The organism is Klebsiella sp. RHBSTW-00484, from assembly GCF_013705725.1.
In the GTDB taxonomy this organism is placed as follows: domain Bacteria; phylum Pseudomonadota; class Gammaproteobacteria; order Enterobacterales; family Enterobacteriaceae; genus Klebsiella.
Map to the genome: position 1 here is coordinate 3553550 of NZ_CP055481.1, position 115343 is coordinate 3668892.

Genomic DNA, 115343 nt, shown 5'->3' on the forward strand with positions numbered 1-115343 from the left:
GGCGTCCTGTTCGCGCCGGGTAAAGCGGCTAACGCCGGTGGCGTGGCAACCTCTGGTCTGGAAATGGCGCAGAACGCCGCGCGCATGGGCTGGAAAGCGGAGAAAGTTGACGCGCGTCTGCACCACATCATGCTGGACATCCACCACGCCTGCGTGGAATACGGCGGCGAAGCGAAGCAGACCAACTACGTTCGCGGCGCGAATATCGCCGGTTTCGTGAAGGTCGCTGATGCTATGCTGGCTCAGGGTGTGATTTAAGGCACCGGTAACGCCTCACCTGATGGGTGAGGCGTTATTTTTATGGCAATGGGTAATAGCTGCTTTCCAGTTCGCACTGGATTATTAATTGTTTTGCCAGCGCTTGCGCCTCTGCAATTTCCTCAGGTGACATCGCTCTTTTTATTTTCAACTTAGTCCCCACCGGGCCATAAATAAGCGCCCATGCCCAGGCATCGACGTTACTTTTCTCGGTCCCGCATCCACGGTGATATAGCGTAGAAAGCGCATCCTGAGCTTGTTTGTGGCCCCTGAGCGCCGCCCGCACGCACCAGGTAAAACCTTGTTCCTCATCCTTATCCACGCCCTCGCCGCCTTCCAGATAGATCTTATGCAGCATAAATGCCGCATCGGTATCCTGACCTTGCTCAAAGGCCTGCGTAAACCAGTAAACGGCCTGACGATAATCAGAAAAGTGATTTTTATACAGCTGCGCAAGGTTAAACTGGCTGTCCTTATCGCCCCGTTCCGCCGCGAGCGTGTACCAGTTGCATGCCTGATGGAAATCCTGATTCACGCCATTTCCATCTTCAAACATAATGGCCACTCTATTTTGTGCTGTTGCGATCCCTTGCAACGCAGCGGCATGGAAATAATGAAAGGCTATACGACTGTTTTGCTCCACACCAACACCGTCAAGGTAGAGCATCCCAAGGGCAAATTGCGCATGGCTGTAGTTCTGTTCGACCGCGAGACTTAGCCAATAAAACGCCTGTTTCACATCGCTGTTGGTAATTTTCCCGAGCCGATGCATATCACCAAGATAAAATTGCGCACAAGAATCATTTTGTTCCGCGGCTTTACTAAACCATTCATAGGCCAGGGTGTAATTCTGCGGGATGCCCTGCCCGTAATAATATTTATGTCCAAGTTCATTTTGCGCATTCACAAAGCCCTGGATAGCCGATTGATAACACCATTCAAACGATTTTTGGAGATCTTTTTCCACCCCCAGCCCGTCCCGGTAGAGAATACTCAGATTATGTTGCGCGGTATTTTCCCCCTGATCCGCCGCCTTGAGATACCACTTCCTGGCCTGGTGATAATCCTGCGCGACGCCCCAGCCATGAAAGTACATAATCCCCAATTGACTTTGCGCGGCGTCATACCCACTCCCTGCGCTTTTAACGCACCAGGCAAAAGCCTTAGCCAGATCCGCTTCAACGCCCGTTCCGCTACGCAACATCTTTGCCACTTCAAGCTGTGACCAGTTATGTCCCTGCTCAGCGGACTTCAGATACCACTCAAACGCCAACGTCTGATTCTGCTCGATACCGGAACCAGACTCATACATAAACCCCACGGCATATTGCGACTTGTCATCGCCCTGCAGCGCGGCCTGCATAAACCATTTAAACGCTTCTTGCGCATTTGCCTCAACGCCAACGCCATCGCGATACAGGGTCCCAAGGTTGTGCTGGGCAGAAATATGCCCTGACTCCGCCGCACGCATAAACCAGTACGCCGCCTGGATATCATCTTTTTCAACATCAGCGCCAACATAATATTTTCCCGCGAGCTTGTTATATGAGAAAACATGGCCCTGCTCTGCGGCTCTTAGATAGCTGCTAACCACCATTGACGATGCGTAACCATTATTCTGCACGTTCATCGCAGTAATTAACTTTCGATAACTTTGTTTATGCACGGCGGCCAGAGTATGAAAACGGTCGGATAAAGACCACTCACGGACGTCTTTCTCTGGCTTATATGACCATTCAATCAATTCTATGAGCTGACATAAAAACGGTGCCGACAGCGAATACTGGTCAATCTGCATCAGTAGCGCGAAATCGAACCACTTCTTACTTTTATCGTTATCCCGTAAGGAATAATAGCTATCTTTAATTTTATCGCCGCATTCAACTTCATCAATAGCCGACATATCGGCAAAGAAATAAGGTGCAATTTCTGTTTCGATTTTACGATACAGAATACAGCCTTCGTTTATCGTCGTCTGAATACTGGCCTGAGCGCCTCCCGCAACCAGATGCCAGCGGAAGTTTTTTGCCGCAGCTAATATCAGTAATGGACGAGATAGCTGGTGCAGGTTGATCAGTAGCTCTTCCTCAAAACGTATGCGCGATTTCAGGTCCAGAAGCTCAAGTTCGTACAAGGCGCTCTCTAGCTGCTTCTGCGCATTTTCCGGGAGCTTTTCATTCGCCAGAAACAGGCGTTCCAAAACATTTTGCCAGCTCAACGAAGCGCTCACCGCGCCCGGCGATAGTCGCTGGGTTTGTACTCTCGGCTGAGGGATATCGGCAAGATCTTGACGAATATGAACGTTATCTCGCTCTTCTTCAGCCGGGAAAAATCATCTCTCTTTTCCCAGCTTAGCGCCGACTCATAGGCATTACGCAGCCGCTGATACGCCTGCGGGTCATCTTCCGGACGAGTAACCTTCACTAACTGCGCAAAGCGGCGTTTAATTTCGCGCGGTTCAGCGCCCGGAGTCAGACCTAATATTTCCCAGCATGTCATACCTGTAAACCTCCCTTCCATGGCTCAGTACCCATCCCTCGATATCACCGTATTTACCTTAACTGATATCTTCTAATATATTGATGAGCAATATCTTCCGCTTCAGCTAAATCTCTGACGGATAATTTACGGCGAATCTTAGCCTTATCTATTTCAGGATGCGGAGTCGCCGCAATCATTATCCATACCCAAGCCAAAATATAGTTCACATCGGTTCCAAAACCGTTAGCATACATAAATGCAACCATATTTTGCGCACCTGAATGCTTAAGCTTTGCGGCTTTTTCATACCAGAATAAGCTAGAGCTGTAATCCTTTGCTATCATATCCTCCCCGCGCATGTAGATCTTACCCAACATGATGGCAGCATCAACATTATCTTGCCGGGCTGCAGCATTAAACCAGAATATGGATTTTTGCATATCGCGATGAACGTCGGTGCCTTCAAAAAACATGAACCCTAGTTTAAACTGGGCATCACAATATCCTTGTTTTGCCGATTGCGTTAACCAATATATTGATTGCGCGTAGTCTGGTTTCATAACATCTGCATCACTGTATAATTGCCCAAGGTTATATTGCGCAACAGCATCACCCTGTACTGCAGATTTACTGTACCATTCGAGGGCTATTTGATAGCTTTGTTTAACTGTTCGCCCCTGATAATGCATTAATGCAACTTCATTTTGCGCCGGAGCATATCCTTGCTGTGCGGCTTTAAGAAAATAATCATAGGCTAATTGATAGTTAATCGGGCCAGACAGGCCATCACGATAAAATATACCTAGGGAAGGTGCGAACAAGTCCCTGATATGAGATCATGTTTGTCATCTGGAGCCATGGAACAGGGTTCATCATGAGTCATCAACTTACCTTCGCCGACAGTGAATTCAGCAGTAAGCGCCGTCAGACCAGAAAAGAGATTTTCTTGTCCCGCATGGAGCAGATTCTGCCATGGCAAAACATGGTGGAAGTCATCGAGCCGTTTTACCCCAAGGCTGGTAATGGCCGGCGACCTTATCCGCTGGAAACCATGCTACGCATTCACTGCATGCAGCATTGGTACAACCTGAGCGATGGCGCGATGGAAGATGCTCTGTACGAAATCGCCTCCATGCGTCTGTTTGCCCGGTTATCCCTGGATAGCGCCTTGCCGGACCGCACCACCATCATGAATTTCCGCCACCTGCTGGAGCAGCATCAACTGGCCCGCCAATTGTTCAAGACCATCAATCGCTGGCTGGCCGAAGCAGGCGTCATGATGACTCAAGGCACCTTGGTCGATGCCACCATCATTGAGGCACCCAGCTCGACCAAGAACAAAGAGCAGCAACGCGATCCGGAGATGCATCAGACCAAGAAAGGCAATCAGTGGCACTTTGGCATGAAGGCCCACATTGGTGTCGATGCCAAGAGTGGCCTGACCCACAGCCTAGTCACCACCGCGGCCAACGAGCATGACCTCAATCAGCTGGGTAATCTGCTGCATGGAGAGGAGCAATTTGTCTCAGCCGATGCCGGCTACCAAGGGGCGCCACAGCGCGAGGAGCTGGCCGAGGTGGATGTGGACTGGCTGATCGCCGAGCGCCCCGGCAAGGTAAGAACCTTGAAACAGCATCCACGCAAGAACAAAACGGCCATCAACATCGAATACATGAAAGCCAGCATCCGTGCCAGGGTGGAGCACCCATTTCGCATCATCAAGCGACAGTTCGGCTTCGTGAAAGCCAGATACAAGGGGTTGCTGAAAAACGATAACCAACTGGCGATGTTATTCACGCTGGCCAACCTGTTTCGGGCGGACCAAATGATACGTCAGTGGGAGAGATCTCACTAAAAACTGGGGATAACGCCTTAAATGGCGAAGAAACGGTCTAAATAGGCTGATTCAAGGCATTTACGGGAGAAAAAATCGGCTCAAACATGAAGAAATGAAATGACTGAGTCAGCCGAGAAGAATTTCCCCGCTTATTCGCACCTTCCCTAGATTATATTGGGCAACATCACAATGTTGCTCAGCAGCTAAAGTGAACCATCTCAACGCCTGCTGGTAATTTCTGCTGCCTGTTGTTTCGTTATAATACAACCAGCCCAGATGATTTTGGGCATGAGCAAATCCCTGTTGCGCCGCTTTCTGGAACCAATAAAATGCCTTTACATAATCTTGCATACCCGAGGCTTCGTCGATATAAATTCGACCAAGATCATATTGCGCATAGACATTTTCTTGCACTGCGCTCTTCATAAACCAATAGATAGCCTGCTGAAAATCCTGAGTTGTCCCTTTACCTTCGCGGTAGCAAACGCCTAATGAATGCTGTGCATCGGCATGCCCCTGTTTTGCTGCACAGGAGAACCAAAAGAAAGCGCGATTCTCATCCTGTTCGACATCCTCTCCCTGCTCATAGAGCAGTCCCAGGTTATAGCGTGATATCGCATGCTTTTGCTCCGCCGCTTTGGCATAACTCACTAATGTTTTCGATGTATGGTAAACGCCGTCGGCTGCGCTGATAGCAGCGCACAGTTTTTCATACCCCAGTGGATGGATTATCTCTAACGCATAAAAACGTTCAGCAACTGACCAGCAACGAATATTTTTGTCTGTCTTAACTGACCATCCAAGCTTCTCGACCCAAAAACCCAGAAATGCACTGGAGAGATCGTATCTGGCGATTTGCATTAATACTACGGCATCAAACCATGGTCTATTTTCCGCATCATCAACATAGTTCTGATAAATACGTTTAAGCCGATCGCCACTTTCAATTTCATCAATCACCGACATATCAGCAAAAAACAGCGGTGCAATTTCCGCTTCAATCAGTAACCAGAGCGTGCGCTTGTCATTAATGGCGCAACAGGCGGCCTGATGATTGCCCCCGGACGTCAAATGCCATTTAAATTTTTCTGCCGCCGCCAGCGTCAACAAAGGACGAAATACCCGACTCAAATTTAAAGCCAGATGTTCCTCAAACTGTAAACGTGATTTCAGGTCGGAAGAGGAAAGCCTGGCGACAGCATCAGCTAGCTGGGTTTCAGCCTGCTGAGGCCTGCTCTCGTTGACTAAGAATAGATCGTCAAGCACGCTTTGCCAGCTTAGCGTCGTGCTTACCACGATGGGATTTTGATGATGGATGCGAGCTGATATATTTACTGTCGGAAATCTAATACGCGTAGGCGTGACGCGCTTCGACACTGCCTCTTCATCGTCCCATACATCGTTATCACTGATTAGATTCTCTTCACAAGATAGCGCCTGCTCGTAGGCATCGCGTAATCTCTGATAGACAGCCGGATCGTCCTCAGGGCGGTTAACCTTTACCAGTTGCGCAAAGCGGCGTTTAATTTCACGCGATTCAGCGCCCGGCGTCAGGCCTAATATTTCCCAGCATGTCATATTGGAACTCCTTTCCCTGTATTCACGCTTTTTTGAGTTGAAACATACGAATATATCTTGTCGCCATCGCCTGCGCCTCAGCGAGCTCGTCATTTGATAATTCTTGCCGCACGGTTTCTTTATCAAGATACGGATTGTCACCACCAGCAATAATTATCCACGCCCAGGCCTCAAGATAATTTTGCGCTTTACCTTTACCGAGGGCATACATCGCAGCAAATTGGTTCTGCGCTTCGACGGAACCTAATCTGGCGGCTTTTTCATACCAGTAGCAGGCATTGCTTTCGTCTTTTTTTACGCCATCTTTGCCCGTGGCATAAATCTCTGCGAGGGTAAATGCCGCTTGCGCCACACCTCGCTGACCCGATTCTGAAAACCAGTGAACCGCTTGCTCAATATCAGCGGCAATATGTTCACCGCGGTAATAAAAACACCCCAGCTCAAACATCGCCTCACCGGATCCCTGCTCCGCCGCTTTGTTGTACCAGGTCAATGCTTTTTGGCGATCGGGGAGCGCTAATTCTCCTTCACTATAGATTTTACCTAACCAATATTGCGCGTCGCCGTTATTCTGCTCTGCGGCTTTGGTATACCAGACCAGCGCCTGCTGCACATCGCGTTCTACCGCTTGCCCATTGTAATACAGATGCGCTAGCTCAAGCTGCGCTGCGGCATTCCCCTGTAGCGCAGCCTGACGAAAAAGTCCAAATGCCCGCAGGCAATCCGAGTCGATACCGTCGCCGACAAGACAGATAACGCCTAGCGCATATTGCGCATAATCATCATTCTGTTCCGCCGCTCGGGAAAACCATAAAATTCCCTGCTGACGATTTCGGGTGACCCCAAAACCGCCTGTGTATAAACGACCCAGCGCATACTGCGCGCTCGCATGGCCTTGCTCCGCTGCCTTGCTGTACCATTGAAACGCCGCGTTGTTATTACGTTTTCGTTCATAAAGCTGGGCAAGATGATACTGAGCGGGCGCCAGTCCCTGCTCTGCGGCGCGTAAATACCAGTGCATAGCCTGCGACTCATCTTGCAGAACGCCAAAACCACCGTAATACATTTTTCCGATGGAAAAACAGGCTTCGATATCGCCCTGCTCAGCGGCTTTAAGACGCGCAGACAAGACTTTCGAGACATGATAACCATCCGATTCCAGTTGAAGCGCGCGCACGACTTTTTGATACGCGGATTGATGAATAGATGCCAGAGCACGGAATCGCTCATTCAGATTCCAGACCAGTACCGACTTTTCCTCATCTAAACTTTGGGCTCTCTGTATTTTCTCCGTCTGCGTCGTCCACCTGATTTTTTCACTTATCATGCCCAGATAATCAGCAGAGAGCACAAGCCCGGCTATTTTCAGCAGTACGGCGGTATCAAACCATTGCAGGCTTTGCGCATCATGCTCCAGTGCGGCAAAAATAGCGTAGAGCTTTTCGCCGCACTCTACTTCCTCAATGCAGCTCATGCCGTTAAAAAAAAGCGGCGCAATATCCCGCTCAATGCGCCGATAGATCAGGCAATGGTCATTAATGGTGTTTCGCGCACCAGTATCATCCTTATCCGTCACCAGATGCCATTTAAACTTTTCCGCCGCCGTCAGCATCAACAAAGGACGATGGTCCCGCGCCAGCTTTGCCATCAGCGTGGTTTCAAACTGCAGATGCGAATGCAGGTCAAACGCGACGAGAGCCACCATCGCCTGATCTAACTGCAAGTCGGCAGCGTCTGGCAGGCGTGTATTTTCCGCAAACAGGGTTTCGAGCACGTCTGCCCAGCCATTCTCCCGGATAACCGGTGGCGGCGGGCTAACAGGTGTAGCGCGCGCCAAAACAACTGGCGTAACGCTCGCTGCGGCACCAGGATTAACGTTAATCTGCGGGCCATGATCATCCGCAAAGGCCAGCGCCGCTTCATAGGCGTCACGCAGTCGCTGATACGCCTGCGGGTCATCTTCCGGACGAGTAACCTTCACCAACTGCGCAAAGCGGCGTTTAATTTCGCGCGCCTCGGCTCCCGGCTCCAGACCTAATATTTGCCAGCAGTTCATAGCAGGCGGTCCGTATCTATACCATCGAGAATTTGATTAACCTGTTCACGAAAGGCTGCGATCTGATCGCTTTCCTGCCTTTCCAGCAGATAGCTGAACTTCCGCGAGCACTCGCTGACCCATTCACGGGCATCGCCAAGGCTCAACTGATAGAGATGATCGAGACGCGCCATCAGCGCCCGATTCACCTGCTCGTCGCGCGGATGGATTTTCAGCGCGCTAAGCTTAGCTCGTGATATTTCTATCTGCTCTTCCGTCAATACGCCCGGATGTTGTTCAATAAGCAGGCTGCTGCGATTGCCGGTTGACGGTACATGAATATCAACATCAAGCAGACCGTTAATATCGTAGGTAAAACGAACCTCTATTTTGACCTGCCCAGCCGGTTTTGGCGGCACGGCAATAGACATTTCGGCAAGAAAGATATTGTCCTCCACCATTCGGCTCTCGCCCTGGTAGATTTTAAAATCGACGTTGGTTTGATCATCATTGACAGTATAAAAATCCCGCATCCGGCTACAGGGGATGCTACGGTTGCGCTCAATAATCGGCGCAAAATAACCTGACTCTCGGGTGTGGCCCAGCGACCTTGAGGTATCGACACCCAGGGTATAGGGACAAACATCGGTGACCACCACATCCTCAAGTTCACGATTGCGCGCCTTGAGCGCTGCCTGAATCGCTGCTCCTTGGGCAATCACTTCATCCGGGTTCAGATGCATCGCAGGCAAGCGGCCAAAGAGTTGCGCCACCAGCTTGCGAATTAGCGGCATCCGCGTGGTTCCGCCCACCAGAACCACCTGGTCCAGCTGCGAGATATCCAGCCGCGCATCACGAATCGCCATTTCCAGCGGTTCCCGAATGCGGTCGAAGAATGATTCCAGCAGCAGTTCAAAATCCGCCTCGGTGATTTGCCACTGATAACGCTCATTCTCGATTTCCACACTGAAAATGGCCGTTTCACGCAGGCTTAATGCCCGCTTAACCCGCTCAGCTTCTACGCGTAGCTGCCGTTGTAAAGTCGGCTCCCGCCATTCGATCTCTTCCGGGAATTCCTGCTGATGGCGAAAGGCCTCGACCAGAATATCCACGATATCCTCACCACCGAGGAAGTTATCCCCGGCGCTGGCGCGCACTTCCATAATATTGTCGAATAATTCCAGGATAGAGACATCAAACGTGCCGCCGCCAAGGTCAAAAACCAGGAACTGGTGCTCATCTTGCTGATTGTGCAGCCCATAGGCCAGCGCGGCGGCGGTCGGTTCGTTAATCAGGCGCTCAACGGTCAACCCGGCCATACCAGCGGCAATTTTAGTCGCTTTACGCTGCACGTCGCTAAAGTAGGCGGGAACGCTAATCACCGCTTCCGTCACCGGTTCACCCAAAAAATTCTCGGCATCTTCTTTTAGCTGGCGCAGCACCAGTGAGGAAAGCTCTTCCGGACGAAAGGCCTGTTTGCCCAACATAATGGTCTGCGAGGTGCCCATAATCCGCTTGAAGTTCGCCGCGCAGTTTGCCGGGCGCACCAGTTGCAGGTCGCGGGCCGCTTCGCCCACCAGCACCATGCCGTCATCGTCAATACTGACCACGCTTGGGGTGAGGAATTTACCCAATGCATTAGGAATTAATACCGCATTTCCCTCCTGCCATACTGCTACCAGGCTATTTGTCGTACCTAAGTCTATTCCAATAATCATTTATCATCCCTGTTTATATATATACAGATCCCAAAAGGCTTGTCAGCGTAAAACATTAACCCACCATCAGCTTTCCGATAATAAACCAAAGCATTTGGCAAAGACTAATTTTTAATTCTGCCCCTAAAATTCCAGACAATAGAAAATCAATCATTTAATATATAAACGAGAAAAATATATCATTAAGAGTAATAATTTTAAGTTGAGGAATGTGAATGTTTAAAATGGGGTATTTACAGATTGAATGACGTTTATGATCAGCGTTTTCTCCCCCGGCGGTTCACATCCACCAGGGGAGAAAACCTATGCTGTTGCCTCTCCGCCCGCCTCATCTGCTGGCCGTGATTTCTTCGCCGTTCGCTTACGCGGAGCGCTCTTCTTCTTACCATCGCCCGGTGCGACAATGCCGCGGAAGCGGCGAACCGGGGTACTGCGCGCCTGGTCGATAAGCTGGAACAGCGTGCCAACCAGCGGTTGCATAAAGTCCTGGTAACGGCACTGCTTTTCGCTGATTTGCGTCAGGATCGACTCCCAGTGGGCAGTCATATCCGGACGGGTTGCCATTTCGGGCAGCGAATGGAACAGCGCCTTCCCGGCATCGGTTGAGTGAATATAGCGCCCCTTCTTGGTCAAGAAACCGCGCTTAAACAGCAGCTCGATAATCCCGGCGCGGGTTGCCTCCGTACCCAAACCATCCGTCGCACGCAAGATCTTCTTCAGATCCTTATCCTGCACGAAGCGGGCAATCCCGGTCATTGCAGACAAAATCGTCGCGTCGGTGAAATGACGCGGTGGCTGGGTCTGACGCTCCACGACTTCGCCCTTTTCGCACAACAGCTCGTCGCTTTTCGCGACTATCGGCAGAGGCGTCCCGTCGTTTTCCTCATCGCGCTCTTTATTACCCAGCAGCGTTCGCCAACCAGCTTCCGCCAGGAAACGGGCTTTGGCGATAAATTTGCCGTTGGCGATATCGAGATCGATCTGGCATTTGCGAAACACCGCATCCGGGCAAAACTGCATCAGGTACTGACGAGCAACCAGGCCGTAGACCTTTTCCTCGTTGTCGCTGAGCTTAACCTGCGAACTGCGCGCGGTAGGGATAATAGCGTGGTGAGCATCGACCTTTTTATCATCCCAGCAGCGGTTGCGGATCTCCGGGTCCACCACCGGCTGCGGTAGCAAGTCTGCCGCGTGCACGCTAATGGCGTTAAGCACCGCATGACGACCGGCAAAATGCTCCTCCGGCAGATAGCGGCTATCCGAACGCGGATAGGTAATGAGTTTGTGGGTTTCATACAGCTTCTGACAGATATCCAGCACATTCTGTGCGCTAAAACCAAAGCGCTTCGCGGCTTCAATCTGTAGCGCGGAAAGCGAGAACGGTAGTGGCGCAGGCTCGGAATCCCGCTTGTCGTTATAAGCGGTCACCGTCGCCGGTTGGCCTTCGATGCGCTTAACAACGTGTTCGGCAAGCGGACGATGGAGCAAGCGCCCCTCTTCGTCCTGATATGACTCACAGGCTTCGCTTGGCACCCAGTTAGCAACAAAGCGTTCATCCTTCGGCGTGACGATATGCGCCTTCACGTCGAAGAAATCTTTAGCGACGAAGTTTTCAATCTCTTCATCGCGGCGCACCACCAGGCCAAGCACCGGGGTCTGTACGCGCCCGACGGATAACACGCCCTGATAACCCGCGTTACGCCCGAGAATAGTATAGGCACGAGTCATGTTGATCCCGTACAACCAGTCGGCGCGGGCGCGGGCCAGCGCCGAGACGCACAGCGGAATAAATTCACTGTTGGCACGCAGGCGGTTTATCGCCCGCTCCACCGCCTGCGGGTTAAGGTCGTTAATCAGGCAGCGCTGTACCTGCTGGCGCTTTTCCGGCGCCAATTGTAGATAGTCCAGCACCTCATCTACCAGCAGTTGACCTTCCCTGTCCGGGTCACCCGCGTGAATCACTTCCTGGGCGTCGCCGAGCAGGCGCTTAATCACGTTAAGCTGTTTGGTCACAGACGGTTTGGGTTGAAGCTGCCACTTCTCAGGCACGATGGGCAGGTCGAGCAGGTTCCATCGCGCATAGCGTCCGTCATAAACGTCAGGCTGGGCCTGCTCCAGCAGGTGGCCAATACACCAGGTGACCACCTGTCCGTTACCGCACTCAATGTAGCCGTCACCTTTACGATGTGGCTTTGGCAGCACCTCAGCGATGGCGCGACCAAGACTTGGTTTTTCCGCAATAAACAGCCGCATGAAATCAACGGATCTCGATCATTGGGCGACCGCCGCGGGCGGTGACCAGCTCGCCGATGGCGGCAAGCGTAATACCATACTCAGCCGCCGCGGCCTGAACCTCAGCTTCCGCATCCGGCGTTACCGCCAGCAGCAGACCGCCGGAGGTTTGCGGGTCGCACAGCAAATCGCGCCACTCTGGCAGCATTTCGCCCATCAGATGACCGTAGCTGGCAAAGTTACGCCCGGTACCGCCCGGGACCGCGCCCGCGGCAATATACGCTTCCACACCAGGTAGCTTCGGGATATCCGCGTAAGTTAGCTGCGCCTGCACGCCCGCGCCACGGCACACTTCGCTCAGGTGGCCAAGCAATCCAAAGCCGGTGACGTCGGTCATCGCTTTTACGCCTTCAATGTTGGCAAACGCTGAACCAACAAGGTTCATCTGGCACATTGTTTCCGTCGCCAGCCCCTGATGCTCAGGCTTCAATAGCGATTTTTTCTCGGCGGTAGTCAACACGCCGATACCCAGCGGTTTAGTGAGATACAGTTTGCAGCCTGCCTGAGCGGTGCTGTTTTTCTTCACCCGCTCGGTCGGCACCACGCCGGTCACCGCGAGGCCGAAGATAGGTTCCGGGGCATCAATCGAGTGGCCGCCCGCAAGGGCAATGCCCGCCTGCTGGCAGGCAAAGCGCCCGCCATCGACGACCTGACGGGCGATTTCCGGTGCCAGGGTATTAATCGGCCAGCCGAGAATGGCAATCGCCATGATCGGTTTACCGCCCATCGCGAAAATATCACTGATGGCGTTGGTCGCGGCAATGCGCCCGAAGTCGAACGGGCTATCGACGATCGGCATAAAAAAGTCGGTGGTGCTGACAATCGACGTGCCGTTGCCGAGGTCATAGACAGCGGCATCATCGCTGGTCTCATTGCCCACCAGCAGGTTCGGGTCGATAAACTTCGCCCGGTCACTCTGCAGAATCGTTTCCAACACTTTAGGGGAAATTTTACACCCGCAACCGGCTCCGTGGCTGTATTGCGTTAAACGAATAGCTTGCTCGCTCATGGACATCTCCTGTCATTGCAATCCCGCTATGGTAGCGCCCAAATGCCAAGGTGATAAGTACGACAGTCCTAAATCGCGCATAGTTGCTCATTAAGCAGACAAAAAACCGATTTTGCGATACAGAACCCTTTTTTTAACGCCATTTTAACCTTTACTAAAAGATGACAGAAATGTGACAAAAATAATTCTGTTTCATCTGGACATATAACAACGTAAGGAAATTTTAATGAAAAAGCGCGTTCTCGCCCTTTGCCTGGCCAGTTTCTTCTCCATTAACGCTTTCGCCCTGGCTCCAGCCGGTAACGACGTCACCACTAAACCCGATCTCTACTATCTGACCAATGCCCAGGCCATTGATAGCCTGGCGCTGCTGCCACCGCCACCGGAAGTAGGAAGCATCGCATTTTTAAACGATCAGGCGATGTATGAAAAAGGCCGTCTGCTGCGCGGCACCGAGCGCGGTAAATTAGCCGTGGAAGACGCGAACCTGAGCGGCGGCGGCGTGGCCAATGCCTTCTCCGGCGCCTTCGGTTCACCCATCACCGCGAAAGATGCACCGGAGCTGCATAAGTTACTGACCAATATGATTGAAGATGCCGGTGACCTGGCGACGCGCGGCGCGAAAGAGAAGTATATGCGTATTCGGCCATTTGCGTTTTATGGTGTCGCCACCTGCAACACCACCGAGCAGGATGCGCTGTCGAAAAATGGTTCCTATCCTTCCGGGCATACGTCTATCGGTTGGGCAACGGCGCTGGTGCTGGCTGAGGTCAATCCACAGCGGCAAAACGAAATCCTCAAGCGAGGGTTTGAGCTGGGTGAGAGCCGGGTCATTTGCGGTTATCACTGGCAGAGCGACGTAGACGCGGCGCGGATTGTCGGTTCGGCGGTGGTCGCCACGCTGCATACCAATCCGGCCTTCCAGCAACAGTTGCAGAAAGCGAAAGACGAATTCGCTAAACAGCAGAAGTAACTTCGTCGCCGTTGGATCCCCGGAGGCGGCGCTTGACGCGCCTTGTTCGGGCTACCGGCCCACAATTGCTTCCGACCGTAGGCCGGGTAAGGCGCTAGCCGCCACCCGGCAAAACGCGGATGTGGTTAGAAGCGCGTCACGAACGGCGCGGTGTCCGGCAGCGCTATGTTGGTTGAGGCTTTGAGCTGCGGCGTACCCAGGTAGAGAAAGCCGACAATTTTATCCTGCTCACGGCAGGAAAATCCTTCACGCACTACCGGGCTCTCAGTTAACGCACCGCTGCGCCAGATGCCGTTAAAGCCCTGTGCGACGGCCGCCATCTGCATGGCCATCACCGCGCAGCCCGCCGACATCTCCTGCTCCCACTTAGGCACCTTCGGATGATCTTCACAATGCGCCACTACGGTGATAATCAGCGGCGCACGAAACGGCGCGCTGCGGGCTTTTTCAATGGCCTTCTCATCTGCCCCTGCCGCCACCGCACCTTTTTCCAGTAGCTGGCTAAAGCGCTCACGGCCTTCATCGGCAATAATAAAGAAGCGCCACGGCTGTAGCGTCCCATGGTCCGGCGCACGTAGGCCTGCACGGAGAATATTTTCCAGCTGTTCACCCGCCGGTGCCGGGTCGGTCAGACGTGAAGCGCTGCGGCGATTAACCAGTAGTTCGAGAGCATCCATCTGTATAACTCCTGTGATGTGATTTTTCATAAAATTAACATGCGCAAGGATTTTGTTACAGCCCAACGGGTGATTCCTGCTGACAACCGTCGACACTCTCTTTAGGATAGCCAGACGCGGCGGCCCCTGTGGTTCGCCCATTCTTGATAATGGTTAGGGAGAATACATGCGAACTCTTTGGCGACTGCTCGCCGGAATTTTTAAATGGACATGGCGAGTACTCAATTTCATTCGCCAGCTCGCACTGAACGTGGTTTTCCTGGTACTGGTGCTGATTTGCGTCGGCATCTGGGCCCAGTTCAGCAGCAGCACAACAGAGCACAGTACTCGCGGCGCGCTGTTAATGGATATCACCGGCGTAGTGGTCGATAAACCTTCGGCCAGCAGCAAACTAGGGGTTATTGGTCGTCAGCTGTTTGGCGCCAGCTCCGATCGTCTGCAGGAAAACTCACTGTTCGATATTGTGCAAACCATTCGTCAGGCGAAAGATGACCGGAACATCACCGGTATCGTGCTGGATCTGAAGAATTTTGCTGGCGGCGATCAGCCGTCGATGCAGTATATCGGCAAAGTGCTACGCGAATTCCGCGACAGCGGTAAGCCAGTGTATGCCGTTGGCAGCAGCTACAGCCAGGGTCAGTACTATCTTGCCAGCTTCGCCAATAAAATCTGGCTCTCACCGCAGGGCGAAGTGGATCTGCACGGCTTTGCCACCAACGGTCTGTACTACAAATCGCTGCTCGACAAACTCAAAGTATCGACCCACGTGTTCCGCGTTGGCACCTATAAATCAGCGGTAGAACCGTTTATTCGTGACGATATGTCTCCGGCAGCCCGCGAGGCGGACAGCCGCTGGATTGGCGAGCTGTGGCAGAACTACCTCACCACCATCGCTGCCAACCGCCAGATTACCGCTCAGCAGCTGTTCCCAGGTGCTCAGGGCGTGATTGACGGACTGCGTAAAGTCGATGGCGACACGGCAAAATACGCGCTGGATAACAAGCTGGTTGATGAACTCGGCACCTCCACTGATGTGGAAAAAGCGCTGACCAAGCAGTTTGGCTGGAGCAAAGCGGATAACAACTACAGCGCTATCAGCTACTACGATTACACGGTGAAAACGCCTGCCGATCAGGGCTCCGCGATTGCCGTTATCTTTGCTAACGGCGCGATAATGGATGGCGAAGAAACGCCGGGTAACGTTGGTGGCGATACGACCGCCGCGCAGATCCGCGACGCGCGTCTGGATCCGAAAGTTAAAGCTATTGTGCTGCGGGTCAACAGCCCTGGCGGCAGCGTCAGCGCCTCAGAGGTGATTCGCGAAGAGCTGGCTGCGGCAAAAGCGGCAGGTAAACCCGTCGTTGTGTCGATGGGTGGTATGGCGGCTTCCGGCGGTTACTGGATCTCAACCCCGGCGGATTACATTGTGGCGAACCCAAGCACTCTCACCGGCTCCATCGGTATCTTTGGGGTGATTAATACCGTCGAGAATACGCTGGGGTCGATTGGCGTACACACCGACGGCGTGGCAACCTCACCGCTGGCCGATGTCTCCACCACCAAAGCGCTGCCGCCAGAAGTGCAGCAACTGATGCAATTGACCATCGAAAATGGCTATAAGCGCTTCATCACCCTGGTGGCGACCGCGCGTAAGAGCACGCCTGAGAAAATTGACCAAATCGCTCAGGGCCACGTCTGGACGGGTGAAGATGCGAAGGCTAACGGCCTGGTCGATGGCCTCGGCGACTTTGACGACGCAGTGGCGAAAGCTGCAGAGCTGGCGAAGCTGAAACAGTGGCATATCAATTACTATCAGGAAGATCCCACTTTCTTCTCAATGATGGTAGATAGCCTGACCGGCTCGGTCCGCGCGGCGCTGCCGGCAGCGGTACAAGCGTATCTGCCTGCGCCCGTGGCTGCTGCGGCTAACGCGGTGAAAGCGGAAAGCGACAAGATGGCGGCGTTCAACGATCCGCAAAACCGTTACGCGTTCTGTTTAACCTGCGCCAATATTCGTTAATCCTCTGCCGCCCCAATCACGGGGCGGCATTTTTACACTTCATCCATTACACACGAAAGCAGCCAACGCCCCTGCAACTTGCAGCGTGTCGGGTATATACTTCGCCGGTCCATATATAACCTAAGCGATGCTATGCAGAAGAAATCTATTTACGTTGCCTATACCGGCGGCACCATTGGTATGCAGCGTTCTGAACACGGCTACATTCCCGTTTCCGGCCATTTACAGCGTCAGCTGGCTTTAATGCCCGAGTTCCACCGCCCGGAGATGCCGGACTTCACCATTCACGAATACGCCCCGCTGATGGACTCTTCCGATATGACGCCGGAGGACTGGCAGCATATCGCTGACGATATTCGCGACCATTATGACCAGTACGATGGCTTCGTTATCCTACACGGCACGGATACCATGGCGTTTACCGCCTCGGCGCTGTCATTCATGCTGGAGAACCTGGGTAAACCAGTCATTGTGACAGGGTCACAAATCCCTTTAGCCGAGCTACGCTCTGACGGACAGATTAATCTTCTTAACGCGCTGTACGTCGCCGCCAACTACCCGATTAATGAAGTGTCGTTGTTCTTCAATAACCGCCTCTATCGCGGTAACCGCACCACCAAAGCTCATGCCGATGGTTTTAATGCCTTCGCGTCGCCGAACCTCGCGCCGCTGCTGGAAGCGGGGATCCATATCCGCCGCCTCGGTACGCCTCCGGCCCCGCACGGTGTGGGCGAGCTAATCGTTCACCCAATTACCCCCCAGCCGATTGGCGTGGTGACGATTTATCCCGGTATTTCCGCCGATGTGGTACGCAACTTCCTGCTCCAGCCGGTCAAAGCGCTGATCCTGCGCTCGTATGGTGTAGGTAACGCTCCGCAAAACGGCGAGTTCATTAAGGTCCTGACCGAAGCCAGCCAGCGCGGCATCGTGGTGATTAATTTGACCCAGTGTATGTCCGGCAAAGTGAATATGGGCGGTTACGCCACCGGCAACGCCCTCGCGCAGGCAGGCGTGATTAGCGGTTTCGATATGACCGTCGAAGCCACGCTGACCAAGCTACACTATTTGCTTAGCCAGAATCTGGACGTTGAGGCTATCCGTAGCGCGATGCAGGAAAACCTGCGTGGCGAACTGACCCCCGATGAGTAAGGAGATGCACATGACCCAGCGCGCGCTGTTACTGGTCGATTTACAGAACGATTTTTGCGCCGGCGGTGCGCTTGCAGTCCCGCAGGGCGATAGTACGGTGGACATCGCCAATCGGCTTATTGAATGGAGTCTGGCACGGGGTGAAACGGTGGTCGCCAGCCAGGACTGGCACCCGGCAAATCACGGCAGCTTTGCCAGTCAGCATCAGGTTGAACCCTATACCCAGGGCGAGCTTGACGGCCTGGCGCAAACTTTCTGGCCAGATCACTGCATCCAGAATAGCGAAGGCGCGGCGCTGCATCCCCTGCTTAAGCAGCGGGATATTGCCGCCGTGTTTCATAAAGGCGAAAACCCGACCATTGATAGCTACAGCGCCTTTTTTGATAACGGTCATCGGCAGAAAACGCAACTTGACGCGTGGTTACGCGAGCGCGGGATTGACGAGCTAACCGTACTTGGCCTGGCGACCGACTACTGCGTGAAGTTTACCGTGCTTGATGCGCTGAATCTGGGCTATGCCGTCAACGTGATTACCGACGGCTGTCGCGGGGTAAATATTCAGCCACAGGACAGCGCACACGCGTTTATGGAAATGTCGGCGGCGGGCGCGACGCTGTATACGCTGGCCGATTGGGAAGAAACTCAGGCGTAACCCTGTCGGCGTCAGACCTCAATATTGACACCGCGCGATCTTTCTCCCGGGTGCGGCGCAAAGCGCTTTGCCCGGGCTACCGGTCCGCAGGGTTTGGTAGCCCGGACAGATGCGCAGCATCGCCTCCGGGACACCGACAAAGCATCACCCGATGCTCGAAATCTCTTCCAGCGACACTTTGCGCGTTTCGATACCAAAGCAAAACAGAATTAGCGCGCAGAGCACCAGCATCACGCCGAGAACAATGAAAACGGTGATTGAACCATAGCGGGTCAGCAACACGGCCACACCATAGGGCGTAAACACCGCGACAATTCTCCCTACGGCGTTCACAAAGCCCGAACCACGTAGCCGAAGATGCGTCGGCCACAGTTCAGGCACGTAAACCGCCGAAGCAAAACAAACATACATGTAGAGGAAAAAGATCATCACCAGGCCATAGCTCAAAATGGCCCACTCCTCGGTTTGTATTGAATAGAAATAACCGAGCAGCGCAATAATGATCAGCAGCGATGAGCCAAATAATCGCCGCGGAAAACGGTCAATAACCAATGCCGCAATAAAAATCCCCACCGGCGCGCCAATCATAATAATCGCCGTCATTAAAATAGATTTCGTCACATCGATCCCCGAATTAACAAAAATCGTTGGGATCCACACCGTAATGGTATAAAGCGAAATATTCATCGCGATCAGCACGGTAATCGCCACCAGCGTGCGTTGCAGCATGTGTCCTTTAAACAATAGCCAGAAGGAACCGCTTTCCGGGTACTCGTCCGCCTTCAGTTCGCTATTCTGTAAATCTGGCAAGATAATGTTCTTCTCTTTCTCTATTTGCGCTTCCACTTCCAGGAGGTGTTTTTCTGCGGCGCTTCGCTGCCCCTTTCCTGCCAGCCAGCGAGGAGATTCAATAAAATATTTACCGGACAGATACCAGGCCAGCAGCATTGCCACTCCGCCGAGCAAGAACATCATCCGCCAGCTTAAAAAAGCAATAACCACGACGCCAATTGCCGCTGATAGCATTGGCGACCAGTTGCCAACAAATGACAACCGTGCGGACCATTTGCCGCGAACAGTGGGTGGAATAAATTCAGTAAATGACGCGTAACCGACCATGATCAGCGCCCCCATTCCCGTGCCCATCAGGCAGCGGAAAAAGATTAGCCAGTACATGTTAGGGACAAAAGAGGCCGCGCTTGCAGAGATCCCGACAATCAGCAGGTTAATGCGAAATGCTTTGCGCCGCCCAAGATAATCGCCAATAAAACCGCCGGTCAGCGAGCCTATAAAATAGCCGAACATCAGCGCCGAGGTAAATGCGGCATTAAGATAATTATTTGACCAGCCGTTGCTGACTAATTTTGCCAGCACCACGTTCCCGGAATAGCTAAGAAAACCGGTGACTAATAAACTGAAACTAATAATGCCGAAAATACGAAAATGAAATCGAGATAAGGGTAAGCGATCTAATCTTGCGCCGATAGGGTCACAATGTTCCATCTGGATGCCTCAAATTCAGCTAAAATATAAAGTATGGCGATCGCGGCAGAGTAAAATTTGCCGCGCCATCCATCATCATTAATTTTTTGGCATTAAGATGCCTATCCCAGTAGGTGTATATTGTTGCAGCCAGTTTGGACACGGACAGCGCGCAACAACCGGAGCGTACACGTAGTACGTGAGGATTGTGAGCACTGCCCAGGACCAAAATGGCAAATAAAATAGCCTAATGGGATAGGCTCTTACCCGATGCGATTTAAAATAATACAACCCAGCCTGACGTTAATAGACGAGTTGAATATTATTTTCTTTGCAAAATGCAATCCACTCCGCACCTGGAGCCTTATTGGTTATAAGATAATTAATATGACTAAAATCGACTAACTGGACAAAGGCTTTACGATCGAATTTAGAGTGATCGACCAACAGGGCTACTTCTGTCGCCTGACGGATCATCGTTTTCTTGATTTCCGCCTCCGCTTCATTAGAGTCAAGCGCCCCGCTCTGCATGTCCAGGCCTTTGCAACTCATCACCATGATATCAACATGATAGCGGCTGATAATCTCTTTGGTGATCCGCCCCTGTAGCGATAGCGTGTTCTTATTCAGCTCACCGCCGGTAGAAACCACTTTAATTTCCGACTGTGCAAGCTCATGAAACGCTTCTGCCGAGTTGGTTAATAACGTGAGGTCGTTTCTTTCCTTGAGCAGTTTTAATAATTCCATAGCGGTACTGCTGGAGTCAGCAGCCATAGTGGTTTTATTTTTAATAAACGGTAATGCATTGTGAGCAATAATCTGTTTCTCTTCAAAGAAAGACTTTGCGCGCTTATAAAAATGAATATTGTCGGACAGCGCGGTAGTATTTAATACCGCCCCGCCATACGTTCGGGTCAAAAAACCTTCATCTTCGAGCTTTTCCAGATCGCGGCGAATGGTTTCCTCAGTCACCTGAAAAATTGAGCTTAAATTAGAGACCGCCACTTTCTTATCATTAGCCACCATTTGCTTAATGGCCTGAATTCTGTCTTTTGCCGCCACGATGACACCTCTGTTTCCTGCAAAGTAATAATAAGACCTTAGTATCTCACAGGCTATGTTTATTTTCAAAAGAACATGTCTGAATCACAGATTTAAATACTCTTTTACACAGAAACAGAGGTTAGTAACATCACTCTTATTTCGTATCCAACGCCTCTGCCATTCGCCTCATCAATAATGAATCATCATCGGTTAACGAGATCGTCAGGGCTTCGACGTTTTCACGTACCTGCTCAGGTGCCGTCGCCCCGCTTAACAGGGTGATTAAATCACTCTGCTTTAAAATCCACGCCAGCGCCAGCGCCGGGATCGAGCAGCGATATTTATCGCACAGCGGCTGCCAGCGTTCGAGCATCTCGATCACACGCAGCATATTTTCTCGCTGGAACCAGACTTTGTTGGCCCGCGCACCGCCAGGGACATAATCCCGCGTGATAGTTCCGGTCAACAGCCCCTGCTCAAGCGGTGAGTAGACCTGCACGATGATGCCATTCTGCTGGCATAGCGGCAGCAGTTCAGCTTCCAGCGCCCGATCAAGGATGCTGTACTTGGCCTGGATGATATCCAGCTCGCCGTGCTTGAGATACTCCTTGATATGCCCGGCATCCACATTCGCCGCGCCAATAGAGCGGATTTTCCCCTCTTTCTTGAGCGCATTAAGCGTATCCATGGTTTCCGCAATGGGCGTAAAGCAAGGCTCTACCGACTGCCAGTGGGTCATATAAATATCAATGCTGTCGATACCGAGCCGTTGCAGGCTGGCGTCCACCTCTTCGCGAATCGACTCAGACGTAAGGTTTTTATACAGCTGACGGTCGCCCACTTTGTTAAACAAGCTGCCTTCCCGCTCCCAGACAATGCCACATTTGGTTTCAACAACGATCTCGCTACGCGGCAGCTTTTTCAGCGCCTGACCAACAATGACTTCGCTGTTACCGAAGTTGTAGCCCGGCGCGGTATCAATCAGATTAATGCCGCAACGGTGTGCTTCAAGAATGGTGTCGATACAAACCTGCAAATCAAGATCGCCATTCCATGCCGGACCGCCGCCGATGGCCCAGGTGCCTAGCCCCATGCGGGAGAGCGTAATATCCGTACTGCCTAAAGGAATCATTTTCATCTGCCGCTATTACCCTTCATATTCGTCGAGAAGTTGTTCAACCAGCTTTCTATTTTTCACGCCCGTCGTGGCGCCCACGCTGAGTACCGATATCGCCGCCGTCGCGTTGGCAAACAGCGCACAGTCGCGAAGCGGTTTGCCTTCAAGCAGCGCGGAGATAAACCCCGAAGCAAAATTATCTCCCGCGCCGATGGTGTCGATGGCGGTAATTCCCGACACCGCCGGGACCTCCATTTTCATATCCGCACGCTTGATAAAGCAGCCTTTCTTACCGGTTTTAATGACTACCGTTTTCACACCGCACCTCAGGAAACTGTCGGCTATTTCATCCAGCGTCTCTTTCCCGGTGAGCAGTTTTGCCTCGTCAAAATTGGGAAACAGATAATCCACGTAGCTCAGCGCCTCACGGATATCGTCCAGCATTTCATTCAGCCGCGGTTTAATCATATCGGCGCAGATAATGAGCTTATGCGCTTTCGCCTGAGTGAAAATAGCCGTTAACGCTTTGCCGTCCAGCAAGGGACTATTAAAGATGCTTGCCAGCGACAGCAGCTTTGCCTGCGAGAAACGGTCAAAATCGACATCGTTAATATTCAGTTTCCACAGGCTGCCGTTGCGGTTAGTGACAAAGGTGCGTTCACCATCGGCTGTGACTAAACCCACGTTAATGGAGGTATCAATATTCGCATCCTGTTTCAGGCTCTGAATATCAATATTCTCCCGGCGGCAGTGCTCGATAATAAAATGTCCCGCAGCATCGTCACCTACCCGGCTTATTAACGCAGTACGATGACCGAGGCGAGAAATAATCGTCGCTTCATTAATCGCGTCTCCCCCGGTTGTCATGGCAATACGTTCTAACGGATAAGAGTCTACATCAAAGATATTTTTACTCACCGGCTGCAAGGGAATATCAACAATAGCCGCCCCTATACAAATAACCTCGATCTTATCCATATTGTCATTCCGCTTTACCGTCTGAACCAAACAATTTGATTTTCTCCAGCGCGCGCTCTTTTACGGCTTTACGTACTTCACGCTCGACGTGCAGGAACGGCTGGTCCTGGTTCTCCTGCACCGCCACCATCGCGGCCTGGCACAGTTCGGTGTGGATATTGATTTTCGAAATGCCTAATGAAATGGCTTTCTTAATATCCGCATCGCTAATGCCGGAGGCACCATGCAGCACCAGCGGAACGGATACTGCCTGGCGCACGCGTTTAACCACGTCAAAGTTCAGTTTCGGTTCGGAGGTGTAGACGCCGTGCTGGTTACCAATCGCTACCGCCAGCGAGTCACAGCCGGTACGCTCGACAAACTCAGCCGCCTGGCCTGGGTCAGTGTAGTGATAACCGGCCAGTGCCTCTTCGTAGACCGTTTCATTCCCCACATGGCCCAGTTCTGCTTCCACCGGAATACCCAGCGGGTGGAAGAAATCGACCGCCTCTTTAGTCAGGCGAATATTTTCTTCAAAATCAAAAGCAGAAGCATCACGCATCAGCGAATTCATGCCGTGGGTCCAGGCGTTATGGATAATCTCCATACTGCGTCCGTGATCCCAGTGGGTAATTACCGGTACCGAGGCCTTTTTCGCCATAGAAACCATCATATGCGAAAAATCTTCAAACGAGGTATTGCCGACAAACCCGGTGCCGAACGAGATAATTACCGGCGATTTCGACTCTTCCGCCGCATCAATCACCCCCATTAACATTTCCGCATTCCACACGTTAAAGTGGGCAATAGCATAATGTTTATTCTGGGCATCGTTTTCCCAATATTTAATATCTGCTAGCATGGTTATTTCTCCCTTTTCAATTAATTAATGATTAACTTTAATAACGCCTTTAATAATGTCGCGTTTGTTATTAACGGATTCATCAAACGCGCGCTGAACATCTTCATAATCGTAAATATGCGTCACCATCGACTTCACATCGAAACGACCGGAGGAGATGGCCTCAATGGTGACCGGATAGCGGTTGGCATAGCGAAAGACGGTCTGAATCGAGACTTCACGGTTAATTTTGAGGAAATTAATCGCCGAATCACCGGGTACCGTACCGACAATCATGATTTTTCCGCCGCGCATCACCAGATAAGGGGCTTGCTTAACGGTGATGGCTGAACCGGCGGTTTCAAAAACAATGTCGGCCCCCATATCGCCAGAGAATTGCTGGCAGCGGACAACCGTGTCCTCTTTTGCCCCGTTGATGACGGTCGTCGCCCCAAGCTTCTCGGCCATGGCCAGGCGTTTTTCCAGCACATCCACCACCGCAATGTCGGTTGCCCCCATGCACTTACAGGCTTGCAGAGTCATTAAACCGATACAGCCGGCCCCCAAAATGACGATTTTCTTCCCCGGTTTGACATCCGCCAGCATCGCGGCATGCATCCCTACCGCCGCAGGCTCTACCAGCGCTCCTTCCATGGTGTCCATATTATCGGGCAGCTTGTAGGTGAAGCTCTCCGGGTGACACAGATAGTGGGTTAGCGCACCGCGATAATTTGGCTGGGTAGCCATAAAATCGACATCCGGGCAGATGTTGTATTTACCTTCCAGACAATAACGACAGTGGCCGCACGGCACGCCGGGCTCAATGTTGACCCGGTCGCCAGGTTTAAATTTGGATACCCGGCTCCCTACCGCCACCACGGTACCCGCGCATTCATGCCCGAGGCCAATTTCCTGGTTGGGGTCTTTTGGCGGAATAAAAGGACCCGATTCGAAACCATGAACATCTGAGCCGCAAATACCGACGTATTCAATTTTAATCAGCACTTCATGCTCTTTCGGTACCGGCATATCGGCGGTGATAATATTCATCGTGCCGGGCGTTTTTAATATTGCTTTTGAATTTTGCATTTTCTTTCCCATCAATATTATTTGCTGGTGGCTGCATCAATACCGAGACTTTCGACAGAGACGCCTTTGGTTTCAATTCCGATAGTAGCAATGGCAATGGCGACAATAATGGAGACCGCCCCGAGCAGTACAAACACACCCGTCACGCCGTAACTATTAAGCAATACGGCTACAGCGTAAGGCGCAGCGATACCGCTGATGCGCCCCACCGCATTTGCCAGTCCGGAGCCGCGCAGTTTCGCTTCGGTTGGCCATATTTCCGGTACATACACCGCTGAGGCGTAGCAAACGTACATATACACAAAGGTAATCAGGAAGAAGCCTATTAACGTAATCAGCAGCATGCTGGTTTGCAGCGAGTAGATATATCCCAGCACGGCGATTAATACTAATAAGCCCACCCCCATGGTCTTTCTGGGAATTTTATCCATCACCAGCATGGCGATAAATATTCCAAACGGCGCACCGAACATACTCATGGTATTTAAAACAATAGAGTCTTTCAGGTTAATGCCCTGGGTCATAAATATTGTCGGCAGCCAGTTAATTAAGGTGTACTGCACGACGTTCATGGCAATCAGAACAAAGGAACCTAAAATAACGCGCTTGAGTAATACGCCGGTTAATAAAGCCGAATACGGAACAGAGCGCGGTGCCTTGCCGTCATCTTCTATCACCACTGGCGGCAGTGGCTTACCGGTCTGCTGAACCACGCCCTCCTCTATTGCCCGCATCACTTTTTCGGCTTCAGCGTAACGTCCACGAGACTCCAGCCAGCGAGGCGACTCGGGGAACCAGCGCCAGGCAATGGCGGTGGCAATCAGCGACAGCACCGCCGGGATCAGCAGCTGTACGCGCCAGTTCCATTCGGCGCTGATTAACGGCGTCAGCCCCATTGCAATCAGCGAGCACAGCGGATAAGACCAGTTGCCGATAAACGAGACCCGACTGGACCAGGTACCGCGATTTCTACCGGGCATATATTCGGTAAACCCGGCAAACAGGGTCACCAGCAGCGCACCTAATCCCACCCCCATCACAAAACGGCAGGCTATCAGGAAGGTCATATTTGGCGAAAACGCCCCCACGACCATGGCGATAACATGAATCGCTTCATACAGGATAAAGGCATTTTTGCGCCCGGTTTTATCCCCGATAATTCCCCCGGCAAGCGCGCCGAGAAACATTCCTGCCGTAGTAATGGCGGAAAACGTAGCGGTGGTGGAATTATCGGTCCAGCCAAGTTCTTTTAACTGCGCGAGAATTAATCCGCCGACGGCATTACTCCAGCACACCAGTAATCCAAAGGCGACCATGGCAAACATCGATGAGTGCCAGCGACAGTCAGGCAGCCTGTCCAGCCTGGCGCCACAGTGCGGTTTTGCTATCTGTTCCATCCGGGAACCTTCCTTTAATAAATGGGGTTATTCATCAAAGTCGTAAGTCATGATCACTTTAATCGCGGTTTTATCGACCATGGCGTCAAAGCCTTCGCGCCATTGCGACAGGCCGATACGGTGAGTGATCATCGGTTTAACTTTGATCGCGCCGCTGGCCAGCAGGCGGATGGCGTTGCGCCATGACGTGGAGTCGTAGGCCATATGACCAATGATGCTTTTGTTCCACGCGGTGATGTCGTTGATGGAAAAATCGAGAGGTTTAAAGCCCATCCCCACGCGCACGACTTCACCGTTCGGGCGTAGCATTTCGATCGATTGTTTGAGGGCGATATTGGCACCGGAGCATTCGATGACCAGCCCCAGGTTGTCTTTACCGCAGATTTCCTGACAGCGCGCGACCACATCTTCGGTCGAGCCATTCACGACCGCCGTTGCCCCCAGCTCTTTGGCGATCGGGAAACGCACCGCGACGTCCTCTTCCAGCCCGACCATCACGATATTGACAGCCCCCATAATGCGCGCCATCTGGACCGAAAAGAGGCCTAATGGGCCAGTACCGAAAACCACCACATCCTGCCCTGGAAGGAATTTAGATTGCTGGGCGATGGATTTATAGGCGTTGCAGATCGGGTCAAGCACCGCCGCTTCTTCATAATCAACGCCCTGCGGAATTTCCCACAGCGCGTGACGGTGAATTTTGAGGATTTCCCCCGGTACCAGACAGTATTTCGAAAATCCACCGCCCCAGGTATTGTTGTCGAGACCCAAATTCACTTTTTCTGTACAACACAGAAAATCACCTTGTTCGCAGGCCGGACAAACGCCGCAGACGTGCCCGCTATTGTCAGAGACCACCCGCTGACCCACTTTCCAGTCCTTGACCTTTTCCCCTACCCGCACAATGTTGCCCGCAAATTCGTGACCGCGAACGGAGTTGAACTGGTCGGAACCGCTGTCGACGTTGTAGTGTTTCATATCCGCGCCGCAGATGGCCGCCGCTTTGATTTCAATCACTACGTCATCCGGGCCGCATACCGGTTCCGGAACCTCAATCATCTTATAGCCGCCAAAGGCCTTGCCAAATCTTGCCAGTGCTTTCATTGCGTCTTCCTTTGTGTTTAGTTTGCATCAGTGGCACCAATACTTAACCACAACATCTTCAAGGTCAACATTAAATCTTTAAAACACAGACAATGATCTGCATTTCACAACTTAGATCACAAATACCGCGAAATGGGTGTTACATGAAGGTGAAGGATTGGAAGAAAGAAAAATCGACAGGCGTGCCGCTGCGCTTATACGTACAGCCGTGAACCCCTTCGCAGTTTTGTACTGTGGATGATGCTAGCCTGCTAAGGTTGTTTTTTCGCCACGCCATTTCCGTGGCGTGTTTGTTTTTAATGTCTTTTTTAGTCAAAGAGGATCAGATATGAAACTTTTGCCTTTGTTGGCAGCATTACCCCTGCTCTGCGCGAGCGTTGTTTCCGCTAACTCACTGATGTCCGTCGGCTACTTTAACGGCGGCGGTGACGTCACTGCCGGTCCTGGCGGCGATATCGATAAACTCGACGTGCGCCAGATTACCCATCTCAACTACTCGTTTGGTCTGGTCTATAACGACGAAAAAGACGAAACCAACGACGCTCTAAAAGACACCAGCAAGCTGCATCAAATCTGGCTATCACCGAAAGTGCAGGCTGATTTGCAGAAAATTCCCACATTGCGTAAGCAGAATCCGAATCTGAAAGTTCTGCTTTCCGTCGGTGGCTGGGGCGCGCGCGGCTTCTCTGGCGCAGCGGCAACGAAGGAGACCCGTGCAGTATTTATTCAGTCTGCGCAGGAGATTGTTGAAAAATATGGTCTTGATGGTATCGACCTCGACTGGGAATACCCGGTCAACGGCGCATGGGGGCTGGTCGCCAGCCAACCAGCCGATCGGGATAACTTTACTGCCCTGCTGAAAGAGCTACGGGCGGCCTTTGGGCATAACAAGCTGGTCACCATTGCCGTGGGCGCAAACGCGGAGAGTCCGAAAAGCTGGGTGGATGTGAAAGCGATTGCCCCGTCGCTTGATTACATCAACCTGATGACTTACGACATGGCGTACGGCACCCAGTACTTCAACTCCAACCTGTATGACTCGACGCAGTGGCCGACGGTGGCGGCGGCGGATAAATACAGCGCCGATTTTGTAGTCAATAACTATCTTGCCGCTGGTCTAAAACCGAGCCAGATGAACCTGGGAATTGGTTTCTATGGCCGGGTGCCTAAACGCGCCGTCGAGCCGGGCATCGACTGGAGCAAACCTGATGCACAGAAAAATCCGGCGACGCAGCCTTACTTCGAAGCACAGCAAGTTGAGCTGTTCAAGTCGTTAGGCTTTGATCTGACGAAAGATACCTATGTGAAATACAACGACATTGTGGCGAAGCTAATCAACGATCCGCAGAAGCGTTTTACTCAGCACTGGGATGATGAAGCGAAGGTGCCGTGGTTGTCGGTGCAGTCGGCTGACGGTAAAGCGCTGTTTGCCCTCTCCTACGAGAACCCACGCTCGGTGGCTATCAAAGCGGAGTACATCAAGAGCAAGGGCCTGGGAGGCGCGATGTTCTGGGAGTACGGCGCGGACGATCAAAACCAGTTAGCGAAACAGCTGGCAGAGACGTTAGGGATCAAGCACTGATCGACTCTGTGCCATGCCAGGCACAATAGGTTATGATTATCACCATCCGCTGCGCCAGACATTGGCGCAGTTTTTCATTTTCTACAGGAGGCATGGGGTCTTATGGCTTTTATCCCCAAAAACTACGCCCGTCTTGAAGTCGGTTATCGCGAAAAGGCGCTAAAGATTTTTCCCTGGGTCTGCGGACGCTGTTCGCGCGAATTTGTTTATTCGAACCTGCGTGAGTTGACGGTGCATCATATCGACCACGATCACTCCAATAACCCGGAAGATGGTAGCAACTGGGAGATGCTGTGCCTGTATTGCCACGACCATGAACATTCCAAATACACTGAAGCCGATCAGTATGGCTCCACGGTGGTGGCAGGCGAAGATGCTCAGAAAGACATCGGCGAAGCAAAATACAACCCATTTGCCGATCTGAAAGCAATGATGAATAAGAAGTAACGCCAGGCGCTCATTACGCTTCAGCGCCCGGCGTTCAACTGCCGGGCCAGGCTATCAGGATTTAAACGTCGCAATCGGCTCAGGAGTGATGCCAAATTCAACTTTTAGCTGCTGCTTGCTCTTCATCACCATTTGTCCGTTGGTGTCGATAGTCATATGCTGCGCTTCAACGTTGTGTCGGGCCTGCCAGAGCATAACCAGTTGCAGACTGTTCTCCTTCTGCTCCGCCGTTAACACCACGCCATCCGGCCATTTCCCCAACTCCACCGCCGTCGCCAGACGCTGATAAACTTCCGGCGTCATGCTATCGATAATTTGTTCAATTTCCATCTTCCGCCAGCCCCGCTTTGGAATAATTTGCTGAATCGGTTTTTCAACCTTTAATTTGCTCACCATTTTCATCATTGGTGAAGCTTAAAGACGCCGAATTAACACAAAAACGCTCGCCGGTGGGTTGCGGACCGTCCGGGAACACATGTCCAAGATGAGCATCGCATTTTCCGCAGCGAATTTCAGTGCGCTGCATACCGTGGGAGTAGTCCGTTAGATAACGGATCGCTTCCTCACTGACTGGCTCATAAAAACTCGGCCAACCACAGCCCGAATCATACTTGGTTTGCGAGTGAAACAGCGCTGCATCGCACACCAGGCAGTGATAGACGCCATCGCGTTTGTTGTGGAGTAGCCGCCCGGTGAACGGCGGTTCAGTACCGTGATTCTGCGTCACGTAAAACTGCATCTCGCTCAAATCTTTTTTGAGCTCGTCCGAGGAGGGTTTATTCGACATTGGCTTGCTTCTCGCTGTGTAAAGGACAACTTTTCGCGTCAATTCTAACAAAATATTAACAATGAAGCGTGAACTTTTGTTCTAAACTTAGGCGATGCCAAAAGGCAGCTACGCAATTGTGATTAAGATCACGTTTTTATCTTTAATGCCCTTTAAAATTCCGGGCGCAGCCCCCATATGGAATTGGGCTCAAAGGGAAAGTGGGGTAAATCAATCGCGCAAAGGTATGCTGAGGATTGATTTGTCGCAATGATTGACACGATTCCGCTTGACGCTGCGTAAGGTTTTTGTAATTTTACAGGCAACCTTTTATTCACTAACAAATAGCTGGTGGAATATATGACTATCAAAGTAGGTATCAACGGTTTTGGCCGTATCGGTCGCATTGTTTTCCGTGCTGCTCAGGAACGTTCTGACATCGAGATCGTTGCAATCAACGACCTGTTAGACGCTGACTACATGGCATACATGCTGAAGTATGACTCCACTCACGGCCGTTTCAACGGTACCGTTGAAGTGAAAGACGGTCATCTGATCGTTAACGGTAAAAAAATCCGTGTTACCGCTGAGCGTGATCCGGCTAACCTGAAGTGGAACGAAGTAGGCGTTGACGTAGTTGCTGAAGCAACTGGTCTGTTCCTGACTGACGAGACTGCTCGTAAACACATCACTGCTGGCGCGAAAAAAGTCGTTCTGACTGGCCCGTCCAAAGACAACACTCCGATGTTTGTTAAAGGCGCTAACTTTGACAAATACGAAGGCCAGGACATCGTTTCTAACGCATCCTGCACCACCAACTGCCTGGCTCCGCTGGCTAAAGTTATCAACGACAACTTCGGTATCATCGAAGGTCTGATGACTACCGTTCACGCGACCACCGCAACTCAGAAAACCGTTGATGGCCCGTCTCACAAAGACTGGCGCGGCGGTCGTGGCGCAGCTCAGAACATCATCCCGTCCTCTACCGGTGCTGCTAAAGCTGTAGGTAAAGTACTGCCAGAACTGAATGGCAAACTGACCGGTATGGCGTTCCGCGTTCCGACTCCTAACGTATCTGTTGTTGACCTGACCGTTCGTCTGGAAAAAGCTGCTTCTTACGAAGAAATTAAGAAAGCAATCAAAGCTGCTTCCGAAGGCGCAATGAAAGGCGTTCTGGGCTACACCGAAGACGACGTTGTATCTACCGATTTCAACGGCGAAGTTTGCACTTCAGTATTCGATGCTAAAGCAGGTATCGCTCTGAACGACAACTTTGTGAAACTGGTTTCCTGGTACGACAACGAAACGGGTTACTCCAACAAGGTTCTGGATCTGATTGCTCACATCTCCAAATAAGTTGAGATGAGAAAGTAATCTGTAAGAGCGACTTCGGTCGCTCTTTTTTTTATCTGAGCATTAAAGGATTGCGTAATGATTGATAAAATTTTTGCTCTCCCGATTATCGAACAGCTTACCCCTGTCCTCTCCCGCCGTCAGCTTGATGACCTTGAGCTCATCGTCGTTGACCATCCGCAGGTTAAAGCCTCCTTTGCCCTCCAGGGCGCTCACCTGCTCTCCTGGAAACCTGTCGGAGAAGACGAAGTTCTGTGGCTCAGCGGTAACACACCGTTTAAAAATGGCGTTGCCCTGCGCGGCGGCGTACCGATTTGCTGGCCGTGGTTTGGCCCCGCGGCACAGCAAGGCCTGCCTTCACACGGCTTCGCGCGCAATCTGCCGTGGATGCTGAAAGCGCATAAAGAAGACGACAACGGCGCGGTGCTGACCTTTGAACTGCAAAGCAGCGATGCGACTCGCCAGTACTGGCCGCACGAGTTCACGCTATTAGCCCGTTTCAAACTGGGTAAAACCTGTGAGATTGAGCTGGAAGCACACGGCGAATTTGAAACCACTTCCGCCCTGCACACCTACTTCAACGTTGGTGATATCGCCGCGGTGAAAGTGAGCGGCCTTGGCGATCGTTACGTTGATAAAGTCAATAATGCCGAAGAGGGTGTATTAAGCGACGGCGTACAGACTTTCCCTGACCGTACCGACCGCGTTTATCTGAATGCAGATGCCTGCAGCGTGATTCATGACGACGCGTTGAACCGCAACATCGACGTTATCCATCACCATAACAGCAACGTGGTAGGCTGGAACCCAGGACCGGCGCTTTCTGTCAGCATGGGCGATATGCCTGACGATGGTTATAAAACCTTCGTTTGTGTAGAAAGCTGCTGCGCGATCGAACCACAGAAGGCCAGCGAAGAGAAACCTTCGCGCCTGGCGCAAACCATTCGCGTGGTGAAACGCTAAGATCCAGATTGGATAGTCTTGTATTTGTGCCGGGCGGCGGCCAACGCCTTGCCCGGCCTACTGTACTTAAGCCCCGCTGAGTCGGGGTTTTTCTTTAAACCATATCCAACGGCGTTTTTCTTCCCGGTGCCGGATAGGCTTTATCCAGAAGCGCCAGCTCCTCGGCACTGAGCACAATTTCCAGCGCCGCAGCGTTTTGCTCTACGTGCTCGATGCTTGCTGCTTTTGGAATAGCCAGCACACCCTGATGGCTAATCACCCACGCCAGCAGCACTTGTGCGGCGGTGATGCCTCGGGCTTCAGCGATATTTTTCACAACGGTATGATTTAAAAGTCCATTGCGCAGGCGTCCGGCCTGAGCAAGCGGGCAGTAGGCCATCACCGGCAGCCGCTGCTGCTGGCACCACGGCAGCAGGTCATGCTCGATACCGCGGGAAGCCAAGTGGTAGAGCACCTGATTGGTCGCGCATTGCTCACCGCCGTCCACCTGCCAAAGCTGCTGCATATCATCGTAATCGAGATTCGACACGCCCCAGCGACGAATTTTCCCCTGCACCACTAGCCCTTCCATGCCTTCAACCGTTTCCTGCAATGAATAATCACCGCGCCAGTGCAGCAAATACAGATCAAGATAGTCGGTATTCAGGCGACGCAGACTGGCTTCGCAGGCGCTGGCTATTTTGCGCCCACCAGCATTCCAGGGATAGACTTTGGAGACCAGCACTACGCGGTCACGCTGCCCGCGAATCGCTTCGCTCACCACCTCTTCCGCACCGCCATCAGCATACATTTCCGCCGTGTCGATAACCGCCAGCCCCAGCTCGATGCCCGCACGTAGTGCAGCGACCTCCTGAGCATGCAGCGCCTGATTTTCGCCCATATACCAGGTACCCTGACCAATTACCGGGACGGCGTCATGCTCACCAAAACGTATTGTCCTTTCTGCCATAAATTCCTCCAGTCATTTGATTGCACCACCGTAATGCAAAACAGGGCTTTACGCCCTGTTTTGATGCACGAATTGCCTTGTCATAAAGCACAATCAGAAGGAGTAGGTGATCCCGGTAGAAATCAAACCGCTCCAGGATTTATCGATCATCGGGCTATCGGTGATTTCGTCAGACAGGCGGGTATAGCGCGCAACACCGTATACGCTCCAGTCGCCGAGGAAACGATAGTTTGCCGACAGCTCCAGGTACGGGTTCCAACTGCTATCCGGATCGTAGCTACGCATACCGCTGCGATCTGATTCATGCTTCGAAACGCCATAGTAGTACTCGTTCTGATTGTCGCTATTCCACTCCACACCAATACCCGGCGTGAGCGTCAGGTTACCGTTGGTATAGCGATACAGCCAGGCCAGATCCCACACAATGCCGTTACTGTTATCCAACGTATCGCCTGCCAGGGCGGTACGCAGGAAACCGTACTGTGTATGATGTTCGTAGGAAAGCCCGGCCATCACTGTGGATTTACGTTTATCCAGGCGACGCATTTGCTGGCTGTCGCTATCACCCGGCTTAAAGTACATCGGCGACCAGTAGACGGTCGCAGAGAGCTTATCGTTGGTATCATTCCACAGGTAGTAACCACCACCTAAACCACGAAACCAGAAATTATCGCTCTCATAATTAATAACGGGCACCGGGTAAACATCAGCATCGTACTGCTTGTAAGGATGTTCGACGACACCCACACCCGCACCCAAAGTGAACTTCCCTTCAGCGTGTACGATGGATGCTGAAGTCGCAATCAACACACCAAGTGCCAGAAGTTTGATTTTAGTCACGATCCATATTCCTGTTGTCAAATAATCAGCGCAGGCAGTTTAACGTTGTAAACGTCATGCCTCAAATTCTTTACCTGTCATTACACTAAACTAACTAATTTCTCATTCTCAGATGACTGCAGGCTGACAACAAAATGACAGCGTGATGACGCCCGTTGACAAGACGTAAGTAAAGCCGTCGCTTTTCTTGATGAGTTATTGATATGTCATTGAAATTGATTTTCTGTGCCATGCAAGTTTTCCAAATGCATCTACGCTTTAATTTAGAAGAAGTAATTGCGGGGCACGTTATCCAGAGACTTCGCCAACCTGGCATAAGGGTTGCTGGAGAATCAGTGAACGTTGTGCGGCTTACCTCTTCCGGGAGCTCCCACTATTCATATGAACGGCTCTCAACCTGTGCTAAATACGAAAGGACGGCATGCCATGAATATATTCGATCACTATCGCCAGCGTTATGAAGCTGCCAAGGACGAAGAGTTCACACTGCAGGAGTTTCTTACCATCTGTCGGCAAGATCGCAGTGCTTATGCTAACGCAGCAGAAAGATTGCTGATGGCCATCGGTGAGCCGGTCATGGTCGATACGGCCCTGGAACCCAGGCTATCCCGTCTCTTTTCAAACCGGGTTGTCGCGCGCTATCCGGCGTTTGAAGAGTTTTACGGTATGGAAGATGCCATCGAGCAGATTGTTTCTTACTTAAAACACGCCGCCCAAGGGCTGGAAGAGAAGAAACAAATTCTGTATCTGCTGGGACCCGTGGGCGGCGGCAAATCATCGCTTGCCGAACGCCTGAAGTCCTTAATGCAGCGCGTCCCGATTTACGTTCTGAGCGCCAACGGGGAGCGCAGCCCGGTTAACGATCACCCGCTGTGCCTTTTTAATCCGCAGGAAGATGCGCAGATTCTTGAGAAAGAGTACGGCGTGCCTACCCGCTATCTGGGGACTATCATGTCGCCATGGGCGGCCAAACGTCTGCATGATTTCGGCGGCGATATCACTAAATTCCGCGTGGTCAAAGTCTGGCCATCCATACTGGAACAGGTTGCCATCGCCAAAACCGAGCCAGGTGACGAGAACAACCAGGATATCTCCGCGCTGGTGGGTAAAGTGGATATCCGTAAGCTGGAACACTACGCGCAGAATGACCCGGATGCCTACGGCTATTCCGGCGCCCTGTGCCGTGCCAACCAGGGGTTGATGGAGTTTGTGGAGATGTTCAAAGCGCCAATTAAAGTGCTACATCCGCTGCTGACCGCCACCCAGGAAGGGAACTATAACGGGACCGAAGGGATCTCAGCCCTGCCGTTCAACGGGATTATCCTTGCCCACTCCAACGAATCGGAATGGGTTACCTTCCGTAATAACAAAAACAATGAGGCCTTCCTCGACCGTGTGTATATCGTCAAGGTACCTTATTGCTTGCGCATCTCGGAAGAGATCCGTATCTACGAAAAACTGCTTAACAACAGTGAACTGACCCATGCGCCTTGCGCCCCAGGCACCCTGGAAACGCTATCGCGCTTCTCAATTCTGTCGCGCCTGAAAGAGCCGGAAAACTCGAGCATTTACTCGAAAATGCGCGTTTATGATGGCGAAAGCCTGAAAGATACCGACCCGAAAGCGAAATCCTACCAGGAGTATCGCGATTATGCCGGTGTCGATGAGGGGATGAACGGCCTGTCCACCCGCTTCGCCTTTAAGATCCTGTCGCGGGTATTCAACTTCGACCACGCAGAGGTCGCGGCTAACCCGGTACATCTGTTCTACGTCCTGGAACAGCAAATCGAGCGCGAACAGTTCCCGCAGGAGCAATCCGAGCGTTACCTGGAGTTCCTCAAAGGCTATCTGATTCCAAAATACGCCGAGTTTATCGGTAAAGAGATCCAGACTGCCTACCTTGAATCCTATTCTGAGTATGGGCAGAACATTTTTGACCGTTATGTCACCTACGCCGACTTCTGGATTCAGGATCAGGAGTATCGCGACCCGGATACCGGTCAGTTGTTTGACCGCGAGTCGCTAAATGCGGAACTGGAAAAAATCGAGAAGCCGGCCGGGATCAGTAATCCGAAAGACTTCCGTAACGAGATCGTCAACTTTGTGCTGCGCGCCAGAGCACATAACAGCGGGCGTAATCCAAACTGGACCAGCTACGAAAAACTGCGCACGGTTATTGAGAAGAAAATGTTCTCCAATACCGAAGAGCTGTTGCCGGTCATTTCCTTCAACGCGAAAACATCAACCGATGAGCAGAAGAAACACGATGATTTTGTCGACCGCATGATGGAGAAAGGTTATACCCGCAAGCAGGTTCGTCTGCTGTGCGAATGGTATCTGCGGGTCCGTAAATCATCCTGATAGACCAGCCCGGCAGGCGATAACTGCCGGGCTAATAAAACTGCGTATACCCAGTGACATTCTGCTGCGGGGCACACGCTCCCGCCGGAATGACCAAGGGCATCAGTTGGCAAATGCAGTACAGGAGGGCATATGACCTGGTTCATAGACCGACGCCTGAACGGGAAAAACAAAAGCGCAGTCAACAGGCAGCGCTTTCTGCGCCGTTATAAAGCGCAGATAAAACAGTCGATCTCCGAGGCCATCAATAAGCGCTCGGTGACTGATATTCAGAGCGGAGAGTCCGTCTCCATCCCAACGGACGATATTAACGAGCCGATGTTTCATCAGGGTCGCGGCGGGCTGCGCAATCGCGTGCACCCGGGTAACGATCACTTTGTACAAAACGACCGCATCGAACGTCCACAGGGCGGCGGTGGCGGTGGTGGCAGCGGTCAGGGACAAGCCAGCGCCGACGGCGAAGGACAAGATGAATTCGTCTTTCAGATTTCGAAAGATGAATATCTGGATCTGTTATTTGAAGATCTAGCCCTACCAAACCTGAAAAAAAATCAGCAACGGCAGCTGACGGAGTTTAAGAGCCACCGTGCAGGTTATACCGCCAATGGGGTACCGGCTAATATCAGCGTCGTTCGCTCGCTGCAAAACTCGCTGGCGCGGCGTACTGCAATGACAGCGGGTAAGCGTCGGCAACTGCACGCGCTGGAAGAAGATCTGGATATCATCAGCAAAAGCGAACCGGCACAGCTGCTGGAAGAGGAACGCCTGCGTAAAGAGATTGCCGAGCTGCGGGCGAAAATCGACCGCGTACCGTTTATCGACACTTTTGACCTGCGCTACAAAAACTATGAAAAGCGACCAGAGCCTTCAAGCCAGGCGGTGATGTTCTGCCTGATGGACGTCTCCGGATCGATGGATCAGGCAACCAAGGATATGGCCAAGCGTTTTTACATCCTGCTGTATCTGTTTCTCAGCCGGACCTATAAAAACGTGGATGTCGTTTATATACGCCACCATACGCAAGCTAAAGAGGTCGATGAACACGAATTCTTTTATTCGCAGGAAACCGGCGGCACAATTGTCTCCAGCGCCCTGAAATTGATGGATGAAGTGGTCAAAGAGCGTTACGACCCGGGGCAGTGGAATATCTACGCCGCACAAGCATCGGATGGTGATAACTGGGCTGATGACTCGCCGTTATGTCACGAATTGCTGGCGAAGAAAATTCTACCTGTGGTGCGTTACTACAGCTATATCGAGATAACCCGACGCGCGCATCAGACGCTGTGGCGCGAATATGAGCACCTGCAGTCAACGTTCGAGAACTTTGCAATGCAACATATCCGCGACCCGGAGGATATCTATCCGGTGTTCCGCGAACTGTTCCACAAACAGACGTCAAAATCCGACGGTTAGTCTATCCAAAACAGCCAGCGACGCGTTGTTGCTGGCTGTTTCCACCATTTCTTAGCCAACCTGTTCACACTCCGGCGTCAGTGGCAGCAGGTCAGAATCAATCTCAGCCATAATCAGGCTGGCGAGGTTCTGCTTCTGATGCACTTTACCGCACTGGACAATGATCTGCCGCGCGTTGTCATAACCCGGAGCCCAAAGCCGATTGTTCATGCGCACATCCTTATAGATGGCGATCAGCGGTTTTTTCCATGCCGCCGCCATATGCACGACGGAAGTATCCGGCGAGATAACCAAATCAGCTTGTGCGATCAGCGCCATAGTATGGTGCAGCGTTTTAAACGGATTCACCCTCACCTTTTCGGGTAAAGGAATACGGATCTCATTGCGATGATCGAGCAAGACAATGTTTATATCAGGGTAATCTGAGCGTAATTTTTCAATGATTGACGCGAGTTGTTCCTGCGACAAACTGCGGTCCTGATGCCCGGCAAAAATATTAATCACCACCTTACGCCCATCCAAACCAGCCAGATACTCGCGAACTTGCTGATAGATATCCTGCGGAATATGCAGGTCATAGGACTCCAGATGCTTTTTATCCAGCTTCAGGTGATCGGCAATAAGTGCAAATGTCTTGCTGACGTGCCAGTTTTCGCAGTCAAAATCAAAGGACTTGGTGTAGTGGTTAATCGACGCCCACTTATTAAACCCCAGCACTGACTTAGCTTTTATTTGCCGTAGCAGCAGCATTCTGTGTACAGGGATATCAAATAGCGAGGGGTCAATAATAATATCGTACTTATTATTCGCAAGCTCATCAATTACAGGTTGAGGAACATTGTGTTTGAATTTACGCAGGTAATCCGCGGAATCGACATTTTCAGCCTCATAGATGCGACGGATGTGCGGATTGTGCCGCATAACCTGACTGTTTGACTTTGTCAGCAGGAAATCAACGGTCATCCCCGACTCATGGAGGCATTTAACCAGCGCCGAATCCACAACCACATCGCCTATCGCCCCTTCATTACGCATCATCAGGACCGTTTTAGCCGACGACAAGTCGACATCATGGCGTTTGCGATTATCCCAAAATGCTTTGGCGATATGAACCCGCAAGACATTGCGTACTTTCTTGACAAAGTAATTACGGCGCCTGTTCAGCTCTCTTATTTTTTTGAACTTTCTGGGGGATACCTGCACCGCTGTGTTTTCCATCATCATAACCTCGTAACCACTATCAACAGTACTTCTCCTGATCTTGCTAAGGACTAATAAAAATAAGAAAAGTTCGCTTGATAAATAAAATTCTTATGTCTATGGCGCAGGAAGAATAGTAATACTTTTTGTCATTCCAGCATAACTGATTGAAGATAAAATGAGTAAATTGTGGAATTAGCCTGGATATCATCGGGTAACCCAATTTTCGTAGCTGCCTTATACTTAAGCAGCTACTTACCTCCCATCACCGGTCAATATTTGCACACCGGAGGTAAGCCGTTTGAATGACATACCCAGTCTGGGCATGGTAAAATCAGCGCAATTACTTTGGCGGAACTATCATCATGAAATTAAAGAATAAATTACTCCGCCATTTTATTTCTGCGGGCGTGGTTGTTCTGACCTCTTCATTTCTGGTGTATGAATTAGTCGCCAGCCATCGGGATATGTCAGAGTATATGCACTACATCGTCGAAAAAGGTGAATACGCTTTTCTACACGATAAATATCAAAATCAGCTAATTATCTCCCAGTTTGCTCGCAAGTTAGATACCCCTCCCACAGTCGAAGTCGCCCAACAGGCTTGCGCCAGCATGCAAACAAAGGGCGGCGTTAGCATGCAAACAAAGGGCGGCGTTAGCGGGCTGAATATTACAGAAAAGTCGTTTCCCCTGCTTCGTGGTACGCTCAGCGCCAATCAGTCTTCATGCCAGGCATGGGTAAAAGATCTACCCGCCTTACAAGTATTTGATACAACGATCAACCATATCAATACCTCCTCTGGAAAGGAACCTGGCCCATATAAATTCGATAAAAAATTACGCTATTTCATTGATTTTGAAAATAAATATGTTTATTTCCATTCTCCGGTCGAGATAGAAAACAGCGCACTGGATAACTGGAATTTTCTCCACGACGGTAAATTAGGCATCAACCAAGCCAGCCTGAATAGTTTACTACGGGGTCGCACGCTGATTTCCAGCATCTATGTTGACGCGATAACAGGGCAGAATATTTTATCGTTTTTGACCCCTGTCTATCACCAGGATCGGCTTAAAGGGGTCGTGATGGTCGATGTCACCCGCAAAAATATTGAGCAACTTCTGTATACTACTGACCGCCCCTTAGTCTGGCGCTATCTGGATATCACCTTAACGGACTCGGATTCAACAACCGAAATCATTGTTCACCGCAGCCAAACGCATATTTTCGGTTATGCCCACTACAAGCAGCAGGTTGCAGAAAACTTGCAGATCTCACTGTCGCTGGACGTGATGTATTTCCTGCTTAGCTCCTGGAAACTGTTCCTGTTTTACCTGATATCTACCGGCGTACTACTGCATCTTGTACGGATGCACTTCCGTTTGTATACCGATGTTTTCAAAGAAAACATCAGCGATTCATTAACCGGTCTTTTCAACCGTAAAATCCTCTCCCCGATCCTTGAGTCCCGCCTGCAAAAGCTGACGGAACAGGGCGTGAACATCGTGTTTATGGCGCTCGACTGCGACCGACTGAAATACATTAATGATACCTGGGGGCATAACGAAGGCGACCGGGCTATTGTTATGCTCGCGCAGGCCATATCGTCGTCCATACGTAAAAGCGATTACGGTATTCGCCTGGGCGGAGACGAGTTCTTCCTGATTCTGATCGATTACGCCAATGAAGATGCTCAGGATATTCCCGAGCGCATCCGCCAACACCTGACGGCGGTTGATATCAATAAACGCGTTAATTTCTCGTGGGGAGCCTGCAGCATGGCGCCGGGAGATAACCTCGTGGACGTGATGAACATCGCCGATGCCCGTCTGTACGAAAATAAAAAACAGAAAAAACATCCACTTCCGGCACAAGAAGGTTAAGCTGGATACTTTAACCCGCAAGGACAGACTGACATGAATGCGCCTGTAATACAGAGTCCCCACCAGCAGTTGCTCGAGTTGCTTAACCGATCCGATGCTCGTTTCCGGGTTATTGAGCATGAAGCCGTCGGGAAATGTGAAGCGGTATCGGAGATCCGCGGTACGGCCCTGGGTCAGGGTGCAAAAGCGCTGGTATGTAAAGTCAAAGGTCATGGGGTAAATCAACACGTACTGGCGATTCTTGCCGCCGATCAACAGGCCGATTTAGCCCGCCTGGCCGAACATATCGGCGGCAGCAAAGCTTCACTGGCCAGCCCCGCAGAGGTCGATACCCTCACCGCCTGCGTGTTTGGCGCGATTCCGCCTTTCAGTTTCCACCCATCGCTGCGCCTGGTCGCCGACCCGCTGCTATTTGAGCGCTTCCCGGAAATCGCCTTCAACGCCGGGCAGCTCGACAAATCGATTATCCTCAACACCACCGACTATTTACGTATTGCCCGACCCGAGCTGGTAGTCTTTCGCCGCGAAGCCTGAATCTCATATCACCGAGCTGATTCCGTTATTGCGAAAGTCAGTCAGGCAGATGCCCGAAATAACAGAAGTACGCTAAAAAAGCCTGTCTACTCACCCAATTATGCGTAGAGTAAACGGGCTTCTCTTTTTTTGTATTTTGGCAAGGACCTCTGCACATGCTCGACACCACCCTGTTCATTCTGCTGGGCCTGGCGGCGCTCGGCTTTATTAGCCATAACACGACCGTTGCGATTTCAATACTGGTTTTAATTATCGTCCGCGTCACCCCGCTTAATACTTTCTTCCCGTGGATTGAAAAGCAGGGGCTGACTATCGGGATTATCATCCTGACTATCGGCGTGATGGCGCCTATCGCCAGCGGTACTCTTCCGCCCTCAACGCTGCTCCATTCGTTCGTTAACTGGAAATCACTGCTGGCGATTGCCGTCGGCGTCGGTGTCTCATGGCTCGGCGGGCGCGGCGTGGCGTTGATGGGCTCGCAGCCACAGCTGGTGGCCGGACTGCTGGTCGGCACCGTACTCGGCGTTGCTCTCTTCCGCGGGGTACCGGTAGGCCCGCTTATCGCCGCCGGGATAATTTCGCTGTTTATAGGGAAGTCGTAGTCAGGCTGGCGAGATAGCGTCCCGGCGTTTGGCCCAGCCCTTTTTTAAACATGGTGATAAACGCGGTGGTGGAGTCATAACCCAAACTCTGTGCTGTCTGCTGAACGCTTTGCCCGCGGATCAGCATTTGCAGAGCGAGGATCAGCTGCAGCTGATGCCGCCAGCGGCGAAAGCTCAGACCCGTTTCGCGCACCACCAGCCGCGCCAGATTACGCTCGCTCATGGCGAACTCAGCCGCCCACAGCGCCAGCGTTTGCCAACGAGCGGGATCATCGGCCATGACCTCCGCCATTTGGCGAATTTTCGGATGTCCGGATACCGGCAGTTGCAGATGCTCCTGCGGCTGTTGTGGCAGCTCGTCAAACAGCACCTGCACCAGGCGGTGCATCGCCGCTGATTCCAATTCTGCCCTGCCGCGCTGGGACATGGTCAAAATAAGCTCGCGCACCAGCGGTGAAATCTTTAACGTACAGCAGAAATTCGGCATCGGGGCCGCACCGGGTTCAATAAACAAAAAACAGATCTGCGCTCCCGGCGTCGCCCGGTTGCTATGGGGTATCTGCCCAGGGACCCACACCGCATACTGCGGCGGCACCATCAACATTGCATTTTCCACTTCGCAAGTTAGTGCTCCATGCAGCGCCAGGATCAACTGACCTTTGCGGTGCTGATGACGCGGAATATGCTGCTCGTTCGCGACAACCTGAATACGAAATGCCAGCGCCGCTTCATGGCCGCTGTCCGGGTCATAGCCGTCCAGGCCGAGTCCGATCATAAGATTGTCCGATATTAGCGATATTCTGTCATTTTAGCTTGATTTAAACAGACCGCAAACAGGCTATTGTTAACGCCTCGTTTTTCTTGTCTGAGATAGCCATGAATTCTGTTTCATCTTCTACCGGCCGCCGTAATCTTTTATTGATTGCCGGTATCTTGCTGATTGCGACCACCTTACGCGTTGCATTTACCGGCGCCGCACCGCTGCTGGACGCAATTCGCAGCGAATATGGCCTCACCGCCGCGCAAACCGGCCTGTTGACGACCCTGCCGCTGCTGGCCTTCGGCCTGGTCTCACCGCTGGCTGCGGGCATCGCACGTCGATTCGGCATTGAACGCAGCCTGCTGCTGGCGATGATCCTAATTTGCCTGGGTATCGGTCTGCGCTCGCTACCTTCCGTGGCATTACTGTTTATCGGCACCACGATTATCGGCTGCGGTATTGCGCTGGGGAACGTCCTGCTGCCCGGATTAATCAAACGCGATTTCTCGCAGCATGTTGCCAAAATGACCGGTGCCTACTCCCTGACGATGGGCGGTGCCGCTGCGCTGGGGTCGGCGATGGTGGTCCCGTTGGCGCTTGCCGGACTCGGCTGGCGCGGGGCACTGCTGATGCTGATGGTTTTCCCCCTGTTGGCACTGTTTGTCTGGCTACCGCAGTCGCGTCAGCAGGCCCCTGCGCCGCTAACAAATTCGGGCGCGGTCCACAACCGCGGGATCTGGCGCTCGGCACTGGCCTGGCAGGTTACGCTATTTCTCGGCATTAACTCGCTGGTCTATTACGTCATCATCGGCTGGCTGCCCGCTATTTTGCAAAGCATTGGCTACAGCGAAGCTCAGGCCGGGTCTCTGCACGGGCTACTTCAGTTAGCGACCGCAGCTCCCGGGCTGGCGATCCCGTTGATTCTCCATCGGCTGAAAGATCAGCGCGGCATTGCCGTTCTTGTTTCGTTGATGTGCGCCGCTAGCGCGCTCGGATTATGGTTTTTGCCCGCTCAGGCGGTGATATGGACGCTGATATTCGGCTTTGGATCCGGCGCAACCATGATTCTGGGGCTGACCTTCATTGGCCTGCGCGCTAATTCGGCACATCAGGCCGCCGCGTTATCGGGAATGGCGCAGGCCGTTGGCTATCTGCTGGCCGCATGCGGGCCGCCGGTGATGGGGAAAATTCATGATGCCAACGGCGACTGGCATATTCCGCTGATCGCCGTGGCGCTGATTTCAATCGCAATGGCGGTATTTGGTGCGCTGGCCGGTCGCGATCGGGAGATCAACAGCTAGCGACACCAGCGCCCGGCAATTTTCGCTGCCGGGCGTTTACTTATTGGCTTGCCGCGTGCAAAAACGCGTGCACCAGCGGCGATGGGCGCCCTTCCAGCGCATTGCGCTCGTGCTGGAATAGCGTGGCGACAAAGAACGGATGCGTTATCAGCTCCACCGCCCGAATCTCGCCATCATCATCCCAGCCGGTCACCCGCAGATCGCCCTGCTCCAGTTCGCGAGCAAAGTCTTCTGCAATCCCATAGTTGCAGTGGTAACCCTCTTCAATGCTGTCACGCCCATAGGCGCGAGCGATCAGGGTATTGGCACGCAGTTCAATGCCATCAGTCTTTTCCACCAGCGAGCAGCTCAGCGGTGCAATCACCATCCGGCCTTCGGTATCAGTTTCGGCATGCGCAGCATCCTGCCAGCCCATCACGTTACGCGCGTATTCAACGATCGCGTGCTGGAAACCGCCGCAGGTACCGAGGAACGGAATGCTGTTTTCACGCGCGTGGCGAATGGCGATAAACGCGCCTTCGGCGTTTTTATAAGGACTGGCGGGAACGACCCAGATAGCATCGTAGTCGGCCAGATCGTCGGCGGAGCTTATCTCGCTGGTTGCCAGCCAGTCGTAGCGCAACGCAAGCTCCATTACGGCAGCGGCATCATCAATCGCCAGCGGAATCGCTTTATGGGCAATTACATCAGGGTTGTAGTCACCAACCAGGGCAATACGCAAGGGTGAGGAGTTCATAGCAGGATCCTTATGTCAGAGCGATTATCAGGCAACACAAGGAGCCTCAGGTTAGCGATCCCGGCGGCGGAACACAATCCTTATTTTTTACTGGCCTGGTCCCGCGCAATTTTGCCTGACAGGCGGTATGGTATAAAGCAAAGGAATGGCTACGGATACGAGATGAAGAGCAAAATTCTGGTCAGCGCCTGTCTGATGGGCTTTCAGGTTCGCTATAACGGCAGTAACAAAGCGCAGCTGGCCGACGCGCTATCGCGCTGGCAGCAAGAGGGACGGCTGATCATCCACTGCCCGGAGCTGGCAGCCGGTTTGCCAGTCCCCCGACTTCCGGCTGAAATCCTCAATGCTCAGGGCGCTGATGTAATGCAAAACCGCGCGCAAATCGTTGAAAGTGATGGTCAGGATGTTACTGCGCACTATCAACTGGCCGCCTGGCTGGCGCTGAAAGCAGCGCAAGAAGAAGGCTGTGCCGCCGCATTGTTGACCGATGGTAGCCCAACCTGCGGTAGCCAGTTTATCTATGATGGTACCTTTAACGGGCAGCGCAAACCTGGCTCTGGCGTTGCGGCCGCGCTGCTTCGCGAGCATGGCATTACGGTATTTTCCGACGGGCAGATCCCGCAACTGCTCAACTGGATGGAACAAAGGGAGAGTGACGATGATTCAATGTAAGCGCGTTTATGACCCACAAGAAGAGAGCGATGGCTATCGCGTGCTGGTTGATCGTCTGTGGCCGCGTGGCATTAAAAAAGAGGCACTGAACTACGATGAGTGGTGTAAAACGCTGACCCCGTCGGCTGATTTACGCAAGGCTTTCCACAGCGAAACTATCGATTTTACTCACTTCAGTCAGCTCTATCGTCAGGAACTTGACGCCCACCGCGATGAAGGCGCGCGCCTCGCCGCCCTGGCCCGTCAGCAGCAGCTAACGCTACTCTATGGGGCGAAAAACACCCGACAAAATCATGCTCAGGTGCTTGCCGCCTGGCTGGAAGCGCTGGAATAAGCGCTACGACTTAGCCGGATGGTCGCGACGCCAGAGGTCCCATTCGTCAATCGTTTCACCCCCCGGCAGCTTACAGTCCGTGCGCACGCCCTGCGGGCTTTGTACAGGTACCTGAGTGCCTCCCAGCTGTTCGCAGTAAACCGACGCCGGGTTAGCCATGCCCACCGGATGCGTGGGCTGAGTCTGTTGAGGCTGAGCGCATCCGGCGAGCGCCAGAGGCAGCATGATTGTCATCCACTTCATTTTTACTCCTTCGTTGTTCAGGACGACCTTTTCGTCCTGAATCTCCACGGTTTCTCCATTTTAACTACACTTTTACCTCGTAGTGTAGCCCCTGTTCTCGAACTGACCAGAGAACAGATCATTCCATAATCAATGAGTTTTTCCCCGTCGCCCCCGACGGGGCTTTTTTTCCTGGTGCCGATACAGGTATTCTCCCAACAGATGTGTTAAATTTTATGTATCTCTGTTTACTCTGCGCTGATGGTCGTTTTTAGCATAATTTGCTGGTAGTCACGATCAGCGTTCGGGAGCCGTATCATTCATGTCCGACTTTATTCTTGCCCGCGTCTCGCAAACTCTCGCCAATGAACACTCTCTGGAAGCATTGGTGCGGCAGTTACTTGAGATGCTGGAGCTTGTCACTCGAATGGAATCCACCTACCTGACGCGTATCGACTTTGAGGCGCAGCGACAGCTGATTATGTATGCGCACAACAGCAGCGAAATGCAGATACCTGAAGGTTTTTCCGTCCCGTGGAACGACTCGCTGTGCAAGCGTGCGCTGGACGATCGCTGCCTGTTCAGCAACGACGTGGCCGAGCGCTGGCGTTCGTGCATTGCGGCGCAGGATTTGGGCATCGCCACCTTCTTCAGCATTCCGGTGCGCCTGACCGATGGCTCGCTGTTCGGTACGCTGTGTGCGACCAGCCGCGAAAGACAGCCCTATAACCTTGAGGGTGAGCAGGTCATGAACCTGTTTGCCAAGCTCATCTCCCATTACGTTGAGAAAGAGACGCTGGTGCAGCAGTTGCGTACGGCTAACGTCGCGCTTGAAATGCACTCTTATACCGATGAATTGACCGGTTTGCCCAACCGTCGTTCGCTGTTTAAGCACCTTTCCGCTCAATTCCCCCGCGCATGTGAGCAGCAGCGCAATGTGCTGATGATTTTTATCGACCTTGATGATTTTAAAGCGATAAACGATCGATTCGGTCACTCGTGTGGCGACAGTTTTCTCATTCAGATTGGCGAGCGTCTCAATGCCCGTGTACGTAGCGGCGATATTGTCGGTCGCCTTGGTGGGGATGAATTTTTAATTGTCGGCCCGGGCCTTGAATTAGCAGAACAGCTAGAGTATATCGCCGCGTTACGCCATGAGTTAACGGGGACCTATTTTCTTGCCGGGAACCGTATTCACTACCCCGGCGCCAGTTTTGGCGTTATTGACGTCAACCCTCGGGCGATGGACATCGAACAGGCGCTACGTGCCGCCGACGATGCGATGTATCAGGATAAGAAGTCGCGCCGCCAGGGGACTTTCTTTCATATAGACTAATACAACGCGTGAATATCCCGTATGATGTCAGGCATATTTCGCACCTACAGGGACAAAACAATGAGACTGGGCATTCTATTTCCGGTGGCTATATTTATCGTCGCCGTTGTTTTTCTGGGCTGGTTTTTTGTTGGCGGTTATGCGGCGCCGGGCGGGGCATAATGAAAAAAAGCACCATTATTATGCTTATCATTGCCATTGTGGCGGTAGCAGGTACGCAATTCGGCTGGTGGTAAAGCGGGTGGCAGAACGCTGAATAAGGCGAACTTCGGTTCGCCTTATTGCATTACGCTAGTCCTGACGATCGGAACCTAAAAACAGGAAACCCAGCGGAATAGAGAACAGCAGCGTGAACACAATGCTATAAACCGTGACCATCGCCCCTTGCAGGAAGAACATTGACGTCGTCCACTCTGAGTACGGCATATTATACTCGCTCACCACGCCCCCAAAGGTCGCACGGCCAACCACGAAAAGCGCGATGGCAAACACCGCCCCTATCGACAGGAAAAACTTCTTGCTGTTTTTATTGCTGGTGAGTTTCTGCAGAATCATCCGGGTTCCCTTTTTTCTGAGCGATAATCGGCTGTATATGTAACACCAATGCAATAAAAATTGAAGGGATTTTGTTACGAAACAGTGATGGTCGCTATCGGGCCGGTCGCACGTACCGGCCTGATGACTATGACTGCAGGGTTGCCAGACGGGCAGCGAAACCGACAAAGACTAAGCCAATAAGGCTGTTGCCGATTTTCGCCAGTTTCTTTTTCGTTTTGACATAGCGCGTCACAAAAGAGCCGGAGACGATCAGGAAGCTCATGTAGCAGAAGCTAATGATTTCCAGAGTCAGCGCCAGAATAAAGAACGCAAGGCCTGGGGTTTTGGCATTAACGTCGATAAACTGCACGAAAAAAGAGACATAAAACAGAATGGCTTTCGGATTCGTCAGGCTGAGAGTCAGCGAACGCTTAAGAATCGCGCTCCCTGGTTCGGAATCAGACGCAGAATGACCATCGCGCTGGGTTAACACCGCGTAGAGCATCTTGCCGCCCATCCACAGTAGATAAATCGCCCCCAGGTAACGGACAATATTGAACAATACCGGCGTGGTTTTGATGAGCGTCGCGACGCCCGCAAAAGCGAGAAACATCAGTACCGCATCGCCGATAAACACGCCAGCCGCCGCCAGATAGCCCTTTTTAACGCCGTGAGCAACGCCAGTCTTGAGGACAAAAAAGGTATTTGGGCCGGGCACCAGGATAATAAAGATAGCCCCAACCAGATAGGTCAGGTAATTCAAAACACCAAACTCAGCGAACACAACGCACTCCTTCGCTTACAACAAAAAATATGATCCCGCGCACGTTAACGCAACGGAGACCATTTTGAAAGCGCTGTGAGTGCGGATGTCTTAATACAGCGAAGTTTCGCCCTGCGGACGGGTTTTAAAGCGGCGGTGAACCCACAAATATTGCTCCGGCGCACGCAGGATCTCTTTCTCAATGACTTTATTGATATAGCTGGCCGCATCCTGTTTATCTTCGCCAGGATAATCGCTCATCACATCACTGATATAGAGGCGGTAACCTTTGCGGTCTGGCTTGCGTACCATGCTGATAGTCAGCATTTTCGCACCAGACAGGCGAGATAGCACGTAGGTACCGTTGGTCGTTGCTGCATGTTCCACAGAGAAGAACGGAGCAAACACGCTTCCCTTGGGGCCGTAATCCTGATCCGGGGCGAACCAAACGGCCTCGCCAGATTTCAATGCATGGACCAGACCAGACAAATTGCGGCGGTCGATCATCGCTTTGTTGGAACGTAAACGGCCGCGAGTCTGCACCCACTCCATCAGCGGGCTGTTATGTGGACGGTAAGTTGCCATCATCGGGCGACACAGCCCCATAGTGCGACCACCTAATTCAAGGGACATAAAGTGCACGCCGACAGCCATCACCCCTTTTCCCGCACTCATCGCGTTGTTGAGGTTATCCAGGCCTTCAACGTCAAACCATTTTCTCACTCGCTCATCGCTCCAGAACCATGCCATACCGGTCTCGATAAGACCCATCCCTAGCGACATGAAGTTTTGTTCAATAAGCTTGTCTCGCTCCGCTGGCGACATATCCGGAAAACAGAGTTCGAGGTTACGTCGGGCGATACGTTCACGGCGTTTTAGAAAACGTCGTGATGCCCGGCCAGCGCTGGTACCGATAGTATGTAAAACGGGATAGGGTAATTGAACGATGAGCCAGAGTATGGCAAGGCCAAACCAGGTCCCCCAATTACGGGGATGGAGGAGACTTTTATTAAAAGCGCAAGACATGGTTTTTCCTGTAAACATTCAAACATGAGGTAACGCTTAAGGAAAAAACGAGTCCCTTCATCGAGTCATTAGGCGATACGTATAGCATTACTGACAATAATAATACTGGTAAATTCACTCCGGCAAGTAAAAAACCACGCCAGCATAAAAAAACACAATACAAGCACACCTGTAACAAAATGTAAAATAAAAATGAACAAATCATTACGAATATCTATAAAAAGAATGATTTCCAGGCTAATCATTCATCAGAGCACCGTTGAACTTCGATGCCATGCAAGCAGAAAATCATGGCTGCCTCAGAAGCCATGCGGTGTAGAAGGGAACCACTGGAGGTTAAGTTCGGCCCCTTCCCTGGACATTATAAGCAATAAATACCGCGCTAATCATTACTGGTCAAAATACAAAACCCCACGGCCGTCAATCAGAATGACCCGCCAAAAAAGAGATGCAAGGTGAAATATTTTCGATATTCACCCTGAAATAAGAATCACCTTATTTTACATCGCTGACAGTAAATAATGTTTATCGACAGTTATTCATATTCCTTGCGTTATTTTTCACTCTCCATCTGGACTTTTACACCTTTAACTGAACAGCAGGCGATAAAGTTCAGACGATGCTTTTGACTTTGGAAAAAGCGCATCATCGATAAAAATCTCGGACGATTCTCGCGCTTCAGTAAACCATTACAGGCAATCTTCAGCGCCTGTTTGAATCCTTCATCTTTGATAAGCCCTTTGGGCGACATTAGCGACATCCGCCCGTGGTGATAACGAACGTAATCGAAACCTGTCCGCTCAAAAAGCGTCTGCCAGCCTTCGGCGCTCAACGGGCTCACGTTGGATTTCACTACGCCCTGCAACTGCATCCGTGCCCCCTCTTCCAGCGCCTCTTGCGTGTACATAATATCGTGGGTCAGCAAACGGCCGCCGGGTTTGAGCACGCGAAAATATTCCGCCACCAGCCTCTCCTTAGCTTTATCACCATACATCGTCAGCATCGCCTCATTAATCACTACATCAAAGGAACCATCAGGAAAAGGCAGTCGATTAGCATTAGCCTCCATCACTAATACCCGATTATCCACGCCTTCACGCACGATGTTTTGCCGCGCTATCGCCAGCGCGTCCTTATCCATATCAATAGCGTATACGCTACAGCGAAAACGCTGCGCCAGCTCTATCGAAGTGGTGCCCATATTACAGGCAACCTCCAGCACTTTGCTGTCAGGAGTAAATCCCGCTTGCTGAAACAACCACTCCGTCGCCTCCACGCCGCCGGGGCGCAGACGAGTTTTCCCCAAACTTGCCAAAAATGTATGCCCTGCTTTGTCGCTTGCGTTCATCAGAATCTCCTTATCTATAACATGCATTATAAATACATCATTATGATTACCGAGGGAATAATGATAATGAATTTTATTTGCATTAATGGCGGGGGTAATTGGCGGTAAAAAATCTATTCAATATTTAACAGTTACTTATAGCAACTATTCACTTCATGATTCATAAGCGGATTGCGTTTTAATTGAAATGATAACCATTCTCATATTAACATACGGCACACTGATGAATTTTTCTGAACCCGCTCATGTCCCAGCCTTCCGCTACCGCTGCACCGTTGACGCTTGCCTCGCTGTATAGCGACCATCACGGCTGGCTGAAAAACTGGCTTACCCATAAGCTGCAATCTTCCTTTGACGCCGATGACGTCGCACAGGATACCTTCGTGCGAATTATGGGCGGCGAGCCGCTGGCAACGATTCGCGATCCAAAGTCTTTCCTTTGCACTATTGCCAAACGGGTGATGATCGACCTGTTCCGCCGCAATGCGCTGGAGCGCGCATGGCTGGATATGCTCTCGCAGCTACCGGAAGAGCTGGTCCCCTCGCCCGAGCTGCGACAAAGCCAGCTTGAACTGTTACAGCAGATTGACACCATGCTGGATGGGCTCAATGTAAAAACCCGGGAGGCATTTTTACTCTCACAGCTCGAAGGCCTGACCTACGTCGAAATCGCCAGCCGTCTGTCGGTCTCCGTCAGCTCTGTCAAAAAATATATGGCGAGAGCTACCGAGCACTGCCTGCTTTTTCGCCTGGAGAATAGTCTGTGAACCCGGCGTTGAGCGACTCCCGTCGTCAGGCGTTGCGTTCGGCTTCGCACTGGTACGCCGTTCTGAGCGAGGGTCACGTCAGCCCAACGCAGGAAGCCCGCTGGCAACAGTGGTATGAGCAGAACAATGATCACCAGTGGGCCTGGCAACAGGTGGAAAACTTGCGTCAGCAGATGGGGCAATTGCCCGGCGGACTGGCCAGCCGGGCGCTGCACGATAGCCGTCTGGCTCGCCGCCATGTGCTGAAAGGGCTGCTGCTTTTGCTGGCTGCCGGTGGCGGTTGGCGGCTATGGGACTCCGAACTGGCTGAGGGGCTACGCGCCGACTACCGCACGGCAAAGGGCCTGCCGCGCCAGCAGCGGCTTGCCGATGGCACGCTGCTCACACTGAACACCGAAAGCGCTGCTGATGTCCGTTTTAACGCTCATCAGCGCCTCGTCCATCTGCGCTATGGCGAAATCGCCATTAAGACCGCGCACGACAACCAACAGCGACCGTTCCGGGTACGGACTCGTGATGGCTTGCTAACCGCGCTCGGGACCGAATTCACCGTGCGCCAGTTCGCGGGCGGAACACAACTTGCCGTACAGCAGCACGCCGTCGAAGCGGTTTTGCCTTCGGGCAGCAAGCAAAGAGTCTACGCCGGAGAAAGCCGGTGGTTCACCCGCGATCGCTTCGCCGCCCTGGTCGCACTTAACGGCGGTGAAGATAGCTGGACGCAAGGAATATTAACCTTCCGTGATACCCCACTGAGCGAGGTGGTCGCCAGCGTTGCCCGCTATCGCTCCGGCGTACTGCGCTGCGATCCCGCCGTGGCTGATTTACGCCTCAGCGGAACCTTCCCGTTAGGGGACCCTGACGCCATCCTTAAGGTCATCGCGCAAACCCTGCCGATAAAATTGCAGTTTGTCACCCGCTATTGGGTCACCGTGATTCCGGCTTGAGAAAAAAAATCAAAAAAATTCTCATTCTCCATTGTCCCTTTTCCCCTGCTCGTTCGACTTATTAGGTGAATACAACCAAAAACGATCATGGAGAACTCATGACGCCTTTACGCGTTTTACGCAAACCGCTGCCTCTGGTGATGGCAATCCGTATCAGTCTGCTGCCGTTAGTGGGGCTGACTTCCGTGCCGGTATTTGCCGCCACGCAGTTTGATATTGCAGCCGGGGATTTAGACAACGTACTTAACCAATATGCCGCCCGCAGCGGCATCACGCTCTCCGCCGATGCCAGCCTGACGCGCGGTAAGCTCAGCCCCGGCCTGCACGGCAGTTTTGAAACCGAGCAGGGATTACACACGCTGCTGGACGGCAGCGGATTACAGCTAAAAGCGCTGGGTAATAACGTCTGGACGCTGGAACCAGCGCCCGTCAGTAGCGAATCTACCTTAACCGTAGTGGGCGACTGGCTCGGCGACGCCCGGGAAAACGATGTCTTTGTGCACGCAGGTGCCCGTGATGTTATCCGCCGGGAAGATTTCGCCAAAACCGGCGCGACCACCATGCGCGAAGTTCTGAACCGAATTCCCGGCGTGAATGCACCGGAAAATACCGGTACCGGTAGTCACGATCTGGCGATGAACTTTGGTATTCGCGGCCTCAATCCGCGCCTTGCCAGCCGTTCCACGGTATTGATGGACGGCATCCCAGTGCCTTTTGCGCCTTACGGCCAGCCGCAGCTTTCGCTGGCACCGGTCTCGCTCGGCAATATGGATGCGGTGGATGTGGTACGCGGTGCCGGTGCGGTGCGCTATGGGCCGCAGAGCGTCGGCGGCGTGGTGAACTTCGTAACCCGCGCGATCCCGCAGGATTTCGGTATTGCGGGGGGCGTTGAAGGGCAGCTCAGCCCCACCTCTTCGCAAAACAATCCGAAAGAGACGCATAACTTAATGATCGGCGGCACGGCGGATAACGGTTTCGGCTCCGCCCTGCTCTACTCTGGCACCCGCGGCAGCGACTGGCGCGAACACAGCGCGACGCGTATCGACGATGTGATGCTGAAAAGCAAATATGCGCCCAACGAAGTGCATACCTTTAACAGCCTGCTGCAATACTACGACGGCGAAGCCGATATGCCCGGCGGCCTCTCCCGCGCCGACTATAACGCCGATCGCTGGCAATCCACCCGCCCTTACGACCGCTTCTGGGGACGCCGCCAGCTCGCCAGTCTTGGCTACCAATATCAACCTGACGCGCAGCACAAATTTAATATTCAGGGGTTCTATACCCACACCCTGCGCAGCGGTTATCTGGAACAGGGCAAGCGTATTACCCTCTCGCCGCGTGAATATTGGGTTCGCGGCATTGAACCACGCTACAGCCAGAGCTTTATGATAGGCCCATCGGCGCATGAAGTCGGCGTCGGCTACCGCTATGTGAATGAATCGACCCACGAGATGCGTTATTACACCGCGACCACCAGCGGCGAGCTGCCCAGCACCGCCAGCCCGTACGATCGCGATACCCGCTCCGGCACCGAAGCTCACGCCTGGTATATCGACGATCGCATTGATATCGGCAACTGGACGATAACGCCGGGCATGCGCTTTGAGCACATCGAGTCATATCAGGACAACAATATAAAAGGCACCCGCGAGCAGGTCAGCTATAACGCGCCGCTCCCGGCGCTAAACGTTCTTTATCACCTCACCGACAGCTGGAATATCTATGCCAACACAGAAGGCTCATTCGGCACCGTACAGTACAGCCAAATTGGCAAGGCTGTGCAAAGCGGCAATGTGGAACCGGAAAAAGCACGCACCTGGGAAGTCGGCACCCGCTACGACGACGGCGCGCTGAGCGCCGAGATGGGGCTATTCCTGATTAACTTTAATAATCAGTACGACTCCAACCAGACTAACGACACGGTTACCGCGCGCGGTAAAACCCGTCATAGCGGCCTGGAAGCGCAAACCCGTTACGACCTTGGCGAACTTTCCCCCACCCTGGATAACCTCTCTGTCTACGCCAGCTATGCCTATGTCAACGCCGAAATCCGCGAAAAAGGTGATACCTACGGCAACCAGGTTCCCTTTTCACCAAAACACAAAGGCACCTTTGGCGTCGATTACAAGCCCGGCAGCTGGACGTTTAACCTCAATAGCGACTTCCAGTCCAGCCAGTTTGCGGATAACGCCAACACCGTGGAGGAGAGCGCCGACGGCAGCACCGGGCGTATCCCTGGCTATATGCTGTGGGGCGCGCGCGTGGCCTATGATTTTGGCCCGCAAATGGCCAACCTCAACCTCGCGCTGGGGGTGAAGAACATCTTCGATCATGAGTATTACACCCGCTCTTACGACGATAACAACAAAGGCCTTTACGCCGGTCAGTCGCGCACGCTGTATCTGCAAGGATCGATGAAATTCTGATGATGGTTTGTTGCCGGATAGCGGCGAAAGCGCCCTGTCCGGCAAGCTGGAGTTGACTATGTTTAGCATTGTTCGCATGTTTATTTTTGGCCTGCTATTCCTGACAGGCCCCGCATTCGCTGTCACCGTGCAGGATGAGCACGGCACCTTTACTCTTGATAAGACACCGCAGCGGATCGTGGTGCTCGAGCTCTCCTTTGTTGACGCGCTGGCGGCGGTTGACGTCAACCCGGTGGGCGTTGCCGATGATAACGACCCATCGCGAATTCTGCCGGACGTACGTGCGCGCCTGAAACCCTGGCAGTCGGTAGGTACCCGCGCCCAGCCCTCACTGGAAGCCATCAGCGCCCTTCATCCTGACCTGATTATTGCCGATAGCAGCCGCCATAGCGGCATTTACGCCTCCCTGCGGCAGATTGCCCCGGTACTGTTGTTGAAATCACGCAATGAAACCTATGAGGAAAATCTGCAGTCGGCGGCGATTATTGGCAAAGCGGTTGGCAAAGAGGCAGAGATGCAGCAGCGCCTGGCGCAGCATCGGCAAACCATGGCAGCGTTTGCCCGCCAGCTACCAGCCGGTACCAGCCGGTACCAGCGTGCTATTTGGCACCTCACGCGAGCAGCAGTTCAATCTTCATTCTACGCAATCGTATACCGGCAGCGTGCTGGTGGCGCTTGGACTGAAGGTTCCGCAGCCGATCAACGGCGCGCCGATGGCGGCGATCAATCTCGAACAGCTGCTGGCGATTAATCCGCAATGGTTGCTGGTGGCCCATTATCGGGCCGAAAGCATCGTTAAAAAATGGCAGCAGGACGCGCTCTGGCAAATATTACAGGCCCAACAAAAGCAGCAGATTGCCGCCGTCGATAGCAACAGCTGGGCAAGAATGCGCGGGATCTTTGCCGCCGAGCGTATCGCTGGCGATATGGTGAAAATCGTCCACCACCAGGCGGTTGATAGCGCACCATGAGACCATTCCGTCGATCGTTTTTTATCTGGGGATTGCCGCTGCTGACGCTCATCGGTCTGTTCTGGCTGAGCCTGTTTTGCTATTCGGCAATCCCGATCTCGCCGCTAAATGCCCTGCACGCCTTGCTCGCGCCGAAAACGCCTCCTCTTGCGCAGGCGTTAGTGCTTAATCTGCGCCTGCCCCGCAGCCTGGTGGCGATGATGCTCGGGGCCAGCCTCGCTGTTTCAGGCTCGCTGCTGCAAACCCTGACCCATAACCCGCTGGCCTCTCCCTCTTTGCTGGGCATCAATAGCGGCGCGGCGCTGGCAATGGCGCTGACCAGCGCCTTCAGCCCGGCACTGCTGACCGGGCTTTCGTTGGCGTTGATTGCCGCCTGCGGCGGTGGAATTAGCTGGATGCTGGTGATGACCGCTGGCGGCGGCTGGCGTCAGGAGCTGGATCGCAATCGGCTGATCCTCGCCGGGATTGCCCTCTCGGCGCTATGTATGGCGCTGACCCGCATAACTCTGCTGCTGGCGGAAGATCACGCATACGGTATTCTCACCTGGCTGGCGGGCGGCGTTTCCCACGTGCGCTGGGCAGAGTTCTGGCAGCTTCTGCCTTTTACGGTATTGATTATTCCCGGTGTCTTTCTGTTGGCCAATGCGCTTAATTTGCTGAACGTCAGCGATAGCGCCGCCCATTCACTGGGAGTGAACTTGCCCCGTCTGCGCCTGCTGATTAACGCCGCCGTTTTGTTACTCACCGGGGCCTGCGTCAGCGTCGCCGGGCCGGTCGCCTTTATCGGTCTGCTGATCCCGCATCTGGCACGGCTTTGGGCCGCTCACGATCATCGTACGCTTCTGCCCATGAGCGCCATGCTGGGCGCTTTATTTATGCTATTAGCGGATATTCTCGCCAGAACGCTGGCCTGGCCGGGAGAGCTCCCGGCGGGCGCGGTGCTGGCGCTGGTCGGTGCCCCCTGTTTCGTCTGGCTGGTCCGGAGGCGCGGATGAGACTCCGCCGCGTCAGCTTTTTACTGCTCGTTCTGGCGCTGTTAACCGTACTTTCGTTGCGTATGGGCGCGGTCCCGCTGCCGTGGCGGGCGCTGCTTGACGGCTGGCATCCGGGTAGCGAACATCACTACGTCCTGATGCAATATCGCCTGCCGCGCGTGGTGCTGGCGCTGATTATCGGCGCCGCGCTGGCGGTTTCCGGCGTGCTGATTCAGGGCGTTGTGCGTAATCCGTTGGCCTCACCAGATATTCTGGGCATTAACCATGCGGCGAGCCTGACGTCGGTCGCCGCACTGTGGTTTTTACCCTCCCTGTCCCTGCTGTGGCTGCCGCTGCTGGCCTTTATCGGCGGGATAACGGCGATGGCGGTGCTGATAATTCTTGCCGGTTTTTCCCGCCCAATGCGCCTGGCGCTGACTGGGGTGGCGCTGTCGGCCTGCTGGGCCAGCGTGACCGATTATCTTTTACTGTCGCGCCCTCAGGAAATCAATAACGCGCTGCTGTGGCTAACCGGTAGCCTGTGGGCCAGAGATGGCTCGTTTGTGATTGTCGCTCTGCCCTTGCTCACCGTGCTGCTGCCCCTGAGCTTTACTCTCAGCCGCGATCTCGACCTGCTGGCCTTAGGCAGCGACCGCGCCGGAACGCTCGGCGTCAACACGCGCTGGCTTAACGGCTACGGCCTCACTCTGGCAGTCGCCCTCGCCTCGGTCAGCGTCGCGGTCTGCGGCCCTATCGCTTTTATCAGTCTCGTCGTGCCGCATCTTGTTCGCCGCCTGTTCGGTGGACGTCATCGTTATTTACTGCCGGTTTCGGCGCTGATGGGCGGGCTGGTTCTGCTGCTCGCCGATCTGCTGGCGCGAACGCTCAACCCGCCGATGGAGCTTCCGGCAGGCGTGCTGACAGCGATTATTGGCGCGCCCTGGTTTATCTGGCTACTTGTGAGAATGCGTTAAATGGAACTGCGAACGGAAAATCTGACCGCTGGCTATGACGGCAAGCGCATTATTAACAATCTCAACCTGACGTTACCGGGTGGGAAAATCACCGCGCTGCTGGGGCCGAACGGCTGCGGTAAGTCCACTCTGCTGAAGTGCTTTTCTCGCCTTCTGACGCCGGACGCTGGGGAGATTTGGCTTGGTAATCAGACCTTAAATGGTATCTCGACTCGTCAACTGGCACGGCGGCTGGCGCTCCTTCCGCAGCAGCATTACGTACCGGAAGGCGTGACCGTGCGCGAGCTGGTCAGCTATGGTCGCAGCCCGTGGTTGCCAATATGGGGACGGCTTTCGACACAGGATAGAGAGAGCATTGAGCGCGCGCTTGAACGAACAGGCATCGCTGCGCTGGCGGAGCAGCCACTAAGCGCCCTTTCCGGCGGCCAGCGGCAGCGGACTTTTCTGGCGCTACTGCTGGCTCAGGATACGCCGCTGGTGCTGCTTGATGAGCCAACAACCTGGCTGGATATCAATCACCAGGTGGAGTTAATGAAGCTGATGCGCGAGCTACAGCTAATGGGAAAAACTGTGGTCACCGTGCTGCACGATCTTAACCAGGCCAGCCGCTACTGCGATCATTTGGTGGTACTTGCTGGGGGCCAGGTGCAGGCTCAGGGCCCAGCGGAAACGGTGCTGACGCCAGAAATGCTGCGCGAGGTCTTCAGTCTGGAGGCAGAGATTCATCCGGAGCCGGTATCGCTGCGCCCGATGTGCGTGGTGAAATAATCCGGATATGGCGTAATAAAAATGCATGATAAGAATTAACTCATTCAATTCTGTCATACAGGCCTAAAATAAATAATGGCTACAGTATACCCGTCATACTTCAAGTTGCATGCGCGTTGGCTACGTTCGTTCACCCCAGTCACTTACTTAAGTAAGTTCCCAGGGATTCACTTACTTGCCGCGTTACTCGGCCTATGGCCTCGCCCCTTCGGGGCCAGCGCAAGCGCTGTTCAAGGCACAAGTGCCTTGTCCTGTAACTCGAATTATTTAGGGTATATCGGCGAAATGAACCAAAACAATTCGGGTAACGCGATGGAGAAAAACGATGCGTATCGCCTTAAAATCAGCATTGATGCTTGCCACCCGCGTCATACAAATCATTAACCCTGAATTACATCTTCATATGCAAAGAACGGCGCTGATTGCGCTGGAGCTTGCGCTCGCGGCCGGTTTGTCTCGTCAGCAACAGCAGACCATTTTTTGCGCCGCTCTGCTGCACGATATCGGCGTGCTGGGCGACAAAAGGGTTATCGCTTCACTCAACGCGATAGATAATCTCGACGACCCGCATCAGCATCGGGGAGCCGAAATGCTAGATGGGTTAGCCACTCTGGCCCCCATTCTGCCGATTATCCGCGACCACCATTTTAGCCCGAGCCACAGAGGCAGCCTCGAACAGCATATTGTTTATTTTGCCGACGTTTTTGAGCGCCTGTTATCCAGCGATAAAACCGCCACCATCTATCAAACCGACATTGTCATTGATAAATTTCGTGCACTATATCAGGAGATCGACCCGCAGCTGTGTCAGACCTTATGCCAGCTCGCCCAAAAGGAGCATTTTTGGCTGCATCTTAACCCCGGGCATATTCAGCGGATGCTGGAGATTATCGGCCCAATTAACGCTATTTACATCGATATCGATGGCCTGAAAGACATCTGTTTATTGATCGCCAAAATTGTAGACACCTACAGCAGCTTTACCGCCAGCCACAGTCTGATGGTCGGGAAAATATCCCGAATGCTGGCAACCTATATAAATCTGCCGGAATTAGAGTGCCAAAAAATCGAAATCGCCGGCTATTTACATGATATTGGCAAAATCTATATCCCGTTGGCGATTCTGGAAAAACAGGGTGAACTGGATGACGAAGAGCTACTTCAGGTTCGTGAGCATAGCTACATGACCGGTAAACTGCTTAGCGCCTTTAGCGAACTTGGCGAGATCATTAACTGGGCCGCCAATCATCATGAAAAACTGGATGGCAGCGGTTATCCTCTCCATCTTAATGAGGATTATCTGCAGCTCCCGGACCGTATTATCGCCATCGCCGATATTTTTACCGCCCTCACCGAAGACCGCCCCTATCGCCACGGAATGAACCTTCAGCAAGCATTACAGCTGATAGAGGCTGATGTCATCAATGGTGCGTTGGATAAAGACGTGTATCGCGTATTGCACCAGCATGCCAAAGCGCTCCACGCTATTATTACTAACACACTGCACTCTTGAGAGTTGGGCCTGTACGGGTAAACCAAGGGTGCAGTCATAAATAAAAATATACCCTAAATAATTCGAGTTGCTTAAAGGCGGCAAGGGAGGGAGTCCCCAGGAGCATAGATAACTATGTGACTGGGGTGAGCGCACGTAGCCAACACATAAGCAACTTGAGTATGACGGGTATAATTAATTCATCTGCACGTAAGGATATATCCGGTGAGAATCGCCACCATGACCAACTGGGCCTACGGGATCACCGTCGGCCTGACCCTCGCTTCAGGCATCGCAATGCTGATGGCCTCCAGCGCGGACAATGCCGAACGCCAGGCCGTCGAACAGCGCCAGCAGTTCGATCAGCTTAGTGAAGAAGTGGAAAGAGGCGCCTGGGAGCTTTCAGACCTCACGCGGCTGTATATCATCAGAAAAAATCCGGATGTTTTACAAAGGTATCGCCAGCGCGTTCAAGAAATTATCGGCATTGAACATCGACTGGAAAAACTAAAGGATAACGGCGCAACACTTGAAGAACTGGCGCTACTGCGCGACGGTTTACTGATAGCTGATGAACTACAAGATGAGCAGCAAACGGCCCTGGAGCATGCCGATCGGGGTGAAGAGGAAGAGGCGGTAAACTTACTGTACGGCATTCCCTACGAGCAAGAACTTGAGCAGATGCAGACGCAGCTTGACCATTTTCGTCTGATGCTTGAAGGCCGGGTGAATAAAACCATTTCCGAGGCCACGGAGAAATCGCGTATCTGGCGAACCCTTTCCGAGGTGATGGTGGGACTGACAGCGCTAATGTTCCTGTTTGTGCTGGGTTTTCTTCTCAAACGCCGGGTGCTATATCCCGTCGTGCGCTTGAGCGATGTCGTGCAGCGGCTGGCTTCCCAGGACTACGCTGTCGAAACGCCGCAGTTTACCCAGATAGATGAAATTGGCGATATGGCCCAGGCGATTCGTATCTTCCGCGAAAACGGTCTGGCGCGACAGCGACTTGAGCAAGAGCGCGATGCCGACTGGGCTATTCGGGAACTGCTGGCGCGGATGACCCAGCGGCTACAAGGCTGCGAGTCCTTCGAGGATGTCATCAAGGTTGCTGAGCTGTTCGCGCCGAATATCGCCCCTGAGATCCCCGGCCGACTCTATATCCTCGATACCGATCCCTGGCAGATGCGCTGCGTCGCGCAGTGGCTGTCGCCGCCGGATGAACCTGGTGTTTTCCATCCCGACAACTGCTGGGCCGTTCGGCGCGGGCTGAGCCACCCTCCGGTAAATGGCGAGCCAGACATTGCCTGCTACCACCTGCCGCACGCGCAGGCTAACCAATCGCTGTGCGTGCCGCTCATTGCCCAGGGCGAAGCCATTGGCCTGCTTTCATTCCGCAACGTAACCCCTTCCACAGCCCCTTCTCGCGCCTATCTCGAACTGATGGCCGAAGCGCTGGGGCTGGCGTTGGCTAACCAGCGTTTACGTAACGCGCTACTGGAAAAAGCGCTGTTCGATTCGCTCACTGGATTGCGTAACCGCCATCATCTGGACGATGCTCTGCACACGCAGATGAATCTGGCCGTGCGCAACGGTACGCCGCTAAGCTGTCTGATGATCGATATCGATCACTTTAAGGCAATCAATGATAATTACGGCCACGAGGCGGGCGATCTGGTGATTAAAAGCGTCGCCGCGATCATCCAGCGTGCAGTGCGTGATATCGGGATGGCCTTCCGCTACGGCGGCGAAGAGTTCCTGGTGCTGCTGGCTGGAACCAACGAAGAGGCCGCTATGGCCTGTGCTACCGATATTTATAACAGCGTACATCTGCTGACCTTACGCTATGGACTGGCTGAGATGGGTCAGGTTGATGTCTCCATCGGCATCGCCAGCTACCCACAGCATACCCAAAGCGATAGCCTGCTGCGCGCGGCGGATGCGGCGCTCTACCGGGCAAAAGAGCTGGGGCGTTCAAGGATTGTGAGCTTTGGGATGTTGAAAGCGGAGTGAGTGGCGTTCTTAGAACCCTCTCCTCCCGCTAATGCAGCGCGACCTGGGGGCGGCAGAGACGCTGGGTATTCGCCCGGATGATGTCATGGTGATCATTCAGTTCAATACCGCCGATGAGTGGTATGATTGCGCTGCGCCGAATGCAGGCCAGGTTGAGCTTCTGCTCACTGCTCAAGGGCACTAATTGCCAACTCAGCGACTTTTAATGTTGTCGATACATCGCCGTTACTTTCGAGGGACCATGCTGCTGATAGCCCGCACCATGAAATGATCCATTTGAGAAGGCGCTCTCTGTCCAGGCCCGCCGTCTCGGTAACGATACTTAGTCGTTGTTTAAATATTTCTGGAACAGTCGCTACACGCGGCACTTGATTATCAAGATCCGGGTTAGTGAAAATATTGGCAAAGTCGAACCCTCGTTCACCTATAAGCCCTTTTGGATCGATGGCCAACCAGCCAGACGTCTCAAAATCGAGCACATTACCGTGGTGTAAGTCACCATGTAACACAACGACATCGCGTGGAGACGAAAGCAATTCTTCTGAGGTCTCCGCACAAATTGTCAGGGTGCCACCATATTTCAGAGCTGCTGGTTTTAGTGAAGAAAACCATTCATACAGAGTTGTTAACCGGGGCAAGGGTCTCGTGGAGGGTTGATGAAGCCTGTTAGCCGTGGCGCACAAAATGCGACAGGCTTCATTATCCTGACCTTTTCTCGACATCGTTGCCAGTGACGCAGAGCCTGTCGCACGGGCGAGTAGAATTGCTTCGTTTTCATGCGCAATAACCTTTGCTGCACCGTTACCTTCCCACCATGTCATGAGGGCGTTCCCGGTTTGCTCATCCGCATCATCAGTCACTTTCAGCATGGCCTTAATACCATGTGCTGCTGTTTTAACCGGGAGTAGCTTTGAGGTATGCGTGATAAATGGGTTGCCGTCCGCGATGAGATCCCAACGATTCAACCAGAAACTTAACTTGCCTGTATCCATAACGCTTCCTTTAAAATTCTTATTGTCATTTTCTCCCCCCTCACTGCGCCGTCCGGACACATTCAGGCCCCCATCTCAGCGAGGGCCTGCATTATCTGCAATCTGCTGCGTAATACCTTGTCAGGGGATAATACACGCGGATCTCAATTGCGCGAACAGGCTGAAAAACATGTCGTCGGTTGCCTGCATGCGAGTAAAGCCTGCCCGGCGCAATTTGCTACCGTCACCAAACATGTCGTAATTCCAGCTAAACACAAAATCGGCAAACTTCCCGTCGTTTAGCTGCAAGATGTCCGCTTCCACCAGTCTGCTCCCGGCAAGTTCGCGCCATTGTGCGCGATAGTCCTTAAATAACTGGTGAAATGACAGTCTGACCGGCGGGGCGCATTCCAGCTCAAACCAGCGCGCGATATGCGGCCACAACTCACTCCAACGCCAGACGTCACCGTTATTCACGTTGAATGCCTGATTCTCTGCCATCGGTGAGGTTGCTGCCCACAGCGTCGCCTCCGCCAACAATCCGGCATCAGTATGATCAACGATGCTGTGCCAGGTTTGTTCCGAGCCGGGAAAGCGCAAAGGTAAATTCTGCGCCTTACACAAAGACGCATACAGTGCGATGCTCAAAGCGAGGTTCATAACATTACCGGGCACTGCGCTACCCACCACGCCCGGCCTGATGGCATTCCAGTGCCACGTTTTTCCATGCTGAAAATCGCTAAGCCATGCGAGTTGAGCAGCGTTAAATTCCGCGCCAGGTACGCCAGGATCGCTTTCGCGCGCTGGGGTTTTGAATGGCCCAAGATGCGCGCCGTAGACTTTGTAGCCCTGCATCAGGCTTACGGTCTGTAGCGGGGCCGTTTTCTCAATGTTACTCACCAGGTTGCGCAGCATGGTGACATTCGGTTCAACCATTTCTGTCCAGTTCGCGGCATTCATCCAGGCGCTGTAAAAAATATGGGTGATGCCGCTGAGGGATTGCAGTCTTTGGGCGCTGTGCTGTGCATCCAATAAGTCGACGTTGATTATCGGAATGCCATCAGGGTGGGATGACGCCTGGCGGCTCAAGCCGATAACCTCCCACTTATTGTGCAGGAGCGTTTTGACAAGTTGCCTACCGACAATCCCGCTGGCGCCGGCAACCAGCGCGACCTTTTGTTGCTGCATCTTATTCATGGTGTTTCTCCAGAGAAGGTGACAGATACAGTGTGATATATTATTTTTTTCACACATATCCCATGAAACTGATGACACTTATAAGAAAAATCATTAAATGAACAATAAGCTCAATGCGATTGCCACCTTCTTGCGCGTGGCTGAAGCAGGCTCCTTTTCTGCGGCAGCCCGTCAGAGCGGTATCAAACAATCGGCGGTCAGCCAGCAGATTGCCGCGCTTGAGGAAGAGCTCGGCGTGGTGTTGCTGCATCGAACAACGCGAGTAATGGCGCTGACTGAACAGGGAGAAATTTATCGACGTGATATGCAGCTTTTGTTGGAGGCCATGCGGGAAGCAGAGAGGCGACTGAACCCCGACCATCTATGGCAAGGCAAGGTACATATGCAGTTGCCGAGCGGTCTGGGCCAGATCTTTTTGCCACATCTGCTGGCGCTTCAGACCACGAATCCAGAGCTGCATCTTACGATCTCACTTGATGACCGCGTTGCTGACCTTGTGACTGAAGGGGTTGATATCGCGCTGCGCCTCAGCAGTGAGCCCCCGCAGGCACATGCGGCGCGCGTGCTGGCGCGCATTGAAACGGCGCTTTTTGCTGCCCCCGGTTTTAAACCCGTGGATACTGTGAGCAAGTTGACTGGACTTCCTCATGTACGGTTCAGCGGCATCGCACAGGAAGCACCGCTACGCTTAATTTCTGCTGATGAGACTATCGATGTGAAGGTCAATACCGTTTTTCGTGCCAACACCAGTGAAGCGCTGTTACTGGCACTGGAGTCAGGCATCGGTATCGGCGGCATGCAGCGACCGCTCGCGGCCAGGGCTTTACGATCCGGTACACTGGTTCCGGTATTACCCGCCTGGCGGTTACCTGACCGTTTCCTCTATGCCGTCTATCCCGATGCCCGTTTTATCCCGCAAAGGGTCAGAAGCATTATTAGTGTGATCGAACAATTACTGCCTGAGATAACCGGGAATATCTGAAACGTTTATCGTGCGGCTACCGCTGTGAAAGAAAACTCCGTGAATATTCAGGGAGCGGAAAAAGGAGAAAACAGATCAAACTGGTAAACCGCCACCATCGCTGAGATATTCAATATCACGCTGATGATAAAGTAGGTTTTAAATGGCTGCTTTTGCGTTTTATGGCGAAAGAGCTGTTGACCCACTATCGCGCCAGGCCACCCTCCCATAACCCCAAATACCAGCAAGGTGAGTTCCGGTACTCTGCGCCAAGCCTTGCGTGCCGCCATTTTATCCACGCCGTAAACGACCAGCGTCAGGATGTTAACGAGCAGAAGCCATATGGCACAGGAATACGGGGTAAATAGGCTTCCAACCGCCGCGATAGCCAGGAGCAAATAACAGAAGCGATTGAGATTCATATCGGCTTCGAACATTCAGCATTAATATACTCTGAGAGAGCCCTACTATAGGACCGTATTGCCTCTGTAGGTGGGTTTTCAAGCATCAGATCAAAAAGAAGCCTAATCGCATCATCTTTCCGGCCAAGAGAAGATAAGCATAAAGCATAGAAAGGTATCACTTCTGATGCATCAGGATACTCGCGGCGTAATTGATTAAAAATAGATTCTGCTTTCTGTAATTCACCAAGACATCTATACGTACAGGCTAAACCAAAAGTCGCCTCAAACTTATCTTCACCTGAGAGCTTTTCACCCAAAGATAAAATATAATAATTAAGCGCTTCTTTTTCCATCCCCTGGTTATCATATGACCAGGCTATATTCAGATAAACCGAACCCTTAGATCCAATTGAATCAACCAGCGACAACAAAAACTGCCTGCTTTCTTCAATTTTACCCTGTTTCCTCAATTCAATTGCTTGATGTAGTAAATCAGAATCCATAATGACCTCAGTACAGGTGAACAGTGGCCTGTAAGCTATCACAACATGGGTGCTAGTGACAGTATCCTTAGTGACTGGTAATTGATAATGCAATAGATTAAATTATATCATCATGAACAATAATACAGTCGGCTTTCATAATTAGTAAAACAACGGAGTGTTATGAGTCATATTCAGCGGGAAACGTCCTGCCCAGCCATGCGATTAAATCCAGATCTTGATGCTGAGTTGCATGGATATAAATGGGCACGCGATAATGTCGGCCAATCAGGTGCGGCAATATATCGATTGTATGGTAAGCCTGATGCACCGGAATTGTATCTGAAGCATGGCGCAGGTACCGTTGCTGATGATATTACCGATGAAATGGTCAGACTCAACTGGCTGGCGGCCTATTTACCCCTTCCGACCATTAAGCATTTTACCCGTACCTCTAATGAGGCCTGGTTACTAACAACGGCGATACCAGGAAAGACGGCATTCCAGATGTTAGAAGAATACCCTGATGCCCGTACTGATATTGTTGATGCACTGGCGGTATTCCTGCGTCGGTTACATATGATCCCTGTAAGTCACTGCCCTTTTAACAGCGATCACCTATTTCGGCTCGCATTGGCACAAGAACGAATGAATAACGATCTGGTTGATGCCAGTGATTTTGATGATGAACGCAGCGGCTGGTCTGTTGAACAAGTCTGGAAAGAAATGCATAGCCTTTTACCCTTTTCACCCGATCCCGTAGTGACACATGGTGACTTCTCACTTGATAACCTTATTTTTTGTGAGGGTGAAGTGATTGGTTGTATTGATGTTGGACGAGTGGGCATCGCGGATCGATATCAGGATCTTGCTATCCTCTGGAACTGTCTCGGTGAGTTTTCACCTTCATTACAGGAAAGACTTTTTCAAACATATGGCATTACTCATCCCGACAGGAAAAAATTGCAGTTTCACATGATGCTCGATGAGTTTTTTTAACGTGAGGAAGAGTGAATCATCTCGCGAATGCGGGGTTGAATAATTTCGCTCATAACAGTGTGTCCGTTCTGGAAGACCTGTCATGAGCGATATTGCTCAAGCAACTGAATAGTTACTTTGACTGTTCTGAGCTCTCTGCAATGCGACGCAGATATTCATTATTTTTGAAAGCGACCATGATGAGTTCGAACATTACCCGGCAACCAATCAGACTAAAAATTGTACCGAAAAATCCTGTGATCAATTGCCCGCTAAACATCGAGAAAACGCCACCAACGAGTATAAGCACCATAAGTAACCAGTATAAAAACACCAACACTTTAGGTGTAATCAGATGGTCAAAACCCAATAAATCTTTCACTTTAACTCCTGTAAAAAGTTGAAATACATCCAAAATCAAAGTAAACATACGGGACACATTTCAAAATGTAAATATTTTATATCAGGGATGTTCCTTGAGGAAAAAGAAGATCAGCTCATGTTGATAAACGGGTATGTAGTTTTGTTAGATCCCTTTGGCCTGGAAATCAAAGTCTCGGATGTTTCCCCGTGGATGCTGTTCGTCGGTTTTTGGATAAGAATTTTGGGGAAGAAACACTGATGCTAATAAAAAACGGGAGCCCATCGGCTCCCGTTCTTATTATAAACAAAAAGAAACAGCGGCTGGTCCGCTGTTTCTTTGTTGTGCACAGAAAACCTCCAGCTAGGCTGGAGGTTCTGTAAAGCTTTCAGCTTTGAGCCAGTTATAAAAACCCCTTTTGATTTGTTAAAACAGTTTGCGGTCTGGCAACTGCAAACGTTCAACAAGAAATCAAAAGGGGGTCCCAATGAGGGACGAAAAGAGCTTAGCGCACACGCGATGGAACTGTAAATATCACATAGTTTTTGCGCCGAAGTACCGAAGAAAGGTGTTCTACGGGGAAAAGCGCAAAGCGATAGGCAGTATCTTAAGAAAGCTGTGCGAATGGAAAAACGTGAATATTTTGGAAGCAGAATGCTGTGTGGATCACATCCATATGCTTTTGGAAATCCCGCCCAAAATGAGTGTGTCGGGCTTTATGGGATACCTGAAGGGAAAGAGCAGCCTGATGCTTTATGAGCAGTTTGGCGATTTGAAGTTCAAATACCGTAACAGGGAATTCTGGTGCCGAGGGTATTACGTTGATACGGTTGGGAAAAATACAGCCAGGATACAAGAATACATAAAGCACCAGTTGGAAGAGGATAAAATGGGTGAGCAACTCTCGATCCCCTATCCGGGCAGCCCGTTTACGGGCCGTAAGTAATCCATAAATGCAAATGTCAGATCGCGATGCGCCTGTTAGGGCGCGGCTGGCAACAGAGCCTTATAGGCGCATATGAAAAACCTCCGGCTATGCCGGAGGATATTTATTTTAACCCAAAGTCTGGATTACATGTTCGCGATAATCGCGTCGCCAAACTCTGAACATTTCAGCAGCTTAGCGCCTTCCATCAGACGCTCAAAGTCATAGGTCACGGTCTTGGCAGCAATTGCGCCTTCAGTGCCTTTAACGATTAAGTCTGCGGCTTCAAACCACTGCATGTGGCGCAGCATCATCTCAGCGGACAGAATAATAGAACCTGGGTTCACTTTATCCTGGCCTGCATATTTCGGTGCAGTGCCGTGGGTCGCTTCGAACAGTGCACACTCGTCGCCGATGTTCGCGCCCGGAGCGATACCGATACCGCCAACCTGCGCCGCCAGGGCGTCAGAGATGTAGTCACCGTTCAGGTTCATACACGCGATAACGTCGTATTCCGCCGGACGCAGCAGGATCTGCTGCAGGAAGGCGTCAGCGATCACGTCTTTAACTACGATCTCTTTCCCGGTGTTCGGGTTTTTGATCTTCAGCCACGGGCCGCCGTCAATCAGTTCACCGCCGAACTCTTCGCGTGCCAGCTGGTAACCCCAGTCTTTAAACGCGCCTTCGGTGAACTTCATGATGTTGCCCTTGTGCACCAGGGTCAGGGAATCGCGATCGTTAGTAATAGCGTATTCAAGAGCTGCACGAACCAGGCGTTTGGTGCCTTCTTCAGAGCATGGCTTGATACCAATACCGCAATGTTCCGGGAAGCGAATTTTCTTCACGCCCATTTCATCACGCAGGAATTTGATCACTTTATCGGCTTCTGCTGAGTCAGCTTTCCACTCGATACCTGCATAGATGTCTTCTGAGTTTTCGCGGAAGATAACCATGTCGGTCAGTTCAGGATGTTTAACCGGGCTCGGCGTACCCTGGTAGTAACGTACCGGGCGCAGGCAAACGTAGAGGTCCAGTTCCTGACGCAAAGCAACGTTCAGAGAACGAATACCGCCGCCAACTGGCGTGGTCAGAGGGCCTTTGATAGCAACACGATAATCACGAATCAGATCAAGAGTTTCGGCAGGCAGCCAGACATCCTGGCCATAAACCTGGGTCGATTTTTCGCCGGTGTAAACTTCCATCCAGGAAATTTTACGCTCGCCCTTATAGGCTTTCTCAACGGCAGCATCAACCACTTTCAGCATTGCTGGGGTTACGTCAACACCGATACCATCGCCTTCGATGAACGGGATAATCGGGTTATGAGGGACGTTCAGTTTGCCGTTTTGCAGGGTGATTTTTTGACCTTCCGCCGGAACTACTACTTTGCTTTCCATTAACCTCTCCTTCGAGCGCTTCTGGTTCTGCTCTTCCCTCTTCACGCTAGCCGGGCGTTGGCTTTATTCGCCCACTCCCGTCATCGGAATATCCCGTTAACCGGAGATTTCGCGTCCGTGTCGCCTTCCTGTAATGCGAATCGGTTTGAGCAACCTTTTTGTTAATAAGTTGTAATGAGCATGTCAATACTACCTGAATGTTTGCGTCCATGAAAGGCATTCGTAATTAGGCTATAATGCGGCAATTGATAGAGTCTGAAAATACCATGCAAAAAACTTCATTTAGAAAACATCGCGTTGAGCGATTCAGCAAGCAACAAGTCACCAGACAACGTAAAGAACACCAACCAAAAACTGTGATCTTGTTCAATAAACCATATGATGTGTTGCCACAATTTACCGATGAATCCGGGCGCAGCACGCTAAAAGATTTTATTCCGGTTGCTGGAGTCTATGCTGCTGGTCGGCTGGACCGGGATAGCGAAGGCCTGCTGGTACTGACCAACGACGGCGCGCTACAGGCGGCGCTGACTCAGCCAGGCAAACGCACCGGCAAGATATATTATGTTCAGATTGAAGGTGAGCCGACGCAGGAGGCACTGGTCGCCCTGCGAGACGGCGTCACATTAAATGATGGCCCGACCCTGCCCGCTTGCGTTGAGCTGGTTGAGGAACCCGCGTGGCTATGGCCGCGAAATCCACCAATCCGCGAGCGCAAGTCGATCCCCACCAGCTGGCTAAAAATCACGCTTTATGAGGGGCGCAACCGTCAGGTTCGCAGAATGACCGCACACGTCGGCTATCCCACGCTGCGCCTGATTCGTTATGCGATGGGCGGCTATACGCTGGATGGACTGACCAACGGCGAATGGCGAAAGGTCGAATAATCCAATCCAAAAGCAGCATAAGTTCATTTCAGGGAAGAAAAATATGCGTTTAGCCCTTCTTGGTACATTAGGTCTCTGCTGCATCTCATCACTTTGTTTTGCAGAGGATAACTGCGATACCCTTGCCGGTATCGCCGCCGGAGAGGCCAATTACCTCTATGATTCAGCCCAGGTAAAAACCGGGGGTCGACTGCATTTCTACTCGGCTCCCGCAACCAAATGTTCGCTCCCGGCGTTTCTGATTGCTGGCGACAACGTCGAGATACTCCGCAGTATTGCGCTGGGTGACTCTGCGGATCAGCAGTATCGATACGTACGTTTTCGCGATGCCAAAGGACAATTCGCCACCGGCTGGGTAAATGCTGGCGGATTGGCACCAGAGAATCATCCCCTGCCCGTCAGCAGCCAGTGTCAGAAATGGGCAAATAAAGCGATGCGACAGCGCGAAAGTCTCGCTCCGGCTCAGGATAACCACTATCAAATACAAGGCTCCGGCCGGGCGTGGTTCTACTCCGTGCCGAACCAACAGTGTCGCAGCAGCAGCGTTTTCCTCCTGCGCGGGGATACTGTTTCCATCCAGGAACAATCCAACGATGATTTTATCGAGGCCGTTTATTACACCGCCGATCGCCATATCGTGCGCGGCTGGCTGAAAAAATCCCGGCTCACGCCCCTAAACCGTGGCGATAGCTACCGTGAGGATATCAATCCCTTATCAACGGACAAAGCATCGCGCCTGGTAACGCTTAATTTACGTCACGACTATAGCTGTATATTTTATGAAAGCTGGAATACGGAAAAAGAGATCCAGATGATTGTGCGTGAAGATCACCAGTCCGCGCAGTGTCGCGGCGCAGGCGACCCGGAAACATCGCCGGCGGTGGCTTATATAAGCGTTGATAAGCTCAGCGGCGAAATTCGCTGGCCGGATGTCGCAGAAGGGTTCGAACCATAATAAGGATGCAATATGTTTAAACCGCACGTCACCGTCGCCTGCGTAGTTCACGCGAAAGGCAAATTTTTGGTTGTTGAAGAAACGATCAATGGCAAAGCGTTATGGAACCAGCCTGCGGGGCATCTGGAGGCCGATGAAACGCTGGTGCAGGCCGCAGAACGCGAACTGTGGGAAGAGACCGGCATCCGCGCGACACCACAGCATTTTATCCGCATGCATCAGTGGATAGCCCCGGATCGCACGCCTTTTTTGCGTTTTTTGTTCGCCATTGAGCTTAACGATACGTGCGCCACTGAACCTCATGACAGCGATATTGACCGCTGCCTGTGGCTTAGTGCTGAGGAAATCCTTAACGCGGCAAACCTGCGTTCTCAATTAGTTGCCGAGAGCATCCGCAGCTACCAGCAAGATCCACGTTACCCTCTGTCGTTAATTGGCGAATTTAACTGGCCGTTCACAGGGGGTGCCTGAACGGGAGACGCGTGCTAGAATACGCCGCCTCGAAGTTCAATGTAGTGAGTATTCCAATGTCAGAAAGCCAGAAAAAAGTGATCGTCGGCATGTCCGGCGGGGTTGATTCCTCAGTTTCCGCTTACCTGCTTCTCCAGCAAGGTTATAAGGTGGAAGGCCTGTTCATGAAGAACTGGGAAGAAGACGACGGCGAGGAATATTGCACCGCAGCAGCAGATCTGGCGGACGCGCAAGCCGTCTGCGATAAGCTCGGCATTGAGCTTCACACCGTTAACTTTGCCGCAGAATATTGGGACAACGTGTTCGAACTGTTCCTTGAAGAATATAAAGCCGGACGCACGCCGAACCCGGATATTCTGTGTAACAAAGAAATTAAATTTAAAGCCTTCCTCGAATTTGCCGCTGAAGACCTCGGTGCTGACTACATCGCCACCGGTCACTACGTGCGCCGCGCCGATGTCAACGGTAAGAGTCAGCTGCTGCGCGGCCTCGACGGCAATAAAGACCAGAGCTACTTCCTTTATACTCTGGGTCACGAGCAGATCGCGCAAAGCCTGTTCCCGGTGGGTGAGCTGGAAAAACCGCAGGTGCGCAAAATCGCTGAAGAGCTGGATTTAATCACCGCGAAGAAAAAAGACTCCACCGGCATCTGCTTTATCGGCGAACGTAAATTCCGCGAGTTCCTTGGCCGCTACCTGCCTGCTCAGCCGGGCAAAATCATCACCGTTGACGGTGATGAAGTCGGCGAGCATCAGGGTTTGATGTACCACACGCTTGGGCAACGTAAAGGCCTGGGTATTGGCGGCATCAAAGACGGTGGCGAAGACCCGTGGTACGTGGTCGATAAAGATGTCGAGAATAATATTCTTATCGTGGCTCAGGGCCACGAGCATCCGCGTCTGATGTCAGTTGGCCTGATTGCCCAACAGCTGCACTGGGTCGACCGCGAGCCGGTAACGGGCACCCTGCGCTGCACGGTAAAAACCCGCTATCGCCAGACCGATATCCCCTGCACCGTGAAGGCGCTGGATGACGAACGTATCGAAGTTATCTTTGACGAACCGGTCGCGGCCGTTACGCCTGGCCAGTCAGCGGTCTTCTACAGCGGCGAAATCTGCCTCGGTGGCGGTATTATTGAACAACGCTTGCCGCTGCAGGCCTGACAGACGTTTTTGCCGCTGGATGTACCAATCGGGCGTCCGGTGGTTTACAAGGAGAATGTGTGGCGAAGAATTATTATGACATTACGCTGGCGCTGGCCGGAGTTTGCCAGGCCGCGCGTCTGGTTCAGGAACTGGCGCACCAGGGACATTGCGATGGCGATGCCCTGCATGTGTCGCTGAACAGCATCATCGACCTCGACCCGGATTCGACTCTGGCGGTGTTCGGTGGCAGTGAAGCCAATCTTCGCCTCGGACTAGAAACCCTCATCGGCGTGCTGAACACCAGCAGCCGTCAGGGACTGAATGCCGAACTCACCCGCTATACTTTAAGCCTGATGGTGCTGGAGCGTAAGCTTGCTGCCAGCAAAGGGGCGATGAATACCCTCGGTGACCGCATTGGCGGCCTGCGCCGTCAGCTGGAACATTTCGATCTGCAATCTGAAACCCTGCTCAGCGCGATGGCGGGCATCTACGTTGATGTGATTAGCCCGCTGGGCCCGCGGATTCAGGTAACCGGCTCCCCTGCCGTGCTGCAAAGCCCACAGGTACAGGCCAAAGTTCGCTCCACCCTGCTGGCGGGCATTCGCGCCGCCGTGCTCTGGCACCAGGTAGGCGGTGGACGGCTGCAGCTGATGTTTTCTCGTAATCGTCTGGTTAACCAGGCAAAACAAATTCTTGCTCATTTAACCCCGGAGTTATGATCTATGGAATTATCCTCACTGACCGCCGTTTCCCCAGTCGACGGACGCTACGGCGATAAAGTCAGCGCGCTGCGCGGTATCTTCAGCGAATTCGGTTTGCTGAAATTCCGTGTTCAGGTAGAAGTTCGTTGGCTGCAAAAACTGGCCACGCACGCAGCGATCAAGGAAGTTCCTGCTTTTGCTGCCGACGCAATCGGTTACCTTGATAAAATTGTCACCGATTTCAGCGTAGAAGATGCAGAGCGCATCAAAACTATCGAGCGCACCACCAACCACGACGTTAAAGCGGTTGAGTATTTCCTCAAGGAAAAGGTCGCTGATGTGGCCGAGCTGCACGCAGTCTCCGAGTTTATCCACTTCGCCTGCACCTCTGAGGACATCAACAATCTGTCCCACGCGCTGATGCTGAAAACCGCACGCGACGAAGTGATCCTGCCCTACTGGCGTAAGCTTATCGACGCGGTCAAAGACCTCGCGGTACAGTATCGCGATATTCCGCTGCTCTCCCGTACCCACGGTCAGCCGGCCACGCCGTCCACCATGGGTAAAGAGATGGCGAACGTTGCTTACCGTATGGAACGCCAGTATCGTCAGCTAAACCAGGTTGAAATCCTCGGTAAAATCAACGGCGCGGTCGGTAACTACAACGCCCACATTGTCGCCTACCCCGAAGTGGACTGGCACCAGTTCAGCGAAGAGTTTGTGACCTCGTTGGGCATCCAGTGGAACCCGTATACCACCCAGATTGAGCCACATGACTACATCGCCGAGCTGTTCGACTGCATGGCACGCTTCAACACCATCCTGATCGATTTCGATCGCGACGTGTGGGGCTATATCGCGCTCAACCATTTCAAGCAGAAAACCATTGCTGGCGAAATCGGCTCTTCAACCATGCCGCATAAAGTGAACCCGATTGACTTCGAGAACTCCGAAGGCAACCTCGGTCTGGCTAATGCGATGATGCAGCACCTGGCGAGCAAGCTACCGGTTTCCCGCTGGCAGCGCGATCTGACCGACTCCACCGTGTTGCGTAACCTCGGCGTGGGTATCGGCTACGCGCTGATCGCCTATCAGTCCACCCTAAAAGGCGTGAGCAAGCTGGAGCTGAATCAGGACCGTCTTCTGGACGAGCTGGATCACAACTGGGAAGTTCTGGCCGAACCGATTCAGACCGTCATGCGCCGCTACGGCATCGAAAAGCCGTACGAGAAGCTCAAAGAACTGACCCGCGGCAAGCGCGTTGACGCTGAAGGCATGCAGCAGTTCATCGACAGCCTGGCGCTGCCGGAAGATGAGAAAGTTCGCCTGAAGGCGATGACTCCGGCCAACTATATCGGCCGCGCGACCACCATGGTTGACGAACTGAAATAAGCCCTCCGCCCTCTTTCCACCGCGAGAGAGGGCTTTAAAATTGCGTTCCCTGCCTGATATTTAAACACTGTTTCTCTCTCTTTTTGCTCTACGCCGTATCATATCGGAAGGTTACCTCGTGGAAAGATGGATGATGAGTATTGAGCCTATCCTCACTGTTATCTGAAGGAGTGCGCTGACGGAAAACGAGTGCTCTCCTGAGCGGTTTACCCAATGTTTATCCACACGGCAACATAATCAGCGTTAAACTATTCAAATCGAAAATAAAATGGAGAACTGGCATGCGCGTACTCGTGGTTGAGGACAATGCTCTGCTGCGCCATCACCTGAAAGTTCAGTTGCAGGAATTGGGCCATCAGGTAGATGCGGCGGAAGATGCGAAGGAAGCAGATTACTATCTGGGTGAACACGTTCCGGACATCGCTATTGTTGATCTTGGCCTGCCGGATGAGGACGGCCTGTCGCTGATTCGCCGCTGGCGCGGTCACGACGTCTCGGTGCCGATTCTGGTGCTCACCGCACGTGAAGGGTGGCAGGACAAGGTCGAAGTTCTCAGCGCCGGGGCCGATGACTACGTCACCAAACCATTTCATATCGAAGAGGTCGCCGCCCGCATGCAGGCTCTGCTGCGGCGTAACAGCGGCCTGGCCTCACAGGTTATCTCCATCCCGCCTTTCCAGGTTGATTTGTCGCGCCGCGAACTGTCGGTCAACAGCCAACCGATCAAGCTTACCGCTTTCGAATACACCATTATGGAAACGCTGATCCGTAACCGGGGCAAAGTGGTCAGTAAAGACTCGCTGATGCTGCAACTCTATCCCGACGCCGAACTGCGCGAAAGCCACACCATTGATGTACTGATGGGAAGACTGCGCAAGAAAATCCAGGCTGAGCATCCGCAGGATGTGATTACGACGGTCCGCGGCCAGGGCTATCTGTTCGAACTTCGCGGATGAAAGGCGTGCTACGGCATATTCTGCCGCTGTCGCTTCGCGTCCGCTTTCTGCTGGCGACAGCCGCTGTGGTGCTGGTGCTGTCGCTGTCTTACGGAATGGTGGCGCTGGTCGGCTATAGCGTAAGCTTCGATAAAACCACTTTTCGCCTGCTACGTGGCGAGAGCAACCTGTTCTATATGCTGGCAAAGTGGGAAAACAACACCATTGAGGTCGATATTCCCGAAAACCTCAATATGCAAAGCCCCACAGTGACGCTGATTTACGACGCCAACGGCAAACTCTTATGGGCACAGCACGACGTGCCGTGGCTCACCAAACGCATTCAGCCGGAGTGGCTGAAAAACAACGGTTTTCATGAGATTGAGGCCGATGTCGACAGCAGTAGCATGCTGCAACACAATAACCTGGAAGTGCAGCAACAGCTGGACGCTATCCGTGAAGAGGATGACGACTCCGAGATGACCCACTCGGTGGCGATCAATCTTTACCCCGCCACCAGCACGATGCCGCAGTTGAGTATCGTGGTCGTCGATACCATTCCGGTGGAACTTAAGCGTTCCTATATGGTGTGGAGCTGGTTTATCTACGTGCTGGCGGCCAACCTGCTGCTGGTGATCCCGTTACTATGGGTAGCAGCATGGTGGAGCCTGCGACCTATCGAGTCGCTGGCAAAAGAGGTGCGTGAACTGGAAGAGCATCACCGTGAGATGCTCAATCCGAACACCACCCGCGAGCTCACCCGGCTGGTCAGCAACCTTAACCGCCTGCTGAAAAGTGAACGCGAGCGCTACGACAAATACCGCACCACCCTGACCGACCTGACCCATAGCCTGAAAACGCCGCTGGCGGTGATGCAAAGCACCCTGCGCTCGATGCGCGGCGGGAAGCTCAACGTCAATGAAGCCGAACCGGTGATGCTGGAACAGATTAGTCGTATCTCGCAGCAGATTGGTTACTATCTCCATCGCGCCAGCATGCGCAGCGGCGGTTCTCTCCTCAGTCGCGAACTTCACCCAATTGCCCCACTGCTTGATAGCCTGACCTCGGCGCTAAACAAGGTCTATCAGCGTAAAGGCGTGAATATCACCCTCGATATTTCACCGGAAATCAGCTTCGTCGGCGAACAGAATGATTTTATGGAAGTCATGGGCAACGTGCTCGACAACGCCTGCAAGTATTGCCTGGAGTTTGTGGAAGTCTCCGTGCGTCAGTCCAACGACAACCACCTGCATATTCTGGTTGAAGATGATGGTCCAGGGATCCCCCAGAGTATGCGTAACGCGGTGTTCGATCGCGGTCAGCGCGCCGATACCCTGCGCCCCGGACAAGGTGTAGGCCTCGCCGTCGCCCGCGATATCGTTGAACAGTATGATGGCCGCATCCTGACTGAGGACAGCTTACTCGGCGGAGCCTGCATGGAAGTCATTTTTGGTCGCCAGCACCCAGAAGATAAAGAGAGCTAAAACAGTCAGTTTTTTAACGGCGCCTGCATCATGCAGGTGCCGCATCCGTTATAATCCCTAACAAACACCTGCTGTGGAATATAATTATGGATTATCAATTAACGCTAAACTGGCCCGACTTTATCGAGCGCTACTGGCAAAAACGCCCGGTAGTACTGAAACGTGGCTTTGCTAATTTCGTCGATCCTTTAAGCCCGGATGAGCTGGCTGGACTGGCCATGGAGAGCGAAGTAGACAGCCGCCTGGTTAGCCACCAGGACGGCAAATGGCAGGTCAGCCACGGTCCGTTTGAGAGCTACGATCACCTGAGCGAGAATAACTGGTCGCTGTTGGTACAGGCGGTAAACAACTGGCACGAGCCATCAGCGGCGCTGATGGCTCCGTTCCGCGCCCTGCCCGACTGGCGCATCGACGATCTCATGATCTCATTTTCCGTTCCTGGCGGCGGCGTCGGTCCCCATCTCGATCAATACGACGTATTTATCATTCAGGGCACCGGTCGTCGTCGCTGGCGCGTGGGCGAAAAGGTGCCGATGAAGCAGCACTGCCCGCACCCGGATCTGCTGCAGGTTGATCCGTTTGACGCGATTATTGATGAAGAGATGGAGCCAGGCGATATTCTCTATATTCCACCGGGATTCCCGCATGAGGGCTATTCGCTGGAAAACTCGCTCAACTATTCCGTTGGCTATCGCGCCCCTAACGCCCGCGAACTGTTTAGCGGCTTTGCTGATTATGTTTTACAGCGCGAGTTAGGTAGCCAGCGTTACGCCGATCCGGACGTGCCGTCGCGGGATCATCCGGCGGATATTTTGCCTGCCGAGCTGGATCGCCTGCGCGAAATGATGCTCGGGCTGATTAACCAGCCGGAGCATTTTAAGCAGTGGTTTGGCGAGTTTATTACTCAGTCCCGTCACGAGCTGGACGTCGCGCCGCCGGAGCCGCCGTATCAGCCCGATGAGATTTACGACGCCCTGCAGCAGGGGGATAAGCTGGCGCGCCTCGGTGGCCTGCGCGTGCTGCGTATCGATGGCGAGGTGTTCGTCAACGGCGAGCAAATTAACTCCCCGCACCGCCCGGCGCTGGATGCCATGGCAACGCACCTTTCGCTCAAGGCAGACCATTTCGGCGATGCGCTGGAAGACCCATCATTCCTCGCCCTGCTGGCGGCGCTGGTCAACAGTGGTTACTGGTTCTTCGAGGACTGATCCCTCAGTTTGCCCGGTGGCGGCTAACGCCTTACCGGGCCTACAGGAGCGGGCTCTGGGTTTAGCGTTTTGCCGTCAGCTCGGCGATACGCACAATCACCTTCACCGCTTTTTCCATGCCTTCGAGAGTTACGAACTCATGCTTGCCGTGGTAGTTATAGCCGCCGGTAAACAGATTCGGGCACGGTAAGCCCATAAAAGAGAGCTGCGCGCCGTCGGTGCCGCCACGAATCGGCTTCATTTCCGGCTCAATATGGCAATCAACCATCGCCTGACGAGCAATCTCGACCACGTGCGGGTGCGCCATCACCTTCTCATGCATATTGTAATAGCTGTCCTCAATGATCAGCTCAATATAGCAATCCGGGTGCAGCCCTTTGCCAACCTTCTTGGCGATCTCCATCATTTTGCGTTTGCGGGCTTCAAACTGCTTACGGTCAAAATCGCGGATGATATAGTGCATATCCGCACGATCGACCGTACCTTTGATACTGGCCAGATGGTAGAAGCCCTCGTAGCCTTCGGTAGTTTCCGGTGCTTCATCGGCGGGCACTTCGGCATGAATTCGTGCCGCCAGCGACAGCGCATTGACCATCACGCCCTTTGCGGTGCCGGGATGCACGTTATTGCCGACGATCTTAATCGTCACCGATGCGGCGTTAAAGTTTTCAAACTCCAGCTCACCCACGCCGCCGCCATCGACGGTATAGGCCCAGCGGGCGTCAAAAGCGGCGACGTCAAAATGCTTCGCCCCTTTTCCGACCTCTTCATCTGGGGTAAAGGCCACGCGAATATCGCCGTGGGGAATGTTCTTCGCCTTTAGTGTTGCCAGGGCGGTCATAATCTCGGCAATACCCGCTTTATCATCAGCGCCGAGCAGGGTTTTACCATCAGTGGTAATTAACGTCTGTCCAAGCAGCTGGTGAAGCACCGGAAACATCACCGGAGAAAGCACCTCGTCACCAATACCAAGAGCAATATCGCCGCCGCGGTAGTTTTCAACAATCTGCGGATTGACGTTCTTGCCGCTGAAGTCTGGCGACGTATCAACGTGAGAAATAAAGCCAATGGCCGGAATATCGCCCGCGACGTTAGCCGGCAGGGTGCCCATGACTGTCCCTTTCTCACTTAGCGTCACATTGACGAGTCCCATTTCTTCCAGCTGCGCCTGGAGCAGGCGTAACAGCTTCCACTGCCCTTCGGTGCTCGGAACCTGACGCACGCCAGGCTTCGATTGCGTGTCCAAAGAAACGTACTGCAAAAAACGCTCAAGCAATTTATCCATGTAGCCACCCTCTTCTTTTGTGACAACATTATTGATAAGCCGGAAAAGACAAATATTGCGTCAGGTCATTTTTAGCCCGGCAAATGAGAATTTAATACATTTCGAACGATAATGTTGTAAAGGTAGTTCATCGTGGCGCATCAATCATTGGCGATTACAATCGTTTGCCGTAGAATGCTTGCCCTTATTATTTCATGTGCAAGCCCAAAGGTGGTTAACCACAAACCCCGCATCGGTAAGCTTTCCGCTGCGTCTACATGGGACAGAGTCAAAAATTGAATATACAACCGCGTTCGCGTTCGCCGCTGGTTCAACTGGCGGGAATTCGCAAAAGCTTTGATGGTAAAACGGTAATATCCGACCTCAATCTGACCATCAACAACGGTGAGTTTCTCACCCTGCTTGGCCCCTCTGGCTGCGGTAAAACAACCGTTCTTCGTCTTATCGCCGGACTGGAAAACGTCGATAGCGGCCATATCCATCTCGAAGATCACGACATCACCCATATCCCGGCGGAAAACCGTCACGTTAACACCGTTTTTCAAAGCTATGCGCTCTTTCCGCACATGACGGTATTTGAGAACGTCGCCTTTGGCCTGCGCATGCAAAAAACCCCGGCGGCGGAAATTACCCCCCGCGTCCATGACGCTTTGCGCATGGTGCAGCTCGAAGAGTTTGCCCAACGTAAGCCGCATCAGCTTTCCGGCGGGCAACAGCAGCGCGTAGCGATTGCCCGAGCTGTGGTTAATAAACCGCGTCTGCTGCTGCTTGATGAATCTCTCTCCGCGCTGGACTACAAACTGCGCAAGCAGATGCAGAACGAGCTGAAAGCCCTCCAGCGTAAGCTCGGTATTACTTTCGTGTTCGTCACACACGATCAGGAAGAAGCGCTAACCATGTCCGATCGCATCGTGGTGATGCGCGACGGAAAAATCGAGCAGGACGGCACGCCGCGAGAAATCTACGAAGAGCCGAAAAACCTGTTTGTCGCCAGCTTTATCGGCGAAATCAACCTCTTCAATGCCACGGTTATCGAACGTATCGATGAACAGCGAGTGCGCGCTAACGTTGAAGGCCGTGAATGCAATATCTATGTCAACTTTGCCGTCGAAAAAGGCCAGCGGCTCAATGTGTTACTGCGCCCGGAAGATCTGCGCGTCGATGAGATTCACCACAGTAACGAGGCAGATGGCCTGATAGGCTATATCCGTGAACGCAACTATAAAGGCATGACGCTGGAGTCGGTGGTTGAGCTGGAAAACGGCAAGATGGTGATGGTCAGTGAATTCTTTAATGAAGACGATCCTGACTTTGACCACTCTCTCGACCAGAAAATGGCCATTAACTGGGTAGAAAGCTGGGAGGTTGTGCTGGCTGATGAAGAACACAAGTAGATTCCAAAATGTGGTGATTGCCACCATCGTGGGCTGGCTTGTGCTGTTTGTCTTTCTGCCCAACCTGATGATTATTGGCACCAGCTTCCTGACCCGCGACGATACCAATTTCGTCAAGCTGGTCTTTACGCTGGATAACTACGCGCGCCTGCTCGACCCGCTCTACTACGATGTGCTTCTGCACTCGCTGAATATGGCGCTGCTGGCGACGCTGGCCTGCCTGGCGCTCGGCTATCCCTTTGCCTGGTTTCTGGCGAGATTGCCAGAGAAAGTGCGCCCGCTGCTGCTGTTTCTGCTGATCGTGCCCTTCTGGACCAATTCACTGATTCGTATCTATGGACTGAAGATCTTTCTCAGCACCAAAGGTTATCTCAACGAGTTTCTACTGTGGTCAGGCGTTATCGATACGCCGCTGCGCATCATGTACACCCCCTCGGCGGTGATTATCGGCCTGGTCTATATTCTGCTGCCGTTTATGGTAATGCCGCTCTACTCCAGCATCGAGAAGCTCGACCGCCCGCTGCTGGAAGCGGCGAAAGATCTGGGTGCCAACAAGCTACAAACCTTTATCCGCATCATCATTCCGCTGACCATGCCGGGCATTATTGCTGGCTGCCTGTTGGTGATGCTCCCGGCGATGGGGCTGTTCTATGTTTCTGACCTGATGGGCGGCGCGAAAAACCTGCTTATCGGTAACGTGATTAAGAGCCAGTTCCTCAACATTCGCGACTGGCCATTCGGCGCGGCGACGAGTATTACGCTCACGTTGGTGATGGGCCTGATGCTGCTGATTTACTGGCGCGCGGCACGTTTACTGAATAAAAAGGTGGAGCTGGAATGATCGGTCGACTGCTGCGCGGCGGCTTTATGACCGCCATTTACGCGTACCTCTATATCCCCATAATTATTCTGATCGTCAACTCGTTTAACAGTTCACGCTTCGGCATCAACTGGCAAGGCTTCACTACCAAGTGGTATAGCCTGTTGATGAACAACGACAGCCTGCTGCAGGCAGCGCAGCACTCGCTGACCATGGCGGTGCTGTCGGCGACTTTCGCCACGCTTATCGGTTCACTGACCGCCGTCGCGCTGTATCGCTATCGCTTTCGCGGTAAGCCGTTTGTCAGCGGGATGCTGTTTGTGGTGATGATGTCGCCAGATATCGTGATGGCGATTTCGCTGCTGGTGCTGTTTATGCTGATCGGTATTCAGCTCGGCTTCTGGTCGCTGCTGTTTTCGCATATCACTTTCTGCCTGCCCTTCGTGGTTGTCACAGTATTCTCGCGCCTGAAGGGCTTCGACGTGCGGATGCTGGAAGCGGCGAAAGATCTCGGTGCCAGTGAGATAACCATTCTGCGCAAGATTATTCTGCCGCTGGCGCTGCCCGCAGTGGCTGCAGGCTGGCTGCTGAGCTTTACTCTGTCGATGGATGACGTGGTGGTCTCGTCATTCGTTACCGGTCCAGGCTATGAGATCCTGCCGCTGAAAATTTATTCGATGGTCAAAGTTGGGGTATCGCCAGAGGTTAATGCGCTGGCGACCATTTTGTTGGTTCTGTCGCTGGTGATGGTGATTGCCAGCCAGTTAATAGCACGTGATAAAACTCAGGGGACGTTAAAATGAAAAAATGGTCACGCCACCTGCTCGCTGCGGGTGCTCTGGCAGTAGGTATGAGCGCCGCGCACGCGGACGATAGCAAAACGCTCTATTTCTACAACTGGACCGAGTATGTTCCACCAGGCCTGCTGGAGCAGTTCACCAAAGAGACCGGCATCAAGGTTATCTATTCGACCTACGAGTCGAACGAAACCATGTACGCCAAGCTCAAAACCTATAAAGACGGTGCCTACGATCTGGTGGTGCCGTCCACCTATTTCGTCGATAAAATGCGCAAAGAGGGCATGCTGCAGAAGATCGACAAGAGCAAGTTGACCAACTTCGGCAATCTCGATCCTGAGATGCTCAATAAACCGTTCGATCCAAATAACGACTACTCGATCCCCTACATCTGGGGCGCGACGGCGATTGGCGTCAATAGCGACGAAATCGCTCCAAAGAGCGTCACCAGTTGGGCTGATTTGTGGAAGCCCGAGTATAAGAGCAGCCTGCTGCTGACCGACGACGCGCGTGAAGTGTTCCAGGTCGCGTTGCGTAAACTGGGCTACTCCGGCAATACCACCGATCCGAAAGAGATTGAAGCGGCGTATAACGAGCTGAAAAAGCTGATGCCAAACGTGGCGGCGTTCAACTCCGATAACCCGGCGAACCCGTATATGGAAGGTGAAGTAAACCTCGGTATGGTGTGGAACGGCTCTGCATGGGTGGCACGCCAGGCCGGTACGCCGCTGCAAGTGGTATGGCCGAAAGAAGGCGGCATCTTCTGGATGGATAGCCTGTCGATCCCGGCAAACGCCAAAAACGTTGACGGCGCGCTGAAGCTGATTAACTTCCTGCTGCGCCCGGAAGTCGCCAAACAGGTTGCGGAAACCATCGGCTACCCGACGCCAAACCTCGCTGCGCGTAAGATGCTAAGCCCGGAAGTCGCTAACGATAAATCACTCTACCCGGACGCCGACACGATTCAAAAAGGCGAATGGCAAAACGACGTTGGCAGCGCCAGCACGCTTTATGAAGAGTATTATCAGAAACTGAAAGCGGGTCGTTAATCGCACCAGCCTGCCGGGCTTCGGTTAAGTTTAATACCCAAAATAATTCGAGTTGCATCACGGCGGCAACTAAACGCATCCCCGGGAGCGTACAAACAGTACGTGACCGGGGTAAGTGCAGGCGGCCAACAAAGATGCAGCTTGAAGTATGATGGGTATTAATGTGTTACAAGGATAAGTACACATGAAACAAGACGGCAAAGTTCTTTATTATATCTTCCTCAGCATTGGCATCGTGATGATGCTCATCTCCGCTGCTATTTTTTATTATCAGTATCGTGCCAACAGCAACGTTATCCATACCACCGGTATTATCGTTGATACCGAATTACGCAGAAGCAACCCCAACGCCAAAGGGACAAAACGCAACAAAGCCACCTGGCGTCCCGTTGTCGCCTTCCGCCCGACGCCGGATTACACGCTCATTTTTAAATCAAAGAGCGGAAATTCCCTTTATGAAAACAGCGAGGGAGAAACCGTCGATGTTATTTACCCTCCCGGACAACCGCATCAGGCCAGGATCCATAGCCCATGGACGAATTTTTTTAAATGGGGGTTTTTAGGTTTGATTGGCATCGTTTTTACCGCTGCCAGCCTGCTTATTCGCCCTTCCTCTAAAAAGAAACGGAGAATAGTCCAATGAGAAAATTCATTATCCTGCTCTGCGGCCTGTTCTGTCTTTCTCTCAGCCATTCCGCCTGTGCAGCGTCAACGCCTGATATCGAAGGATACTTTACTGATACCACCAATACGGTTTCCAGTAAGCGCGATATTATCCAGCGTGTTGAGAATTTCAAAAAGCAAACCGGAATAACGCCGTTTATTCTGCTGACTCAGCAAGAAAATATTTTACTGGCGAAAAAAGCGCTGCTGCTGCAATCGGCAAAACGACTGGCTGACGAAAATCAGGGCTTCCTGCTGCTGATTATCACCACCGATAGCCGCCAGATTGAGCTGATTGCGGACCCGAAAGCGCTGCCGCGTCTGCAAGCTAGTCACGCGGCCTTAATCATTGAGAATCACACCCTCGCCTACTGGCAGCATGGCCTGTGGTTTCAGGGGCTCAATACCGCGCTGGACGTATTACAGGCGGCGCTATTACAACAACCCACGCCGCCGCTCACCTGGTATGCTCCATCGGACTCGCCCCACAAGAACGATTTGCCCGGCCACCCGCTCGGCTTTCTCTTCTGGATAATGGCGTTTATGGCCTTCACCTGGTGTTTCTGCTTCACCACCCGCTGGCGCTATGCGCTGAAGTTCACGCTGGCCATGACGATAGCCAACCTCTTTTATCAGGCCCTGTGTCTGTTCTTAAGTCACGGCGGCTTCTCACTGCACAAAATTGCTCCGCTATGGGCGGTGCTTATCGGCTTCTGTACCTTTCTGGCCACCTGGCTATGGACGCGCAAGCGGCGCTGAATTTACCCCGCTGGCCCGATTTCAGCCAGTTGTGGCTATAGTGAAGGGTTACGCTCTTAGCGGATGAATCCTTGATTTAACCAATGCTTCCTCAACGTCAAAATCCGCCAGCGGGTAGTTGGTCGCCACCAGATAAAATCGGCCATCTTGCGCCGGGTATTCATGTACGTTGTAGTTCACCATTTTGGGCTGCGCGGAGGCGGAGTCTGCATTGGCGGCGTAACGCTGAACCGGCGCTGAGTATTTCGAACGGACCTGGAGAGAGTGGGTTTTGATGTCGCGGTAGGTTTCGCCGTGATGTTCGTCGCCGAGGATAAGGTAGTCAACATACTCAGTGGCCATGGTTATATTCCTTCTCTGTTACCTGAGTTAAGGAACATGCCACAAATGAATATTTGATAATGCCTCGTTAGTCACAATGTTGCTTTTTTGTGAATAAAAACAGTATTAAAAGCTCCCGGAGGCGATGCTGCGCACCTGTCCGGGCTACCGACCACGTAGGCCCTGTAGCCCGGGAGAGGTGAAAGGACTACAGCAGTGCTTTCGCTTTGGCGACCACGTTCTCAACGGTGAAGCCAAACTCTTCAAACAGCAGCTCTGCCGGAGCAGATTCGCCGAAGGTAGTCATGCCGACGATAGCGCCGTTCAGGCCCACGTATTTGAACCAGTAGTCAGCGATGCCCGCTTCAACTGCTACGCGAGCAGAGACTGCTTTCGGCAGCACGGCTTCACGGTAAGCCGCATCCTGCTTGTCGAATGCGTCAGTGGACGGCATGGAAACCACGCGCGCCTTCACGCCTTCGGCAGTCAGTTTTTCGTAAGCGGCAACCGCCAGCTCAACTTCTGAACCTGTGGCGATGAAAATCAGCTCTGGCTGGCCAGCGCAATCTTTCAGCACGTAACCGCCGCGGGAGACGTTCGCCAGCTGCTCTGCGGTACGCTCCTGCTGCGCCAGGTTCTGACGGGAGAGGATCAGCGCGGTCGGACCGTCCTGACGCTCAACGCCGTATTTCCACGCGATAGCGGATTCAACCTGGTCACACGGACGCCATGTGGACATGTTTGGCGTGACGCGCAGGGAAGCAACCTGCTCTACCGGCTGGTGAGTCGGGCCATCTTCGCCCAGACCGATGGAGTCGTGGGTATAGACCATCACCTGACGTTTTTTCATCAGCGCAGCCATACGCACAGCGTTACGGGCGTATTCGACGAACATCAGGAAGGTGGAGGTGTACGGCAGGAAACCGCCGTGCAGCGAGATACCGTTGGCAATCGCGGTCATGCCGAATTCGCGCACACCGTAGTGGATATAGTTACCGGCAGTGTCTTCGTTGATGGCTTTAGAACCGGACCAGATAGTCAGGTTACTTGGTGCCAGGTCAGCAGAGCCACCGAGGAATTCAGGCAGCAACGGACCGAAAGCTTCGATCGCATTCTGGGATGCTTTACGGCTGGCGATTTTCGCCGGATTCGCCTGCAGCTTAGCGATGAACTCATTCGCTTTCGCATCGAAGTCAGACGGCATATCGCCTTTCATACGACGGGTGAATTCTGCAGCTTCCTGCGGGAAGGCTTTGGCCCAGGCGGCGAATTTCTCGTTCCAGGAGGCTTCTTTCGCCTGACCGGCTTCTTTCGCATCCCACTGAGCATAGATATCAGACGGGATTTCAAAGGCCGGGTGTTTCCAGCCCAAAGCTTCGCGGGTCAGCGCGATTTCAGCGTCGCCCAGCGGTGCGCCGTGGGAGTCGTGGGTGCCCTGTTTGTTCGGCGAACCGAAACCGATGATGGTTTTGCACATCAGCAGGGACGGTTTGTCGGTAACTGCACGTGCTTCTTCCACTGCGCGTTTAATCGAGTCAGCATCGTGACCATCCACGCCACGAACAACGTGCCAGCCGTAGGCTTCAAAACGCTTCGCGGTGTCGTCGGTAAACCAGCCTTCGACGTGACCGTCGATGGAGATGCCGTTATCGTCATAAAACGCCACCAGTTTGCCCAGTTTCAGGGTACCAGCCAGGGAGCATACCTCGTGAGAGATACCTTCCATCATGCAGCCGTCGCCCATGAACGCGTAAGTGAAGTGGTCAACAATGTCGTGGCCCGGACGGTTAAACTGCGCCGCCAGCGTTTTCTCCGCAATCGCCATACCCACCGCATTGGCAATACCCTGACCCAGCGGACCGGTAGTGGTTTCAACACCCGCGGTGTAACCCACTTCCGGGTGACCCGGAGTTTTAGAGTGCAGCTGGCGGAAACTCTGCAAATCGTTCAGCGAAACATCGTAGCCCGTCAGATGCAGCAGGCTGTAAATCAGCATCGAGCCGTGACCGTTGGAGAGAATAAAGCGGTCACGATCGGCCCATGCAGGGTTGCTCGGGTTATGCCTCAGGAAGTCCCGCCACAGGACCTCCGCAATATCCGCCATCCCCATCGGCGCACCGGGGTGGCCGGAGTTGGCTTTTTGAACCGCATCCATGCTCAGCGCACGCAGCGCATTGGCACACAGGCGGCGGGTAGTATTCGTTGTGTTCATCAGGATATTCCCCACGCCTTACAGCATCTGCTGAATCTGATTTTCCAGTTTGACCTGGTCGACCGCGAACAACCGGATCCCTTCCGCCAGTTTATCCACTGCCATGGGGTCCTGATTATGCAACCAGAGGAACTCCGCCTGGGTCATCGGGCTGGGGCGGGTTTCCGTCACGTTGCCTGGCACCAGCTGACGGGTCAGGGTACCTTCGCTGGCGGCCAGTTCATCAAGCAGCGACGGGGAGATAGTCAAACGATCGCAGCCTGCCAGTGCCTGGATCTGCTCAATGCGGCGGAAGCTGGCGCCCATCACCACGGTGTCGTAGCCGTGGGATTTGTAGTACTGGTAAATCTGGCGCACGGAAACCACGCCCGGATCGCTATCCACCTGATACTCCGCCTGCGGCTGATTTTTCTGATACCAGTCATAAATACGCCCGACGAACGGCGAGATTAAAAAGACGCCGGCTTCGGCGCAAGCCCGCGCCTGAGCAAAAGAGAACAGCAGGGTCAGGTTGCAGTTGATGCCGCTCTGCTCCAGCTCTTCGGCGGCGCGAATGCCCTCCCAGGTGGCAGCAAGTTTGATAAGGATACGCTCCGGCCCAATGCCGTTCTTTTCGTACATCTGGATAAGTTTGCGCGCTTTCGACACGCACATTCCGCGATCCCAGGCAAAACGGGCATCGACTTCAGTGGAGATACGCCCCGGCACGTGGCGCAGCACTTCGCTACCGATATCCACCGCGACCTGGTCGCAGGCGTTAATCAGCTGCGTTTGTGCGCTACCGCCCTGCTGACGGGCCTTGCCGATAGCGTCGGCAATCAGCGCCTGATACTGCGGCAACTGCGCGGCCTTGAGCACCAGCGAAGGGTTAGTCGTGGCATCCTGTGGGGCAAATTTTTTAATCGATTCAATATCACCGGTATCGGCGACAACCGTGGTGTATTTTTTCAGTTCGTCTAACTGGCTCATAGTCTGTTCCTTATATTACGACTGCGGATATTAATCTCTGGCGTGCTGGTGTTCGTAATAATCGATACGCTCTACTTTCGATGCAGAGCCGCCGCCTTCATATTCGGATTCAAGCCATGCCTGAATAATTTTCTTACCCAGTTCCGGGCCAATCACGCGGGCCCCGAGGGTAATAATCTGCGCATTATTACTTTTGCGCGCCCGTTCGGCGGAGAAGGTATCGTGGCACTGGGCCGCACGAACGCCCGGCACTTTATTCGCCACAATGCTCATCCCAATACCGGTACCGCAAATTAAAATGCCGCGGTCATGCTCGCCCTGTTTAATCGACATCGCCACCGCATGGGCAACGTCCGGATAGACCGTACTGCCCTGGCGTTTATCGCTGCTGTAATCCGCGACGTTAATTCCCTGCCCATTCAGATAAGCGACGATAGCGTCGCGGAAAGCATAGGCGGCATCATCCGCACCAATAGCGATTGTTTTCATGGTAGTTTCCTTAATTTAACAGTACGTCTTAATTCAGTTTTAATTCAGATTCTGGTAGAAAGAAATTCGGTCGCCAGTTTGGATATATTGTGGCGCTTTGCCACAAAGATGTACCGTCCCTGGTAATTCAGCGCTTACCGCCCCATCAAAATTTAATGTAATATGACCAAGCTGTTTTAAATTTGCCGTTGCAACACTGCCCACCGCAGTCACCCGATAAATAGTCTCATTTATTTTCATTATCTGCCCGGGTGACAGTTCAGCCGTCAGCTCACTGCCCTGGTGTACGGCGCAATACATCGCAATATCGTCAGGAACGGAATCTGAGAATAAAATCAGTTTCTGCTCCTGTAGGTAGTTTTCGACGTATTCCCCAACAGCCGTGATAAGTAATGAATACAACGGCACGGTCATATTATTTGTTTCCTTTTGCCGCATGAGAAGATAATGCCACCTTCTCTTCACTATCTTCTTCTTTCACTGGTTCAACGACCGGAGCACGTTTTTTCAGGCGTTTATCGAACCAGGCTACCAGAATCGGTGCGGTGATCATGGTAATAATGCTCGCCGTCGCCAGCTGTGCGGTGGCGGCATCAACGTACATCGCCAAAGAAGGGTCGGCCTGAGCCACCATTGCCGGAGTCAGCGCCGAACTGGCGGCAGTCGTCCCCAACGCGGCGCCCAGCGCAGTCTTCTTCTTCAGGAACAGGTTGTAGATGAAGTAGAATACAATCCCGGTCAGCGCGGAGATAATGCCGAGCAAGATCCCGGAAAGCCCAGCAGTAAAGACGGTGTTGATGCTGGAGTTTGCGCCGATAGCAAACGACATAATAATGATGATCAGCGGTTGAGCGGCGGCGCATAGCTGCTTGAAGCGCTCATCAAGGTTGCCCCACAGCATGCCAATCAGCAGAGGGATCAGCATCGACAGCAGCGCGGCGAACGGAATATTAGCCAACCCGCTGACGCCCAGTACCATCATGGTCACGAACGGACCATCTTTGACGCAGAAGACGGAAATAGCCCCGGCGTCACTCGAGTCGCCGTAATTACTGCACAGCGCGATATACAACGAGCTGTTTGAGCTGGTTAAGCAGGCAATCAGCGCCAGCGTCGAGATGCCAAGAAAACCATTAGGGCCAAACATCGCCCCAGCGGCCCATACGGCCAGCGCACCGGCAAGGCATTTAAGGAACAACAGCACCGCGCCTTTATAGAGCGGCAGCCCGGCCTGGCGGATGTTAATCGATGTGCCACAAATAAGCAGAAAAATCCCCATCATCGCGCTGGAACCGACTTTAAATAATGCGGTCGTCGGGCCGCCGATGCCCAGAACTTCAGGAGCAAAGGTATTAATAAGAATCGCCGCGAGCAACGGTATAATAATTAAACCGCCTGGCACCTTATTCATTTTCTCAAGTATATTTATGTTCATAGGGTAACTCATAAATTATGATTTAACAGAGATAACGACGCAATACTACCCGGACGACCATTACGCCGTTTTTTAGTTATATGACTTTTGGGTTATTGCTGTGATTCTTTATAAATTCTATCGACAATGGTACTAATAATATCCTCCGGCCCGGTTAAACCTCCTTTGCCGACGCAAATCAACCCGGCATAATCGCCGCCGATAATACGCACCATATCGGTTTGCGGTATCACATAGTCAATCATTTCAATACCGGTAGCACCGAGTTCCTTCAGCACATTCACCATGGTGTCACCGCCGGTCATATACAGACCTTTAATTTCACCCGATGCGCAGTTAAGCACTTCACGTACGATACTCCCCAATCCCTGGTTAATATTTTCCGCCGCCTGACCGTGCGCCAGGCCAAATCGCTGCTCTTCTTCCTGAAGATTCAATAACCGTCCGGTTAACGCAGATTCAAAAACAAACAGCGCGTTCTGCTGTGCCGGTACGCACTGCCGCGCATGCTTAACCACGCGATTGACTTCGATCTCAGCGGCGTTTTTCTTGTCAACCAGCAACTCGGCATCGACTGGGATATGGCAAACCCTTTCATCATTGGCGATCAGATGCTGGAGCTGCCTTTTGGTCACCGGCGTTGCGCTCCCGGCGACGACCAGGATCGAGCCGCGCGGGTTTTCCGCTGCCGCAGTCGTTGACGCGCTGTTGCGCGCTTCCCGCATCAGGCCGCGACGCACCGCCAGCCGTTCGGTAAATGGACCCGGATCGACCGCCAGCACATTCCAGTTCAGCGAAACCACCGCCCCGGCAATCGCATCAACATCCTCAACCGTAATCGCATCGACCACGATAACCCGCACACCGCGCTGCTGCTGTTCCTGGAGATCCTGCTGAATCTGCCCCTCGCCTTTCATCACCGAAGCCAGCGCGATATGCCCGACCTGATGATGGGTTTGCGCCGCCAACAGCCCCGGAACCCACGACTCGGTCACCGGAGTACGCACATCGCGAGCCACATCGGTACGCGAGAGCGCAACGGAGTCAATCACCGAGTAGCCGCCAACCAGAATACGGCGCGACTGCGGCATCGCTGGGACCACTACGGCAACCGTTTCCAGCGGCAGCTGTTCCAGCATGGCATCGATTTCAAAACCAATACCGCCGCGCAGAGTGGTATCAATACGTTTGGTAAAGTAATGCGCCCCGCGCGCCTGCAGCTGCTTCACCGCGGCGCTAACCTGATGCTGAGCTTCCGCTTTCGGCAGTGGACGGCTGTCGCTACTGACCACCATCGCCGGGTACTCTACTTCGTTGCGAGCGAAAGATTCAGTATCGAAAAAAGCGGCGGTCTTTAAGCCGCTGCGTGCCAGCAGCACGCCAACGGTGGTCGCGCCGGTCAGGTCGTCGGCGACAATACCGAGTTTTCCGCCTTCGCCCTGCGGCCAGACCATTTCGATACAGGCTGGCGTGACGCCGGAAACGTATATTCCTTCGTGAATAAACTCCGCCAGCGGGCCGCTTTTGCCGGTTGGATGCAGGTTAATCGTCGGAATACCGCGTTTGGGATAGAGACCGCAGCGCAGCGTGCCGCCGCAGTCGATAACCATCAGGCCAATTTCCTCTTCCGGCGGCTCACCGTTTTTAAAGACATCAACGGACGGCCAGCCGGTAAGCTCGCTCAGGCGTTCAACTACCGGGGGACAAATCCCCCCGGTAATATAAGCAATCTTTTTCGCCTGGCTAATATTAATGGTCAGCGGCCCACCCCAGCCCTTACTGCCCTTGCTAATCAACAGATGTTTTTCCATTTCTCTGCCCTCTTGATCCGCATTAACGTCAGCGATTATTGATGTTTCATTTTCCAGTAGCGTGCAGCCACCAGCGTGGACTCCAGCATGCTGACGGTGCCTGCTTTACCAGTACCGGCGATATCAAATGCCGTGCCGTGGTCAACGGAACTGCGCATAAACGGCAGACCGAAAGTGATGGTGATGGAGCGTTCGAAGTCGAGCGTTTTACAGGCGATATGCCCCTGATCGTGATACAGGGAGAGGATTGCGTCGTAGCGCCCTTGTTTACCCAAGTGAAACACGGAATCGGCCGGGATCGGGCCGATGGCATTGATGCCCATCTCCTGTGCCGCCTTCACTGCCGGAATCAGGTTATCCGCTTCTTCATGGCCGAACAGACCGTTATCTGAGCCGTGCGGATTCAGCGCAGCCACCGCAATGCGCGGGTTTTGGATATTCAGCGCGGTAAACTCATGGTGGATCTGCTGTACGCAGGCCAGCACGCGCTCTTTATTGGCATAGTCGCAGGCATCTTTCAGCGCCATATGGCGGCTGACGAAAAAGACGCGCAGATTGTGGACGTGGAACATGGTCAGGCCGTAATCCGAGTGGGTTTCAACCTGATAGATTTCGGTATGGCCAGGTAATTTACATCCCGCCAACTTGATAGCTTCTTTATGAATGGGCGCGGTAGAGACCACATCAATCAGGCCCGCTTTACCCAGTTCAATCGATTTCATGACATAGTCCAGCGACATTTGCCCCGCCAGCTTCTGCACTTTGCCCCATTCAACGCTTTCGCAGTCGTAATCGCCGGTCTCCATCACATCCAACGTTCCCCAGCTATAGCGGGCTTCGTTTGGATGAGAAATTTTATTAATCGCGAAATCACATCCCATGATCTTCATTGCTCTGGCGATAATCGGGATCGAGCCAATCAAAAAAGGTTTGCACTCGTCGTACACGCTTTTATCCATCATGGTAGCGATTGTAATCTCCGGACCGATCCCGGCAGGATCGCCAATGGTGATTGCGACAACGGGTTTTTTCTCTTGTGACATCGTGGACCTCTCGTAGTGGAACTTAGTTTTTGTTCATATGTTCATTGGTGAATCATATGGTCAGAACATTACCTGATGATTAAGAGGTTATTAGTGATTTAGATCACATAAAAAAATCCATAGATTTATTTTATAAAAAAATGTGATCTAACATATGTTCACATGGTGATAAAAAGTTCAATCTCACTAATACGCGAACTCACTTTCACTACAAGCTATTGATTTATCTATTATGGAGAATAAAAATGGAACAAATCTGGTTAGGAACCAGCTGGAAAATGAACAAGCCGTTGTCTCAAGCCATGGCCTGGTGTGAAACGCTGACAGAGCGGCTACCGGGGGTTTTACATCCGAAAATTCAGCCGTTTGTTATCCCTCCCTTTACCGCTATTCATCCTGTTAGCCAGTATCTCCAGCAGCACCACATCCCTTGTCTGACCGGGGCGCAGAATATGCATGAAGCGGAAAACGGCGCCTGGACCGGTGAAATTTCCGCCGCCATGCTGGCTGAAACCGGCGCAACCCTGGTCGAACTTGGCCATTCTGAACGCCGGGGCGCATTTAATGAAACCGATGCTGCCATTAACCAAAAGGTGTATAGCGCCCTGCGCCACGGTTTGCGGCCGCTTATCTGCATTGGCGACAGCGCCGACGAGAAGCGCTGGCAGGTATCACGAGAAACCGTGGTACGACAGATGAAAATCGCCCTGTATGGTTTGAGCGAAGAACAGGTTTTACAAACTCTGGTCGCCTACGAGCCGGTATGGGCCATTGGCGAACACGGCACCCCAGCGACGCCGGAACAGGCCGCAGAGATCCACCGGGCACTGCGCCAGGCGTTGTGCGAAACCTTTGGCACAGAGACCGGGCAGCGCATTCCCCTGCTGTACGGCGGTAGCGTCAATCGGCAAAATGCCGTAGAACTACTCCTTCAGGATGATATCAATGGGCTGTTCATTGGTCGTTCTGCATGGGATGCCAACGGCTATTGCGACATTGTTCAACGCGTTACAGAGGAATTTATTCTTCAGGCGCAGTAGTATTAGGGAGACATCAAAGATGGAAACACCAGGCGATAACTATGACTGAACAAGACTCAGATTATGCGCTGCTGACAGAAATTGCCGTGGCTTATTACGATCAGGAACAAACCCAGGAAGAGATTGCAAAGCGCTTTGGTATCTCGCGCATTAAGGTCGGTCGTTTGCTGAAGAAAGCCCGTCACGAAGGGATTGTCGAGATCAGCGTGAAATATCATCCGGTCTTCAGCTCGCAGATAGAGCAGCAGTTTATTTCCCATTTCGGAATCAAACGCGCGCTTATCGCCTTAGACCATCACGACGAGGACGAACAGCGCCAGCAGGTGGCGGCGCTGGTTAGCAACTATCTGGCCGGGATCCTCAAAAATGATATGACCGTGACCGTTGGCCAGGGGCGCAACGTCGCCGCCGTCGCCAACCATGTTGGGATTTTCCCGGAACGCAACTGTCGCTTTATTTGCGGTATCGGCGGAACCAAGCGCGATAACCAGCTGATCGATGCCGATCACATCAGTCGAAACCTGGCGCGCAAATTTAACGGCTTTAGCGAGACGCTGTACGCTCCAGCCTACGTCGAAACCCCGGAACTGCGCTCAGCATTTATGCAAAACCGGCTGATTAAAGCTACGCTCGAACAGGCCAGCAAGGCGGACGTTGCCATTATTGGCCTCGGCGATATGAACGAAAACAGCTTTATGGTGCAGTTGGGCTGGTTCTCACCGCAGGAGATAGCCACCGCCCGTCAGGAACAGGGCGTAGTGGGTGACCTCGCGGGTTATAGCTTTTTCAATATTCAGGGCACGCCGGTTGATACGGTGATGAATGACCGGGTAATTGGCCTGAGCCTTGAACAACTGCGCACCATCCCCTGCGTGATTGCTATTGCTTCGGAAAGCACTAAATCAACGGCGATTCTCGGCGCGCTGCGCACCGGGGTGATTGATGTACTGGCTACCAGCGCATCCAATGCCCGGGCAGTGATTAACATGCAGAAAGCGCTATAAAAAAGCCGCGCATTAGCGCGGCTCAGACTAGCATCAAAGTTTCTTCAGCAGTTTGTCGATAAACTCCGGCACCACTTCGCTGGCAAGCCCGTAGTGTTTTTCGGCAAACTCGCTGCCCACCTGGCTCGGTTCAAGATTTAACTCAACAGCATGAGCGCCCTGTAGCCGCGCTTCGTGAACAAACCCTGCCGCCGGATAAACGTGCCCGGAGGTGCCGATGGCGATAAAAATATCGCACTCGGCCAGCGCCAGGTAGATTTCATCCATATCCAGCGGCATCTCACCAAACCACACGACATGCGGGCGCAGCGGCACGGGGAACTGGCAGCAGTGACATTTGTCTTCTGTCGTTACATCGCCGGTCCACTCCAGCACCTGCCCGCTCCACGAGCAACGCACCTTCAGCAGCTCGCCGTGCATATGTATCACCCGACGATTGCCCGCGCGTTCGTGCAGATTATCGATATTTTGAGTAACCAGCAGAAAATGGTCGCCCAGCACCTCTTCCAGCCGCGCCAGCGCCTGATGTGCCGCATTGGGCGCGATGTCCAGGCTTTGCAACTGGCGGCGACGGTCGTTATAAAACGCCTGCACCAGCGCCGGGTCGCGGGCGAAGCCTTCCGGCGTCGCCACGTCTTCTACCCGGTGCTCTTCCCACAGGCCATCGGCGGCGCGGAAAGTTCTAATTCCCGACTCCGCCGAAATGCCCGCGCCGGTTAACACCACGACTCTTGGTTTTTCCATCGTCTCAGAGTTCTCCTTATCATCACCGAAGAAAATCCGCTGACGCAGACGGTCACGTAACCGGCGTTTGTTGCGGCGAAATCGGCTTAATCGATGTAAGCGGCGCGACTGCATAGCTACCTCTGTAATTAATGAGTCAGATGAAGGAAGGCCGCACCGCGCATGCCTCCGGCATCACCATGACGTGCACGCTCAATTCGCGGCACGCTGGCGACAGGGAGCAGATGTCGCGGCAGACGCTGCGCCAGCCCTTCGGTTATTGCCGTAAAGTTAGACAATCCTCCGCCAAGCACCAGCAGATCCGGGTCAACGATAGTTAAAATATTGCCCAGGCACACCGCCAGCAGATCGAGATAGCGCTCGACGTGCTCACGCGCCTGAGCATCCCCCTGCTGCCAGAGCGCGACGATCTCCGGCGAGGTTAAGGATTGTTGATAAAAATGTTCGTATAACCAGGCAAATCCACGACCAGAAAGGTAATTTTCGATGCAGCCAAGCTGGCCACAACCGCAGCGGGTCAGCGGAAAATCACGGCCCACCACTTCCAGCGCATCCACCGGCAGGCGGATATGGCCGAATTCACCAGTAATATAGCGATGCCCGGTAATCGATTTGCCATTGAGCACCAGACCACCGCCGACGCCAGTGCCGAGGATCATCCCCATCACCAGCGGATACTGCGTGAACTCATCGTCCCACGCTTCGGAGAGCGCAAAACAGTTAGCGTCGTTATCCAGGCGCACATCGCGCCCCAGACGTTCGCTCAGGTCCGCCCGCAGTCGCTTGCCGCTGGCAGCGGGAACGTTGGCGGCATACAGCGTGCCGTCCTCTGTTTCCGGCATTCCCGGAATACCAATTCCCACAGAGCCCTTGCAGCCAAAACGCTGATCGGCTTCCTGAACCAGTTCTTCCACCGCCAGTAAAAAAGCCTCGTAGCTCTCTTTCGGCGTGGCGACGCGTTTTTCCCACTGCAATCGCCGCTCTTTATCAAATACGCCCAGCGCTATCTTGCTGCCGCCAATGTCAAATCCGTAGTACATTTCAGCAATTCCTCTTGATGCATCGGCAAAGCCGATCATGACGATAAATTACTGGCCACTCAGCACCCTCGCCGGGTCAATGCGGCTGGCGCGGCGGGCGGGATACCAGCTGGCCAGCAAACTCAGCAACAGTGCCGTCACCAGCACGTAAACGACGTCCAGCCAGTGCAGTTCTGACGGCAGGAAGTCAATAAAATAGATGTCGCCGGAGAGGAATTTATGCCCGATCAGATCCTCAATCCCGTTAATAATCGAGGTCAGCTTGAACGCACAGATAACGCCAATCGCCACCCCAATCAGGCTCCCTACCGAACCGGCAAGTAAACCATACCATACGAAAATCGCGCGGATCAGGCCGTCTTTTGCGCCAAGCGTGCGCAGCACCGCAATATCGCCGCTTTTATCCTTCACCGCCATCACCAGCGTCGAGACGATGTTAAAGCAGGCCACGCCGATCACCAGCACCATCGCCAGATACATAATGGCGCGGATCATCTGAATGTCGCGATACATATAGCCGTAGGTGCCAATCCAGCTCTTGATATAAACGTAGCTGTTGGTCACTTCGCCCGCGTCGCGCACCAGGGTATTCGCATGGAACACATCGTTCACTTTAAGCGCGATACCGGTCACGCTGCTGCCCATATCCAGATACTGCTGCGCATCCTGCATTGGGATCATGGCAAAACTATGATCAAGCTGGCCGCTGAGCTGCAAAATACCGGTAACGTGGAGCCTGACGCGTTTAGGTTGCAACAGTTGGTGATCGGCATCGGAGTTAGGGATCATAATTGAAACCCAATCGCCCTGCTTAACGTGCAGCGCGTCGGCGACGCCTTTACCGAGGATAACCTGCTGCTCACCGGCCTTAAAGCTGGCCCAGGCGTTATTCTGCACAAAGGTTGGCAATGAGCTGAGACGACTCTCCTGCTGCGGGTCGACGCCCTTCACCTGAATCGCGCGCATATTGCTGCCGCTCTCCACCAGCCCGGTGAAGTTAATATAGGGCGCGGCGGCAACGATGCCTTTGACCTTTTCAACCTTCGTCAGCGCATCGTTCCAGTTGTTCCACGGCTGGTTTACCGGCTCAATTTCACCATGTGGGACCACCGCCAGAATGCGGTTATTGAGTTCGCGCTCAAAGCCGTTCATCGCGCTCAGGCCGACGATTAATACCGCCACGCCCAGCGCAATGCCGATGGTTGAGATAACCGAAATCAGCGACACCATCCCGCCGCGTCGCCGCCCGCGGCTAAAACGCAGGGCAATCAATAACGATAACGGAGAACCCATTACTCGGCCCCCATCAGGGAGAGTTCAGCGGTCAAGTGCCCATCGCGCATCTCCAGCTGGCGGTTCATGCGTTTTGCCAGCTGCAGGTCATGGGTGACCACCAGAAAGGCAGTGCGCTGGGCCACGTTCAGCTCGCCGAGAAGCTGGAAAATGCTGTCGGCGTTGCGTGCATCGAGGTTACCGGTAGGCTCATCCGCCAGCACCAGACGCGGTTTATTGACCAGCGCACGGGCAATCGCCACGCGCTGACGTTCGCCGCCGGAAAGCTCCGACGGACGGTGGTCACTTCGATGCTCAAGCCCAACTGCGCGCAGCATCTCTTTGGCCTGGCGTTCGATATCCGCCGCCTTCTGCTTGCCTATCAGCAGAGGCATCGCCACGTTTTCCAGGGCGGTGAAATCCGGCAGCAGGTGGTGGAATTGATAAATAAAGCCCAGCTCGCGGTTACGCAGGTCGGCACGGGCTGCGGCAGAAAGCTGGCTCATCGATTGACCGGAAAAAATAACGTCGCCAGAGGTCGGCGTATCCAGCCCACCCAGCAGATGCAGCAGCGTACTCTTGCCGGAACCGGAGGTACCGACAATCGCCATCATTTCGCCCTCTTCAATGCTGAAGCTGACATCGTGCAATACGTCGGTTTGCACAGTGCCTTCCTGATAGCGTTTGCACAGGTTGTCGCATTGCAGCAGGATCTTATTCATAACGTAAAGCCTCAGCGGGTTGAGTGGCGGCAGCGCGCCATGAAGGATACAACGTAGAGAGTAATGCCAGCACCATCGCCACCAGGGCGATGGAAATCACCTGCAGCGGCTCAATGGCTACCGGCAGCGCGGCACCATCAAGAAACGCGCCGATAATCGGCATCAAATTATTCAACTGGCTGGCAAGCAATGCGCCCAGCCCGGCACCCAGTAGCGCACCGACAATCCCGGCGCTGGCCCCCTGGACCATAAAGACCAGCATGATTTGCCGCGGTGTCAGTCCGAGGGTCTGCAAAATTGCCACCTCGCCCTGTTTCTCCATCACCATCATCCCCAGAGAGGTGATGATATTGAAGGCGGCGACGGCGATGATCAGGCTCAGCAGCAGGCCCATCATATTTTTTTCCATCCGCACGGCCTGGAACAGTTCGCCTTTACGCTCGCGCCAGTCCTGCCATTTAGTGCCCTCCGGCAGCGTTTGTTGACTAAGGGTATCAACCTGCAAAGGCTGACTCAGCCACAGACGCCAGCCGGTAATATTGCCCAGCGGGTAGCGCATCAGGCGAGAAGCATCGTCAATGTTGGTCAACATCTGATAGCCATCGACTTCACTACTGGCGGCAAAGGTGCCGATCACGTTAAACAGACGCTGGCTGGGAACCCGCCCCATCGGAGTGAACTGGCTGGCGGAGGGGACCATCACGCGGATCTGATCGCCGCGATTAACCCCCAGCTGTCCGGCCAACTGCTCGCCGATAATCACGTTGTATTTTCCAGGTTGCAGATCGCTTTGCTTGACGTTCACCAGGTATGGCGTCAGAGGATCTTTCTGCGCCGGGTCGATACCCAGTATTACGCCAACCGCCACGCTGCGGGCGCTTTGCAGCACCACATCGCCGGTAGTCAGCGGCGCAATCCGGGTAACACCCTGTAATTTCACCGCGCTTTCCGGCAACTTTTGCGGATCGATGGACCCTTGCTGGGCGCTAAGAATGGCCTGTGGCATCAGCCCCAGGATGTTGTTTTGCAGCTCGCGCTCAAAGCCGTTCATCACCGAAAGCACGGTAACCAGCGCCATTACGCCAAGCGTAATGCCAATGGTCGAGAGCCAGGAGACGAAACGACCGAAGCGGTCAGCTGCGCGCCCGCGCATGTAGCGAAGGCCAATAAAGAGTGCGGCAGGTTGATACATGTAATCCATCTGATTGCTGAAGCCGATGCCCGAGTATATAAGCGATTATGAGCAGCGTAAATGTCTGAAACCTGACGATTTTATTAGCAAAGCTATTAAAACCACAATGTAAACAGCAACATAGGTAAGTAAGCCCTTATTTATCTTTACGCTTATCAGAGTCCGTTACATTTTTGCCCAAAACATGACATTTGCGATACGGGTTGGCGAATCCAGGTCGATCGCGGATAATCACACTATTGAATATCAGCGAGTTGCCCTCCATATCGGCAGAGCGAATCCCCAAGAGATTATGATACCGTCTATGCCTGAACAAAACCGATACTCTCTGCCGGTCAAAGCCGGCGATCAGCGCCAGCTTGGCGAACTTACCGGCGCGGCCTGCGCAACGCTGGTGGCAGAAATGGCCGAGCGTCACGCCGGACCGGTGATCCTTATCGCCCCGGACATGCAAAACGCTCTGCGGCTGAATGATGAAATCAGGCAGTTTACCGACAGCATGGTGGCAGGCCTGGCGGACTGGGAAACGCTCCCCTACGACAGCTTCTCGCCGCACCAGGATATTATCTCTTCCCGTCTCGCCACCCTTTATCAGCTTCCGACCATGGAACGCGGCGTGCTGATCGTTCCGGTCAGCACCCTGATGCAGCGAGTCTGCCCGCATAATTTCCTTCATGGTCATGCGCTGGTGATGAAAAAAGGCCAGCGTCTGTCGCGGGATGCCCTGCGCTTACAGCTCGATAGCGCCGGTTATCGCCATGTCGATCAGGTGATGGAGCACGGTGAATACGCCACGCGCGGGGCGCTGCTTGACCTGTACCCAATGGGCAGCGAACAGCCCTATCGTCTTGATTTTTTTGATGACGAAATCGACAGTCTGCGTCTGTTTGACGTCGACAGCCAGCGCACGCTGGAAGAAGTCGCCGCCATTAATTTGCTACCTGCGCATGAATTTCCGATTGACCAGGCCGCTATCGAACTTTTCCGCAGCCAATGGCGCGACCGCTTCGACGTGAAGCGCGACGCCGAACATATTTACCAGCAGGTCAGTAAAGGCACGCTGCCGGCGGGGATCGAATACTGGCAGCCGCTGTTTTTTAACGAGCCGCTACCGCCGCTATTCAGCTATTTCCCGGCCAAAACGCTGATTGTGAATACTGGAGATCTGGAAGCCAGCGCCGAACGGTTCCAAAATGAAACCCGTGCCCGCTTTGAAAATCGTGGCGTCGACCCGATGCGCCCTCTTCTGCCGCCGGAGCTGCTTTGGCTGCGTAGCGATGAACTGTTTAGCGAGCTGAAAAAATGGCCGCGCATACAGCTAAAAACCGAACGTCTGGCGGAGAAAGCCGCCAATACCAACCTCGGTTATCAGTCATTACCCGAGCTGGCGATTCAGGCGCAGAACAAAGCGCCGCTGGATAACCTGCGCCGCTTCCTTGAATCCTTCAGCGGGCCGATTATTTTCTCTGTGGAAAGCGAAGGCCGTCGCGAAACGCTGGGCGAAATGCTGGCGCGAATTAAGGTGGCGCCGAAATATATTCGACGCCTTGAAGAAGCTACCGGTAATGGCCGCTACCTGATGATCGGCGCGGCGGAACATGGTTTTATCGACAGCCAGCGTAACCTGGCGCTGATTTGCGAAAGCGATCTGCTGGGCGAGCGCGTGGCCCGCCGTCGCCAGGATTCACGGCGCACCATTAACCCGGACACCTTGATCCGCAACCTGGCGGAGCTGCATATTGGCCAGCCGGTGGTGCATCTTGAGCATGGCGTAGGCCGCTACGCCGGAATGACCACCCTTGAAGCGGGCGGCATTAATGGCGAATACCTGATGCTGACCTACGCCAACGACGCCAAACTGTACGTGCCGGTGTCGTCGCTGCATCTGATTAGCCGCTACGCCGGTGGCGCGGAAGAGAACGCGCCGCTGCATAAACTGGGCGGCGACGTTTGGGCGCGCGCGCGGCAGAAAGCCGCCGAGAAGGTGCGTGATGTGGCCGCCGAGCTGCTGGATATTTACGCCCAGCGAGCAGCAAAAGCAGGCTACGCGTTTAAACATGATAAAGAGCAGTACCAGCTATTCTGCGACGGCTTCCCGTTCGAAACCACGCCGGATCAGGCGCAGGCCATTAACGCCGTGTTAAGCGATATGTGCCAGCCGCTGGCGATGGACCGCCTGGTCTGTGGCGATGTCGGCTTTGGTAAAACTGAAGTCGCCATGCGCGCCGCTTTTCTGGCGGTTGAAAACCATAAGCAGGTGGCGGTGCTGGTGCCGACCACCCTGCTCGCCCAGCAGCACTTTGATAACTTCCGCGATCGCTTCGCCAACTGGCCGGTGCGCATCGAGATGCTCTCGCGTTTCAGAAGCGCCAAAGAACAGGCGCAGATCCTCGAACAGGTCGCTGAAGGGAAAGTCGACATACTTATCGGTACCCATAAGCTGCTGCAACCGGACGTTAAGCTGCGCGATCTTGGCCTGCTGATTGTCGATGAAGAGCACCGATTCGGCGTGCGCCACAAAGAGCGCATCAAGGCAATGCGCGCCGATGTCGATATTCTGACCCTGACCGCGACGCCGATTCCGCGTACCCTGAATATGGCGATGAGCGGGATGCGCGATCTGTCGATCATTGCCACGCCGCCGGCCCGCCGTCTGGCGGTCAAAACCTTTGTGCGCGAATATGATGCTCTGGTGGTGCGTGAGGCTATCCTGCGCGAAGTGCTGCGCGGCGGCCAGGTTTACTATCTCTTTAATGATGTCGAAAACATCCAGAAAGCGGCAGACAAGCTGGCAGAGCTGGTACCGGAAGCACGTATCGCCATCGGCCACGGGCAGATGCGCGAGCGCGAGCTGGAGCGAGTGATGAATGATTTCCACCACCAGCGCTTTAACGTGCTGGTGTGCACCACCATCATCGAAACCGGGATCGACATTCCCACCGCCAACACCATTATTATCGAACGCGCCGACCACTTTGGTCTGGCGCAGTTGCACCAGCTGCGCGGTCGCGTTGGTCGTTCGCACCATCAGGCCTATGCCTGGCTGCTGACGCCGCATCCAAAAGCGATGACCACCGATGCGCAAAAACGCCTTGAGGCTATCGCGTCGCTGGAAGATCTCGGCGCCGGGTTTGCGCTGGCGACCCATGACCTCGAAATTCGCGGCGCGGGTGAACTGCTGGGCGAAGATCAGAGCGGTTCGATGGAAACCATCGGCTTCTCGCTGTATATGGAGCTGCTGGAAAACGCCGTCGATGCGCTGAAAGCCGGGCGCGAACCCTCTCTGGAAGATCTCACCAGCCAGCAGACGGAAGTTGAGTTACGGATGCCGTCACTGCTGCCGGACGACTTTATCCCGGACGTGAATACTCGCCTGTCGTTCTACAAGCGCATTGCCAGCGCGAAAAATGAAAACGAGCTGGAGGAGATCAAGGTTGAGCTTATCGATCGCTTCGGCCAACTGCCGGATCTGGCAAGAAACCTGCTCGATATTGCCCGTTTACGCCAGCAGGCGCAGAAGCTAGGGATCCGCAAACTGGAGAGCAACGAGAAAGGCGGCACCGTTGAGTTTAACGAGAAGAATCACGTTAACCCCATGTGGCTAATTGGCTTATTGCAGAAACAGCCTCAGCACTATCGACTTGATGGCCCGACGCGTCTGAAGTTTATGCAGGACCTTGCCGAGCGTAAAACGCGGATGGACTGGGTGCGTCAGTTTATGCGTCAACTGGAAGAAAACGCCACCGCTTAGCGGTATTCGGGATACGGCCTGGACGCCGTATCCCGGCCCTCCAACATGCTCTGCAAAATTTACAAACATTTTGCAATCCCTCTGCACTTCCCAACACTCGCTACGCCATAATGCGCAAGACTTTACGTATAAAAATAACCACTTACATTATATGGAATTAGCGTGATGAAAAGCTTTTCGCGTATTTCAATTTGGTTGGGGATGATTGCCATCGCCGCCGCGCTGGCGCTACCCGCCCGCGCCAATACCTGGCCGCTGCCACCTCCGGGCAGCCGGCTGGTTGGGCAAAATCAGTTTCACGTCGTCGAAAATAACGGCGGTTCCCTGGAAGCCATTGCCAAAAAGTACAATGTCGGTTTTCTGGCGCTGCTACAGGCGAATCCTGGCGTTGATCCTTACGTTCCGCGAGCGGGCAGCGTGCTGACGATTCCGCTACAAACCCTGTTACCTGAAGCGCCGCGCGAAGGGTTAGTCCTTAACCTTGCCGAGCTGCGCCTCTACTACTATCCGCCGGGTAAAAGCGAGGTCACCGTCTATCCTATCGGCATTGGTCAGTTGGGCGGCGATACCATTACGCCAACGATGGTCACTACCGTTTCCGACAAGCGCGCAAACCCGACCTGGACGCCGACGGCCAATATTCGCGCCCGCTATAAAGCAATGGGCATTGACCTGCCCGCCGTCATGCCTGCCGGGCCAGATAACCCGATGGGCCACCACGCCATTCGTCTGGCAGCCTACGGCGGCGTCTATCTGCTTCATGGTACTAACGCGGATTTCGGCATCGGTATGCGCGTCAGCTCCGGCTGCATCCGCCTGCGCGATGACGATATCAAAACGTTGTATAGCAAGATAACGCCGGGCACTAAGGTCACCATTATCAATACGCCGATTAAAGCCTCTGTCGAGCCGAACGGTACACGTCTGGTTGAAATTCACCAGCCGCTGTCCAAACACATTGATGACGATCCGCAGACCCTGCCTATTACGCTTAACGACAGCATGCAGGCCTTTAAGCAGACCCAGTTAACCGATGAGGATGTTATGGAGCGCGCAATGACGCTGCGTTCAGGTATGCCGGTTGACGTGACGCGTCACCATGGTGGCAGCACGCAGTCGCTATAGCCTCCTGAAAGCAGATATAAAAAAACCGCCTGACACAAACGTGCTGGCGGTTTTTTTGTAGCAATAATCAAACAGGGTACAACATATTTCTTGCTAACGCGGGCTGCTGAAGGGGTCAGGTCCGCGTTTTGTCAGTGGCATGACAGGGTACAAATTATTTGTAGATAACCGCAGTCCCGTGAAGGGTGTTAGGACCGGTTACCGAAGTAATACGATAAGAGCTTGCGCCCATTTCTTCAGCCTTTTGCGCCAGCTGATCTTCCAGAGAACCCAGGTTGGTCCCGGCGGAAGCGGAAACGGTGCCAATTTTATGCTGGCCTGCCGGAGTTGACTGAACCTCAACAGCGGCAAAGCTTGCGAAAGAGAGCGAACTAAGAACAGCGGCGATGGCCAATGTTTTAACGTTTTTCATGATTATTATACCTATGCAGATGAATGTTTTTGTAGGGTCGAACGAATTAACTTAACGATCGATAGGTAAATAATAATGTGATCCACGTCACACGTCAAACCATTTTTATAACGACCATATAACTATTTATAAAAAACTTAAAATTCATACATATATGAATTATTTATTTTTAGAGCAACATCACTGGCAGCTCACGACGTTTATTTTTATAATGCCCTTTCAACAAACCAACACAGGTACAACGGCACCATGACAACTGACGTTCAAGGTTGCGTAAAAAAAAGCCGTGGCCGACCTAAAGTGTTCGACAGGGACGCGGCGCTGGATAAGGCCATGACACTCTTCTGGCAGCACGGCTATGAAGCCACCTCTCTTGCAGATCTGGTGGAGGCGACGGGCGCAAAAGCGCCAACGCTCTACGCAGAATTCGTGAATAAAGAGGGGTTGTTTCGCGCAGTGCTGGATCGCTACATCTCTCGCTTTGCCGCCAAACACGAAGCATTGCTGTTTGATGAGGGTAAAACCGTCGATCAGGCATTGCGCGATTACTTCACCGCTGTCGCCACCTGCTTTACCAGCAAAGAAACGCCCGCAGGCTGCTTTATGGTCAACGCCTCTGCAGCGCTGGCGGCCTCGTCTACCGATATCGCCAATACGCTTAAATCGCGGCATGCCATGCAGGAACAGGCATTGACGCAATTTCTACAGCAGCGGCAGCTACGCGGGGAACTTCCGTCTGACGGCGACGTGAGCCAATTGGCGCAGTTCTTAAGCTGCGTATTGCAGGGCATGTCAATCAGCGCCCGCGAAGGTGCAGATTTCACTAAAATCATGCAAATTGCCGAGACCACGTTGCGTCTTTGGCCGCAGGTTCTTCAGCACTAAACCTCTCTTTGACCGATGGCTCCTCCGTCGGTCACCTCCTGTTTTACCCACACATTAAGTAATACTTTCAATAGGTTATTTGCACATTTCACGTGAATGATATTGATAACAATAATCAATACGGGCAAACTCCAGCCTTAAACATTTCTGTTTATTTCACCTTGTAACAACCGGTGCGCCCGTACCGGAAAACTAAAACAACGATATCGTAAACTCATAAAAGGAATGAGCATGAAAACGCGTCTCTGGGTGCTTAACCCACTGCTGCTGGCAACCGCCCTCCCCGCCTGGGCCGCTGATGACAACATGATCGTCAGCGCCAACCGTACACACCGTACCGTCGCTGAAATGGCCCAGACCACCTGGGTTATCGAAGGCCAGGAAATTGAACAACAGGTTCAGGGCGGTAAAGAGTTCAAAGACGTACTGGCGCAGCTGATCCCCGGCATCGACGTCAGCAGCCAGGGACGTACTAACTACGGCATGAATATGCGCGGTCGCGCGATCGTGGTGCTGATTGACGGCGTTCGCCTTAACTCTTCCCGTACCGACAGCCGTCAGCTCGACTCTATCGATCCTTTCAACATTGAGCACATCGAGGTGATCTCCGGGGCAACATCGCTGTACGGCGGCGGCAGTACCGGCGGTCTTATCAATATCGTCACCAAAAAGGGCCAACAGGAGCGCCAGGTCGATCTGGAGCTGGGCGGTAAAACCGGCTTTGCTAATAGCAACGATCATGATGAGCGCATCGCGGCGGCGGTGAGTGGTGGAACCGACCACGCATCTGGCCGCTTGTCCGTAGCCTATCAACACTTTGGCGGCTGGTATGACGGCAACAACGATGCGCTGATCCTCGATAATACCCAGACCGGGCTTCAGCACTCGGATCGCCTGGACGTGATGGGAACGGGAACCATCGAAATTGACAATAACCGTCAGCTCCAGCTGGTCACGCAATACTATAAAAGTCAGGGGGACGACTACGGACTGTATCTGGGGAAAAATATGTCGGCGGTGACCGGCGACGGTAAAGCCTTCACCACTGACGGGCTTAATTCCGACCGCGTCCCCGGCACCGAACGCCACTTGATTAGCTTGCAGTACTCAGATGCTGACTTCTTTGGTCAGAACCTGGTCAGCCAAATCTACTATCGTGATGAATCCCTGACCTTTTACCCCTTCCCTACGCTGAGTAAAGGCCAGGTCAGCAGCTTCTCTTCCTCAAAGCAGGATACCGATCAATATGGCGCGAAGATAACCCTGAATAGCCAGCCGCTGGACGGCTGGGATCTGACCTGGGGGCTGGATGCCGATCACGAAACATTCAACGCCAACCAGATGTTCTTCGACCTGGGGCAATCGATGCCTTCCGGCGGCCTGAACAATCAGTCGATTTATACTACCGGTCGTTATCCGAGCTACAGCATTACCAACCTGGCACCTTTCCTGCAGTCCAGCTATGACCTGAACGATATCTTCACGATTAGCGGCGGTGTGCGCTACCAGTGGACGGAAAATAAGGTCGATGATTTTGTCGGCTACGCCCAGCAGCAGGATGTCGCCAACGGCAAAGTCAGCTCGGCGGATGCGATTCCGGGTGGTAAAACCGATTACGACAACTTCTTATTTAACGCCGGGATTGTTGCCCACCTTACCGACCGTCAGCAAACCTGGTTTAACTTCACCCAGGGCGTTGAGCTGCCGGATCCGGGCAAATATTACGGCATTGGCAAATATGGCGCAGCGGTTAACGGTCATCTGCCTCTGCTTTCAAGCGTTAACGTTGGCGATTCGCCATTGCAGGGAATTAAAGTCAACTCTTACGAGCTCGGCTGGCGCTACACCGGTGATAATCTACGTACTCAGTTGGCGGCTTACTACTCCACTTCGGATAAGACCATCGTCGTTAACCGTACCGATATGACTATCGACGTCGAGTCTGACAAACGCCGTATTTATGGACTTGAGGGAGCGGTGGACTACTTCTTCCCTGATAGCGACTGGAGCGCCGGAGCTAACTTTAACGTACTGAAATCTCAGGTTAAGAGTGACGGCAGCTGGAAAAAATGGGATGTTACGCTCGCGTCACCTTCAAAAGCCACCGCCTGGGTTGGCTGGGCGCCGGAGCCATGGTCGCTGCGGGTACAAAGCCAACAGGTATTTGATATCAGCGATGCCAGCGGCAATAAACTCGATGGCTATAACACCATGGACTTTATCGGCAGCTACGCGCTTCCTCTCGGCAAGCTAACCTTCAGCATCGAAAACCTGCTCAATGAAGACTATGTCACCATCTGGGGCCAGCGCGCACCGCTGCTTTACAGCCCAACCTACGGCAGCAGCTCTTTATATGAGTACAAAGGTCGCGGTCGCACCTTTGGCCTGAACTACGCTCTGAGCTTCTGATAAAAAAGCCCCTCAGACTGAGGGGCTAATAGAAATAAACATCTTTTTTACGCTTTATTAGTCAGAATCAGTTGGCCGTTACCGTCCAGCGGAATTTGCGTCCCGGGGTCGCGATCCATGCGGATTTTACCCTGCTGGTCGCCGATTTTATAAGTGACGTCATAACCGAGCATTTTTTCCGATTTGTCGTACACCGTTTTACAGCGCTGCTGGGTAGTGGTGTAGGTATCCCCTTCCTGCATCGATCCCTGTATCTGGTTACCGGCGTAGCCGCCGCCCAGCGCACCGACCACGGTAGCAACATCACGACCGCGTCCGCCGCCAAACTGATGGCCAATAACGCCACCGGCGACTGCACCTAATACGGAACCCGCGATACGGTTTTCATCCTGCACCGGGCGACGATGAGTCACGGTGACGTTTCGGCACTCCTGGCGTGGCGTTTTAACACTCTCTTTTATCGGCGTACTGGACACCACCTGCGCGTATTGCGGGCCACGATCTAACACGTTAAGACCGGCAACGGCTGCAACGCCCAGCGCGGCGGCCACGCCAATCCCTATACCCGCCAACATCGATTTATTCACGGGAGCTCCTCCTTCGTTGCTATTGCCTGTAATTCTGCGATCTGGACACAGGGCTTGCAAATAAGAAGCGGATTAAAAACACAGGAAAATAGCAGGATTCAGAGGAATCCGAGAAGGTTTAGGGGATAAGGCAGAAGGATATTCTGGAATTGAGCTATAGATACACCGGGCGGCAAAACCATCAGATTCTGCCGCCCGTCGGTCATTAGTGCAGCTTCAGACGCGGACGAATAATACGGTTGATACGGCCAACCAGCATCATCAGGCCGGTTTTAAAATAGCCGTGCAGCGCAATCTGGTGCATACGGTACAGAGAGATGTACACGAAACGCGCGATGCGTCCTTCGATCATCATAGAACCGCGCATCAGGTTGCCCATCAGGCTTCCGACGGTGGAGTAGTTAGAGAGCGATACCAGCGAACCGTGATCTTTATAGGTATAAGATTTCAGCGGTTTGCCTTTCATTTGCGCCAAAATGTTGTTCAGGGCGCAGCTCGCCATCTGGTGTGCAGCCTGGGCGCGCGGCGGCACAAAACCACCTTCCGGACGGGCGCAGGAAGCGCAGTCGCCGATTGCGTAGATGTCCTGATCGCGCGTGGTCTGCAGCGTCGGCTCAACCACCAGTTGGTTGATGCGGTTAGTTTCCAGACCACCAATCTCTTTCATAAAGTCCGGTGCTTTAATCCCTGCCGCCCAGACCATTAGATCAGCGTCAATAAATTCACCGTCTTTGGTGTGCAGACCGTTAGCATCGGCGCTGGTGACCATGGTTTTAGTCAACACGCGAACGCCAAGCTTGGTCAGCTCGCTGTGCGCAGCGCCAGAAATGCGCGGCGGCAGTGCAGGCAGAATGCGCTCCCCGGCTTCCACCAGCGTCACGTTCAGCGCTTCGTTAGTCAGTCCTTTATAACCGTAGCTGTGCAGCTGTTTTACCGCATTGTGCAGTTCAGCAGAAAGCTCCACGCCGGTCGCGCCGCCGCCGACGATGGCGATATTCACTTTGCCGTTCGCGCCAAGATTCGCAGAATACTTCAGGAACAGATCCAGCATTTCCTGGTGGAAACGGCGCGCCTGATGCGGGTTGTCGAGGAAAATACAGTTCTCTTTTACGCCTGGTGTGTTGAAGTCGTTAGAAGTGCTTCCCAACGCCATGACCAGCGTGTCGTACGGCAGCTTGCGCTCGGCAACCAGCAGTTCGCCTTTTTCATTATGCACTTCAGCAAGGGTGATGGTTTTCGCTTCGCGGTTGAGATCCATCACCGATCCCAGTTGGAACTGGAAGCCGTGGTTGCGGGCATGAGCCAGGTAGCTCAGCGCATCTACACCTTCATCAAGTGAACCGGTTGCCACTTCATGCAGCAGCGGTTTCCACAGATGGCTATGATTGCGATCGACCAGCGTTATTTTGGCTTTTTTATTACGACCTAGCTTTTTACCCAACTGAGTCGCCAGCTCCAGCCCGCCAGCCCCACCACCTACAATCACTATTTTTTTCATTGGTGTAGTCACACAACCCCCTAAAATTATTAACCAATTGTTAATTAAAAGTTATAACAATAGCCTTTAATTAACAGCAGGTTACAGCAATGAAACCATCTAACGAGATCGAGAATAACATGAACGGTGCATTGGTCATACCAAAATTGATATGCATCAAGTTTTACCGCATATTTTTTGAGCGCACAGTCGCATAACTGGATAAAAAAAGCCCGCGGTGTTTTCACACTGCGGGCTGGAGGAGGATCAGCCGAGGGTTTTAAAGGCTTTTATTCGCTGAAGATGAGGAGAGATATTTTTAAACTTGTGAGTCTGCTCTTCATCCCAGATGATCTCGTAGTAATGATGCAGCAAATCCGCCGAACGCTGGCTATTCAGCGCTTCGTCCTGACGCGAGAGCACTACCAGGCAACGATCGCGATTTTTTTCACGGAAGTTATTCACGCACTTAGTGGCGATATCCGCATACTCTTCCGGCCGGTCAATCTTGCCTTCCATATTTTCATTGGGGAACAAATTTGGGTTCAGAATGGCCTGACGGATATCACAAAGAAAACCAATCCGTTCAGCCCAGAAACCGCCAAGGCCCACGCCGCAAATGAGCGGGCGATCGTCAGCACTCAGCTGTAGCATCTTGTCGACCTCTTTCAACAAATGCTGCATATCATGTTTGGGATGCCGCGTGCTGTAGCTAATCAACCGGACGTCCGGGTCGATAAACTGTAGCTGAAGCACCTTCTCATGGTTACCGGGGCTGTTTGAGTCAAAACCATGTAAATAGATAATCATCGCATCCTCACCAGACAACAACGCCTTTCAGGTTTATTACGCGGATTTCGCCTCTTGCCAGCGCTCGTGAAGCTGTTCGAGCTGCGCGCTTATCGTTTTCCAACGGGCGGAATCCCTTAACTCCTGACGACTAAAAGAACCTTTATGATACAATTTCGTAACACACTCTGTTTTGATCGGCGACAGGTTATCCAGCACGCTGACCGCACCTTTACGATTATTGCAGACCAGGATCATATCGCAACCCGCATCCAGCGATGCCTGCCCACGCTCGGCATAGCTGCCCATAATCGCCGCCCCTTCCATCGACAGATCGTCAGAGAAAATAACCCCGTCAAAGCCCAGTTCACCGCGCAAAACCGTCTTCAGCCAGTGCGCTGAACCGCTGGCCGGACGCGGGTCAACGTCGCTGTAAATAACGTGAGCAGGCATAATGGCATCCAGCCGCTGCTCAGTGATAAGCGTGCGGAACACCGCCATATCTTTAGCGCGAATCTCCGCTTGCGCGCGCGGGTCACGCGGCGTCTCTTTGTGTGAATCTGCGGTCACCGCGCCGTGACCTGGGAAGTGCTTACCGGTAGTTTTCATTCCCGCACCGTGCATTCCGTCAATAAAATGACGGGCTATCACCAGCGCTTTGTCGGGGTCTTCATGATAAGAACGTTCGCCGATGGCGGCGCTGATATGCCCAACGTCCAGCACCGGCGCAAAGCTAATATCGATATCCATGGCGATCATTTCGCTGGCCATCAGCCAACCGGCCTCTTCTGCCAGCTTACCGCCCTCTTCCATGCCGAGCAGCGCGGCAAAGGATTGCGCCGCCGGCAGGCGGGTAAAACCCTCGCGGAAACGCTGCACGCGACCGCCTTCCTGGTCAACCGCCACCACCAGATGGTTGCGCGAAGCCTCGCGGATCTGGCGAACCAGCTCACGTAACTGCGCTGGATCGTGGTAGTTGCGGGTAAACAGGATTAGCCCGCCAACTAAGGGATGCGCCAGAATCTCACGCTCTTCCGCATCCAGTTCAAAACCTTCGACATCCAACATTACCGGGCCCACACATACCTCTCTTATCTTTTTATTCTTTCTCTAACTGACGCCATATCTCATTCGCCAGCGCAATAAACTGTCGATCGCCGGTTTGTTGCCAGCGTCGCTCATACCAGCCTGCCATCAGCAGACGTACCCATGGACGCCAGCGCTGTATTTGTCGCCATAGCTGAAGCTCATCAATATGCGCCAGCCTCGCGTACTCTGCCGCTAGCTGGCGGTGCGCCACGGGCTCAATCCATACCGCAGCCAGCTCCAGCGCGATATCACCATCTCCGGCATATTCCCAATCAATAAGCCGCAGCCCACCCTCGCTATGGACAATATTGCCCGCGTGAACATCCATATGTAATGGCGCGAGACGCAACGGCCGAGGTTCGCCGCGTAGCAACAGTTGCTTATGCCAGCGTAACCATAACGGCGTGCGCCGGGCGGAATCGCACTGCTGCCAGTAAAGCTCAAGCAATGGGCTCAGCGTAATACGCCAGCCAAAGCGTGGTTGCCGGTGCAGATGATACAGTAACCCCGCAAGCGCCGGACACTCCGGCAGTGCGTTTGCCACGTCACCGATGAAATATTCCACCACCATCCAGGCAGGAGAATAAAAAAGCGGAGCCGGAGCAAGCGTTGCAGGGAGACGGGAGAGCGCATGGTACTGGCGACGAAAATGACAGATTGGTGCCTGCATATCATGCGGCTGGCGCAGAACCAATCTTTGTCGACCATCGCTGATGACACAACTGCCGCCGCTCAGACCGTTTTCAGTCAGCGCGGCGACAGGTGAAAAGCAAGGAAAAAAGCGCGACAGCACTTCGTCGCGCGTAAGCTTATTGTTGCTGAACCGCACCTTTACCTGACCAGATAATTTCGCCAGTTTGCACCAGCATCAGTTGCATTTTCAGCTCAGGCGAGTTGACGTTGCCGGTCGCGTTGGAATAGAGCACATACT

At 53.1% G+C, this 115343-nt stretch carries 110 protein-coding genes and 1 pseudogene (2 of these 111 running past the window's edge); 55 read left to right on the forward strand and 56 right to left on the reverse strand.

What is annotated here, in order from left to right; translation table 11 throughout:
• Positions 1–258 carry the 3' portion of an NADP-specific glutamate dehydrogenase gene (gene gdhA / locus HV213_RS16950; protein ID WP_181482600.1) on the forward strand. Its footprint begins 1086 nt before the window's first position, so the window shows 258 of its 1344 coding nt (coding positions 1087–1344); the start codon falls outside the window, past its left edge; it ends in the stop codon at positions 256–258.
• Between the two features lie 40 nt (positions 259–298).
• Here gdhA and HV213_RS16955 read toward each other — a convergent pair whose 3' ends face one another.
• Genes HV213_RS16955 through HV213_RS16965 form a run of 3 tightly spaced genes read right to left on the reverse strand, consistent with a single transcriptional unit; the run spans position 299 to position 3560 of the window.
• Positions 299–2458 (reverse strand): tetratricopeptide repeat protein, encoded by a 2160-nt coding sequence (locus HV213_RS16955; RefSeq protein WP_181482601.1) that lies wholly within the window; start codon positions 2456–2458, stop codon positions 299–301.
• A gap of 26 nt (positions 2459–2484) precedes the next feature.
• Positions 2485–2757 carry a J domain-containing protein gene (locus HV213_RS16960; protein ID WP_181482602.1) on the reverse strand — a complete coding sequence of 91 codons (273 nt, stop codon included), beginning with the start codon at positions 2755–2757 and terminating at the stop codon, positions 2485–2487.
• A 53-nt stretch (positions 2758–2810) separates the two neighbouring features.
• Complete coding sequence (locus tag HV213_RS16965) at positions 2811–3560, reverse strand: tetratricopeptide repeat protein (protein WP_181482603.1); 750 nt, start codon at positions 3558–3560, stop codon at positions 2811–2813.
• A gap of 53 nt (positions 3561–3613) precedes the next feature.
• Between HV213_RS16965 and HV213_RS16970 the strand changes: the two genes are divergently transcribed.
• Entirely contained in the window at positions 3614–4594 is a 981-nt protein-coding gene (locus HV213_RS16970) for an IS5-like element IS5 family transposase (RefSeq protein ID WP_000019403.1), read from the forward strand.
• 108 nt (positions 4595–4702) lie between these two features.
• Here HV213_RS16970 and HV213_RS16975 read toward each other — a convergent pair whose 3' ends face one another.
• From HV213_RS16975 to selD, 5 genes are all read right to left on the reverse strand, one after another.
• Complete coding sequence (locus HV213_RS16975; RefSeq protein ID WP_181482604.1) at positions 4703–6154, reverse strand: J domain-containing protein; 1452 nt, start codon at positions 6152–6154, stop codon at positions 4703–4705.
• A gap of 22 nt (positions 6155–6176) precedes the next feature.
• The gene (locus HV213_RS16980) at positions 6177–8210 is read right to left on the reverse strand and encodes a J domain-containing protein (RefSeq protein WP_181482605.1); all 2034 of its coding nucleotides are present in this window, start codon (positions 8208–8210) and stop codon (positions 6177–6179) included.
• Entirely contained in the window at positions 8207–9907 is a 1701-nt protein-coding gene (locus HV213_RS16985) for an Hsp70 family protein (RefSeq protein WP_181482606.1), read from the reverse strand. Before HV213_RS16985 ends, HV213_RS16980 begins: the two co-directional genes overlap by 4 nt.
• 303 nt (positions 9908–10210) lie before the next feature.
• Entirely contained in the window at positions 10211–12160 is a 1950-nt protein-coding gene (locus HV213_RS16990) for a DNA topoisomerase III (RefSeq protein WP_181482607.1), read from the reverse strand.
• A gap of 4 nt (positions 12161–12164) precedes the next feature.
• Positions 12165–13208, reverse strand: a complete 1044-nt coding sequence (gene selD / locus HV213_RS16995; protein ID WP_181482608.1) for a selenide, water dikinase SelD — start codon at positions 13206–13208, stop codon at positions 12165–12167.
• 226 nt (positions 13209–13434) lie between these two features.
• On the opposite strand from selD, the gene phoC reads away from it, so the two are divergent.
• The gene (gene phoC, locus HV213_RS17000; RefSeq protein WP_110273568.1) at positions 13435–14181 is read left to right on the forward strand and encodes an acid phosphatase PhoC; all 747 of its coding nucleotides are present in this window, start codon (positions 13435–13437) and stop codon (positions 14179–14181) included.
• Positions 14182–14306: 125 nt separating this feature from the next.
• On the opposite strand, the gene HV213_RS17005 is transcribed toward phoC, so the two are convergent.
• A complete protein-coding gene (locus HV213_RS17005) occupies positions 14307–14858 on the reverse strand; it encodes an NAD(P)H nitroreductase (protein ID WP_181482609.1) in 552 nt (183 codons plus the stop codon).
• A gap of 166 nt (positions 14859–15024) precedes the next feature.
• Between HV213_RS17005 and sppA the strand changes: the two genes are divergently transcribed.
• The 3 genes from sppA (at position 15025) to pncA (ending at position 18679) form a co-directional block, all read left to right on the forward strand.
• Positions 15025–16878, forward strand: a complete 1854-nt coding sequence (gene sppA, locus HV213_RS17010) for a signal peptide peptidase SppA (RefSeq protein ID WP_181482610.1) — start codon at positions 15025–15027, stop codon at positions 16876–16878.
• A gap of 132 nt (positions 16879–17010) precedes the next feature.
• Positions 17011–18027: an asparaginase gene (gene ansA, locus HV213_RS17015; protein WP_181482611.1), complete on the forward strand. Its 1017-nt coding sequence runs from the start codon at positions 17011–17013 to the stop codon at positions 18025–18027.
• 10 nt (positions 18028–18037) lie between these two features.
• Positions 18038–18679: a bifunctional nicotinamidase/pyrazinamidase gene (gene pncA, locus HV213_RS17020; RefSeq protein WP_181482612.1), complete on the forward strand. Its 642-nt coding sequence runs from the start codon at positions 18038–18040 to the stop codon at positions 18677–18679.
• 144 nt (positions 18680–18823) lie between these two features.
• Here the strand turns inward: pncA and HV213_RS17025 are convergent, their stop codons facing one another.
• The 8 genes from HV213_RS17025 to HV213_RS17060 form a co-directional block, all read right to left on the reverse strand.
• Entirely contained in the window at positions 18824–20182 is a 1359-nt protein-coding gene (locus HV213_RS17025) for an MFS transporter (protein ID WP_181482613.1), read from the reverse strand.
• A 282-nt stretch (positions 20183–20464) separates the two neighbouring features.
• A complete protein-coding gene (locus HV213_RS17030; protein WP_110273574.1) occupies positions 20465–21223 on the reverse strand; it encodes a DeoR/GlpR family DNA-binding transcription regulator in 759 nt (252 codons plus the stop codon).
• 136 nt (positions 21224–21359) lie between these two features.
• Entirely contained in the window at positions 21360–22343 is a 984-nt protein-coding gene (gene ydjG, locus HV213_RS17035; RefSeq protein WP_181482614.1) for an NADH-dependent methylglyoxal reductase, read from the reverse strand.
• Between the two features lie 9 nt (positions 22344–22352).
• The gene (locus HV213_RS17040) at positions 22353–23300 is read right to left on the reverse strand and encodes a sugar kinase (RefSeq protein WP_181482615.1); all 948 of its coding nucleotides are present in this window, start codon (positions 23298–23300) and stop codon (positions 22353–22355) included.
• A 4-nt stretch (positions 23301–23304) separates the two neighbouring features.
• On the reverse strand, positions 23305–24141 hold the full coding sequence (locus HV213_RS17045; protein WP_181482616.1) for a ketose-bisphosphate aldolase: 837 nt from the start codon (positions 24139–24141) through the stop codon (positions 23305–23307).
• A 24-nt stretch (positions 24142–24165) separates the two neighbouring features.
• Positions 24166–25209: an NAD(P)-dependent alcohol dehydrogenase gene (locus tag HV213_RS17050; RefSeq protein ID WP_181482617.1), complete on the reverse strand. Its 1044-nt coding sequence runs from the start codon at positions 25207–25209 to the stop codon at positions 24166–24168.
• A gap of 17 nt (positions 25210–25226) precedes the next feature.
• Complete coding sequence (locus HV213_RS17055; protein WP_181482618.1) at positions 25227–26606, reverse strand: MFS transporter; 1380 nt, start codon at positions 26604–26606, stop codon at positions 25227–25229.
• A 27-nt stretch (positions 26607–26633) separates the two neighbouring features.
• Entirely contained in the window at positions 26634–27710 is a 1077-nt protein-coding gene (locus HV213_RS17060) for a zinc-binding dehydrogenase (RefSeq protein ID WP_112217053.1), read from the reverse strand.
• A gap of 328 nt (positions 27711–28038) precedes the next feature.
• Between HV213_RS17060 and HV213_RS17065 the strand changes: the two genes are divergently transcribed.
• The gene (locus HV213_RS17065) at positions 28039–29292 is read left to right on the forward strand and encodes a chitinase ChiD (RefSeq protein WP_181482619.1); all 1254 of its coding nucleotides are present in this window, start codon (positions 28039–28041) and stop codon (positions 29290–29292) included.
• Between the two features lie 102 nt (positions 29293–29394).
• Positions 29395–29739 (forward strand): HNH nuclease YajD, encoded by a 345-nt coding sequence (gene yajD, locus HV213_RS17070; protein WP_112217055.1) that lies wholly within the window; start codon positions 29395–29397, stop codon positions 29737–29739.
• 54 nt (positions 29740–29793) lie between these two features.
• Here the strand turns inward: yajD and HV213_RS17075 are convergent, their stop codons facing one another.
• Together HV213_RS17075 and msrB are read right to left on the reverse strand one after the other, a co-directional pair.
• The gene (locus HV213_RS17075; RefSeq protein WP_181482620.1) at positions 29794–30069 is read right to left on the reverse strand and encodes a YeaC family protein; all 276 of its coding nucleotides are present in this window, start codon (positions 30067–30069) and stop codon (positions 29794–29796) included.
• Positions 30070–30112: 43 nt separating this feature from the next.
• Entirely contained in the window at positions 30113–30526 is a 414-nt protein-coding gene (gene msrB / locus HV213_RS17080; protein WP_181482621.1) for a peptide-methionine (R)-S-oxide reductase MsrB, read from the reverse strand.
• 339 nt (positions 30527–30865) lie between these two features.
• Here msrB and gapA point away from each other — a divergent pair, with 339 nt between their 5' ends.
• Together gapA and HV213_RS17090 are read left to right on the forward strand one after the other, a co-directional pair.
• The gene (gene gapA / locus HV213_RS17085) at positions 30866–31861 is read left to right on the forward strand and encodes a glyceraldehyde-3-phosphate dehydrogenase (RefSeq protein ID WP_110273585.1); all 996 of its coding nucleotides are present in this window, start codon (positions 30866–30868) and stop codon (positions 31859–31861) included.
• 75 nt (positions 31862–31936) lie between these two features.
• Entirely contained in the window at positions 31937–32821 is an 885-nt protein-coding gene (locus HV213_RS17090) for a D-hexose-6-phosphate mutarotase (protein WP_181482622.1), read from the forward strand.
• A 94-nt stretch (positions 32822–32915) separates the two neighbouring features.
• Here HV213_RS17090 and HV213_RS17095 read toward each other — a convergent pair whose 3' ends face one another.
• Entirely contained in the window at positions 32916–33770 is an 855-nt protein-coding gene (locus HV213_RS17095) for an aldo/keto reductase (protein WP_181482623.1), read from the reverse strand.
• A gap of 93 nt (positions 33771–33863) precedes the next feature.
• Positions 33864–34610, reverse strand: coding sequence for a MipA/OmpV family protein (locus HV213_RS17100; protein WP_181482624.1), 747 nt, complete (start codon positions 34608–34610; stop codon positions 33864–33866).
• 426 nt (positions 34611–35036) lie between these two features.
• On the opposite strand from HV213_RS17100, the gene yeaG reads away from it, so the two are divergent.
• Both yeaG and HV213_RS17110 read left to right on the forward strand, forming a co-directional pair.
• A complete protein-coding gene (yeaG, locus tag HV213_RS17105) occupies positions 35037–36971 on the forward strand; it encodes a protein kinase YeaG (RefSeq protein ID WP_181482625.1) in 1935 nt (644 codons plus the stop codon).
• A 132-nt stretch (positions 36972–37103) separates the two neighbouring features.
• Positions 37104–38387 carry a YeaH/YhbH family protein gene (locus tag HV213_RS17110; RefSeq protein ID WP_181482626.1) on the forward strand — a complete coding sequence of 428 codons (1284 nt, stop codon included), beginning with the start codon at positions 37104–37106 and terminating at the stop codon, positions 38385–38387.
• Positions 38388–38438: 51 nt separating this feature from the next.
• On the opposite strand, the gene HV213_RS17115 is transcribed toward HV213_RS17110, so the two are convergent.
• The gene (locus HV213_RS17115; protein WP_181486443.1) at positions 38439–39608 is read right to left on the reverse strand and encodes a glycosyltransferase family 9 protein; all 1170 of its coding nucleotides are present in this window, start codon (positions 39606–39608) and stop codon (positions 38439–38441) included.
• 344 nt (positions 39609–39952) lie between these two features.
• Between HV213_RS17115 and dgcJ the strand changes: the two genes are divergently transcribed.
• The 3 genes from dgcJ (at position 39953) to HV213_RS17130 (ending at position 42609) form a co-directional block, all read left to right on the forward strand.
• A complete protein-coding gene (gene dgcJ / locus HV213_RS17120) occupies positions 39953–41473 on the forward strand; it encodes a diguanylate cyclase DgcJ (protein WP_181482627.1) in 1521 nt (506 codons plus the stop codon).
• 33 nt (positions 41474–41506) lie between these two features.
• Positions 41507–42007: a YbaK/prolyl-tRNA synthetase associated domain-containing protein gene (locus HV213_RS17125; RefSeq protein ID WP_181482628.1), complete on the forward strand. Its 501-nt coding sequence runs from the start codon at positions 41507–41509 to the stop codon at positions 42005–42007.
• Positions 42008–42162: 155 nt separating this feature from the next.
• A complete protein-coding gene (locus tag HV213_RS17130) occupies positions 42163–42609 on the forward strand; it encodes a DUF441 domain-containing protein (protein WP_181482629.1) in 447 nt (148 codons plus the stop codon).
• Here HV213_RS17130 and HV213_RS17135 read toward each other — a convergent pair.
• The gene (locus HV213_RS17135; protein WP_181482630.1) at positions 42593–43384 is read right to left on the reverse strand and encodes an AraC family transcriptional regulator; all 792 of its coding nucleotides are present in this window, start codon (positions 43382–43384) and stop codon (positions 42593–42595) included. The two genes, HV213_RS17130 and HV213_RS17135, sit on opposite strands and share 17 nt — an antisense overlap.
• Before the next feature lie 101 nt (positions 43385–43485).
• Here HV213_RS17135 and HV213_RS17140 point away from each other — a divergent pair, with 101 nt between their 5' ends.
• Positions 43486–44670 carry a CynX/NimT family MFS transporter gene (locus HV213_RS17140; RefSeq protein WP_181482631.1) on the forward strand — a complete coding sequence of 395 codons (1185 nt, stop codon included), beginning with the start codon at positions 43486–43488 and terminating at the stop codon, positions 44668–44670.
• Positions 44671–44710: 40 nt separating this feature from the next.
• Here HV213_RS17140 and HV213_RS17145 read toward each other — a convergent pair whose 3' ends face one another.
• A complete protein-coding gene (locus tag HV213_RS17145; RefSeq protein WP_181482632.1) occupies positions 44711–45406 on the reverse strand; it encodes a CTP synthase C-terminal region-related (seleno)protein in 696 nt (231 codons plus the stop codon).
• A 162-nt stretch (positions 45407–45568) separates the two neighbouring features.
• Between HV213_RS17145 and HV213_RS17150 the strand changes: the two genes are divergently transcribed.
• Positions 45569–46078 carry a 2-thiouracil desulfurase family protein gene (locus HV213_RS17150; protein WP_181482633.1) on the forward strand — a complete coding sequence of 170 codons (510 nt, stop codon included), beginning with the start codon at positions 45569–45571 and terminating at the stop codon, positions 46076–46078.
• Positions 46065–46412 carry a DUF488 domain-containing protein gene (locus HV213_RS17155; RefSeq protein WP_181482634.1) on the forward strand — a complete coding sequence of 116 codons (348 nt, stop codon included), beginning with the start codon at positions 46065–46067 and terminating at the stop codon, positions 46410–46412. Before HV213_RS17150 ends, HV213_RS17155 begins: the two co-directional genes overlap by 14 nt.
• 3 nt (positions 46413–46415) lie before the next feature.
• On the opposite strand, the gene HV213_RS17160 is transcribed toward HV213_RS17155, so the two are convergent.
• Positions 46416–46655: a putative hemolysin gene (locus HV213_RS17160; RefSeq protein WP_110273661.1), complete on the reverse strand. Its 240-nt coding sequence runs from the start codon at positions 46653–46655 to the stop codon at positions 46416–46418.
• A gap of 301 nt (positions 46656–46956) precedes the next feature.
• Here HV213_RS17160 and HV213_RS17165 point away from each other — a divergent pair, with 301 nt between their 5' ends.
• The 3 genes from HV213_RS17165 to HV213_RS33770 are packed head-to-tail and all read left to right on the forward strand — an operon-like array spanning position 46957 to position 48206.
• On the forward strand, positions 46957–47970 hold the full coding sequence (locus HV213_RS17165; RefSeq protein ID WP_181482635.1) for a GGDEF domain-containing protein: 1014 nt from the start codon (positions 46957–46959) through the stop codon (positions 47968–47970).
• A gap of 60 nt (positions 47971–48030) precedes the next feature.
• Positions 48031–48132 (forward strand): YoaK family small membrane protein, encoded by a 102-nt coding sequence (locus HV213_RS17170; RefSeq protein ID WP_004101234.1) that lies wholly within the window; start codon positions 48031–48033, stop codon positions 48130–48132.
• A gap of 20 nt (positions 48133–48152) precedes the next feature.
• Positions 48153–48206, forward strand: a complete 54-nt coding sequence (locus HV213_RS33770) for a hypothetical protein (protein ID WP_407657800.1) — start codon at positions 48153–48155, stop codon at positions 48204–48206.
• 55 nt (positions 48207–48261) lie between these two features.
• Here the strand turns inward: HV213_RS33770 and HV213_RS17180 are convergent, their stop codons facing one another.
• The 4 genes from HV213_RS17180 to HV213_RS17195 all read right to left on the reverse strand — a co-directional run bounded on the left by HV213_RS17180 (position 48262) and on the right by HV213_RS17195 (position 51644).
• A complete protein-coding gene (locus tag HV213_RS17180) occupies positions 48262–48525 on the reverse strand; it encodes a DUF2534 family protein (protein ID WP_110273602.1) in 264 nt (87 codons plus the stop codon).
• A 127-nt stretch (positions 48526–48652) separates the two neighbouring features.
• On the reverse strand, positions 48653–49291 hold the full coding sequence (gene leuE, locus HV213_RS17185) for a leucine efflux protein LeuE (protein WP_110273603.1): 639 nt from the start codon (positions 49289–49291) through the stop codon (positions 48653–48655).
• Positions 49292–49381: 90 nt separating this feature from the next.
• On the reverse strand, positions 49382–50296 hold the full coding sequence (gene lpxP / locus HV213_RS17190; protein WP_181482636.1) for a kdo(2)-lipid IV(A) palmitoleoyltransferase: 915 nt from the start codon (positions 50294–50296) through the stop codon (positions 49382–49384).
• 553 nt (positions 50297–50849) lie between these two features.
• The gene (locus tag HV213_RS17195) at positions 50850–51644 is read right to left on the reverse strand and encodes a class I SAM-dependent methyltransferase (protein ID WP_181482637.1); all 795 of its coding nucleotides are present in this window, start codon (positions 51642–51644) and stop codon (positions 50850–50852) included.
• A gap of 245 nt (positions 51645–51889) precedes the next feature.
• Between HV213_RS17195 and fecI the strand changes: the two genes are divergently transcribed.
• The 10 genes and pseudogenes from fecI (at position 51890) to HV213_RS17245 (ending at position 63157) form a co-directional block, all read left to right on the forward strand.
• On the forward strand, positions 51890–52411 hold the full coding sequence (fecI, locus tag HV213_RS17200; protein ID WP_181482638.1) for a ferric citrate uptake sigma factor FecI: 522 nt from the start codon (positions 51890–51892) through the stop codon (positions 52409–52411).
• Positions 52408–53355, forward strand: a complete 948-nt coding sequence (gene fecR, locus HV213_RS17205; RefSeq protein ID WP_181482639.1) for a ferric citrate uptake sigma factor regulator FecR — start codon at positions 52408–52410, stop codon at positions 53353–53355. The genes fecI and fecR overlap by 4 nt, the downstream gene beginning before the upstream one ends.
• Positions 53356–53453: 98 nt before the next feature.
• Positions 53454–55784, forward strand: coding sequence for a TonB-dependent Fe(3+) dicitrate receptor FecA (gene fecA, locus HV213_RS17210; protein WP_181482640.1), 2331 nt, complete (start codon positions 53454–53456; stop codon positions 55782–55784).
• A 58-nt stretch (positions 55785–55842) separates the two neighbouring features.
• A pseudogene (locus tag HV213_RS17215) lies at positions 55843–56755 on the forward strand (Fe(3+) dicitrate ABC transporter substrate-binding protein FecB).
• Entirely contained in the window at positions 56752–57750 is a 999-nt protein-coding gene (gene fecC / locus HV213_RS17220) for an iron-dicitrate ABC transporter permease FecC (protein WP_181482641.1), read from the forward strand. The pseudogene HV213_RS17215 and the gene fecC overlap by 4 nt, the downstream one beginning before the upstream one ends.
• Complete coding sequence (fecD, locus tag HV213_RS17225; protein WP_181482642.1) at positions 57747–58703, forward strand: Fe(3+) dicitrate ABC transporter permease subunit FecD; 957 nt, start codon at positions 57747–57749, stop codon at positions 58701–58703. The genes fecC and fecD overlap by 4 nt, the downstream gene beginning before the upstream one ends.
• Complete coding sequence (gene fecE / locus HV213_RS17230; RefSeq protein ID WP_181482643.1) at positions 58704–59471, forward strand: Fe(3+) dicitrate ABC transporter ATP-binding protein FecE; 768 nt, start codon at positions 58704–58706, stop codon at positions 59469–59471.
• Between the two features lie 325 nt (positions 59472–59796).
• A complete protein-coding gene (locus tag HV213_RS17235) occupies positions 59797–60984 on the forward strand; it encodes an HD-GYP domain-containing protein (protein ID WP_181482644.1) in 1188 nt (395 codons plus the stop codon).
• 204 nt (positions 60985–61188) lie between these two features.
• Complete coding sequence (locus HV213_RS17240) at positions 61189–62973, forward strand: diguanylate cyclase (protein ID WP_181482645.1); 1785 nt, start codon at positions 61189–61191, stop codon at positions 62971–62973.
• Positions 62974–63004: 31 nt separating this feature from the next.
• On the forward strand, positions 63005–63157 hold the full coding sequence (locus HV213_RS17245; protein ID WP_181486528.1) for a tautomerase family protein: 153 nt from the start codon (positions 63005–63007) through the stop codon (positions 63155–63157).
• Here HV213_RS17245 and HV213_RS17250 read toward each other — a convergent pair.
• Both HV213_RS17250 and HV213_RS17255 read right to left on the reverse strand, forming a co-directional pair.
• The gene (locus HV213_RS17250) at positions 63138–63965 is read right to left on the reverse strand and encodes an aminoglycoside phosphotransferase family protein (protein WP_181482646.1); all 828 of its coding nucleotides are present in this window, start codon (positions 63963–63965) and stop codon (positions 63138–63140) included. The genes HV213_RS17245 and HV213_RS17250 overlap by 20 nt on opposite strands.
• 120 nt (positions 63966–64085) lie before the next feature.
• Complete coding sequence (locus HV213_RS17255; protein ID WP_181482647.1) at positions 64086–65141, reverse strand: SDR family oxidoreductase; 1056 nt, start codon at positions 65139–65141, stop codon at positions 64086–64088.
• Between the two features lie 97 nt (positions 65142–65238).
• Between HV213_RS17255 and HV213_RS17260 the strand changes: the two genes are divergently transcribed.
• A complete protein-coding gene (locus tag HV213_RS17260; protein ID WP_181482648.1) occupies positions 65239–66123 on the forward strand; it encodes a LysR family transcriptional regulator in 885 nt (294 codons plus the stop codon).
• Positions 66124–66170: 47 nt separating this feature from the next.
• Here the strand turns inward: HV213_RS17260 and HV213_RS17265 are convergent, their stop codons facing one another.
• Entirely contained in the window at positions 66171–66524 is a 354-nt protein-coding gene (locus HV213_RS17265; protein ID WP_181482649.1) for a DUF1294 domain-containing protein, read from the reverse strand.
• A complete protein-coding gene (locus tag HV213_RS17270) occupies positions 66521–67009 on the reverse strand; it encodes a tetratricopeptide repeat protein (protein WP_181482650.1) in 489 nt (162 codons plus the stop codon). Before HV213_RS17270 ends, HV213_RS17265 begins: the two co-directional genes overlap by 4 nt.
• Positions 67010–67171: 162 nt before the next feature.
• On the opposite strand from HV213_RS17270, the gene HV213_RS17275 reads away from it, so the two are divergent.
• On the forward strand, positions 67172–67987 hold the full coding sequence (locus HV213_RS17275) for an APH(3')-I family aminoglycoside O-phosphotransferase (protein WP_181482651.1): 816 nt from the start codon (positions 67172–67174) through the stop codon (positions 67985–67987).
• 112 nt (positions 67988–68099) lie between these two features.
• Here the strand turns inward: HV213_RS17275 and HV213_RS17280 are convergent, their stop codons facing one another.
• A complete protein-coding gene (locus HV213_RS17280; protein ID WP_181486444.1) occupies positions 68100–68348 on the reverse strand; it encodes a DUF4282 domain-containing protein in 249 nt (82 codons plus the stop codon).
• A gap of 466 nt (positions 68349–68814) precedes the next feature.
• On the opposite strand from HV213_RS17280, the gene tnpA reads away from it, so the two are divergent.
• Positions 68815–69273 carry an IS200/IS605-like element IS1541B family transposase gene (tnpA, locus tag HV213_RS17285; RefSeq protein WP_141132629.1) on the forward strand — a complete coding sequence of 153 codons (459 nt, stop codon included), beginning with the start codon at positions 68815–68817 and terminating at the stop codon, positions 69271–69273.
• 125 nt (positions 69274–69398) lie between these two features.
• On the opposite strand, the gene icd is transcribed toward tnpA, so the two are convergent.
• The gene (gene icd, locus HV213_RS17290; RefSeq protein ID WP_110273623.1) at positions 69399–70649 is read right to left on the reverse strand and encodes an NADP-dependent isocitrate dehydrogenase; all 1251 of its coding nucleotides are present in this window, start codon (positions 70647–70649) and stop codon (positions 69399–69401) included.
• 236 nt (positions 70650–70885) lie between these two features.
• Between icd and rluE the strand changes: the two genes are divergently transcribed.
• The 9 genes from rluE (at position 70886) to HV213_RS17335 (ending at position 79827) form a co-directional block, all read left to right on the forward strand.
• A complete protein-coding gene (gene rluE / locus HV213_RS17295) occupies positions 70886–71536 on the forward strand; it encodes a 23S rRNA pseudouridine(2457) synthase RluE (protein WP_181482652.1) in 651 nt (216 codons plus the stop codon).
• Between the two features lie 43 nt (positions 71537–71579).
• Positions 71580–72491, forward strand: coding sequence for a hypothetical protein (locus HV213_RS17300; RefSeq protein ID WP_181482653.1), 912 nt, complete (start codon positions 71580–71582; stop codon positions 72489–72491).
• Positions 72492–72503: 12 nt separating this feature from the next.
• Complete coding sequence (locus HV213_RS17305; protein ID WP_110273626.1) at positions 72504–72962, forward strand: NUDIX hydrolase; 459 nt, start codon at positions 72504–72506, stop codon at positions 72960–72962.
• A gap of 56 nt (positions 72963–73018) precedes the next feature.
• Positions 73019–74125, forward strand: a complete 1107-nt coding sequence (gene mnmA / locus HV213_RS17310; RefSeq protein ID WP_142515103.1) for a tRNA 2-thiouridine(34) synthase MnmA — start codon at positions 73019–73021, stop codon at positions 74123–74125.
• Positions 74126–74184: 59 nt separating this feature from the next.
• Entirely contained in the window at positions 74185–74826 is a 642-nt protein-coding gene (gene hflD, locus HV213_RS17315) for a high frequency lysogenization protein HflD (RefSeq protein ID WP_110273628.1), read from the forward strand.
• A gap of 3 nt (positions 74827–74829) precedes the next feature.
• Complete coding sequence (gene purB, locus HV213_RS17320; RefSeq protein WP_181482654.1) at positions 74830–76200, forward strand: adenylosuccinate lyase; 1371 nt, start codon at positions 74830–74832, stop codon at positions 76198–76200.
• Between the two features lie 281 nt (positions 76201–76481).
• Positions 76482–77156 (forward strand): two-component system response regulator PhoP, encoded by a 675-nt coding sequence (gene phoP / locus HV213_RS17325; protein ID WP_181482655.1) that lies wholly within the window; start codon positions 76482–76484, stop codon positions 77154–77156.
• Complete coding sequence (gene phoQ / locus HV213_RS17330; RefSeq protein ID WP_181482656.1) at positions 77153–78619, forward strand: two-component system sensor histidine kinase PhoQ; 1467 nt, start codon at positions 77153–77155, stop codon at positions 78617–78619. The genes phoP and phoQ overlap by 4 nt, the downstream gene beginning before the upstream one ends.
• An 86-nt stretch (positions 78620–78705) precedes the next feature.
• Positions 78706–79827 carry a ribosomal protein uL16 3-hydroxylase gene (locus HV213_RS17335; RefSeq protein WP_110273634.1) on the forward strand — a complete coding sequence of 374 codons (1122 nt, stop codon included), beginning with the start codon at positions 78706–78708 and terminating at the stop codon, positions 79825–79827.
• 61 nt (positions 79828–79888) lie between these two features.
• Here the strand turns inward: HV213_RS17335 and pepT are convergent, their stop codons facing one another.
• Entirely contained in the window at positions 79889–81112 is a 1224-nt protein-coding gene (gene pepT, locus HV213_RS17340; RefSeq protein WP_110273635.1) for a peptidase T, read from the reverse strand.
• A 257-nt stretch (positions 81113–81369) separates the two neighbouring features.
• On the opposite strand from pepT, the gene potA reads away from it, so the two are divergent.
• From potA to HV213_RS17370, 6 genes are all read left to right on the forward strand, one after another.
• Entirely contained in the window at positions 81370–82506 is a 1137-nt protein-coding gene (gene potA, locus HV213_RS17345) for a spermidine/putrescine ABC transporter ATP-binding protein PotA (RefSeq protein ID WP_181482657.1), read from the forward strand.
• Positions 82490–83347 carry a spermidine/putrescine ABC transporter permease PotB gene (gene potB / locus HV213_RS17350; RefSeq protein ID WP_142514168.1) on the forward strand — a complete coding sequence of 286 codons (858 nt, stop codon included), beginning with the start codon at positions 82490–82492 and terminating at the stop codon, positions 83345–83347. Before potA ends, potB begins: the two co-directional genes overlap by 17 nt.
• On the forward strand, positions 83344–84129 hold the full coding sequence (gene potC / locus HV213_RS17355; protein WP_181482658.1) for a spermidine/putrescine ABC transporter permease PotC: 786 nt from the start codon (positions 83344–83346) through the stop codon (positions 84127–84129). Before potB ends, potC begins: the two co-directional genes overlap by 4 nt.
• Positions 84126–85172, forward strand: coding sequence for a spermidine/putrescine ABC transporter substrate-binding protein PotD (gene potD / locus HV213_RS17360; protein WP_181482659.1), 1047 nt, complete (start codon positions 84126–84128; stop codon positions 85170–85172). Before potC ends, potD begins: the two co-directional genes overlap by 4 nt.
• 184 nt (positions 85173–85356) lie before the next feature.
• Positions 85357–85815 carry a DUF3592 domain-containing protein gene (locus HV213_RS17365; protein ID WP_181482660.1) on the forward strand — a complete coding sequence of 153 codons (459 nt, stop codon included), beginning with the start codon at positions 85357–85359 and terminating at the stop codon, positions 85813–85815.
• Positions 85812–86594 (forward strand): TPM domain-containing protein, encoded by a 783-nt coding sequence (locus HV213_RS17370; protein ID WP_181482661.1) that lies wholly within the window; start codon positions 85812–85814, stop codon positions 86592–86594. Before HV213_RS17365 ends, HV213_RS17370 begins: the two co-directional genes overlap by 4 nt.
• Positions 86595–86642: 48 nt before the next feature.
• Here HV213_RS17370 and HV213_RS17375 read toward each other — a convergent pair whose 3' ends face one another.
• The 8 genes from HV213_RS17375 to pdxA form a co-directional block, all read right to left on the reverse strand.
• Positions 86643–86936, reverse strand: a complete 294-nt coding sequence (locus tag HV213_RS17375; protein ID WP_110273642.1) for a hypothetical protein — start codon at positions 86934–86936, stop codon at positions 86643–86645.
• A 187-nt stretch (positions 86937–87123) separates the two neighbouring features.
• Positions 87124–89127 carry a transketolase gene (gene tkt, locus HV213_RS17380; protein WP_181485141.1) on the reverse strand — a complete coding sequence of 668 codons (2004 nt, stop codon included), beginning with the start codon at positions 89125–89127 and terminating at the stop codon, positions 87124–87126.
• Between the two features lie 18 nt (positions 89128–89145).
• On the reverse strand, positions 89146–90096 hold the full coding sequence (gene tal, locus HV213_RS17385; RefSeq protein ID WP_181482663.1) for a transaldolase: 951 nt from the start codon (positions 90094–90096) through the stop codon (positions 89146–89148).
• A 30-nt stretch (positions 90097–90126) separates the two neighbouring features.
• Positions 90127–90585 carry a ribose 5-phosphate isomerase B gene (rpiB, locus tag HV213_RS17390; protein ID WP_110277152.1) on the reverse strand — a complete coding sequence of 153 codons (459 nt, stop codon included), beginning with the start codon at positions 90583–90585 and terminating at the stop codon, positions 90127–90129.
• A 39-nt stretch (positions 90586–90624) separates the two neighbouring features.
• Complete coding sequence (locus tag HV213_RS17395; protein ID WP_181482664.1) at positions 90625–90999, reverse strand: PTS glucitol/sorbitol transporter subunit IIA; 375 nt, start codon at positions 90997–90999, stop codon at positions 90625–90627.
• A 1-nt stretch (position 91000) separates the two neighbouring features.
• Positions 91001–92020, reverse strand: a complete 1020-nt coding sequence (locus HV213_RS17400; RefSeq protein ID WP_181482665.1) for a 2-keto-3-deoxygluconate permease — start codon at positions 92018–92020, stop codon at positions 91001–91003.
• A gap of 92 nt (positions 92021–92112) precedes the next feature.
• Positions 92113–93831, reverse strand: coding sequence for a four-carbon acid sugar kinase family protein (locus tag HV213_RS17405; RefSeq protein ID WP_181482666.1), 1719 nt, complete (start codon positions 93829–93831; stop codon positions 92113–92115).
• A gap of 35 nt (positions 93832–93866) precedes the next feature.
• Positions 93867–94874: a 4-hydroxythreonine-4-phosphate dehydrogenase PdxA gene (pdxA, locus tag HV213_RS17410; RefSeq protein WP_181482667.1), complete on the reverse strand. Its 1008-nt coding sequence runs from the start codon at positions 94872–94874 to the stop codon at positions 93867–93869.
• A gap of 245 nt (positions 94875–95119) precedes the next feature.
• Between pdxA and HV213_RS17415 the strand changes: the two genes are divergently transcribed.
• Together HV213_RS17415 and HV213_RS17420 are read left to right on the forward strand one after the other, a co-directional pair.
• A complete protein-coding gene (locus tag HV213_RS17415; RefSeq protein WP_181482668.1) occupies positions 95120–95914 on the forward strand; it encodes a triose-phosphate isomerase in 795 nt (264 codons plus the stop codon).
• 41 nt (positions 95915–95955) lie between these two features.
• Positions 95956–96918, forward strand: coding sequence for a sugar-binding transcriptional regulator (locus HV213_RS17420; RefSeq protein WP_110277146.1), 963 nt, complete (start codon positions 95956–95958; stop codon positions 96916–96918).
• Positions 96919–96951: 33 nt separating this feature from the next.
• Here the strand turns inward: HV213_RS17420 and cobB are convergent, their stop codons facing one another.
• Genes cobB through lolC form a run of 5 tightly spaced genes read right to left on the reverse strand, consistent with a single transcriptional unit; the run spans position 96952 to position 101888 of the window.
• A complete protein-coding gene (cobB, locus tag HV213_RS17425; protein WP_181482669.1) occupies positions 96952–97776 on the reverse strand; it encodes a Sir2 family NAD+-dependent deacetylase in 825 nt (274 codons plus the stop codon).
• 14 nt (positions 97777–97790) lie between these two features.
• Positions 97791–98702, reverse strand: coding sequence for an N-acetylglucosamine kinase (gene nagK, locus HV213_RS17430; protein WP_181482670.1), 912 nt, complete (start codon positions 98700–98702; stop codon positions 97791–97793).
• A 48-nt stretch (positions 98703–98750) separates the two neighbouring features.
• Positions 98751–99995 carry a lipoprotein-releasing ABC transporter permease subunit LolE gene (gene lolE, locus HV213_RS17435; protein WP_181482671.1) on the reverse strand — a complete coding sequence of 415 codons (1245 nt, stop codon included), beginning with the start codon at positions 99993–99995 and terminating at the stop codon, positions 98751–98753.
• Positions 99995–100696 carry a lipoprotein-releasing ABC transporter ATP-binding protein LolD gene (lolD, locus tag HV213_RS17440; RefSeq protein WP_110277142.1) on the reverse strand — a complete coding sequence of 234 codons (702 nt, stop codon included), beginning with the start codon at positions 100694–100696 and terminating at the stop codon, positions 99995–99997. The genes lolE and lolD overlap by 1 nt, the downstream gene beginning before the upstream one ends.
• On the reverse strand, positions 100689–101888 hold the full coding sequence (gene lolC, locus HV213_RS17445) for a lipoprotein-releasing ABC transporter permease subunit LolC (RefSeq protein WP_112216803.1): 1200 nt from the start codon (positions 101886–101888) through the stop codon (positions 100689–100691). The genes lolD and lolC overlap by 8 nt, the downstream gene beginning before the upstream one ends.
• 304 nt (positions 101889–102192) lie before the next feature.
• On the opposite strand from lolC, the gene mfd reads away from it, so the two are divergent.
• Together mfd and ldtC are read left to right on the forward strand one after the other, a co-directional pair.
• Positions 102193–105639, forward strand: a complete 3447-nt coding sequence (gene mfd, locus HV213_RS17450; RefSeq protein WP_181482672.1) for a transcription-repair coupling factor — start codon at positions 102193–102195, stop codon at positions 105637–105639.
• A 165-nt stretch (positions 105640–105804) separates the two neighbouring features.
• Complete coding sequence (gene ldtC / locus HV213_RS17455; RefSeq protein ID WP_181482673.1) at positions 105805–106764, forward strand: L,D-transpeptidase LdtC; 960 nt, start codon at positions 105805–105807, stop codon at positions 106762–106764.
• A 154-nt stretch (positions 106765–106918) separates the two neighbouring features.
• On the opposite strand, the gene bhsA is transcribed toward ldtC, so the two are convergent.
• The gene (gene bhsA, locus HV213_RS17460) at positions 106919–107176 is read right to left on the reverse strand and encodes a multiple stress resistance protein BhsA (protein ID WP_110277139.1); all 258 of its coding nucleotides are present in this window, start codon (positions 107174–107176) and stop codon (positions 106919–106921) included.
• A gap of 249 nt (positions 107177–107425) precedes the next feature.
• Here bhsA and HV213_RS17465 point away from each other — a divergent pair, with 249 nt between their 5' ends.
• Both HV213_RS17465 and HV213_RS17470 read left to right on the forward strand, forming a co-directional pair.
• A complete protein-coding gene (locus tag HV213_RS17465) occupies positions 107426–108061 on the forward strand; it encodes a TetR/AcrR family transcriptional regulator (RefSeq protein WP_181482674.1) in 636 nt (211 codons plus the stop codon).
• 231 nt (positions 108062–108292) lie between these two features.
• On the forward strand, positions 108293–110470 hold the full coding sequence (locus HV213_RS17470) for a TonB-dependent siderophore receptor (RefSeq protein ID WP_181482675.1): 2178 nt from the start codon (positions 108293–108295) through the stop codon (positions 110468–110470).
• Positions 110471–110517: 47 nt separating this feature from the next.
• Here the strand turns inward: HV213_RS17470 and HV213_RS17475 are convergent, their stop codons facing one another.
• From HV213_RS17475 to lpoB, 6 genes are all read right to left on the reverse strand, one after another.
• Positions 110518–111057 (reverse strand): glycine zipper 2TM domain-containing protein, encoded by a 540-nt coding sequence (locus HV213_RS17475; protein ID WP_112216808.1) that lies wholly within the window; start codon positions 111055–111057, stop codon positions 110518–110520.
• 205 nt (positions 111058–111262) lie between these two features.
• Positions 111263–112567 carry an NAD(P)/FAD-dependent oxidoreductase gene (locus HV213_RS17480; RefSeq protein WP_181482676.1) on the reverse strand — a complete coding sequence of 435 codons (1305 nt, stop codon included), beginning with the start codon at positions 112565–112567 and terminating at the stop codon, positions 111263–111265.
• Between the two features lie 234 nt (positions 112568–112801).
• Positions 112802–113344 carry an alpha/beta hydrolase YcfP gene (gene ycfP / locus HV213_RS17485; protein ID WP_112216810.1) on the reverse strand — a complete coding sequence of 181 codons (543 nt, stop codon included), beginning with the start codon at positions 113342–113344 and terminating at the stop codon, positions 112802–112804.
• 36 nt (positions 113345–113380) lie between these two features.
• Complete coding sequence (gene nagZ / locus HV213_RS17490; protein WP_181482677.1) at positions 113381–114391, reverse strand: beta-N-acetylhexosaminidase; 1011 nt, start codon at positions 114389–114391, stop codon at positions 113381–113383.
• Positions 114392–114422: 31 nt separating this feature from the next.
• On the reverse strand, positions 114423–115241 hold the full coding sequence (gene thiK, locus HV213_RS17495) for a thiamine kinase (protein WP_181482678.1): 819 nt from the start codon (positions 115239–115241) through the stop codon (positions 114423–114425).
• Positions 115222–115343, reverse strand: the 3' end of a protein-coding gene (lpoB, locus tag HV213_RS17500) for a penicillin-binding protein activator LpoB (protein WP_167492879.1). Its footprint extends 505 nt past the window's final position; 122 of the gene's 627 nt are visible here — the last part of the coding sequence; its start codon lies off the right edge, out of view; it ends in the stop codon at positions 115222–115224. Before lpoB ends, thiK begins: the two co-directional genes overlap by 20 nt.

Coding starts and splice junctions, on each gene's coding strand:
- HV213_RS16960 (WP_181482602.1), bottom strand. CDS start 2,757: ATGACATGCTGGGAAATATTAGGTCTGACTCCGGGCGCTGAACCGCGC.
- HV213_RS16970 (WP_000019403.1), top strand. CDS start 3,614: ATGAGTCATCAACTTACCTTCGCCGACAGTGAATTCAGCAGTAAGCGC.
- HV213_RS16975 (WP_181482604.1), bottom strand. CDS start 6,154: ATGACATGCTGGGAAATATTAGGCCTGACGCCGGGCGCTGAATCGCGT.
- HV213_RS16980 (WP_181482605.1), bottom strand. CDS start 8,210: ATGAACTGCTGGCAAATATTAGGTCTGGAGCCGGGAGCCGAGGCGCGC.
- HV213_RS16985 (WP_181482606.1), bottom strand. CDS start 9,907: ATGATTATTGGAATAGACTTAGGTACGACAAATAGCCTGGTAGCAGTA.
- HV213_RS16990 (WP_181482607.1), bottom strand. CDS start 12,160: ATGCGGCTGTTTATTGCGGAAAAACCAAGTCTTGGTCGCGCCATCGCT.
- selD (WP_181482608.1), bottom strand. CDS start 13,208: ATGAGCGAGCAAGCTATTCGTTTAACGCAATACAGCCACGGAGCCGGT.
- phoC (WP_110273568.1), top strand. CDS start 13,435: ATGAAAAAGCGCGTTCTCGCCCTTTGCCTGGCCAGTTTCTTCTCCATT.
- HV213_RS17005 (WP_181482609.1), bottom strand. CDS start 14,858: ATGGATGCTCTCGAACTACTGGTTAATCGCCGCAGCGCTTCACGTCTG.
- sppA (WP_181482610.1), top strand. CDS start 15,025: ATGCGAACTCTTTGGCGACTGCTCGCCGGAATTTTTAAATGGACATGG.
- ansA (WP_181482611.1), top strand. CDS start 17,011: ATGCAGAAGAAATCTATTTACGTTGCCTATACCGGCGGCACCATTGGT.
- pncA (WP_181482612.1), top strand. CDS start 18,038: ATGACCCAGCGCGCGCTGTTACTGGTCGATTTACAGAACGATTTTTGC.
- HV213_RS17025 (WP_181482613.1), bottom strand. CDS start 20,182: ATGGAACATTGTGACCCTATCGGCGCAAGATTAGATCGCTTACCCTTA.
- ydjG (WP_181482614.1), bottom strand. CDS start 22,343: ATGAAAATGATTCCTTTAGGCAGTACGGATATTACGCTCTCCCGCATG.
- HV213_RS17040 (WP_181482615.1), bottom strand. CDS start 23,300: ATGGATAAGATCGAGGTTATTTGTATAGGGGCGGCTATTGTTGATATT.
- HV213_RS17045 (WP_181482616.1), bottom strand. CDS start 24,141: ATGCTAGCAGATATTAAATATTGGGAAAACGATGCCCAGAATAAACAT.
- HV213_RS17050 (WP_181482617.1), bottom strand. CDS start 25,209: ATGCAAAATTCAAAAGCAATATTAAAAACGCCCGGCACGATGAATATT.
- HV213_RS17055 (WP_181482618.1), bottom strand. CDS start 26,606: ATGGAACAGATAGCAAAACCGCACTGTGGCGCCAGGCTGGACAGGCTG.
- HV213_RS17060 (WP_112217053.1), bottom strand. CDS start 27,710: ATGAAAGCACTGGCAAGATTTGGCAAGGCCTTTGGCGGCTATAAGATG.
- HV213_RS17065 (WP_181482619.1), top strand. CDS start 28,039: ATGAAACTTTTGCCTTTGTTGGCAGCATTACCCCTGCTCTGCGCGAGC.
- yajD (WP_112217055.1), top strand. CDS start 29,395: ATGGCTTTTATCCCCAAAAACTACGCCCGTCTTGAAGTCGGTTATCGC.
- HV213_RS17075 (WP_181482620.1), bottom strand. CDS start 30,069: ATGGAAATTGAACAAATTATCGATAGCATGACGCCGGAAGTTTATCAG.
- msrB (WP_181482621.1), bottom strand. CDS start 30,526: ATGTCGAATAAACCCTCCTCGGACGAGCTCAAAAAAGATTTGAGCGAG.
- gapA (WP_110273585.1), top strand. CDS start 30,866: ATGACTATCAAAGTAGGTATCAACGGTTTTGGCCGTATCGGTCGCATT.
- HV213_RS17090 (WP_181482622.1), top strand. CDS start 31,937: ATGATTGATAAAATTTTTGCTCTCCCGATTATCGAACAGCTTACCCCT.
- HV213_RS17095 (WP_181482623.1), bottom strand. CDS start 33,770: ATGGCAGAAAGGACAATACGTTTTGGTGAGCATGACGCCGTCCCGGTA.
- yeaG (WP_181482625.1), top strand. CDS start 35,037: ATGAATATATTCGATCACTATCGCCAGCGTTATGAAGCTGCCAAGGAC.
- HV213_RS17110 (WP_181482626.1), top strand. CDS start 37,104: ATGACCTGGTTCATAGACCGACGCCTGAACGGGAAAAACAAAAGCGCA.
- HV213_RS17115 (WP_181486443.1), bottom strand. CDS start 39,608: ATGATGGAAAACACAGCGGTGCAGGTATCCCCCAGAAAGTTCAAAAAA.
- dgcJ (WP_181482627.1), top strand. CDS start 39,953: ATGAAATTAAAGAATAAATTACTCCGCCATTTTATTTCTGCGGGCGTG.
- HV213_RS17125 (WP_181482628.1), top strand. CDS start 41,507: ATGAATGCGCCTGTAATACAGAGTCCCCACCAGCAGTTGCTCGAGTTG.
- HV213_RS17130 (WP_181482629.1), top strand. CDS start 42,163: ATGCTCGACACCACCCTGTTCATTCTGCTGGGCCTGGCGGCGCTCGGC.
- HV213_RS17135 (WP_181482630.1), bottom strand. CDS start 43,384: ATGATCGGACTCGGCCTGGACGGCTATGACCCGGACAGCGGCCATGAA.
- HV213_RS17140 (WP_181482631.1), top strand. CDS start 43,486: ATGAATTCTGTTTCATCTTCTACCGGCCGCCGTAATCTTTTATTGATT.
- HV213_RS17145 (WP_181482632.1), bottom strand. CDS start 45,406: ATGAACTCCTCACCCTTGCGTATTGCCCTGGTTGGTGACTACAACCCT.
- HV213_RS17150 (WP_181482633.1), top strand. CDS start 45,569: ATGAAGAGCAAAATTCTGGTCAGCGCCTGTCTGATGGGCTTTCAGGTT.
- HV213_RS17155 (WP_181482634.1), top strand. CDS start 46,065: ATGATTCAATGTAAGCGCGTTTATGACCCACAAGAAGAGAGCGATGGC.
- HV213_RS17160 (WP_110273661.1), bottom strand. CDS start 46,655: ATGAAGTGGATGACAATCATGCTGCCTCTGGCGCTCGCCGGATGCGCT.
- HV213_RS17165 (WP_181482635.1), top strand. CDS start 46,957: ATGTCCGACTTTATTCTTGCCCGCGTCTCGCAAACTCTCGCCAATGAA.
- HV213_RS17170 (WP_004101234.1), top strand. CDS start 48,031: ATGAGACTGGGCATTCTATTTCCGGTGGCTATATTTATCGTCGCCGTT.
- HV213_RS17180 (WP_110273602.1), bottom strand. CDS start 48,525: ATGATTCTGCAGAAACTCACCAGCAATAAAAACAGCAAGAAGTTTTTC.
- lpxP (WP_181482636.1), bottom strand. CDS start 50,296: ATGTCTTGCGCTTTTAATAAAAGTCTCCTCCATCCCCGTAATTGGGGG.
- HV213_RS17195 (WP_181482637.1), bottom strand. CDS start 51,644: ATGAACGCAAGCGACAAAGCAGGGCATACATTTTTGGCAAGTTTGGGG.
- fecI (WP_181482638.1), top strand. CDS start 51,890: ATGTCCCAGCCTTCCGCTACCGCTGCACCGTTGACGCTTGCCTCGCTG.
- fecA (WP_181482640.1), top strand. CDS start 53,454: ATGACGCCTTTACGCGTTTTACGCAAACCGCTGCCTCTGGTGATGGCA.
- fecC (WP_181482641.1), top strand. CDS start 56,752: ATGAGACCATTCCGTCGATCGTTTTTTATCTGGGGATTGCCGCTGCTG.
- fecD (WP_181482642.1), top strand. CDS start 57,747: ATGAGACTCCGCCGCGTCAGCTTTTTACTGCTCGTTCTGGCGCTGTTA.
- fecE (WP_181482643.1), top strand. CDS start 58,704: ATGGAACTGCGAACGGAAAATCTGACCGCTGGCTATGACGGCAAGCGC.
- HV213_RS17235 (WP_181482644.1), top strand. CDS start 59,797: ATGCGTATCGCCTTAAAATCAGCATTGATGCTTGCCACCCGCGTCATA.
- HV213_RS17245 (WP_181486528.1), top strand. CDS start 63,005: ATGCAGCGCGACCTGGGGGCGGCAGAGACGCTGGGTATTCGCCCGGAT.
- HV213_RS17250 (WP_181482646.1), bottom strand. CDS start 63,965: ATGGATACAGGCAAGTTAAGTTTCTGGTTGAATCGTTGGGATCTCATC.
- HV213_RS17255 (WP_181482647.1), bottom strand. CDS start 65,141: ATGAATAAGATGCAGCAACAAAAGGTCGCGCTGGTTGCCGGCGCCAGC.
- HV213_RS17260 (WP_181482648.1), top strand. CDS start 65,239: ATGAACAATAAGCTCAATGCGATTGCCACCTTCTTGCGCGTGGCTGAA.
- HV213_RS17265 (WP_181482649.1), bottom strand. CDS start 66,524: ATGAATCTCAATCGCTTCTGTTATTTGCTCCTGGCTATCGCGGCGGTT.
- HV213_RS17270 (WP_181482650.1), bottom strand. CDS start 67,009: ATGGATTCTGATTTACTACATCAAGCAATTGAATTGAGGAAACAGGGT.
- HV213_RS17275 (WP_181482651.1), top strand. CDS start 67,172: ATGAGTCATATTCAGCGGGAAACGTCCTGCCCAGCCATGCGATTAAAT.
- tnpA (WP_141132629.1), top strand. CDS start 68,815: ATGAGGGACGAAAAGAGCTTAGCGCACACGCGATGGAACTGTAAATAT.
- icd (WP_110273623.1), bottom strand. CDS start 70,649: ATGGAAAGCAAAGTAGTAGTTCCGGCGGAAGGTCAAAAAATCACCCTG.
- rluE (WP_181482652.1), top strand. CDS start 70,886: ATGCGGCAATTGATAGAGTCTGAAAATACCATGCAAAAAACTTCATTT.
- HV213_RS17300 (WP_181482653.1), top strand. CDS start 71,580: ATGCGTTTAGCCCTTCTTGGTACATTAGGTCTCTGCTGCATCTCATCA.
- HV213_RS17305 (WP_110273626.1), top strand. CDS start 72,504: ATGTTTAAACCGCACGTCACCGTCGCCTGCGTAGTTCACGCGAAAGGC.
- mnmA (WP_142515103.1), top strand. CDS start 73,019: ATGTCAGAAAGCCAGAAAAAAGTGATCGTCGGCATGTCCGGCGGGGTT.
- purB (WP_181482654.1), top strand. CDS start 74,830: ATGGAATTATCCTCACTGACCGCCGTTTCCCCAGTCGACGGACGCTAC.
- phoP (WP_181482655.1), top strand. CDS start 76,482: ATGCGCGTACTCGTGGTTGAGGACAATGCTCTGCTGCGCCATCACCTG.
- phoQ (WP_181482656.1), top strand. CDS start 77,153: ATGAAAGGCGTGCTACGGCATATTCTGCCGCTGTCGCTTCGCGTCCGC.
- HV213_RS17335 (WP_110273634.1), top strand. CDS start 78,706: ATGGATTATCAATTAACGCTAAACTGGCCCGACTTTATCGAGCGCTAC.
- pepT (WP_110273635.1), bottom strand. CDS start 81,112: ATGGATAAATTGCTTGAGCGTTTTTTGCAGTACGTTTCTTTGGACACG.
- potA (WP_181482657.1), top strand. CDS start 81,370: ATGGGACAGAGTCAAAAATTGAATATACAACCGCGTTCGCGTTCGCCG.
- potB (WP_142514168.1), top strand. CDS start 82,490: ATGAAGAACACAAGTAGATTCCAAAATGTGGTGATTGCCACCATCGTG.
- potC (WP_181482658.1), top strand. CDS start 83,344: ATGATCGGTCGACTGCTGCGCGGCGGCTTTATGACCGCCATTTACGCG.
- potD (WP_181482659.1), top strand. CDS start 84,126: ATGAAAAAATGGTCACGCCACCTGCTCGCTGCGGGTGCTCTGGCAGTA.
- HV213_RS17365 (WP_181482660.1), top strand. CDS start 85,357: ATGAAACAAGACGGCAAAGTTCTTTATTATATCTTCCTCAGCATTGGC.
- HV213_RS17370 (WP_181482661.1), top strand. CDS start 85,812: ATGAGAAAATTCATTATCCTGCTCTGCGGCCTGTTCTGTCTTTCTCTC.
- HV213_RS17375 (WP_110273642.1), bottom strand. CDS start 86,936: ATGGCCACTGAGTATGTTGACTACCTTATCCTCGGCGACGAACATCAC.
- tkt (WP_181485141.1), bottom strand. CDS start 89,127: ATGAACACAACGAATACTACCCGCCGCCTGTGTGCCAATGCGCTGCGT.
- tal (WP_181482663.1), bottom strand. CDS start 90,096: ATGAGCCAGTTAGACGAACTGAAAAAATACACCACGGTTGTCGCCGAT.
- rpiB (WP_110277152.1), bottom strand. CDS start 90,585: ATGAAAACAATCGCTATTGGTGCGGATGATGCCGCCTATGCTTTCCGC.
- HV213_RS17395 (WP_181482664.1), bottom strand. CDS start 90,999: ATGACCGTGCCGTTGTATTCATTACTTATCACGGCTGTTGGGGAATAC.
- HV213_RS17400 (WP_181482665.1), bottom strand. CDS start 92,020: ATGAACATAAATATACTTGAGAAAATGAATAAGGTGCCAGGCGGTTTA.
- HV213_RS17405 (WP_181482666.1), bottom strand. CDS start 93,831: ATGGAAAAACATCTGTTGATTAGCAAGGGCAGTAAGGGCTGGGGTGGG.
- pdxA (WP_181482667.1), bottom strand. CDS start 94,874: ATGTCACAAGAGAAAAAACCCGTTGTCGCAATCACCATTGGCGATCCT.
- HV213_RS17415 (WP_181482668.1), top strand. CDS start 95,120: ATGGAACAAATCTGGTTAGGAACCAGCTGGAAAATGAACAAGCCGTTG.
- HV213_RS17420 (WP_110277146.1), top strand. CDS start 95,956: ATGACTGAACAAGACTCAGATTATGCGCTGCTGACAGAAATTGCCGTG.
- cobB (WP_181482669.1), bottom strand. CDS start 97,776: ATGCAGTCGCGCCGCTTACATCGATTAAGCCGATTTCGCCGCAACAAA.
- nagK (WP_181482670.1), bottom strand. CDS start 98,702: ATGTACTACGGATTTGACATTGGCGGCAGCAAGATAGCGCTGGGCGTA.
- lolE (WP_181482671.1), bottom strand. CDS start 99,995: ATGGGTTCTCCGTTATCGTTATTGATTGCCCTGCGTTTTAGCCGCGGG.
- lolD (WP_110277142.1), bottom strand. CDS start 100,696: ATGAATAAGATCCTGCTGCAATGCGACAACCTGTGCAAACGCTATCAG.
- lolC (WP_112216803.1), bottom strand. CDS start 101,888: ATGTATCAACCTGCCGCACTCTTTATTGGCCTTCGCTACATGCGCGGG.
- mfd (WP_181482672.1), top strand. CDS start 102,193: ATGCCTGAACAAAACCGATACTCTCTGCCGGTCAAAGCCGGCGATCAG.
- ldtC (WP_181482673.1), top strand. CDS start 105,805: ATGAAAAGCTTTTCGCGTATTTCAATTTGGTTGGGGATGATTGCCATC.
- bhsA (WP_110277139.1), bottom strand. CDS start 107,176: ATGAAAAACGTTAAAACATTGGCCATCGCCGCTGTTCTTAGTTCGCTC.
- HV213_RS17465 (WP_181482674.1), top strand. CDS start 107,426: ATGACAACTGACGTTCAAGGTTGCGTAAAAAAAAGCCGTGGCCGACCT.
- HV213_RS17470 (WP_181482675.1), top strand. CDS start 108,293: ATGAAAACGCGTCTCTGGGTGCTTAACCCACTGCTGCTGGCAACCGCC.
- ycfP (WP_112216810.1), bottom strand. CDS start 113,344: ATGATTATCTATTTACATGGTTTTGACTCAAACAGCCCCGGTAACCAT.
- nagZ (WP_181482677.1), bottom strand. CDS start 114,391: ATGTTGGATGTCGAAGGTTTTGAACTGGATGCGGAAGAGCGTGAGATT.